Here is a 115343-nt window from a genome sequence, read left to right as displayed (position 1 = left end):
CTGACATCTGATCTATATTCTTTTTGCTGGAAAAATCCTCACAAGGTATGGTTCGAGGCCACCTGTCCCATATTCGTCGATTTAGGTGGGCATTTTATATACGAACTTAAACAAAGACCACAGCTTTCCGGAAATTACCCTTATCTGAAGTTGATTACCAGAAAGAAATTCATAGCACTATATACGCCTCCTGAAAGTTAAATCAACAATGCCTCTGTTTTGGCCGTAGCTTTGCTTAGTTAATTCGGTTTACTAAATTAAAGCTCAATCCGATATGTATAGCTGTGTAATCATCGATGATGAACAAATGAGCATCAATATTCTTAAATATTTCATTAACCAAAGTAATCAGCTGGAGTTGTTGAATACATTCACAGATCCGGTGGTGGGAACCCGGGAAATTCTGGATTACGATAATGTTGATTTTCTATTTCTTGATATCAGGATGGATATTTCGGGATTAGATGTTGCGCGGGTAATTCGCAATAAAGTAAAGTATTTAATATTCGTTACCGCCTATGAGCATTATGCACTTGATGCATTTAGTGTAAATTGTGACCGGTATCTTATGAAGCCGGTAAATTATCAAAAACTCGATGGCATCATACAAGAACTGCTTAACCGCGAAGGAAGAAATATGAGGCGGGAAATAAAATAGAACCAATGCCATTTAAAGTACCCAAAGTCACTTTAACATCAAATGACTTTGGGTGGAGAAACTTATTTATTTATACTGTCACTGATCTTATTAATCATCACCAGGTGGCTCTGAACAATTGGTGCAGTCTTAGTTGCAAACGTTTTTAATTCGGCATCTTTACCATCTTTTGATTCATCTTCCATCAGTTTTAAGGTTGATTTGTGTCCGCTAATCATTGCATCTACATAGGCTTTATCGAAATCCGCGCCAGTTTTTTTACCAAGATCTTCCATGGTTTTTTTATGCTCATCATCTACGGTACTCGGTAAGGTGATGTTTTTCTGAGCAGCAATAGCCATTAATTCTGTATTTGCTGTCCCATGATCTTTAACCATCATGCTTGCAAAATCTTTAACCTGCTGGTTTGTAGCCTTCTCTAAGGCAAGTTTTCCTAACTCCACTTCTGCCATACCACCAACGGCTGCCTGAGTGGCAAATTTAGAATCTGCTTCATCAACAGCAATGCCTCCGGTTTCTGCCACATTCGTAGACGTATCTTTCGCCATATTCAAACTGTCAGCACTTTCTTTTGCATCTTTCTGCCCGCTACCGCAAGACTGGAACGTAAACGCCGAAATTGATACGGCAACCACATAAATTAACTTTTTCATATACATAGGTTTTTGTTGTATCAGGTAAACATTGCCCGTAATGAAATAGTTTAAATTTTCGTGTTAAATAGCTAAAACACAAAAGGCGCAAATGAAATTACGCCTTTTTTCATGCTGTTCAGCTGACTAAAGCTTAATTTTTTTTGCCTTTCCTTCCGGTTTCTCAGGAAGCTGAATAGATAAAATCAAATCAATGCTTTCCGAATTCGTTTCGTAATCGGCAGCGATTTTTTCCCATTTCACAAGTTCTGCCTGTAAGTTTTCAATGTCCTTACCAAGTGATTCTATCTTATTCTGAATTGATTTTTTAACGTTTGTATTTGCCATAAAACAAAAATAATATTTGGATGTCACATCTTTAAAAACATAATTGTCAAACAACTTATTTTTCAGCTTTATTGATTGATATACAGTGTATTTATAATTTTATATATTTTTCCACAGCTATTAGTAAAAGAAGAATGATACTTTAAAAATATTTATCCAAACTCAGTCCGTAAGTTAAATTGAGGTTTTCGCTGTTGGTAATATTCAATCTATTGTACGTAAGCGCAGTGGTCAGGCTTATCCACTTTTTAAGTTTAAATCCAAGCGTAGTGTTTGATCTGATAATATGATCTCCTTTTCTGGAGAAGGAATTCTGGAGAAAATGGTTACCGTCAATGGTGATGAGTTCTTTTATACTGAAGTGATATTGTAATCTTAATGAGTTTCTGTAGGTGTGGTAATTATCCCCGGCAATTAAACTACTTTGGTCAAACAGAATTCCATTGCTCAGGTTCACGTATGCATATTCCTTGTCGACAATGCTATAGGCAATTCCTAAACCCGCCAGCAGTTGGTTTTTGAGTTTCAGCGAATAACTGGTATTGTAGTTAGCTAAACCCCAATAGTAGAAGTGGGGGAAGGTTTTGTACAGGTTAAAGTTTAGCGTAGTAGAAAAATCGTTATTGCTGAGGTTGTTATTTTGCTTTCCATATAACCAGGCCGATGATGAATTTAATACCATGCTTTTCTTCTTTACACCAAAGCTTAATGCGTTGTTGAGTAAATAAGCCTGATCATCATTAGTTCGGTTAACTGAGCCTGTTGAATTTAAAAGCAAATGGTAATTTGTGCTGTCGGTGTATTGTGCAAATGCATTGTTAACGAATAGACACACGGCTACAAAAAGTATACTCCTCATCCATAAATAACACTTTTATGCAGAAATATGTTTAGTTTAGTTCAATTCATACCATTTAGGCATTTCAATATAATTTTGGTTGAATATTACTGTTCCTTCAGTATTTTTAAATCCGGCAGTAATGTAATCAAGCTTCGGCGCTTCAGTAGCGATTTCTTACTTAAACTGCATGGCATCGATCGTTAGGTAATGATATAACTTTTGCTGCTCTGTTTTATTTTCTGCCAGAAGAATCAAAACATGTTCGCCCGTACCCAGTTTATGGATTATTGTTCCCTTTACTCTCATACTTTACACGACAAGTATTTACGACTAATGTTTTATTCATTTTGTTCTGAATCAAACATTCGAATTAATAAGGTGTTCACTAAATATAAAAGCTCATCCAGCCTCAATTCGGGTGAGATTCCAACATACAAGATCTATTATAAAAATGGTTGAATCAGAACCCAAAGATTGGCGCTTCAAGCTTCATGAAATTATTTATGAGTCAAATACGCCTGCAGGTAAGGCGTTTGATGTGGGCTTACTGATTGCAATTTTCGCCAGTATCATTGTTGTGATGTTGGATAGTGTTGTGAGTATACATCAGCATTATGGTAAAATATTTAACATTGCCGAATGGATTTTTGCTGCATTGTTTACTTTAGAATATATATTGAGACTCGTTAGCATTCGTAAACCAATTAAATATATTTTTAGTCCGCTGGGAATTATCGATTTGATTGCATTGTTGCCATCCTATCTGAGCATATTTTTTATTGGTGCGCAATCGTTGCTTGTATTCCGGGCATTGAGATTGTTAAGGGTATTCAGAATTTTTAAACTAGGACAGTTTCTTACCGAAATCAACTTTCTAACCCAGGCGTTGAGAAATAGTTTACGTAAGATTAGTATTTTTTTGCTCACCGTGTTAACCATTACAGTGATCCTCGGGTCGATTATGTATCTGGTCGAAAATCGTGAGAACGGCTTTTCAAATATACCTGAAAGCATCTATTGGGCAATCGTAACCATTACTACAGTTGGCTACGGGGATATCTCTCCCATAACGCCGATGGGCAAGTTTGTTGCATCTGTAGTGATGTTAATTGGTTACGCCATCATTGCTGTACCGACTGGAATAATTACGCACGACATTGCGGTGGCGGCCAGTAAGAAAAAAGAGCTTCCTGAATCTTGCCCGAATTGTAGTAGGGAAGGCCATGACAGCGATGCACTTTTCTGTAAGTATTGTGGTTCATCGCTATTCAGGTAAAAAAAAAGCTCCCTTAGGAGCTTCTCTTTTACTTACAGCATTTCACTGTCATCTTCATCGTAGGCATTGGGATCTTTATCCAGTTCTTCTACATCCGAGTCGTCTGTTTCATCAATATCTTCCGCGTCTTCATCCGTTTCCAGGTCGTCGCCATCTATCAAATCATCATCATCTTCTTCTTCATCCGGTCCAAGTTCTTCATTTAAACGTGTACCCTCTCCATCGGCATATTGTACCTCTTCGGCTGTATATTCGTCATTTTCGGGTAAAGCGTGTCCATCTGCTGCACTGCCTTCTGATCTTCCCACCTGAAATTGTTCCAGGTTTGCAATTTCTTCTTCTGGTTGAATGTTTTCTTGATTTTCCATGGTAGTTTTTTTTATTAAAGAACAGGATTGGATAGACGATGGTTTGAACAATAATTATATTTCTTGTACCTGGCGCTACCCGAAACTACAAATATATTTTAAACGGGTTTTAATGCTTTGTTTTTTCGATCGCTATACAAAAGGATAGTGCTATTATTTTTTAGTTACACTTTCTTTAATCTCATATGCTTTATTTTTACAGGATTAAATAGCAAAAGAAATGAAAATTTTACATCTTATATCCAGCCCAAGAGGGGAGGCATCTTTCAGTATTAAACTGGGAAATGCAGTAGTTGAGAAACTTACTGAAGCAAATCCAGAAAGTACGGTTAAAACACATAGCCTGGTATCGGCCCCATTTCCACATTTAGAGGAAGTGCATTTGAACTCTTTTTATACCCCGCTAGAAAATCACACTCCGGAATTAACTGAAGCAGTGAAGCATTCAAACGAAGCAATTGCAGAGATTCAGGATGCCGATGTAATTGTAATTGGTGTGCCAATGTACAACTTCGGAATTCATTCTACGCTTAAAGCATGGATTGATCATGTAGCCCGTGCCGGTCAGACTTTCAAGTACGGCGAAAACGGACCTGAAGGTTTGGTAAAAGGTAAAAAGATTTATCTGGCTATTTCTTCGGGTGGTGTTTATTCAGAAGGGCCAATGAAGGCTTACGATTTTACTGAACCTTATTTAAGAGCTGTGCTTGGCTTTTTGGGCATGGTAGATGTAACTGCTTTCAGGGTTGAGGGTGTTAATATGCCTGACTTGAAAGACAACGCATTAGAAAACGCCATTTCCAAAATCGTTCTTTAAAAATAGGCCTTGCCTGCCTTTTGGCAGCGCAGGGCATATTTTTAATTCCGCATATAACGGTCAACTCTGGCAGCAAAATCATTAAGATCAAAAGGCTTGTTAATAAAATCCTCAGCATCGCATTTTGATTTTACAGCATTTAGGTGGTTATTAGCCGACATCATCATAACAGGAATGCCGTGTGTTTTAATATTCCCCTTCAGGCTATTGCAGATATCCAACCCATTTCCATCTGGAAGCATAATGTCCAGGATAACCATGTCCGGTATGTGCTTATTCATCTGTAACCAAAAATCACGGGTATTTCTGCAAGCTCTTACTTCATAAAGCTCTTCCTCTAAAAGGAATGAAATGATTTCCCGTATGCCGGGATTATCTTCAACTACATAGATGCACTTTTTCATACAACCTCCTGTTTGAATAGATAACGGAACTATTAATCAGGTGTTTAAAATAATTTTTAACATCATTGAAGTTATCCACGGCATTGGTTCATCTGTCACCGTTTTATCTTATTCATTAGTTAGCTAAAAAAAAGATTAAAATATGTTTATATACTAAATATTTTAGTATAGATTTGCGCTAAGTGACATCCAGTTTATGGTTCAAACCGCTCTATTCGGTGGATAAAACAAAATGCAGATGGCTGGGTTTTTTGATTGATAATATTATTTTTATGACTGTTACCGTATTAGCCATATTAGAAACTGATTTTAAGCCTGATCTATCATTGGGGAAAATTATGAATGAGCGATTAAAAATCGCAGCTGCTGATTTGCAGGATATTTATTTACAGCCTTTGCATTCATTAGGACAGCGTAGTGATGACGTAGTGGTTTACATCAGTTACAATCCAAAATACAAAATCAGGTGGCGGGTTGTAAATGATGTATCTGAAGACATAGATAATTTTGTTTCCCAGATATGTGGTAATCTGGGCTACTTGCATTGGAAAACAGCCGCCATTAATATTTTCAAGGGAAATGAATAGGATGTAATCACCTGAGTAAGGTAGTCCGGGATTTTCTTCAAATTTGTATGAACAAATTGAAATCTATTTGTGTTCTATTACAAACTTAAATGAAATGATAGAACTGGCTTATAGATGCGATTTACCCGATCACCAGCATCATGTATACACCCTGATGCAATACGGAAGTGATGAACCCTTCTCCTATATGATAGACGGGGAAGTAATCGGAAAATTAGATAAAGTTGAAGGTTCCTGGAAACAGCTGAGTGGAAAGGATACCCCTCAGGAAGTAATCAATGATATTGGTTCTTTCCTGGATAACAGAAAGTATTAAATTAAAAACCCCGGCTATTTCTGAATGGCCGGGGTTTGATATTTTTAGTGGGTGTGATTAAATTAGAAAACCACCGCCAAGCAAATCGTTTCCTTCATAAAACACTGCTGATTGTCCCGGAGCAATTGCAGAAACATTGTGGTCAAAAACAACTCTCATCCTATCTTTTTCCTGAACAATTGTACTTAGCATGCCGGCATCCTTATAACGTATTTTTGTAATTACATCATTCATAGGTTCCTCAATACTCCCATATTTAATCAGATTGATATTGCGGACCATTGCTTCTTTACGCTCCAACTCCTCAGCACGGCCTAAAACAACTGTGTTGCTTTCAGGAAGTATCTGGGTAACAAACATCGGTTCACCAAATGCCACACCTAAACCTTTACGCTGGCCGATGGTATAAAAGGGATAGCCTTTATGCTGACCAACGACCATTCCGTTGCTCAATATGAAATTTCCCCCGGCTACACGGTCTTCAAGATCCTCCACTTTATGTTTAAGAAAAGCTCTGTAGTCGTTATCGGGAACAAAACAAATTTCATAACTCTCAGATTTTTTGGCTAATTCTTCCTGTCCCATGTCTAAAGCCATCTGTCTGATTTCTGATTTTGCAAAACTGCCCAACGGAAATTTAGTACGGGATAGATTTTCTTGTGAAACTCCCCAGAGTACGTAAGACTGATCCTTGTTTTCATCCTTACCTTTTGATATTACATAGCGTCCGCTGTCTTGCTGGCGGATGTTGGCATAATGGCCGGTTGCAATAAACTCGCAGTCGAGTTTATTAGCCCTTTTTAATAAAGCTTCCCATTTAATATGGGTATTACATAAAACACATGGGTTAGGCGTTCTTCCGGCAAGGTACTCATCAACAAAATTATCGATTACATAATCACCAAATTCGTCGCGTATGTCTAAAATGTAATGCGGAAAACCATAATTTACAGCAAGTGTCCTGGCATCATTAATACTATCCAGCGAGCAACATCCGGTTTCTTTACTGCTTCCCCCTGAGGTTGCGTAATCCCATGTCTTCATGGTAAGGCCGATTACTTCATAACCCTGCTCGTGCAGCATTACTGCAGCAACCGAACTATCCACACCGCCACTCATGGCTACCAGAATTCTACCGTGTTTACTCATCTTTAAAAAATAGAGTGCAAAAATAAGCTTTATTTAATTGAAATTGGTGAGCTGAAGTCAGTTCCTTGTAAAAAGCCACAGCAGGCCACTAATACATATCAATCATCCTGGGTACACCTCCGTAGGTCGACCTGTCAGTTTGTGGCGTGAGCCTTTCAAATCTCTTAGCTTTTAGAATTGTATTTTTTGTGTTGGTTAAACGATTTAGATAAAGATTATTTACAGTTTTGCGTTTAAATTAATACCTTAGGATTTTCAAATATAAGCTAACTTTAAAACAGACATGATTAAAAAAATTATCCTGCCTTGTCTTGTACTTTCTTCACTCGTGGCCTCGGCACAGCAGAATTTGGTGCAATATGTAAAACCCATTATCGGCACATCAAAAATGGGTCATACATATCCTGGCGCAACCGTTCCGTTCGGTGCCGTTCAATTAAGTCCCGAAACCGATACCTTATCATATGAAGTAAATGGTAAATATAATGGTGACGTTTACAAATATTGCGCAGGTTACAAATATGAAGATAAAACCATTACGGGCTTCAGCCATACGCACTTTAGCGGAACAGGCCATTCTGATTTAGGTGATTTCTTAATTATGCCAACCAAGGGGAAACTGCAACTAAATCCAGGTACGGCAGACAATCCTAAATCAGGCTATCGCTCAGCATACTCGCACGCCAACGAAACTGTTGAAGCCGGATATTACAAAGTTAAACTGGACGATGATAACATCACTGCAGAGCTAACAGCTACCAACAGGGTAGGGATGCACCAGTACACCTTTCCAAAATCAGATCAATCGCATATCATTTTAGATCTGATGGCAGGCATTTACAATTATGAAGATAAAACCGTTTGGTCATACGTCCGGGTCGTGAATGATACGCTAATTACAGGGTACAGGCAAACTTATGGTTGGGCCAGAACAAGAACGGTATTTTTTGCAATGAGCTTTTCTAAGCCATTCAAAAGTTATGGCAGAAAAAGTTTCGATGCTAAACAAGCCTACAGAGGATTCTGGGGTAAATTCAATCAGGATCAGAATTTTCCGGAAATAGCCGGTAAAAAAATCAAAATGTTCTTCGACTTTGATACCCAGGAAGGCGAAAAAGTAAAAATTAAATTTGCGTTATCACCGGTAAGTCAGGAAAACGCCTTGCAGAACATGCGGGCAGAAATTTCCGGCTGGGACTTTGAAAAAGTTAAAGCACAGGCACAATCAAACTGGAATAAAGAACTAAATAAAATTCAGGTTACTACCAGCAACGATAATAAAATCAATTTCTATACGGCATTATACCATGCATTCATTAATCCAACAACCTATACCGATGTAAACGGGGAGTATAAGGGGCTTGATCAGGGCGTTCATAAAGCAGATGGATTTACAAACTACACTACGTTTTCGTTGTGGGATACTTACAGGGCGCTGCATCCATTCTTCAATATTGTTCAACCAGCGCGTAGCAATGATATGGTTAAATCCATGATGGCACATTACGATCAAAGCAGTTTACATATGTTACCTATCTGGTCGCACTATGCAAACGATAACTGGTGTATGAGTGGCTATCATAGTGTCTCTGTCTTATCCGATGCGATAATAAAAGGTACTTATAATGGTGATGCCAACAAAGCCCTCGATGCCTGTATCGCCACAGCTAAACACCGCGATTATGAAGGTATCGGGTATTATATAGACAAAGGTTATATTCCTGCTGAACGCAGTGGTGTATCCGTGTCAAATACATTGGAATACGCTTATGATGACTGGTCTATTGCGCAGCTTGCTAAAAAGTTAAACCGCATGGATGTTTATGAAGAGTTCATTAAACGTTCAAATAACTGGCGGAACAATTACGATAGCGCATCTGGTTTTATGCGTCCGCGCATGGCAGATGGCACCTTCAAAAAAGCTTTCGACTCAAAAGATACTGAGGGTCAGGGTTTCATTGAAGGCAACAGCTGGAATTACAGTTTCTTTGTACCTCATGACCCTGCTTCATTAATCGAAGTGATGGGTGGAAAAAAGAAGTTTGCAGCACGTCTGGACACGCTTTTTAGCATGCATTTGCCTGATGAATTTTTTGCGCATACCGAGGATATTACCCGCGAAGGTATTATCGGAGGATATGTTCATGGAAATGAACCAGCGCACCATGTGGCTTACCTGTACAACTGGACTGACGAAGTATATAAAGGACAGGCGCAAATTCGTCATATCCTTAACATGCAGTATAAACCTACCGCGGATGGATTGGGTGGCAATGATGATTGCGGGCAAATGAGTGCCTGGTATATGTTTTCGTCGATGGGCTTCTATCCTGTAGCACCCGGTTCGGATGTCTATTCGCTAGGTAGTCCGCTTGTAGATAAAGCAATTATTAACTTAGAGAACGGTAAAAATTTTACTATCGAAGCCATAAATCAGAGCGCCAAAAACGTGTATGTACAAAAGGTGATGCTGAATGGGAAAGAAATCACGAGCCACCAGATTAAACATGCTGATATTATTAACGGTGGAAAGCTTAGCTTCTATATGAGTGCAAAACCAAAAAAATAATTTAATCATACCTGTCTCCATATTCAACCGCCAGCATATGCTGGCGGTTTTTTCATTTACAAGCTATAAGAAAATCGATTTAGAAATACATATTTAAAGGTTTTCGATTTTGAACTTAAAAAAATTATCTTAATATTTGTTTTCGTTCTAACCAGATAATTTGCGATATCAGTCATAAACCTTTGATTTGCTGAACATCGTTTTAGGGTTGGCGATATTAAATTTATATAGAACCAAATCTCATCACACACAATAATGAAAAGAAGAACATTTATCCAGAACTCAGGTATGTTGGGGGCAGGTGTACTTGCATCCAAATTTTCTCTTGCTTCTGAACTTTTTCCCGAATTCCCCGTTGTCAGGGTTGTTGCAGGAAAACGCCATTTTAAAAGTAAAGCCGTTGATTCTGCAATCAAAACGTTTCAGTCGAAGGTGAAGAATCCTGAATTGGCATGGCTCTTTGAAAACTGCTTTCCAAATACACTTGACACAACAGTTTATTATAATGAAAAAAATGGTCGTCCTGATACCTACGTAATTACCGGGGATATTGATGCCATGTGGCTACGTGACAGCTCTGCACAGGTTTGGCCTTATTTGCAGTTTGTGAATGAGGATGAACCACTGAAGAAATTGATAGCTGGCGTAATCATCCATCAAACCAAATGCGTTTTGAAAGACCCTTATGCTAACGCTTTCTACGGTGATGCAAATAAGGTAGGAGAGTGGAAAACCGATAAAACAGATATGCAGGCCGGCGTTCACGAGCGTAAATGGGAAATCGATTCGCTGTGCTATCCTATTCGTTTAGCCTACCATTACTGGAAGAAAACAGGAGATAAAACACCTTTCGATGCAGATTGGAAAAAAGGGATTGAAGCTACACTCAAAACTTTTAAAGAGCAGCAGCGTAAAACTGGTCATGGCCCTTATCATTTTCAACGGGAAACCACGCAGCCAACAGACTCACAGCCTATGGCAGGATATGGCTTTCCGGTTAATCCTGTAGGTTTGATCTGTTCTGCTTTCCGCCCCAGCGATGATGCAACAATTTTTCCATTTTTAGTTCCATCTAACTTTTTTGCTGTGTCTAGCCTGAAACAGGCTGCCGAAATGATCAAAGCCCTGCAGGCGGATCAGTCGCTTGAAAGCAATTTGCTGAATCTTGCTGACGAAGTTAATGCCGCTTTGCAAAAACACGCAATTGTTAACCATCCAAAATATGGAAAAATCTATGCCTTTGAGGTCGATGGATTTGGAAGCAATTACATGATGGATGATTCAAATGTGCCAAGCTTGCTTAGTTTGCCTTATCTGGGCGCTATGAAAATTGAAGATCCAATTTACCAGAACACCCGTAAATTTGCTTTATCGAAAGATAACCCATATTTCTTTAAAGGTACAGCAGCCGAAGGAATTGGCGGCCCGCATGTTGGTCAGGATATGATCTGGCCAATGAGTATTACGATGAGGGCGCTGACCTCAACAGACGATGCAGAGATTAAATTATGCATCCAGACATTGCAAAAAACACATGGAGGTAAAGGCTTCATGCATGAATCCTTCCATAAAGATAATCCTGAAAAATTTACCAGAGCATGGTTTGCCTGGTCCAACACCTTATTTGGTGAGTTGTTATGGAAAACATACCACGAAAAACCTGCTTTACTTAACGGATAAAAAACAAAGCCCTCATTTGGAAAAAAAATGCCTGTGGGGGCTTTAACTTTGTAATCAACTATGCTAGTTAACGATAATATACCAACATCTCTATTGTTAAATGTGAAACCGGGAGATGAAATTACAAGCGCCGAAATTTCGGGTGTAGTGCATAAAATCGAAATTCAGGAAACAGATGATTATTTGCTTTTTATATTCATTCTGGAAGATAAGCAAGAATTAGCGATTAAAAAGTTGAGGCAAGTGTGTTAAAAATCACCGGTTACAGACAGCTGATGTAAGTTTTTAGCTTTCCTTCTATGTATCCTGTTTTTTAATTCTTAAATAAATTAAGGTCTTACGGGAGTAACGTTATCATATCTAATCACCTTATGTCACTCGGTTTAATGTATTCAACTATCAAATAAAACGATTTATAATCAAATGAAACTACTAACCAAGTATATATTTGTTGTTTTATCGCTAATGATAACACAAGCGGTAAAATCCCAGAACCAGAAGAAAAATACTTTAACCAATTATGTAAACCCCTTTATTGGCACGGCACCATTAACTGACCCTAAAATTTTAGGATACGAATTGCCAGAGGGCTGGCGCTCATGGGCCGGTCTATGCTTTCCGGGCAGCTCACTGCCAAACGCAATGGTTCAGCTTAGTCCCATTACCGAGTATGGTTCAGGTGCCGGCTATGAGTATGAGGATGATGTAATTCTGGGATTCGCCCATACTAATAAAGGTCATTGGAACCTTTGCAACGTGCCTGTTTTGCCTATGTCAAAGCCTGGTACCCATTTTGGATCCAAGTTTTCTCACCAAAAAGAAAGTGCGTCGCCCGGGTTCTATCAGGTTTATTTAAGCGACTATCAGGTTAACGTGAACCTGACTTCCACTTTAAGATGTGGTTATCATCAATATGAATTTAAAGATAATCAGGACCGGCAGGTATTATTTGATCTGGCAAAAGCCAATAGCCGGGTGTCTGACTGGAATATATCGCAGGATGGTGATTATGCAGTGAAAGGCTTTCAGAACGGAGAGAACGTATATTTTTATGCGGTTTCAAACACTAAAATAGACAGACTAGAGAAAAAAGAAGAAGGCAAAAATAGCGGCTATGCCATTCTTCACTTAAGCGATGGACAAACAAAGCCGGTAGAGCTTAAAATTGGTCTTTCGTTTGTAAGCGTCGAAAATGCAAGGGAGAATCTGGAAAGTGAAATCGGCTCAAAAACTTTTACACAGGTTAAAGCGGCTGCAGCGACTCAATGGGAGAAATTGCTGTCTGCAATCCAGGTAAAAGGGGGCACCAGTAAACAAAAGGTCATGTTGTATTCCAGTCTCTACAGGTCATTTCTTTGGCCGGCTTTACGCAGTGACGTAAACGGTCAGTTTAAAGATGCTAAAGGACAGGTGACCAAATCTGATTTCAGGTACTACACGGAGCCATCCCTGTGGGATACATACCGCAATAAGGATGTATTGTTGGGATTGATTACTCCGGATGTTACGCTTGACGTTATTAAGTCGATGATCGATGTTGGGCAAAAACGGGGGTTCATGCCTACTTTTTTTCATGGCGATCATGGTACTTCATCCGTTGCGGGTGCTTATCTCCGGGGAATAGATCAGTTTGATATCAAGGCGGCATATCAGATTTTTTTGAAAAATGCGAACGTAGAAGGCGGAGCACGTCCTTTTATCAAAGAATATATTGAAAAAGGATATATTTCTGATCCGGATATTAAAAATCCACATGTTGAAACGAAAGCCAAAGCAGGGGTGTCCAAAACACTCGAATATGCTTATGACGATTATTCGCTGGCTCAAATTGCAAAGAAACTTGGCGACTCCAGCAATTACAGAAGCCTCATGGCCAGGTCCGGAAACTATAAAAATATGTTCGATCCTGGCACACGATTCATGAGAGGACGACTTGACAATGGCAACTGGATAAAGCCATTCAATCCCCAGTATCCTTATTACGAATACATGTACCGGGAGGCTAATGCCTGGCAGGTTTCCTTTTATGCACCTCACGATATGCCAGGATTAATTCAACTGTATGGCGGTGCAGCGGGCTTTGAATCAAAACTCGACTCTTTGTTCACTCTTCCCTGGAATCCAAAATATATTGCCCGTAATGTGGAAACCATGATTGGACAGTATTGCCAGGGTAACCAGCCCGATCATGAAGCTCCTTTTGCCTATACTTTTATTGGCAAGCCCGAAAAATCCCAGAAAATTATTGATCAGATATTAAATGAATTATATGGGATAGGCAAGGAGGGACTTGCTCTTTCAGGAATGGATGATGCAGGGGAAATGTCCTCCTGGTATGTGTTCAGTGCTCTGGGAATCTATCCATTCTCGGCGACAGATCCGACTTACATCGTTACAGTGCCTTTGTTCGATGAAATTAAATGGAAAACCAGTAGTGGCAAACTGCTGATCATTAAAAAGCCCTTCAAAGGCAGAAAGCTCACGGCGATAAAGGTAAATGGTAAAAAAATTCCTGGATATTTTATATCTCATGATGTGTTTAGAAATGGCGGCACAGTTGAAATGGTTACGGAGTAGTCACATTTTTTACTTTTAACGATATAAACGTGATTATTAAGCAATTTTACCCCTAATTGTTTACGATTTTCTATCCTCTGTCCTGCTATGATGATATAAATTTGCTCCCGGAGTATTTAAAACATCATACAAAAGTTTATATGAAAATCTTTCTGACCATCTTATGTTGTCTAATTGCACAGTACCAGTTGTTTGCCCAAACCATAAACTGGGAGCAGTTCATGGCAAAGCAGAATATGAAATGGGAGCAACTGGGAAAAGACTATTATAGCGGTATTACTTTAGGTAATGGATTAATGGGCCTGAATATTTACCAGGCGGGCGATAGTACCATCAGGCTTGACGTAGGCAGATCAGATGTAATTGATGTGCGGGCACAACTTATGCCAGAGGCTGGTAAGCTCTATACTAAGGCCCGACTCCCTATCGGGCATTTTATGGTGAACGTTAGGGGGAAAATACTCCGGGCAGACATTCAGCTTCATCTTTATGATGCAATAGCCACAGGTAAAATATTTACTGACCAGGGGACAGTTGATATTGCAGCTTATGTTGATGCTAAACATGAGGTCATCCATATTGAATTGAAAGACCAGCAAAACAGGAAGCTCGACTGGAAATGGGAGCAGGAAAGAAGTGTAAGTTTTAGATACATGCAGAGTCACCCGACTGACAAACCCAAAACCTATCCAGATAATCCACCGGTTGTGAGGAAGAATATCAATGAATTTGTAGTTTACCATCAGCCATTATTAAATCATGGGGGATATAGCACTGTCTTTAAAGCCTCAAAAGATGAGATGTTGGTTTCTGTTGGCTACGATGCTACTGCCAGTGCTGATGAAGATCTGGAAGCCATCAACAGTATTAAGGGTTTTGAAAAGGATATTAATCACCTCAAAAATCACAAGTCCTGGTGGCACCAGTATTACCAGAAAAGTTTTGTAAGCCTGCCAGATAAGAGAATGGAAAACTTCTATTGGATCCAGCTATATAAACTCGCTTCAATTACACGGGAAAATAAAATACTCATTGATTTGATGGGTCCCTGGGCCAGTTCAACACCGTGGCCTGCGATCTGGTGGAACCTGAATACCCAGCTTACCTATTCACCTGTTTTTGCTGCCAATCACCTTGAACTCACTAAACCGTTATTCCAGTCTTTCAAAACCAATCTTCAGAACTTGATTAATAATGCTCCCGAGAAGTGGCGCTATAATTCTGCCTTCATAGGCCGTAGCTCATCTTACGATCTGATTAGCCCCACCAATGAAGCAGATATGGTAAAAGGGCCTTTTGAAGCAGGTAACCTGACCTGGATGATGTACTATTATTATAAATATTATGAGTATGCGGGGGATAAGCAGCTATTGAAAACCGAAATTTATCCTTTATTGAAACGATCAGTTAATTTTCTCTTACATATCTTATACAAAGACGAGCAAGGTGTTTATCATCTGCCGCTATCTCATTCACCGGAATATAAAAATGCCGTAGACGCTAACTATTCGCTTGCCAGCTTAAATTGGGGACTGAATACCCTTATATCCATTAACACCAGTCAGGGGTTCAAGGATGGAGATGAGGCCAAATGGAGGGAAGTGATTAAAAACCTTACCGCGTACCCAAAGGGTGAAGATGGTTTCCTGATTGGCAGGGATGTAGCGCTCACTTCATCACACAGGCATTATTCTCATCTTTTAATGATTTATCCTTATGGCCTGGTAAACTGGGACCACGAAAATGAAAGGGCGCTTATCCTTAAATCGGTTAATCACTGGATTTCTATGAAAGGAGCACTTCAGGGATACACCTACACCGGCTCGGCCAGTATGTTCGCTCAAATGGAAAATGGGGATAAAAGTTATGCGCTGTTGAATGAACTCTTTAATAAGTACATCCAACCCAATACCCTTTATAAAGAATCGGGTCCGGTAATCGAAACACCCCTGGCAGCCGCAACGTCGATACAGGAACTACTTCTGCAAAACTGGAATGATAAAATCAGGATCTTCCCAGCTATACCGGAATCATGGAAAGATGTTTCCTTTAAGGATTTAAGAACTGACGGCGCCTTTCTGATAAGTGCGAACAGGAGAAATGGAAAAACAAATTCCATCCAGATCAATAGCCTTATAGGTGGTGGCTGCATAATTTCGTCAGATATTACAAATTTCACAGTCACTTCGAATAAAAGAAAATCACTGCAATTTGAACAGAAAAAAGTAGGAGCAAAGGTTGAGATCAGATTTTCCGGTTTGTTAGCCAATGAAATAATCAGCGTTAATGCGATGGATAATTCTGTTAAAAACCTTTCGGTAAGCTACAGTCATCATGCAGACTGGTACTGGGGGTACAATAGTTCGACTATCAAATAATGACAGGAAGTGAATTTAACTGTCTTATGTAGATTTCAGGAAATCAATGTTTCTTTTCAATCCCGAAAGTTTAGTTCGCTTAACCGCCGAACCTTTAAATACTTTTTTGAAAACTTCATCAGTGATTTCAGTCAGGTCGCTGGCCTTAAGGTCAAGCAATCCCGAATCGGGTTGGAAGGCCTCCTCCTGGTGCACTTTTGAAAAGCGATTCCAGGGGCAAACATCCTGGCAAACGTCACAACCAAACATCCAGTTATCCATTTTATCTTTAAACTGAGTAGGGATTTCGTTTTTAAGTTCGATGGTGAGATAGGATATGCATTTGGTTCCATCTACCACCTGAGGTGCAATGATAGCATCAGTTGGACATGCATCCAGGCATCGTGTACAGGTACCGCAATGGTCGGTTTGAAAAGGATGGTCATAATCCAATTCAAGGTCGACAATCAGTTCGGCAAGGAAGAAAAATGAGCCCTCAGTTTTACTGATAAGATTAGAATTTTTTCCGATCCAGCCAATACCTGATCTCTTTGCCCAGGCCCTGTCGAGTACGGGCGCCGAGTCTACAAATGCCCTGCCATTTACCGCACCGATGTTTTCCTCTATAAAAATGGTAAGCGCTTTCAATTTATCTTTTATCACATAATGGTAATCCTGACCATATGCATACTTGGAAATTTTTGGCGCGGTAGGATCGGCCTGTTTCTCATTGGTATAATAGTTTAGCGATAGCGATATAACCGATTTTGCATCATCAACCAAAAGGCGGGGGTCCAGCCTCTTGTCGAAATAATTTTCCATGTATTTCATCTCGCCGTGATGATTTTGGTTCAGCCACTTTTCCAGCCGTGGTGCTTCTTCCTCCAAAAACTCTGCTTTGGAAATACCGCAGGCCATAAAGCCTAAACGGAAGGCTTCATCTTTAATCAGCTTGCTATATTTTACCTTATTTAAGTACACAGATTTGCAAAGATAAGGCTTACAATCAAAACATTTTCATTTATCGCTTGTTCTAAATGCAAACACTAAATTAATTAATTGGAGTTCTTTAATAACTGTTTAAAGTATTTTAGAACTCGGATTCAACTGCAAAACCATGGAAGAAATAGATCCAAAACATACGGAATCTGGAGAAGCTCCAAAACCGATAGAAAAAGATTACGAAAATCATAAAGAAGATCCGGGACCAGCAAAACCTGCCGTTACTGAAAAGGACGAAAACGGTGCAGGCTCGGTATTGAAATGGATTTTGCCGATAGCTGTAATTATTGGCATAATTGTCTGGTTTGCGCTTAGGAAGTAAAGTCATTCATTTCATAACAACAAAGCCAGTTCAAACGAACTGGCTTTGTTGTTATATGTAAATTTATTTGAGCAATTTAATCTGATAAAGATCTTTTCTTCTGTCTTTCAATATTTTTACTGTACCATAATGATGCAATTCATCAAGTAAATGGAGGTCGACATCAACTACAAGAACCATCTCTGTATTTGGAGTAGCCTCGGCTTTGGTGGCGTTAGTGGGAAAAGCAAAGTCTGATGGGGTGAATACCGCCGATTGGGCAAACTGAATATCCATATTATTTACCTTCGGCAAATTACCCACACAGCCTGCAATAGCCACATAACATTCGTTTTCGATCGCTCTGGCCTGGGCGCAGTGCCGCACCCGGGTATAACCATTCTGGGTATCAGTTAGAAATGGCACAAACAGAATCTGCATTCCCTGGTCTGCATATAATCTGCTTAATTCAGGGAACTCTACGTCATAACAAATCAGAATACCAACTTTTCCGCAGTCGGTATCAAAAACCTGTACCTTATCTCCACCCACCATACCATAATATTTCTGTTCGTTGGGTGTGATGTGTATTTTGCGGTACTCATCAATTTTACCCGTTCTATGGCAAAGATAGCTTGCGTTGTACAGCTTTCCCTCATCAATTATCGGCATACTACCGGTAATGATATTTACATTATAGCTTAGTGCATATTCATGCATTCTGGCAACGATTTCTTCTGTCTTTTCAGCAAGCTTACGCATAGCCTCGATTTCAGGAAGATGGTTGTAGGGCTCAAGTAGTGGCGTATTAAATAATTCCGGAAACATCACGAAATCGGATTTATAGCCGCTTATCGCATCAACGAAAAATTCAACCTGCTCATAAAACGAATCCATATTGGGGAATAAACGCATCTGCCACTGAACCAAACCCAGGCGAATGTTCATGGCCGAACGCGCAGAAGCATCCACACCCTGATAGTAGATGTTATTCCACTCAATTAAAGTGGCGTATTCTTTTGATTCCTTGTCTCCCGGGAGGTAATTTTTCAGCACCTTCCTTACGTGAAAATCATTTGAAATCTGGAAAGTAAGGGTAGGGTCGTATAATTCTTTGGATTTTACTTTGTCAATATACTGCCTGGGACTCAGTTTTTCCGCATATTGGTGGTAACCGGGAATCCGTCCTCCTGCAATGATACTTTTCAGATTAAGTCCCTCACACAACTCTTTTCGGGCTTCATAAAGTCTCCGGCCTAACCTCAAGCCTCTGAATTCGGGGTGTACGAAGATTTCAATTCCATACAAGGTGTCTCCGTTAGGATCGTGTGTAGAAAAAGAATAGTCGCCCGTAATCAGCTTATAGGTATGTCGGTCGCCATATTCATCGTATTCTACGATAATGGCAAGCGAACAAGCCACAACCTTATCATCTACAGCGATACAAAGTTGCCCTTCAGGAAAAATATTCAGTAGTTTAGCAATACTCGACTTGGGCCAGATAGACCCACCCATACTGTCGTAAGCCTGCAGCATTGATTCTTTAAGGTCAGCATAATCTTCGAGCGTTAATCTTCGTAATTCAATATTCATAATGTTTGATTTGTACAGTATGAACAGACATCTGGAAAGAATGTTTGAAAGCTGCAGTTTAAAATTAACAAAAAAGACCTCTCCGTTTACAAAACTTAAGAGGTCTTAATCTGCTCAAAATAACTTTCCGGTTTGACCGGGGAAGTTCTTCTTTAAGTGTTTATAAGCCGCTTCAGTAACTTCTCTTCCGCGTGAGGTACGCATGATATAACCCTCTTGTATAAGGAAGGGCTCATACACTTCTTCAATGGTTCCTTCATCTTCACCAACTGCGGTAGCGATGGTTTTCAACCCAACCGGCCCACCTTTAAACTTGTCGATAATGGTAGTCAATATTTTATTATCCATTTCGTCAAGGCCATGTTCATCCACATTTAAAGCATTGAGGGCATAGCTGGCAATGGCAGTATCGATAGTTCCATTACCTTTAATCTGGGCGAAATCCCGAGTTCTGCGTAGCAAGGCATTGGCAATACGCGGCGTACCGCGGCTGCGGCGGGCAATTTCATAGGCACCTTCATCGCTGATGGGTGTTTTTAATATTTCGGCAGAACGTAAAACGATTGTGGTTAATAGTTTGGCATCATAATAGGCTAAGCGTGCGTTGATGCCGAAACGTGCCCTCAGGGGAGCTGTAAGGAGCCCGGAACGGGTGGTAGCACCAACAAGGGTAAAAGGATTGAGGGAAATCTGTACCGATCGGGCATTAGGTCCTGTCTCCAGCATGATGTCGATTTTGAAATCTTCCATTGCCGAATACAGGTATTCCTCAACTAATGGAGATAGACGGTGAATTTCATCAATAAACAGGATATCGCCCTCATCGAGTCCCGTCAGTAAGCCGGCCAGGTCGCCCGGTTTATCCAGTACCGGTCCTGAAGTTACTTTTATACCAGTAGCCATTTCATTAGCAATGATATGAGATAGCGTAGTCTTTCCAAGTCCGGGAGGGCCATGTAGAAGTACGTGATCCAGGGCCTCACCCCGAAGTTTTGCCGCTTGCACAAAAATCTTCAGATTTTCCATCACTTTTTCTTGTCCGGTAAAATCTTCGAATGCCTGAGGCCTCAATACCCGTTCAATATCTCTGTCGTAAGGAGTAAGGTGGTTTGCTTCGGGATCAAGATGCTCGTTCATAAAGGCAAAGATAAAATTAAATGCTAAAAAAATTAGGATCTTTTGAATTTCTCTGAAACAACAAGGTCTTTTGATCCTGGTGTATACTTGTAAAAACCGTCGCCGGTTTTAATGCCTTTGTAACCAGCATTTACCATGTTCACTAAAAGCGGACAAGGCGCATATTTCGGATTACCAAATCCATCCTGTAGCACTTTGAGTATAGCTAAACAAACATCCAGACCTATAAAATCTGCCAGTTGTAGCGGTCCCATGGGGTGAGCCATACCCAGTTTCATTACTGTGTCTATTTCATAAACACCTGCAACACCTTCGTATAAGGTATATATGGCCTCATTAATCATTGGCATCAGAATTCGGTTGGCCACAAATCCGGGGTAGTCATTAACTTCAACCGGAGTTTTATCCAGACTTGCCGATAATGTCATAATCTGTGCAGTAGTCTCATCACTGCTTTGATATCCCCTGATTACCTCTACCAGTTTCATTACCGGTACCGGGTTCATAAAGTGCATGCCGATCACCTTATCTCCCCGATTGGTAGCGGCGGCAATTTGTGTGATGGAGATCGAGGAGGTGTTAGAAGCAAGGATAGCATGAGCTGGTGCATACTGATCTAAATCCTTGAAAATACTGAGTTTTAAATCCAGGTTTTCTGTTGCTGCTTCAACGATCAAATCCGCATTTTCAACACCATTTTTGATGTCGGTATGGGTGGTGATGTTTTTAAGCGCATGAATTTTCTGTTCTTCAGTAAAGGTTTGCTTAGCAATTTGCCTGTCAAAGTTCTTAGAAATGGTTGTTAATGCTTTATCTAATGCATTATGATTGACATCGATCAAAGTTACCTTGAAATTATGCTGGGCAAAAAGATGACAAATGCCATTTCCCATTGTTCCTGATCCGATTACTGCAACTGTTTTTATCATTTTTGATTATTTGGTTAACAATTTTGACTGCTTGAAGGTGTTCTGTGATCTTTATTTTGTTAAAAGTGCAAATTAGGGGTTGTATACTCGTCTTTAATTTATGATTTTATAATATTTTAACATCCCAAATTTATTTTTAACAAACATTTACAAATCTGTTTATCGATACATCCTTCCATTTTATCGTGTCTTAACAATTTAGTTGTTTTAGATGGCTTTAATTCGCAATTGAATTATTAATCATTGCATTTGTTCTTAACGAACCGGAAATCCTCTCAAGTTTTCCATTGTAATGAAACCCGCTAATCATTTATATGTATTTGCTTGCCTGGACCAAAGTTCGTCTGCCGCATATGCTATGATTGATTTTTCAAACTTATTAACTATTAAACTAAAATTAAATGTAAATGAAAAGAAAACTACTAAAATGTTTGTTGTTCTTTATTGTTTTGCTGGTAACAAAGGTTTCGGCACAAGAAAAGACTGTCACAGGAGTGGTGACATCAAAGGAAGACGGACTGCCATTACCTGGTGTAAGTATCAAAATTGCCAATACAAAAGTTGGTGTATCTACAAATGCAGATGGTTCATATAGCATAAAGGCAAACGCTTCATCTGTGTTACAATTTTCATCAATAGGTTATGTTACTCAGGACATTACCGTTGGTAAGCAAAATAAAATCAGTGTAGCACTCGTTTCTGATTCCAAATCGTTAACCGATGTGGTGGTGATTGGTTATGGAACCGCGAAGAGAAAAGATTTAACAGCTTCAGTGGCCAGTATTAAAGGGGAAGATCTGGCTGGAAAGCCTGTAGCTAGTTTCGATCAGGCACTTGCGGGTAAAATTACCGGTATGCAGGTCACAAATTCAAGCGGTATACTTGGTGCTGGTCCACGAATCCGTATTCGTGGCACTAATAGTATTTCTTCAGGTGCCGACCCGCTATATGTTGTAGATGGCATGGTAATCATTTCAAGCGGATCAAGTAGTGTAGCATCTGTAAATCCACTTGGAGATATCAACCCAAACGATATTCAGAGTGTTGACGTGTTGAAGGATGGTGCGGCAACTGCTATTTATGGCTCAAGGGGTGCTAATGGGGTAATCATTATTACAACAAAGAAAGGAACTAAAGGCAAAACACAAATCAATTACAACAATTGGTTCGCCTGGGCAAATGTGGCTAAGCGTTTCGACCTGCTAAATGCACAAGAATTTGTAACCATTGCAAATGAAAAGCTTTATAACGCAGGAACAACAACCCCACAAGCCGTATTATCTTACAATGCCGATGGAAGTGTAGTCGATACTGATTGGCAAGGATATGTATTCAATAAAGACGCTTTTCAGCAGAACCATAATATTTCCTTCAGTGGAGCTACCGATCAGTCCAATTATTATTTCTCTTTGGGCTACGCAGATTTAAAAGGAACAACGGTAGCAAATAACCAGTCTAAGTATCAATTTTCGGGTAAATTTGAGCAGAAAGCATTGGGTGATCACCTCACTGTAGGTGCCAGCTTAACCGGATCCTATGTTAAAAATACTGGTCTTAATTCAGGAACAAGTTCGCTCTCAGGTAATATAGGCAATGCTATTAGGGCATTACCGAACGTGGGAGCTTTTAATGCAGACGGGTCTTATAACCTTAGTTCTGATAATGCACGTTTGGGCAGGGCCGCCAATCTCAAGGAGATTGACGATAACTACACCAATATCAAATACATTCTGGATAATAATGTTTACCGCAATTTGACTTTCACCATGCTTGGAAATGCATTCGCTGATGTGAAGATTATTGATGGACTGAACATTCGCTCCCAGATTTCAACTCAAAACATATTTGGCGAAGATTACCAATATTTAAACCCTGTGCATGGAGATGGGGGAAGTGCAACCAAAGGTTATGAATTTCAACAATTCATACCAAGATTCAGATACAACTGGACAAATACTGCCAGCTACACTAAAACGATTGGCGATCACTCCTTTGGCGCAACTATCGGTGTTGAATTTCAAAAAACAAAAAACAGATCCTTTTACGCAAGTGGTTCTTCATTATCTAGCACATTTTTTGGGGGAGAGAACATAATCAGTAATTCTTTAACCCAATCTACCTATGATATTGGTGGTGGAGTAAATGAAAATGCTTATAAATCATATTTTGCAAGAGCAAATTATACTTACAAAGAACGTTATCTCGTATCGGGAACTTACAGGATCGATGCGATATCCTCTTTACCCATTGGTAATCAGAGTGCCAAACTTCCAGGGGTGTCTGTGGGCTGGAGACTTTCGCAAGAAGAATTTATTAAGGATAATGAGAGTTTAAAGTTCGTTAACGATTTCAAAATTCGTGGCGGATATGCTAAAACGGGTAATACGGATATTGGTAACTATCCTTTTGCAGGAACATTTGGCGCGGCCACATATGGCGTTCAGAGTGGGTTAGCCTATACGCAGGTAGGGAATAGCAGTCTTAAATTCGAAACTAGTGGTAAGTATGATGTGGGTATCGACGCGACTTTTTACGATAACAGGATTACCTTTACAGCCGATTATTTCAAAAACAACGTGGATAATCTGATTCTAGCTGCTCCAACAGCACCATCTTTAGGCGTACCTGGTAATTCCATTTATCAAAATGTTGGTAAAATGTACAACAAAGGTTACGAGTTTGCCTTAAGTGCTGATATCTTTCGGGATACACCCTTTAAATGGAATAGTTCATTCAACATCACATTTGTTAAAAATAAGATTACTCAGTTGTCAAACAATAATGCGGATATTAATTACACTTATAATATCAACAGGGTTGGAGAATCTATTGGCGCAATTTATGGCTACGAATATGCTGGTGTAAATGCGGCAAATGGTAACCCGTTATATGTTAAAGCGAATGGACAGATTGTTCAGGGGAATATAGCCAATCAAACCTATTATGTTTACGATGCTGCTAACCCAACAGCTTTAACTACTGCAACAACATTATCTGCAGCCGATAAAAAGATACTGGGACAATCTAATCCAACCTATTACGGTGGTTTTGTAAATAATTTCAGTTATAGAAACTTTGACCTTGGTATAAATATGGTGTTTTCAGGAGGCAATAAAATCATGAACATCACCCGTCAGGAAAGTTTGTTAAATCAGAAGTTTTTAAATAACGGAACTGAAATTTTAGAAAGATGGACAACGCCTGGCCAGATCACAAATGTTCCTAAAGTGTATTATGGTAGAGATGCCTTCACTAATTTAACTTCAAGTTCAGTATCACGTTTTGTGGAGGATGGTAAATTCATTCGTGCACAAGACATCACTTTAGGTTACGCTTTCCCTAAATTGTTCACCGATAAATTGAAGTTAAATCGCTTACGTATCTATGCTCAGATACAAAATGCTTTTGTCATTACACCATATTCAGGTTTAGATCCCGAATTAAATTATAGTACCACAACCAATAGTCAAACTGGTTTGGATTATAATACCAATCCTAAAGCCAGAACCTTTTTGGTGGGTTTAAATGTTGGATTTTAAAAATTACTGAAATGAAGAACTTTAAGATGAAAAATAAATTTGCTTACGCAGGTCTGGTTGCCGTGATATTAATGGTAAGCTCCTGCGAAAAATACACTGAATTAAATCCCATTAATTCACTTTCCGAGGCTACAGCTTTCGATACTCCGGCAAATATTGAGTTGGTTGCAGCGGGTGTATATAATACCGCTGCTGTAGGAACCTATAATGGTAGCACAGGTCGCGGTTATCCCTTTGGTGCAGCTGCTATTGAACAGGGGGAAATGAGAGGTGAAGACATGGTAAATCTGGCCACCTTTTATCAAATCACCTATGAGTCTACCTACACCTCTACTACAGCCAATAATATCAATCTTTGGAGTAACCTCTACGCATTGATTAACCAATGTAATATCCTGATCACTGGGGTCGAAGCTGCTGCAGTTAAAGGAACGATCACTAGCGCCGTATCAACTCAGTACGCTGCTGAAGCCCGTTTTTTAAGAGCGTTGGCACACCACGAATTAGTCATTAATTTCTGCCGTCCGTACGTTGATGGTAATGGTTCTGCAGCCGGAGTTCCTTATCGTACTATAGCTGTAAATTCTACAGATGCTGTTTCATCCCAGGTACTTGTTGGCAGGGGTACCGTAGCACAGGATTATACTCAAATTCTGGCCGACCTGGATTATGCAGAAACCAACCTTCCAGCAACACGTGCTACATACGCAATTACCCGTGCAACAAAGGGGGCTGCCATCGCATTAAAAACGCGCGTTAAATTACATATGAACGATTTTGCCGGCGTTATTACAGAGGGAGCTAAATTGGGTACTTCTGCGACTGCTTCTCCCTATAAAAGTTCGATTGGTAGTTATGCCCTTACTTCCACTCCTGACGGTCCGTTCACTAGCTTCGCTAGTAATACAGAATCTATTTTCTCTATCGAAAACAGTGCTGCTGCAAATGGCGGGGTAAACGGTGCATTGCCGAATATGTTTGGGCCTGCTAGTTTAGGAGGACGTGGTTTGGTAGCTACCAGTCCAAACTTATACAATGCTTCGTTTTGGGTAACAGGAGATACGAGGAGAACCCTTTTACAAGTCCAGCAAACCACAACTGGTGCGAAGTATTTCTTTAATTATAAATATAAAGACTATACTAATAAAACTGATTATGCCCCAATTATCCGTTACGCTGAAGTTTTATTAAACGTTGCTGAAGCTTATTCAAGGACAACTGCACTGGATGCAAGGGCTTTAAATTTATTAAACGCTGTACGTAACCGAGCCGTTCCAACTGCTAGTCAATATACGATTGCGAGTTTCTCAAGCCAGAATGCTTTAACTCAGGCGATACTAAACGAGCGTAGAATTGAGTTCGCAGGTGAGGGCAGAAGATGGCCTGATATCACAAGACTATCACAAGATGCTAATTTCCAGGTAACTGGTGGTGGGATTCCAGCTAAGATATTAGTTACTGCCTTAAGCGGAACCGGATCCAATTGGGATGTAACCCTAAGGCCTATAACGGCAACAGGTAAAGCTGCAATTGCTTACAGTGATTACAGATATATATGGCCTATCCCAACGGATGAGCTGAATGCCAATCCAAATATTACCCAAAATCCTGGCTATTAATGAACGCTGTTGATCATTAAACGGGACGGCTCTAATCCACGGCGATTGGGGCCGTTTTGTTTTAATGGCAAATAGAATTAAACTTCTGGAAACCAAATCCATTCCGTTAAAAAATGTTAAGAAAAAAGTTAAATTTTGTTTATCGATACAAAGCCCAAATTCGTCGATACAAGCTATTACAGCGCTTCTTTTTTGAAGATATTTGATTCATCAAGAGAAACAAAAAACATTGGTTACCTGATTAATAAAAAGACATAACCGTAAGCAATATAAAGCTAACGTTTTTATAAAAGTACTTCCTAGTAAATTTAGGTTAGTTAATGATTAGTTAAAGAAAAGAGATATGGCTGGATAGCGTATCTCTTTTCATTTGTAGCTTTTTTGACTGGATTCTGGTTATTCTCTATTTTTTTTTGTCCTTAAAAGGTTTTTTGGTTGTTTTATTTCAAATAAAGCCACTATATCTCTTTTAAAACGCAATAAAATATGATAAATACTGATTAACTTACTCCTTTTTGTGATATTTTAAATTAATTTATTGATTATAGTCATTTTTGTTTGAAATATTCACTTAAAAACTTTTCAATTTAGATTTATGATATATATTTGTATATCAGACATCCTTATTCATCACTAAAACTAACTAATTTTATGAATTATTCCTGCAATTATTCTTAACTGAGTCGTAGTACACGTCTTTTCCTACAATCTTCTTTAACTTTTAGCGAATGAATGCTTCGCATGGCTTTGCTATTGCGTAATCTCTCAACTAAACAATTTTTTGTATTGCATTTGTATGCCCAAACGCGAGGTTTAGGCACAGATATAACTATTAACTAAATAACTAAACTAAACTTAAATGTAAATGGAAAGAAAACTACTAAAATGTTTGTTCTTCTTGCTCATGCTTGTTGTTACTGAGGCGTATGCACAAACCAAGACAATTACAGGGGTGGTTACCGCCAAAGATGATGGACTGCCTATTCCAGGGGTAAGTGTTAAAATTAAAGGCACAACCCGAGGTGTTGTAACCGATGTGCGGGGAGCGTACACTATATCTGTACCGGCAACGGAAAAAGATATGCTTGTATTCAGCTTTGTGGGCTTTATCACAAAAGAAATCAATACCACTTCTAAAACTATCGATGTTTCTTTAGAGCCAAATTCCAGAACACTGGATGAAGTTGTTGTAGCTGCAGGGGGTATCAAAAGGGCTGCCCGTCAACAAGGTTATGCAACCACAAGGGTAGATGCAGAAACCTTAACCGCAGGTAAATCTCCAACAATAGCCGGAGGCTTATCAGGGAAGGTGGCAGGTTTGCAAATTAATGCGGTTGGGACTGGTGTGAATCCCAGTTATCGATTGGTGTTAAGAGGAGATAGGTCAATCACCGGAAATAACCAGGCTTTGATCGTATTAGATGGTGCTGTTGTACCCAACGAATTGTTAGGTAATATCAATCCTGACGATGTAGAGGATTTGACAATATTAAACGGAGCTAGCGGAGCTGCTCTTTATGGCTCTGATGCCTCAAATGGTGTGTTGATTATAAATACGAAACGGGGTAAAAAAGGCGCTCCGATCATTAAGCTATCAAATACAACCGTGATCGAAAAAATCAGCTTTTACCCTGCATTGCAGGATCGTTTTGGTTCTGGTACTGATGATTATCCTGTTGCTTATGAACCTATTGAAAACCAACAATACGGTCCTGCTTTTGATGGAACCTTAAGACCAATTGGCCGTGTAAATCAGAACGGACAAACCCAAATGGTTACATATTCTCCAAATAGAGACAAATATGATTTCTGGGACACTGGAATCTCGAATCAAAGCGATTTTTCATTGTCATCCGGAGATGACAAATCTTCAACCTATATGTCTGCCCAATATTTAGACGGAAAGGGTACGACTCCAAAAGATAAATATAACAGGATTGCGATGCGTTTTAATGGTGATAGAAATGTAACCAAAAATTTTAGCGTAAAATATAATCTGAGTTTTACCCAAAATAAATATAATACAACGCCTAATACATCCAGTATCTATGATAACTTATTAAATACTCCGGCCCAAATACCACTTCTTAGCTATACCGACTGGCAAGATCCAAGTAGCTGGGCAAATCAAAATAATTATTATAATGACTATTACCGCAATCCTTACTTTGCCATTGATAATGCAAGGCAAAAACAAAAGAATGCTTATATAACAGGATTAGCAGAACTTAACTATAAACCAACAGATTGGCTAAGTTTTATTTACCGTGCTTCGCTAAGTAACCGTTATTATGAAAGCAAAACGGGTACTGATGGAATTACCTATACAGATTTTGTGTTGACTTCCGGTTCTTCAAAAACAAACTCTGCTAGTAGTGTTTCAGACCGCCTGTTTCAAAATAGCAACTTTAATACGGATTTCATTGCTAATGTCAAAAAAGAGGTAAAGGAATTTTCATTCGATTTTCTGGCAGGTGCCAACTTGAAAAGCTATAATTATAAAAACATGTCTTCATCAGGAAGCGGTTTACAGGTACCGTATCTTTATAATTTAGGTAACATCACCGGTACGCCGAGTGCCAGCGAGGCAAATTATAATACCAGAAGATACGGCATTTGGGGAGATATTACCGTTGGCTATAAAAAGTATCTTTATTTACATGTTACAGGAAGAAACGACTGGGTATCTGTTCTAGCGCCAGCTAATCGTTCATTCTTCTATCCGGCAGCTGATATTTCCTTTATTCCAACTGACGCTTTTGAATTTTTAAAGAATAATAAGGTTATTGATTTTTTAAAGCTTAGAGCTGGATTATCGAAGGTAGGTAACGTCAACGTAGGAGATGGAACTAACGGCGGGGCTTATAATTTGCTATCTACATTTGATTCTCAAACCGGATATAACTATGGAACAGGATACACGCAAAGTTCTTTGATTGTTTCAAACGACCTGAAACCAGAGATAACGACTGGCTATGAGTTTGGAGCCGACTTCCGACTGCTAAAAGGTAAAATTGATGCAACGGTAACCTATTATCACACAAGCTCGACCGGGCAGGCAATTAAGGCCAATATTGCGCAAAGTAGTGGTTATGCAACCTATTTGTTAAATGCTGGTGAGTTGGAAAATAAAGGTTTGGAAAGTGTTTTACATTATACCGCTATTAACAAAGGTAACTGGAGATTGGTTGTAGGAGGTAATTACACCCATAATGTAAATAAGCTTTTATCGTTGACTCCTGGTTTAAGCCGGATTGGAGTAAGCGAAAGTGGTACCATCTTTGGAGATGTTAATGTTCAAACCTATCCAATTATTATCGGTACTGACTACGTCAGAGATCCAGAAGGCCGTGTGGTAGTGGACAGAAATACCGGTAATCCGGTAGGGACAACCACGGGTAATGTTTTAGGTAATACACAACCCAAAGACAGGTTAGGTTTGGACTTCAATCTGTCGTGGAAAGGACTTACCCTTTCTGGACTATTTGAATATAGAGGTGATTTTGTTCAGTATAGCTCAGCAGGATCAACATATGATTTCTCAGGATCTAGTATTCGTTCAGTATATTATAACCGTGAGAGATTTGTTTTTCCTAATTCATCATACTATGACACTGCAAGCGGGGCATACGTTGCAAACAACAATGTGACAGTTTCTACAGGAAACTCTGGATTCTGGTCAAGCAGTCAATTTAGAGGAACAACCAGTAATTATGTTTATTCAGGAAACTTCTGGAAACTCAGAGAGCTGGCCTTGTCTTACAAAATTCCATCTTCTGCCTTAAAGTATGTTAAATTTATTAAAACAGCCACAGTGAGCGCACAGGGAAGAAACTTATTCATCTGGGTTCCGAAATCTAATACCTGGGGTGATCCGGAAGTTAGTACCAATGGTTCTGATAGCAATGCTGTGGGTATCACATCATTATCACAAACTCCTCCAACAAGATATTTTGGTGGTACTGTATCATTAACCTTTTAATACTACAATTATGAAAAAATATTTAAAGATAACATCAATTCTCCTGACAATTGTTTTAGGGTTTGCCGGATGTAAAAAGGAATATCTGGACATCAATACAAATGCGAATTCAGCTACTTCCTCGACTCCTCAACTCGTACTTCCCGCTCTGCTCAACAATATGTCGAGCAATTACATGAGCTACTTCAACTTTGGAGGTCGGATGGCAGGATATATGGCTAACGGGGGTGGCTTTTCGTTCGTAGGTTCAACAGTAATTACCTACAACTTTGATAGTGGGAGCAACACTACATTATTTACCAACGCGTATGGAGATTTGAGGAATATTCAGTATATTATTAAAACTACAACAGGAGTACCTCAATATTCACTGTTTAATGGTGTTGCACGAATATTAAAATCTTATTACTACCAGCTGCTGGTAGATGAATATGGAGACGTTCCTTACAGTCAAGCGTTAATGGGAGCTGACAATGTTACGCCTACCTATGATCCGCAGGCAGTTGTTTATCAATCTTTGGTAACTGAAATTGACGCTGCGATCGCCACATTAAAGGCGAATTCCTCATCGACTACAGTTACTAAATTATCTACAAATGGTGCAGACATCATTTTTGGAGGTAATGTTACCAAGTGGATTCAGTTCGCAAATAACATTAAGCTGCGTATTTTAACCAGAGCCCAAAACAGTACTGCATTGTCTGCATTTGTTTCAACAGCTTTCAATACGTTTAGCACTGAAGGATTTCTGCTTGAGGATGTGCTTATTCAACCAGGCTATGTAAGTACAAGCGCCCGCCAAAATCCATTGTGGGAATCCTATCATTCGACTTATACAGGTACTACTACCGGGAACAGTTACATCCCCAGCACCTGGATATACTCCTTTTACAACGGCGCAAAGTTAAGTGATGCGTCTCGTGGTGCTTTAATGTACAGGCTTTTTGCTGCCGGAACAACTCCCAGAGGCCATTTGGGTGGCCCAAATAATCCGAATTCAGGTTCTCCAAACTGGTATGTAGGTACCGGAACGGGAACGGGTGCAACTGAGGCTCAGGGTGTATTAAAAAGCAGGGTTATGGGTTTATGTATATTTCCTGCTTCAGAAACTTATTTTCTTTTGGCCGAAGCTGCTTTGAACGGACGTACATTATCCGGAAGCGCTAAGGATAACTTTGAAAATGGCATTAAAGCATCTTATAACTATCTTGCAAAATCAGGAACATCCACCGCTTCTCAAACCACAACGGTCTTAAATAACTATTTAGCATCCTATAAAACTGCAAATGCTACAGCTTCTGGTGTCACCTCTTCTCAGAGCTATCTTGTCGACTGGGATCAGACCGCCACAGTACTTCCTGACGATTACAATAAATCAGTCAATACAAGAAGACTTGAGGCCATCATTACTCAAAAATATATCGCGCTGAATTTTATTGACGGGTATGAAGCCTGGCAGGAATACAAAAGAACCGGTTATCCAAGAGTTACCGGAACTGCTGCGACGACGACTTTCGCGAGTACTGAATCTGTAGCGCCAACAGCTGACAGATTACCGGTTAGGAATTTATATCCTACAAGTGAATATAACTTAAACCCCAACGTTCCGCCAATTTCGGGTACAAATATTTGGACTGGCAAGATTTTTTGGGATAATAATTAATTGATAAAACAGATAAGAAATGAAAACTCATATTAGATTATTTTCAGCATTATTGGTATTGGGAATGGGTTTAAATAGCTCTTGCACCAAAGAGGATAACATGTTTACTGATGATGGAAATGGAGGAGCAAATGCGATTGTGGAGCTCGGAGATTTATCTCCAACCCGCACCGCCGGATCAACTACGGTGAACTATACTACTGTTACCAAATCATTTAATGCAGCTGCTGAAGTCGATGTACCGATAACGATAAATTATACTGGTGTTAACGGCGCTCCTGAGGATGTAACTGTACAGGTTGCAATCAACAACACTATCCTCGCCAGTACGCAGACTGCTTTACCGACCAGCTTGTATACTATACCAACCAATTCAGTAGTGATCCCGAAAGGACAGAAAAAGGCAACCTTTATTTTAAAGGTTAAATCTGCACAGTTCAACTTTTCCCTTACTTATGCCTTAGGGATTCAGATTACATCATCCTCATCTGGTATTGTGAGCGGAAACTTTGGTACCGGTATTTTCATTATGGCAGCCAAAAATCAATGGGATGGTGTTTATCAAATTGTTTCAGGAACAGTAACGAGGTATACAGCAGTTGGTGTAGTAGAAAATCCCAGTACCCTAAGTGGCACTCTGGTCGGTAATCCCAACATTACTTTGACTACAAGTGGAGCAAATAGCGTTATCGTAGGTAACATGAGGTGGTTCGGTGGTGCATCTAGCGTTGCTGGTATTGATAATACCACAGCAACAATCAATGCAAGTACAAATGCGGTAACTATGTCGGCTTTAGGGAACGCAACCCTTGCAAACAGAGCTGGAATGACTAACAGCTATGATCCGGCTACGAAAACTTTCACGCTTAATTTCGACTGGAATCAAACCACAACTCCAAGAACGATGAGTATGGTTTTGAAATATGTTAGCGCCAGATAAATATTAATTGATCAATTTCAGGTAGCTTATAGTTGAGTTGCCTGAAATTGGTTTCGACTTTAATGTTGAAGTCAGTTGTATAATACTTCCTAAAATTTAGGATAGTTAATGATTAAAGAAAAGAGATATGGCTGGATAGCGTATCTCTTTTCATTTATAATGGTTTTTAAGGCGCCAAACGTGATTTTACCCAGCTTCCTTTACTAAGCTCGAAGTTAATCCTGTCATGCAACCTGCTTCGTCGTCCCTGCCAGAATTCTATTCTTGTTGGCTTTACAATATAACCACCCCAGTGTGCAGGCTTGGCAATTTTTTTATCTTTAGCTGAACTTTGTAATTCTTCGAACTTTTCTTCTAAAAAAGCACGGTTGGGGATCACCTGGCTCTGTGGAGAAGCAATTGCACCAATCTGGCTGGCTACCGGGCGGCTATCAAAATATGCCTCAGAGGTTTCTTTATCCAATTTCTCTACGGTTCCTTCAATCCTGACCTGACGCTCCAGTTCGGGCCAGAAAAATACCAGTGCAGCATATGGATTTCTTTTCAATTCTTTTCCTTTCGCGCTCAAATAGTTGGTGAAAAACCTGAAGCCATCGTCATCTACACCTTTCAACAAAACAATGCGTGCATCCGGGCGTCCGACTTTATCAGCCGTTGCCAGGGTCATTACATTTGGTTCATATAGCTGCGCCTCAATAGCGTGGTCGAACCATTTTTTGAACTGATTAATGGGGTTATCATCAACCTCAGACTCGTCTAAAGTGGCGCTTTTGTAATCCTGGCGTAGGTTTTGTAGAAATTCGTTATTAACTTGCATAAAACAAAAATAAGCATCTTTTACGGTGCTACAAATGATTATCGTCATGCTTAACAATATAGAACCCAAAACCGGACGTTTATTAATCTCCGAACCATTCATGGCCGATCCAAATTTTAAGCGATCTGTTGTCCTGTTAACCGAGCACAGTGAAGAGGGAACTGTAGGCTATATTCTCAATCAGGTTGGGAATCTACTACTCAGGGATGTGATTCAGGACTTGTGGGAGGCCGACAATCAAATTTATTTTGGCGGACCTGTAGCGGCTGATACCCTTCACTTCATTCACCGTGCATATGACAAGCTGCAAAGCGGGGAGGATATCGGAAACGGAATTTACTGGGGTGGAAATTTCGAGACACTCAAAATTCTGGTCAATAACAACGCGATCAATGAGGATGAAATTAAATTCTTTATTGGTTATTCCGGATGGGATAGCGGACAGCTTAAACGCGAGCTGGAACACAATGCCTGGATGGTGGGAAATGTTTCCAATGCTGATTTAATTTTCGGCAATGATGAAGAACAGCTATGGCGTGATGTTGTGGTTAATTTGGGACCAAAGTATGCACACGTTAGTAATTTTCCCAGTGATCCAAGTTTAAATTAATATGTCTTAAACACCATACCAGTTATACGCTAAATCGCCAGATAGATCACTCACAAACCGGAGGTTTTCTATCTGGCGATGATATTAAATCAGGGTTCGTAAGTGATTACATGCTTGCAGCACTTTCTTCAACCTTCTTTCTCAAATCGTCTTTATAAGCCTGCATTTTTAGCGTTAAGGAATCATCTGCCGTAGCTAAAATCTGTGTAGCCAGTAAGCCGGCATTTTTTGCAGCATTTAGTGCAACGGTAGCCACAGGAATACCATTGGGCATCTGCAAAATCGACAAAATACTGTCCCACCCATCAATAGAATTTGATGATTTAACAGGTACACCAATTACCGGCAAAGTGGTAATAGAAGCTACCATTCCCGGAAGATGCGCAGCACCACCAGCGCCTGCAATGATGACTTTTAAGCCTCGTCCTTGTGCCTCTTTCGCGTAATTGAACATCCGCTCAGGTGTTCGGTGTGCCGAAACCACCGTGATTTCGTAGTCAATTCCAAATTCTTTCATCACATCGGCAGCATCCTGCATTACGGGCAAATCAGATTTGCTACCCATTATAATTCCTACCAGTGGTTTTGCCGCCGAAGGCGAATTTGCTGTACTCATTTTTAATGAAGTTTATTTAATTTTTGTTGTTATCTGAAGCTAAAAAAAGATGTTAAGCGATTACTTTTAAAGTTTTCTGTACATATCTTGCTTTTTCAATTGCCTTATCCCGGTCTATATCCACAATGGTTACATGGCCCATTTTACGGAAAGGCTTCGTATATTTTTTACCATAAAGGTGTACAAATACACCATCGATGGCCAAAATCTTTTCCAGATTCTCGTATTTCGCAACCCCTTCCGAACCTTTTTCACCCAGAAGGTTGATCATAATGGCATTTGTGATGCTGCTGGTATCGCCTAGTGGAAGGTTATAAATTGCACGGAGGTGTTGTTCGAATTGTGAAACATAATTGCCCTCAATTGTCTGGTGCCCACTATTGTGTGGGCGTGGAGCTACCTCATTCACCAGCAATTCACCGTCCCTGCAAACAAACATTTCAACAGCCAAAATTCCGGTTATGTTCATGGCTGAGGCTATATTCTTCGCGATGTTTTCTGCTTTCTGTTGCAGGCTTTCTGCGAAGGTAGAAGGTGAAATCAGGAATTCCACCAGATTCGCTTCAGGATTAAATTCCATCTCCACCATAGGGAAGGTTTTCATGTCGCCGTTTGCATTACGCGCAACAATTACCGCTACTTCCTTCTCAAAATCTACCAGCTTTTCAATGATGCAGGGTGCATCGAATGCTTTGTCAAGATCTGCGGCGCTATTGATTTTCATTACACCTTTACCATCATATCCGTCTTTTCTTAATTTAAGGATATAAGGAAAGGGAATCTGACTGTTCACCATATCCTCTTTCGTATTAGCCATGTGGAAAGGTGAGGTTGGTATATCGTTTTCTTTAAAAAACTGTTTTTGAACGCCTTTATCCTGGATTAAACGGATTACCCTCGATTGAGGGAATACCTGTTTCCCTTCTTTCTCGAGTTGTTCCAGTGCATCAATATTCACTTTTTCAATCTCGATGGTAATGATATCGGCTTTCTTGCCAAAATTGTAAACGGTATCGAAATCAGTTATTGAGCCGTTTTCAAAGTAATTGGCAATGTGCTTGCATGGGGCGTCAGGATCAGGATCGAGAACCAGAGCGTTTACATTGTAATTAATTGCTTGCTGAATGAGCATCCTGCCCAATTGTCCGCCACCTAAAATACCCAGTTTTAATTCGCTAATCTGTTTTGCCATGCGCTTGAAAATAATGCTACTTTTGTGCAAAAGTAACCATAAAAAAGTTTTATTGATGAATGCTGATGCAATAATTATTGGTGCAGGTGCCTGCGGGCTGATGTGTGCGGTGCAGGCGGGCTACCTGGGTAAGAAAGTTATCCTCCTGGAAAGGAATGAAAAACCCGGCGCCAAAATCCTGATCTCAGGTGGCGGACGCTGTAACTATACCAACCAGCATGCATCTGCTGAGCAATTCATCTCTGCTAATCCGCATTTCATCAAATCTGCCTTTACGCAATGGACAGTAGATGATACCATCAGTTTTTTCGAAACTTATGGCATTCAGGGCGGCGAAAAAACATTGGGGCAACTATTTCCTGAAGGAAAAAACGCGAAGGATATCGTGCAGGTCTTTACTACTATATGCGAAGATTTTGGGCAAGAAATCCGGTGCGATGCAGATGTAAAAGAGATCAGAATTTTAGAACAGGGCTTTGAGGTAACCTACGAACGAAAAGGAAAAAAAACAGTACTGACTGCCGAAAAGCTGGTGATTGCTACGGGCGGATTACCGATTCCGAAAATGGGTGCCACAGATTTTGCCATCCGTTTCGCCCGAAAACACAGCTTAAAAATCGTAGAGACTGCACCGGCACTAGTTCCACTAACCATTACCGGAAAAGATGAGGATTGGTTTGCCGAACTTTCAGGAAACTCGGTTTTCTGTGAAGTTAGCAATGAAGAAATTTCTTTTGAAGAGAATATTCTGTTTACGCACTGGGGCTTAAGTGGACCCGCAATCTTACAGATTTCGTCTTTCTGGAGAAGGGGAGAGGCCATTAATATCAACCTCTTGCCTCATCAGGATATCGTAGCCCTTTTAGATGAAGAGCGAAAAACCAACGGGAAAACACTTCTATCCAGTTTGCTGAACCGTTTCTATACCCGGAAGTTCACCGATGCGCTGGGTAAATTCCTGCCTTTAGTTAAGCCAGTAGCCGCCCTAACCAAAAGTGAAATCGATTTAATAGAAAATACCATTCACTATTTTAAAGTGAAGCCAGCAGGGGATAAGGGATATGACAAGGCCGAAGTGATGCGCGGGGGCATCGACACCAATGAAGTATCCTCTAAAACGCTAGAAAGCAAAAAGATTCCCAATTTATTTTTCGGAGGAGAATGCCTTGATGTTACCGGATGGTTAGGTGGATATAACTTTCAATGGGCCTGGGCAAGTGGATTTGTGATTGCACAACATTTATAATTTAAATTTTACTCAATCCCAATAAAAAATATCACAGATATACATCCGGCATAATTTCCCATGCCCAGGGTTTCTTGAAGGTTTTAAACGTTCGCAGTTGCGAAAAATACAGCACCTCACTGGTTTTTCTGTTAGCAACATCCCTTCTGTGAAGGTTGCCAACGGTGGTAAACAATTCACGGGTTTTGAAATCGTAAACCCTTTCCGTCATGTCGCCAGTGTTCTGGTTAAAGTATAACTTAATGGCACTGGTTAAAAACCAGTCTTTATTTTCAAATTTAAAGGTATAACCCATTTCCCATCGCCATTCTGCACCACCTTTAAAGCGCAGGTACAACTGTCCGTCTTTAATTTCCATCTGCGTAAGCGGGTCTCCCAGTTTACCGCCTTCTTTCTCCCGCAGGATAAAATCATTGTTTTGTGTAGCCAGGCGATAGCTGTTAGTAGAGGGACTTTTAAAAAAGATTGCTAAAATACGTGGCTTCTGTGTTTCTTTGATAATATCCGAATTGTTATCACCATAAGTTCTGTTCTCATCTATTGTTTTCATTGATTCGAAAATAACCGCTAAATCATTCACTCCGTCATGGTTCAGGTCGCCATTAGACGTTTCAATAATGGTCCAGTCTGGAGGGGTGAATTGTTCGAGCGAGCTGCCCTGTTGTTTTATTTTGGGGAACAGGAAAGTTTTCTGTGCAGCAGATATCTGCACAATAAGCATCAGCAAAACGGAATAGCAAATCTTCATTCGGGTAGAAAGGTATTGATGTATACTTAAAACGTTTCAATTGGGTATTTAGTTTGTATTGCGCCCAAATGCAGGTTATACAGATCCGAAGCTTACACACCTATGGTTAAATATGTCTTAAAATTCACTTACTTTTGCATTAAAACCATTTCCTTTTGAAAACAGAAATCTTTGCCATTACGCCGCCTTTTACACAACTGAATACTCCCTATCCGGCAACGGCGTATATCAAAGGGTTCCTGAATACCAGGAACATTTCCTGTACACAGGCCGATCTAGGTATCGAAGTGATTCTGGAGCTGTTTTCAAAAAAAGGACTTACTGATTTGTTTGAATATTCAATACAAAATAATCAGCAAACTAAAAGTGCAAACGCTAAACGCATATTTGCCTTGCGGGATGAATACCTTAAAACCATAGATGTTGTCATTTCATTTCTCCAGGGGAAAAACCCAACACTGGCCCTGCAGATATGTGGTGACGATTTCCTGCCACAGGCTTCGCGTTTTGCACAGCTTGAAGAACTAGATTGGGCCTTTGGAGCAATGGGCACCCAGGATAAAGCCAAACATCTGGCCACCCTGTACCTCGAAGATATTTCTGACTATATTGTGGAATGTATCGACGATAACTTTGGGTTTAGCCGTTATGCTGAACGCCTGGGCAGAAGTGCCAACTCCTTTGATGAGTTGTATCGCGCGCTGCAGCAAGCGCCAACCTATATCGATCATCTCCTTATCACGCTGTTAAAGGCTAAGATCGAAGCCGTTCAACCAAAGTTGTTTCTGATTTCAGTGCCTTTTCCCGGGAATCTTTATAGTGCCTTTCGCTGTGCCCAATGGGTAAAAACTCATCACCCTGAAATTAAAGTTTCCATGGGCGGAGGCTTTCCGAATACCGAACTGCGGTCTTTATCTGATAAAAGGGTATTTGAATTCTTTGACTATATTACCCTGGATGATGGCGAATTACCACTCGACCTGCTGATCCAGAACATCCAGGGAACCATCCCTGCCGAAATGCTGATGTATAAGCGGACTTTTTTACTGGAGCATGGGGAAGTGGTCTACAAAAATGATTCGTTCCGAAAGGATTATAAACAGGCAGATGTAGGCACTCCGGATTATTCAGACCTGTTGCTCGACAGCTATATTTCAGTCATTGAAATTGTAAATCCCATGCACCGGATGTGGAGCGATGGCCGGTGGAACAAGCTGACCATGGCGCATGGTTGTTATTGGGGCAAATGTACCTTCTGCGATATTTCACTTGATTACATCAAAGTTTATGAACCTGTACAGGCTAAACAGATTGTCGACCGCATGGAAGATCTTTACGACAAGACGGGACAAAACGGTTTTCACTTTGTTGATGAAGCTGCACCTCCGGCTTTAATGAGGGAAGTGGCTCTGGAAATTATCAGGAGGAAACTGGCAGTAACCTGGTGGACGAACATTCGTTTTGAAAAAAGCTTCACGGCAGACTTATGCCTGCTTTTAAAAGCGTCAGGCTGTATAGCGGTTTCTGGCGGACTTGAAGTGGCTTCTGATCGTTTGCTTAAACTGATTGATAAAGGAGTTACTGTTGAGCAGGTTGCAAGAGTTACCCGAAATTTTACTGCAGCTGGTGTGATGGTGCATGCTTACCTGATGTATGGCTATCCTACGCAAACGATACAAGAAACAATAGATAGCCTGGAAATGGTAAGGCAGCTGTTTGAAGCCGGTATTTTACAGTCGGGCTTCTGGCACCAGTTCGCTATGACTGCACACAGCCCCGTTGGTATGTATCCTGAAAGGTTTGGGGTAGTAAAAGAAACCGAACAAATTGGTACTTTCGCTAACAACGACATCAACTACATTGACAAAACGGGTATCGACCACAATAAATTCAGCTATGGATTAAAAAAATCTCTTTTCAACTTCATGCATGGCATTTGTTTCGATTATGAGTTGCAGGATTGGTTCGATTTTAAAATACCAAGAACTAAAATTCCTCGTGACTTTATTGAACGTGCATTAAATGATGAAAATCAGTTTAACACTAAGCCTACGGCAAAAGTAGTCTGGATAGGGGGACAACCCGATGCAGAATTTTTTACCAAATCCAAAAAAGGAAATACCTGGGAAATGGCATCATTAACTTTCCATGATAAACGTGAAAGTTTCACCATTCAAACCAGCAGAGAGGAGGGCGAATGGCTGACCGCAATTCTTGATAAAATTCACATCTCTAATGACAAAGTTTATACTTTCGCAGAAGTAAAAGCAGCCTTTGAAACTGAAATGGAAAACTTCGAGCTATTCTGGTATGCTAAACCAATCAATACTTTAAGGGAATCTGGTTTATTGGTGCTTTAAATTAGAGAGATTTGCATTTACAGCCCTGATTTGGCTGGCATGGTCTTCATATAAATTTTGTAGTTTCTGAAAAGATTTTTGGGCGTATTCTCTGGTGAAATAGCGGTGTACTTTAGCATTGTAAGGTTCCATCAGCAGAAACTGAGTCAGTATCAGTGCGATGAAAAATGGGTAGTGCGCCAGGATACTGTGTGAAACTTCCTGTGGTTTTAATAATGGAATGCCCATTTTCAGCGTTAAAAAATCAATGATCAATGGAATCACCAATATCGGAATGAGTGCGGCAAGGCGTGTTTTTAAATGGAGGCCTTTTTCGTAATCGGTAATTTCTGCGAGGTCGTGCCGGCGCAGCGATTGCAACTCAAGTAACTTTTCGTCCTTGTCGTGCTCCAGTTTTGATAAGGTTTTACCATGCTTTACATCTATTGAACTCACGTAATCAGATAATTCTGTTTCGGCTTCGTTCAATTTCTCCTGTTCAGCAACTATTGATTCCTGTTCAGCAATCAGCTTATCCATCAGCATTAAATCTTCTGGAATGCCGTGACTTAGTTTTTGCTCAACAGAATTAATACGGGCATCTATTTGCTTAAACTGTTTCCGAAGAGAGGTAAATTTATCCTGACAAATTTGCTTTTCTTTATCATAGCCCTGTTTTAAGCGGTCGATATCATACTGATACTGCTTGCTGATTAGCGCTTCATCATTAAGTGCCAGTCGGGAGTATAATGTTTTCAATTCCAGCAATAACAATGTTCCGGGCTTTGCGGGCGCTGAAAGTGTGTTGCGAAAGTTATCAATATCGGAATCTGTTAGCGGATATGAATGCATCTGTGTCAAATAATTGCCTAAATTAATTAGAAAAACCTGCATTGAGTATGTTTTGCCTGATCTTAAATTCAACATTTAGCTATATATGCTGTCTAAACGCGTAGAACGTGCTGATAATAAGTGCGATTAGTATCTTCATCAAATGTTCATAATGTGCAACTACCTTTACATCGTAAGGCTTGAGCACCTTACAGCAACCCCAGTGGTTGAGAGCGGTTAATTTAGATAAGGGCAATCATTCAGACGGTTGCCCTTTTTTCGTTGTGCTTAAACCCGATATTAAGGCTGGGATATTTGTTCTAAAGTCTGCTTAGGCGCATGCCTGATGGTGTGTGATAAAAAATTACTTTTGCTTCACCGTAAATCATCCGATAAGCTGTATTTTTGACGTTTTATATCGCATGAATAATCAAGATACCATTGTTGCTTTATCAACTCCGCAGGGATCGGGTGCTATAGGCGTGATCCGCTTATCAGGTCCCGATGCTATTACTTTAACCAACAGCATCTTCGCGGGTAAAGACCTGTCTGCTCAGGCCAGTCATACTTTACACTTTGGTTTAGTTAAAGATGGTGAACATATTGTTGATGAAGTGGTTGCCGGGTTATTCGTTGCGCCAAAGTCGTATACAAAAGAGCATGTAGTTGAGATATCCTGTCATGGATCTAATTACATCATTCAGCAAATTATAAGTTTATTAATCAGCAAAGGTGCGCGTGCAGCAAAACCCGGAGAATTCACTTTGAGGGCGTTTTTAAATGGTGCCTTTGATTTGAGTCAGGCTGAAGCGGTGGCTGATTTAATTGCTTCCAATTCAAAAGCCTCGCACGATGTGGCCATGCAGCAAATGCGTGGAGGCTTTGCCAATGAACTAAAAGCCCTGCGTGAGCAGCTGATTCATTTTGCCTCCATGATTGAACTTGAACTTGATTTCGCAGAAGAGGATGTTGAGTTCGCAAACCGGGATCAATTGAAAAACTTAGTGATCAAAATTAATCATGTGCTGCGCCGGCTGATTTCTTCCTTCGAAATGGGGAACGTTATTAAAAATGGGGTACCTATTGTAATTGCCGGAAAGCCCAATGTTGGTAAATCCACTTTGTTAAATGCTTTGTTGAATGAAGAACGTGCAATTGTCTCAGATATAGCAGGTACTACCCGCGATACCATTGAAGATGAACTGACCATAGGGGGAGTGGTGTTTCGCTTTATCGATACTGCGGGCATTCGGGATACAGCTGATATTATCGAAGCACTTGGCGTGGAGCGCACCCTTGAAAAGATGAAACAGGCAAAGCTCATTATCTTTATGACCGATGCGGCTCAAAGCGTTTCGGAAATTGAAGAGCAGGTGAGGGGATTGGAACAGCTTGGTATTCCATACCTGGTAATTGTGAATAAGGCTGATCTCATTGCTGTCGATCAACGTAAGGCTTACGGAGCGCTAAATGCAGTATTTATCTCGGCCCGGGAAAAGCAGGGTATAGAAGAACTCAAAACAACCTTACTGGAGCAGGTTAACCTGCATCATATCAATACCAGTGAAACCTTGGTAACCAATATACGCCACGTTGAAGCGCTCAAGCAAACCGAAAATGCTCTCCAAAAGGTGTTGGAAAACGCAGATAATCCGGTAACTTCTGATTTCCTGGCAATGGATATCAAACAGGCCTTACATTACCTTGGGGAAATTACTGGTACCGTTACAACGGATGATTTGCTGGAAAATATCTTTACGAAGTTTTGTATCGGGAAATAAAGGCATTAAAACATCTTCAATTTACCTAGATTTAAGGGTATGGAAATCAGCGTTACCGATCCGGGTTGCGAAATGGTTTAATCACTATCCGACCCATCCCCAGGTTTTGTTCGACCAGCCTAGGAGGTATCCAGTTAACTCGCTTGGGTTTTCCTTGCACATTGCATGCACATTCCTTGCATATTGTTTGGGTAAAACCGAGGAAAACCCATTCAATACCCATTTAAACCCCGTTTTTCATGCGAAAATCCCCTTAAACCCACCGGGAAGGGTGATTTATTGTCCATCACAATTACAGCTTTCTTGCCTGTATCAATCCGAATGCTGAAGCGAAATGTAAAATGTTGTTCCTTCACCTTCAACAGAGTGAAACGAGATTTCTGCCTGATGCCAGTCCAAAATGGTCTTGATGGTTGACATTCCAAGTCCTACTGAAGGCTCACCTTTTAGTCCGCTTCTGCCGGCCGGGTTAAACTTTTTAAACAGGTTCTCGTGAAATTGCCTGGGGATGCCAATGCCCGTATCACTTACCGAGATGATTAACATCTTCCCGGATGTCTCCATACCAACTGTGATTCGTCCGCCATCAGGTGTAAATTTGAGTGAATTGGAAACCAGGTTATTGATTACCTGAATAAATTTACTTTCATCAACGTTTGCATAAATTTCTTCGCTTTCCACTTCGAAAGAGAAGTGGATGTTCATCATCATTTCACCGGTTTTATACTCTTCAAACAGCTGGTTCAGCTTTTCTACCAGGTTTACACGGCACCTGACGATTTCAACGCCTACACTCTCCAGAAACTCTTTCCTGATCAGATCCTGGATCATGGCAATTCCTTTCTTGGAGCTTCTGCTGATGAGGTTCAGCATCTTTTCCATCTGAAGGCTTTCTTCCAGCTGCTTTCGGGAGATCAGCATGTCTGACATCATCTGGATTACACCGAGCGGACCGGCGAGGTCGTGGCTTAATATGCTTAATGCAGCGTTTTTTTTATTGGCAAATTCCTGGAGGTAATCGAAATGTTTTTTCTCTATGGTTCGGTCTTCGATGTAAGCAATAGCCACTTTACTTCCATCGATCGTTTCAAATGCCAGGTTCATTCTTACAAATAAGGTTTGCTGGGCGATTTCAAATCGGAATTCGATGTCACTTTCCTGTTCTCCGGATTTGATAAGATTATAGTTTTGCTTTACATAACTATAGTCATCGGGATGGATCAGCGGCTTAAGTTCTTGTATACCTGTCGCATTTTCCAGCTGTCTGAAGAATTGTCGGAAGGCTGTATTGCGGTAAACGAAGTTTCCATCTGTTTCGTTAAAAACCACGCAAATGGCCGGATTGTTTTCCACCACCGCGGTGAGTACAGATACTGAATTGCTCATGTTCTGGAATTAGGGATGTGACGACAAAAGGAAGCGCTTGAACAGCGGAAGAAGACGAAAGGGATAGGGGAAAGTACGGTTAATTATTGGTGGAGGTGCAGAAAGATTTTCGATTGCCCGAAAAGATTGTGCTAATCTATAACCAACGGGAGCTGTCGGTTTCTCTTCAGAATCGCATTGACCGCTTCGATCAACCTGGAAAGGCTAAAAGGCTTGACGAGGTAATGATCGCCACCCACCTGAAAAGCATCGAGTGCAAACTCACTGTAGGAGGTGTGAAAGACCAGGTATTTTACAGAAGGGCGAATCACCCTGGCCAGGTCGATACCGGAAACTTCCATGCGAATATCCAGGAAGAGGAAGTCTATCTTCTGCCACTGGGGCCTGTCGCGTAAAACTTCGCGATGGTTTGAATAGCAACCTAAGAGATTAAATGTGGGAATGCTGGATACATACGCACTCATGATTTCCAGAAAATCCGGATCATCATCAATAATGATACAGCTATACTGCATTTCATTCATAGTTATATAGTCTGACGAGTTATGAGAAACAAGATTTACAATGGTGTTTTAACTATTGATGTAAGGGCTATGCGGGAAAACAGCCCTTCAATTGGTATGTATAGCTTCAGCTTCGTTAACGATATGCTGATAACCACCTGTAACAGTGCATTGTTTTACAATCTGTATTTTATTTCACAACCTGCGATTCTGATTTATTCAGAAAACTATGTTTTTGCGACAGCTACCCTTTTCCTGCGCATGCGTTTGATCTGGCCCATGTGCTCTGTAGGTACGGTATCTCCTAATAATTTGCCCCATGGTTTCAATCCGTCAATACGGTCGAATACGATTTTTAATACGGCTATAAATGGAATGGAAAGGAACATACCCGGCACGCCCCACAGTGCTGCGCCCAACAGTACAATAACAATGGATATTAATGCATTGATTTCTACTTTTGATGATACAATTCTGGGCACCAGTATATTGTTATCTATAAACTGAATGATTGCATAAGCAGCAATAATCAGTAACTGGGTCGTAAAGCCATCCTGTGTTAGCGTAACCATAAGTACCGGGAGGGCAATAGCAATGATGCCGCCGATGTAGGGTAGCAGATTGAGTATTGCGCCAATTACGCCGATCAGTATGGCATTGGGTACGCCCAATAACAATAACGATACGGAATTCATCACGGCAACAATTCCCGTTTCAATCAGGAGGCCTACAATGTAACTTTGGATAGCTGCTTTGGTTTCTGCCAGTATTTCGCCCACTTTGGCTTTGTTCTCTTCTGAAAATACTTCGTAAAGAAAGTTCAGGATCAGCATTTTATAAAACATGATGAGGAAAGTGTAAACCGGAATCAGGAACACTACACTCAATACACCCAGTACGCCGCTAAGGGTTTGCCCGATCATCGCTTTGCCGCTATTGGCTGCATCATTCAGCATCTGTACCTGTTTTTGGGTGGTAATGCCGAAGCTATGTTCCAGCCATTGTTGCAGGGTGTGCATCAATTCTACCAGTTTCTGTTTCATTGCATCCAGGTTATCGAAGAAGTGGGCAATTTGCGAGGAAAGGAAGTACATGAGTCCCATTAAAACCGCAAGTGCTATAAGCATGGACAGTCCGATGGCCAATGCCCGAGGCATGCGCCGCTCGAGCCTTACCGATAAAGGATTAAGCAGTATGGCAATGAGGGCAGAGAACGCCAGTGGTACCAGCACATCGCGTAATACACTTAAAATATAAACCGATATCACCAGGCCGAGTAAAATTACCGGGGCTTTGATATAGAAAGGATAGCTTTTGTTCATGAGATGAAATTGTGAAAGAGGAACAAGATTTTTCTGATAATGTTCTCTGATGAGGAAAGAATTTTAACCGATCATTAATGTCAGAATATAGACGTTTATTTTGATTCATTCCAAACAAAGCAGGTTGTATTCCGTTTGCAATGTGTAGTAAGCAGATATTGGATCAATGGAAAACACATTTGGGATAAACATTATCCCGGAAAATGATGAGCAGCGTATAAACGCCTTGCGGAGATATCAAATTCTCGAAACGCCTTCGGAGGAATCTTTTGATGATATTGCCAGACTGGCCACCGAGATTTTCGGTGTGCCGATTTCATTGATTTCACTGGTTGACCGGGATGAGGTTTATTTTAAAGCCAATGTGGGCATGGATAAAGCTAAACGCACTTCCCGTGGTGTAAGTTTATGCTCTCTTGCGGTACTCAACCCGGAAACCACCGTGTTTACCGACCCCTTGAATGAACCCTGCTTACTTACTAACCCTAATGTTATAGGTGACTTCGGACTAAAGTTTTATGCTGGTGCGCCAATTACTACCCACGATGGTTTCAGGATCGGGACCCTGTGTATTATTGATCAGGTGCAGCGGAGTTTTGATGAACGGGAGGATAAAATATTAAAACGCATGGCAAAGGTAGTGATGGCAGAAATAGAAATGCGACTCTCTGCCATTCAGGAAGTAAAAAAGCAGCTGGAAGTTAATGAGGAAGTAGAAGCGATGAACGAGGAGCTCAATGCCTCCAATGAAGAACTGGTTCGCAGCAAGCGCGAAATTGAATTGTTAAACCAGGAACTTACCGATATCAACACCACCATACTTGAAACCAATGAGGAGCTTTCCCTGGCTAATGCGGCTTTTAAAACCAGTCAGGAAGAGCTGATCCTGGCCAATGCCAAGCTGGCCGACAGCGAAGAACTGAAGGACCTGGCCATTGAGCAGGCTCAGCTTGGACTATGGTACATTGACGCCAATACGCGTGATATGATTTCCTCGCCCCGCTTAAAAGACTTTTTCGGCTATCCGCATTCTGCGAATCTGACTTTTGAAGCCGCCATGGAGCAAGTGAGGGAAGATTACCGGGAAAAGGTTTCCGAGGAAGTGGAAAACGCCATTCGTAACCACAAACCATACAATATTGAATACCCGATAATCAGTTTTAGCGATAAACGCCTGAGATGGGTAAAGGCTATGGGTAGGCTAAATCACGAAGACAAGGGGCGTAAGTCGTACTTGTCGGGCACAGTGATGGATATTACCGAGCAAAAAGAGGATGAACAGCGTAAAAATGATTTTATCAGCATGGTGAGCCATGAACTGAAAACCCCTTTAACTTCCATGGCTGGTTATGTTCAGCTGCTGGAGCGCATGCTTACAGCGAGCAATAATGTTGCTGGTGTAAAGATATTGCAAAGGGCAGCGAATCAAACCCGTAAAATGAATCAGATGGTTGATGGTTTTTTAAACTCCAAGCGTGCCGAAACCGGGAAGATTCCCCTCGACTTATCCAGCTTTGATATGGCTGATTTGCTGAGGGAGGCTGAGATGGAAAGTATGGCCACCATTTCGTCGCACCATGTTATTTTCGCTCCGGTTGAGCCTACGCAGGTGCATGCTGACCGGGAGAAGCTGGGTCAAGTCATTTCAAACCTGCTCACGAATGCGGTAAAATATTCTCCTGCGGGTTCTACAATCAATGTGGCCTGTATTCAGGAAGGTTTATTTGCCAAAGTTACGGTTAAAGATGAAGGTATGGGGGTAACACCCTTTGATCAGGAAAAGCTGTTCTCGCGTTTTCACCGGATAGAGCGTAAAGAGACAGAGAATATCAAAGGATTTGGGATTGGATTATACCTTTGCGCAGAAATTATCCGCCGGCATCACGGTGAAATTGGCGTAGAAAGTGGCGGTGTAAAGGGATCTGTTTTTCATTTTACGCTGCCCCTCCGCCAAATCGAATTATAGTTTTATTCCCCTAACGATTAGGAATATAACCATATAAGTTGTAAATAAAATAGAATTGGCTGAAGGTGCATTTGATGCGCCAAGGGATGGTGTAAATAATTATATTTGTCTTTTAATCCGATCCATTTGCCCGCTATTCGCTCATTCCTGAATCAATATTACCGCACTGTATTTGCGTTCATCTGTTTGGTGCTGGTGTTTTTCTATAGCAAGGCCTATAGTTATATGCTCTTCCATACACTCGTAGAGCTTTTTTCTATCGTGGTGGCTTTTGCAGTATTTATTGTGGCCTGGAACTCCAGGCGGATGCAGGATAACAAGTACCTGCATGTAGTTGGGCTTAGTTACCTGTTTATCGGCGCTCTGGATTTGTTCCATACCTTGACGTTTAAGGGCATGAATGTAATTCCGTCTTACGGCTATCAGGCTAACCAATTCTGGATTGCAACCAGGGCCATGGAAGCCGGTATATTTCTGGTGGGCTTTCTAATGATTAACCGGAAACGCAGGGTTAACAGCGATCAGCTGTTTCTGATTTACTCCGTGATCACGGTTTTAATAACAGCCAGCATTTTAGTCTGGAAGATATTTCCGGTTTGTTTTGTTGAAGGCCAGGGGCAAACACCGTTCAAAATTTATGCGGAATACACAGTAATTCTTGTTTTGATTATATCACTGGGGCTTTTATTTGTTCACCGAAATAAGTTTGACCAGAGAACGTTTCAATTGCTGGTGGGTTCCGTTTTCTTCGCTATACTAAGCGAATGTTGCTTCGCTACTTACACCAATAACTATGGTGTGCTCAATGAAATGGGTCATTATGGAAAGCTGGTCACCTTTTTCCTCATTTACAGGGCCAATGTGGAGATGTCTTTTGTCAACCCAATGGAGCAGTTGTTCCGCAATTTGAAAGCCAGTGAACTGGAATATAAAACCCTCGCAGAAAACCTTCCGGGCATCATCCTTCGTTTTGATGATAGGCTGAACTGTATCTATTCGAATCAGATTGCTTCCGGAGATCGTGTTTTATTTGAGGGAACAGCCGGCGAAATTCACCGCAGGATTGACGCTATGCTGAAGGTTGCTTTAAGGATGGGAATGACCCAAAACGGGGAGCTGGACATTGTTGTGGCAGGGGCCACTCGTGTTTATGCCTATCAGATTATCCCTGAAGTTTCAGCAAAGACTTCGCAAACTAATTTATTGGTGATCTGCCGGGATATTACTGCGAGCAGACGCGAGAAAGAATACCTTTCTTCACTACTGGATACCATTCCGCACCAGGTATGGACAGCGAAACCCGATGGCAGTATTGATTATGTGAATGATGTGGTATGCAGAGATTTCGGCAATTCAAGAGCGGAACTGCTCATGGATGGATGGCTGCAATATGTTCATCCGGATGATCTGGCTGAACTCAGTCACAAGTGGCAGTTTTCTCTCCAAAGCGGTGAGGCCTTTATGACCCAGTTTCGTTTAAAAATGGCCGATGGTATTTATCTATGGCATTTAGGCCGCGCAGTGCCTATTTTTGACGCGGGAAAAGTGAGTTTGTGGATTGGTACCAATACCAATATTGATGCACAAAAGAAAGGACAGGAGTTACGCGATGAATTTATTTCAGTTGCATCGCACGAACTTAAGACACCACTTACCAGTATAAAAGCGTTTAACCAGATGCTGGCCCGAACGAGTGATCTGGTGAAAATGCAATCTTACGTGCAGAAGGTGGATCAAAGCACTGGTAAACTTGAGCGGCTCATCAACGAAATGCTCGATGTAAGCCGGATCAACGCCGGTAAGCTGCAGTTTAATTATGCATCGTTCGATATTTCCCAGTTGCTTCAGGAATGTTGCGACACCATCCAACTGAGTACAGGTAGTCATCAATTGATATTCCGGTCTCCAGGTGTGGTCATCATCAACGGCGACCGGTTCCGTCTGGAACAGGTGATTAACAACCTGCTGAACAACGCCATTAAATATTCTCCCAAAGCCAGGGAAGTAGTTGTTAGCTGCAAAACGGATCAGGGGGGAGTGGTGGTGTCAGTAACTGATTTTGGTATCGGTATCGAGAGTCGCGAACTGGAGCAGCTTTTCGACCGCTATTACCGTTCGGATAACGCTGCAGAGCGTTTCGGTGGATTGGGCCTTGGTCTTTTTATCTCGTCAGAGATTATTAAGGGACATCATGGAACCTTCTGGATTGAGAGTGTAATCGGTGAAGGCAGCACCGTTTCTTTCAGGCTTCCCATGGAAGAGATAGAATTACCTTCCAGCCATCCTGAAAGCGGATTTGAATATCATGATGAACACCTCAGGATTTGGTGTAACCAGGAAAAGGGCTGGCTGGATGTGAACTGGACAGGCTATCAAAATGTGGAGACGGTGCAGAATGGCGGACTTCAAATGCTGAGCATTTTGAAAAAGTCAGGTTTTAAAAAGGTACTTAATGATAACCGAGAGGTTTTGGGTAACTGGTCTGAAGCGTCGGACTGGGCAGCTAAAGTGTGGTTTCCCATGATGATAGCTGCGGGGCTAAAAGACATGGCATGGGTATTTTCCCCAAGTATCTTTTCCCAGCTGGCTGCGCAGAAAAGCGTTGATGAATCTGACGGAGCAGCTAATGTGAACTTTTTCCATGACATGGATGAAGCGGTTAAATGGCTTGAAAGTCAATAGCTTTATCATCAGTTAACGATATTTCGTAAAATTGTTTATGATATAGATCAACAAACTGACTGGACAGGTTTGAGTATTTTGGTTTGTTGTGATAGATTTGTCACACTTACTAAACTAAATCATCCAAGTTATCATGCCAGTCTCTCATCACGGTAAATTCATCCGTGTTCAAAATACGTATATCCGTATTAGTCACATCATCACTATCAAACCGAAGGAGCTTGTCCATTACGACCAGGACGACCGGATTCTAGGTAAGGATTTCCCTGAAATCCATATTGAGACGAGTAAGGAATCTCTTGCTTTTTTATTTAAGGATTTTGAGGAGAGGGATAAGGCGCTGGTGGATGTGCTGGAGGTGTTGAGGGGGGAGTAGTGTTCCTGCGGAGGCTCTTTTCTTTTCCCTTGATGGAAAAGAAACAAAAGATCAAGGCCTGGCGCTGATGTCGGATAAATTCGTCAAAGCTTTAATGGCGGCTGCACAAGTGCCGACAGGTATCGAATTGATCGAATAATCGGCAAATGCGCGCAGCCTTGGATAGGATAAACCCGAATGGAACTACACAAGCTTTACCGATTTCTCCTTCCATCAGCGCCTATGCCGGATAGCAGGGAGCAGATAGCGATGTTCAGATAGCAGGGTGGAGATAGCGATGTTCAGACAGCAAGGACGAGATAGCGATGTTCAGATAGCAAGGGGAGATAGCAATGTTTGGATAGCAAGAGGGAGATAGCGATGTTCGAATAGCATTGATAATGCGTTTTGAGTTCATTAAGAATTAATTTGTCCGTCATTTACTTCCGTTGGTGCTACACCAAACTTTTTCTTAAAAGCGTGAGAGAAATGAGAAAGGCTCTCGAAACCCAGATCGAGATAAATGGCAGAGGGTTTCTGCCGCCTTATTTCCATCAGGTGCCTGGCCTCGTTTAAACGCCTGTTCTGGAGCCATTGCCGGGGTGGTGCATTAAAAGCTTTCTGGAAATCGCGTTTAAAGCCGGCTAAACTCCGGCCGGTAAGCTGTGCGAACTTTTCTATGGGTATGTTAAACTGGAAATTACTGAGCATAAATTTCTCGAGGTCAATTTTGTGGGGCTCGGAGAAGTCGAACAGGAAATTGCGCAGGGCAGGCATGGCCATCATGAGTAGTTTCACGCCTTCTTTTACTTTGAGGATTCCCATTTCGTCAGTCATGCTGGCGCCGGCACTGCGGGCATAAGGTACGATAGACTGAAAATAGCCCTGCAGGAATTCATTGGTGGGGATTAAAATATTGGGTGGGCCGATGTATTTATGATCGGCCTGAATTTTTTCCTCCAATACAATTTTCCTTAGCAGCTCGTCCTGCAGGGATATGACTATTGTTTCATAGTTGCCGCCCGGGAGCGGCGTTTTGGTGAGTGTGCCCAGCTGATTTTTACCAATCAGCAGCATTCCTCCTTCGGTCATTGAAATCGTTTGTCCGGAGGTTTCCATGGTAAACTTTCCGGAAACCTGTAACACCAGGGTATGGTGATTCCAGAAACATACTTTCTCTTTCCTCTCGGCGGAGAGGTAGGAATAAAAGATTACACCGGGAAGAATTTCAGCTGGACTGATCATTTAACGTTGTAAGTAAGTTCCACCAACAATGGCGTCTATTGCAAAAGTAGTATTTAAAGTATTCATTTCTTCGTTCGTAAATGCAATATCCATTGCCGCCAGGTTTTCCGGCAGGCGTGATCTGCGGCTCATGCTTACCAGTGGCATTACCTGCTCACCTTGTTCTTTCACCCAGGCAATGGCGAGTTGCGTTGGCGTGCATCCTTTGGCTTTTGCCAGGTGTTTCAATACTTCTACTTTTTCCAGGTTTTGCACTAAGTTGTCACCCTGAAAACGCGAGAAATGGTTTCGGTGGTCGTTTGCCTCAAGCGGGGCGGTAAGGTCACCTGTCAACAAGCCTTCCGCTGTGTTGGCGAAAGCGATGATGCCTAATCCGAGTTCTTTGGCAGCTGGAAGCAGATCACGTTCAATCTGACGATCGGCCAGTGAGTATCCGATTTCCAATGCACTGATCGGGTAAACGCTGTTGGCCTGGCGAAGCTGATCGGCGTTGATTTCCGATACGCCGATGTGGCGTACTTTACCTTCTTTAATCAAATCTGCTACTGTTCCGATGATGTCTTCTACGGGAACACTACCGTCCATGCGGCAGGGTTGGTAGAGGTCGATGGTTTCGATACCGAGGCGGGTAAGGGAGTAGTTGATAAAGTTTTTGATGGCCATAGGACGGAGGTCTAGTCCGAGCCATTGACCGTTATGAAAGATAGCACCGAACTTTACGCTGATGAATGCCTCATCGCGGCGGTTTTTGATGGCTTTGCCGATAAGCATTTCATTGTGCCCCGCGCCATAGAAGTCGCCAGTGTTAAGGAAGTTGATGCCGCTGTCTAAAGCTTCGTGTATGGTGGCGATGGCTTCGTTTTCGTCGGGTGTTGGGCCTCCCCAAATGGAAGACATGCGCATGCAACCCAGACCGAGTCTGGATACGATTGGGCCGTTGTTGCCGAGCTGAATTGTTGTGGTGTTTTTCATGATACAAATATGGAGGATTGCGGAGGAGGGAAGTTGCGTGAGTGGCTCAAATATTTTGTCTGTATGGCTCAGGGGGACATCATTTTTTCTTAGCCTCATAAATTAGTAGCTTTATATACAACAAAAATATAAGCCTATGCTACCGATTAAACCACACCTCTGGTTCGACAACAATGTTGTTGAAGCTGCGAAATTTTATACTGGCTTACTGCCAGACTCACATGTTATTTATTCCAACGCTATTCCAATGCCAGGTGGTAAATGTGACGTAGTGGAATTTACTATCGCTGGTCAGCCTTTTCTGGGGATTAATGGCGGACCGGGGTTGAAGATTAATCCGTCTATTTCTTTCATGATGCATTTCGATGAGGCATCTGCAGTTGATCAGGTTTGGGAGAAACTTGTTGCGGGTGGCAAAATTATGATGCCGCTGGATCAATATCCATTTAGTGACCGTTACGGTTGGGTTGAGGATAAATATGGTGTTTCGTGGCAACTGATGCTAAGGGCTGAAGACTCCGCGGAAAGACCGTCTATAGTTCCTTCGATGATGTTTACCGGAGCGGTAGCTGGCAAAGCTGGCGATGCTATCGATTTTTATTCTTCAATCTTTAAGGATGCCAGGACAGGTTCGGTTGCGCCGAGACCGGAAGATGCCGGACCGGACAAGGCGGGCAGTTTGATGTATGGTGACTTTTTTATTGGCGGGACTTGGATTGCAGCTATGGACAGTGCACACCCGCATGGCTTTGGGTTTAACGATGCCCTTTCGTTTTTGATTACCTGCGACAGTCAGGAGGAGATCGATTATTACTGGTCGGCGCTTACGGCGGGCGGGACACCTGGACAATGTGGCTGGCTGAAAGATCAGTTTGGCGTATCCTGGCAGGTAGCTTCATCGGTGATGTTTGAGGCGCTTAAGCATGGTAGCGAAAAGCAGATTGAAAGGGTGGTTGAGGCTTTCAGGAAAATGGGGAAGGTTGAGGTGGGAGTGTTGGAAGAGGCGTATCGGGGAGGGGAATGATGGGATGATAGACATAGAGAAATGATTACATCGATAACTTCGGCTTGCTGATGACTTAACTCCCAGACAAGTTATTACCAAATTCGGGAAATATTCGGATGGGGTTCGGCTGGTTTTTTGGTGCCAGCCGAAGGTTTTCCGGGTACCATGTTCTGTCTCTATATGGTTAAAGAACCATTTTTGTCGTAGTAAATGCCAGTTGCCCCGGAGTAGTGTGCCAGTTGTCTGCCAGTTGTCTGCCAGTTGGTGTAGATTGGAGGTAGACAAAAGGTAGACTGGGGGTATACTTAAGGTGGACTTAAAGAAAACTGTTATTTTGAATTTTTTAGGAAAGTCGAATGTCTTTCCGGTAACTAAGACTAAGATACAAAAAATACAATAATTACAATTTGGGTATTCCAATTATCTGGAAAGCTGGTTCAAAACAATCCTTGATACCGCATGATTGGTAGAATTTATTTTTCGCGAGTAGCGCAAGATTATTTATCTTAGAGCAGTCCGCAGCCTATCGCTTTTAAGAAATTATTCCAAAAGTGTACAGGTACCTTTTTTGTTCTGGAAATTGATTGCTGTCGCATTTATCAAAATGGGTATTTAAAAATTAACCTATGAAGACCTGTTACCTTATTTTGTTTTTTTCAATTAGTATTTGTTTTAATTCCTTATGTCAAACTCATGAGTACGAAAAGGTAACATCAGGAGTAACACCTAGCTATTTTATTCGAAAAGTATATCCCTCTGGAACGCAAGATTTGGCAGTAATATTGGATATTATTTATTAAATAATGGTTTCGTTTTTCGTAATCAGTTTTTTAAACAGTGACAGATTTCAATTGAATTTCATTGCAAGAGCTATTGGTAAAATAGTGTGCAAAAATAATATCGAATTTTACTCTCCCTTCTTAATAAGTCTTTATATGCGTAGCCTAAATCAATTTGAGATAGAATGGAAAGTGGAAAAATTTAGGTAGTATTTTTGCTGTAGCATATGCATTTACTGAGTTATTTGATATATAGCTTTTCTAAAAAAGCCTTTAAACTTATTGCATTTCTGCCCAGTAGGTACTTTACATCACTTTTGTTCGTTTCAAATTCACCAATTGATATTGCCTTGGCAAACCTCGCTAAATATCTTGCGTCATCTTCAGAAACCCCTTGCTGTACCAGCTGGGAAACATATGAACTCACCTCAATTTGATTATAGGGTATTCTTGTACCTGTGATCTCTGACATCATTTCGGCAATTTCAGCGAATGAGAAAGCGTTTTCCGCAGCGATAACATATTTTTTATTAGTGTGACCCGGAGTAGTTAAAACAATAGCTAGAGTTTCAGCCATTTCTGTTATTGGCAAAAAGGGCACTTTTCCAAGTCCTGCAGGGATCGAGATGCCGTTTTTCAAAATATCTTTTCCACCAATCATCGGAACCATATCGGCGTAAAGCGTATTGTTCATCGATGTGTAAGGAATGGCCACTTGTCTTAGATAATCAGTCGTCAATGCATGATATTGAACATCCCCTGCCATCGTGCTTTCTCGTAAATCTTTCATATCAAAGCTCGTGTAAACAATATGGCTAATACCAGTGGCCGTGGCTGCATCAATCACATTTTTGTGCTGATCATACCTATGTACAATATCTGATGAGGATGATACCAGCAACAGCTTGTTTACCCCCTGGAATGCGCGCTTCAAAGATTCCACATCATCATAGTTACCAAGCTTCACCTGAATTCCTTTTAATTTAAAATCTGCGCCTTTAGCTTCATCTCTGACCAATGCAGAAATGTCCTGTGGTTTTATTCCATTGTTCAAGAGTGCATTGATGGTGGCCCTACCTAAATTACCTGTTGCCCCGGTTACTAAAATCATACTATTTGTTTTAAGATTAATATTCGTCTACTTTTGTCAGGCAAAGAAAGTGATATCGATTTTAAAATTCGCAATTGTGATGCAATTACAGGACAATAGTGGTAACCTATAAGTAACCAATGGAAAATAACTTAAATCAGGCTTACTGCCCTGCAATAGATACAATGGCGCTGATTGGCGGACGTTGGAAAGTGATCATCCTGCATGTGCTTTCCAAGAATGCCAGACGTTTTGGTTAAATCAATGTTCGTGTACCTTCCATATCAAAAAAAGTATTAACTGAACAACTAAGAGAACTTGAAGCTGATGGCCTAATTAGCAGGACAAAGTTTAACACACTTCCACCGAAGGTAGAGTATGCACTCACGGATTTTGGAAAGAGCCTTTGCCCTTTGTTATCTTATATGGCAGACTGGCAAAGAAAAGTCGATGGAAATTTATCTCGAGACATTATGTTACCATCAGATGTTCTCTAAAATAAACTTTTAAAGGCGTTTTTGCTAAATGCAACTTAATTTTCAAAGAGGGGATTCTGGTCAGTGCAGGTCTGAGCTCAACGCATATTAATCCAGGTATTAAATTAAGGGGTGTACAGAAGCTGTACACCCTTGTTTTTTATTGGTTGTCTTAATGAACAAGTGTTATAAATCTGTGTTACGTTTATAACGTTTTCAAAATTGCCGCCATTCATGGATATTAAAATCTTTTCAAGAAATATCGAAAAGCCACTCCTTTGGGGTTACGCAGGACTTTGGGTAACGATCTATCTGTGTTCAAGGTTTTTCCTGGTAATGTATAGCGATAGGGGGATGTTTCAGTTCTGGCCATGGTTGGCAATACTAATCGCACCATTTTCTTTGTATGCTGCCTTGAGGACGGTGTATGCTGAGCGCGTTAAAGTGTACGGTGCAATTGGCTACTTTTTCATCTACACTTTACTGGGCATTTTTGCTACTGGCTACATGATTGTAAATGGAGATATTCTGGCTAATGCAGCATTTAGCTCATCGCATATTAAGGATGCAACCCTGGTTGATGTGCAGAAGGTATTTCACCGCAAAACCGGCTTCGACCACACCGATGTTCGCGTAAAGGTTGATGGGAGGGTTTTCACTATGGAGGCCCGTCCTTATGCATTCTTCTATCTGAAAGGCAGAAAGCAGGTTAAATTTAATATAGGCAGATCGGGACTGGGAAATGATTATGTGACCAGTATTGAAGTGAGTGTAGGTGATCAGCTTAAGGCCAGGTGGATTCATTTTAAAGACATGATTTATCGCATGCGATGGTTTTTTGGCGTTATCGTGGCAGTTGTTGGCGGAGCTATTCTATTTGGAAAGTATATTCCGGAAAAGCGGTTGCAGAAACGAAAGCCGGTAGCTTTCTGGAAAATCATGGCGCTTATCATGGGGATATTGATGGGCCTGGGTTTGTTATTTTATGCGGGGTTATGGATTTGGGTGTGGTTAAGGTGACATCTATTTCGCTTGAGCATCAATCAGCTATACAATAATTATACTTTAAACGATAGAAATAAAATTTTCTGACGTTATGATTTTATTAGGGGTATGTAAGCATTAATCATTCAAAGTTTTGGTGATAAATAGCAATTTTAAACAATTACACCTTTAACTACATGTCCTAAGCGTATTCAAGTGAGATTTTTTAACTTAATATTCTTAAATTGGCGCTTATTAGCCTTATGACAGAAGAAATAACAGCAGCATTATTGAAATTCAGAGACGACCGCGATTGGGCGCAGTTTCATAATGCAAAAGACTTAGCCCTTGCCTTAAATATTGAAGCAGCCGAACTTTTAGAGCTTTTTCTATGGAAGAGTGCCGAAGAGGCCAACATTGATAAAATCAAGGAGGAACTTGCGGATGTAATGTCTTATGCGCTTTTAATAGCTGATAAATATAAGCTGGATGTTAACCAGATCATTCTCGACAAAATCCAGGCTAACGATTTAAAATATCCGATATCGAAAGCTAAAGGCACCGCGAAAAAATACGACGAACTATAAATGGGTAAGCGTTATCTGATTAGTAGCGGTGAATTTTCTGAACAAGGTCTAACAGATTTAATTTTAAAACACCAGGAGTTTTTATCGTGGCCATTGGTGTATTTTTTAAGTGAGGAAGACAGAAAAGATGCTTATGTAGGGGAAACGACCGATCTGGTGAGTAGGATGAAGGCGCATTTAAAAAGTAACCATAAAAAGAACCTTAGATCAGCTCATTTAATTTTAAGCGATTTTTTTAATAAATCTGCTACACTCGATATTGAGTCAAATTTGATTAGATATCTGGCCGCAGATGGACGCTACCAATTACAAAATGGTAACTTGGGTATTGCCGACCATCAATTTTATCAAAAGAAAGAAATATATTGGGATATATTTAAAGAAATCTGGTCTGATCTGAGGGGATTAGGGATTACCAGACATTCTTTAGAATATATTGATAATAGTGATCTTTTTAAATATTCTCCGTATAAAAGCCTTTCCAATGAGCAAATAGTGAGTTTGAAAACCATACTAAAGTGTTTATTAGATGATCGGGCAAAAGTAAGTTTAATCGAAGGCGGTGCCGGAACTGGAAAAAGCATTTTGGCTATATTCTTATTTAAGCTCTTAAAAACAGATCCCGAGGATTTTAATTTAACCGATTTTGATGAGAACGACCTGGAACTTTTTGAATTGTTTAAAAAGGTTAAGGAACAATACGGTCATCTAGAAATGGCTTTAGTAGTGCCCATGTCATCGTTTAGAAAAACAATAGAAAAAGTTTTTAAAGGTATTAAAGGTTTAAAATCAAATATGGTCATAGGACCCGCCGATGTGGTTAAAAAGATATGATTTATTAATTATTGATGAATCACATCGATTAAGGCAAAGAGTGAATTTAGGTGCTTATTTTGGTGCCTTTGATCAAAACTGTAAAGCACTGGGTTTCGATAAAACGACGAGTTCTGAGCTGGATTGGGTTTTAAAACAAGCTAATAAAAGCATCTTCTTTTATGATGAACAGCAAAGCATAAAACCTTCTGATGTGTCGGCCAGTGCATTTAAGAATTTAAGACAAAAAGCTGATACCCGTTACGAAATATTGAAAACTCAATTCAGGGTGAAGGGTGGGGCGGATTACGTAAAATTTATTCAAGGTTTGTTTACCGAGCAACATGAGACGTTAAAACCTTATGCCCATGGCTTAAATTATGAATCCTATCTTTACGAATCTTTAGATGATATGGTGGAAGATATCAAATTGAAAGATCAACAATTTGGCTTATCCCGATTAGTTGCCGGCTTTGCCTGGCAAAGGATATCCAATAAAGATAAAAGCAAATTTGATATTGTAATCGGGGATACCAAACTGCAATGGAATTCATTAACTGTTGATTGGGTGAATACACCAAATGCTGTGAATGAAGTTGGTTGCATTCATACTATTCAGGGCTACGACTTAAATTACACAGGTGTAATCTTCGGGCCTGAAATTGGGTACGATCCTGTGTCAGAAAAGCTTATAATTTATGAAAACCTATATCAGGATAAGAATGGTAAAAATACCATTAAAGATATTGAAGTATTAAAAAGCTATATCGTTAATATTTATAAAACCATCTTATTAAGAGGAATTAATGGAACATTCATTTACGTTTGCGATCCAGCACTGCGTAACCATTTTAAAAAGTTTTGGCGGTTAAAAGAAACTATAGCTGATGTTAAGCCGCTAAACATACACCCGAATAAAATCAACGAACAATGCGTTCCTTATTACGATTTGAATATTGCTGCAGGTTCGTTTTCAGATTATCAGCAGGTAGAGGATGTCAGCTATATTGAACTGCCTGAAAGCATGAAGCCAAATCCTGATCTTTTTGCCTGTAAAGTAGTAGGCGAATCGATGAATAAAATTATTCCTAACGGATCGATAGCATTGTTTAAAAAATATAGTGCGGGTTCAAGAAATGGATTAATTTGTCTGGTTGAATCAACTAATATCTATGATAAAGATTTGGGTGGACAGTATACTATTAAAGAGTATAGAAGCAAGAAAGTTAAAACGGATGAGAATTGGGTTCATGAAGAAATTACTTTACATCCCTTATCTACCGAAGCTCATTTTAAGCCACTAGTTATAAGAGATGAAGAAACTATTGATTTAAAGGTTATCGGGATTTTTGAAAGTGTGCTAGCTCAATAGATTATTTTAAATAGAATTTTTCTCTCAATACGGAAACCCGTAATTTATACATCTCATGGCAAGGTATCTTGGTGCCATGAAAAGATTTTATTATATCCTGTTTTTATGTATAGGTGTACTGGCCTGTAGCAAACAAAATGAAGTTGGAGCAGGTACAGATACGGAAACTTATACCCCATGTGGCACTTATAAATCGGGCCAAAAATTATATCAAGGCTCTAAAGGTGGGTGCTTTTATTATAATAGTAAGGGTAATAAGGAATATGTGGAGAGGAGTGCGTGCAAGTGTTAATTCAACTTTATATTTTAAGAAGTGGTATTAGAATTTGCAAACTTCAAGTTATTCATTGTATATTAGGTTATCTAAATAATTCTAGCTCGTTCTCTTCGTAATTTCTCTCAAATCCATTTTTTATGCCAACAGTTTTTAGCACTGAATTGCACAACTCATAGTCGTTGCTTGCATTGAGCCATTTAAATTATTCTTGAATATAATTATATGAAAAAACCAGACCAACTGATTTTAGATATCTATACTTCTAAAGCACAAGCTGATAAAGCAATTAGTTCATTAAAAGGAATTTTGCTTGGAATAAACCTAGACGGAGAAGTAAACGAACAGGAAATTAAAGAGCTGCAAAAATGGGCAATTGCGCATGATGCTTTAATTGGTAGAAATCCTTTTAATGAATTTATGAATATTATAGCAAAGGCCGCTAGTCGACAAATCCCATCCAAAGAGACTATTGAAGACTTGTATTGGTTATGTCAGAAATATGAGAATGACAGCTTTTATTATAATCCTATAACGTCTGACCTACAAACCTTAGAAGGGCTTTGTCATGGAATCCTTGCAGATGGAGTAATCAATGATCAAGAAATTATTGATTTAAATAAATGGTTAGAAGAAAATGAACATTTAAACACGTATTATCCCTATGATGAGATTAGAAGTTTAATACTATCTGTTCTTTCGGATAATAAAATTGATGATGAAGAAAGGCTAGTTCTAAAAGCTTATTTCAAGGAGTTCGTAAATATCCAGGATGAAGAGATAAATAAACAGATTCGAAAGGAAACAGAGCATATTAATATCTCTGGCTTATGCACCAGTGAGCCTAATGTAATATTCGAAGGCAAGACTTTCTGCATTACAGGTATACTACAAAGAATTAGCAGAGAGGGTTTGAATAAAAAGATACTCAATCTGGGTGGTATACCAACTGATGGCATAACCCTTAAAACAGACTATTTAGTAGTTGGAGATAATGGTAACCCTGCATGGGCCTTTTCTTGTTATGGCCGCAAAGTAGAGAAAGCGATAAACATGAGAAAGGATGGGCATACTATAATGCTGATCCACGAATTCGATTTTGCCGATATTATTGATGATTTGACAACATCTGTTTAATGAAAATAACAAATTAATATTAGAAAAATATTTAACCAAATAATCATGAACAAACTAATTATTGAAGCAATCGAAAATCAAAATGTAATTGAATTTAATTACGAGGGAGAGTTAAGAAAAGTAGAGCCGCCCTGTTATGGTAAAACTACGGCTGGAAATGAGGCTTTGAGGGCCTATCAGGTTGGGGGATATTCTTCTTCAGGCAAAATGGGATGGAAAATGTATGATCTTGGAAAAGCAGAGGACATTAATATTTTGGAAACCACATTCGATGTTAGAGGAGACTACAGCAAAGGAGATAAGGGGATGTCACAAATCCATATCGAAATATAGGGATAAAAGTCGATATAATAATATATTAAGGAGTTGTTCACATAAATACTTATTGTGACCATACATAAATTAAAATGAAATTACATTGTTTAAAAATATCAGGTTTTAAGAGACTAAAGGATGTTGAAGTAAAATTTGGGGATGCTACATTTTTGATTGGTCAAAATAATTGTGGTAAAAGTTCAATTTTAAAAGCTATTGAAGTTTTATTGTCTGCAAGAAGACAATTAGTCAATGCGGAATTTCATTCGATAGTGGACGATGAGACTAAAGAAACTAAAGTAGATATTACTACCGTTGTTTTAGAAGCTGAATTCAGAAATTTACCGATTGATGCCAAACAGTGGAGAGGTTTTAAAGGCAGGATATTTACTTATGACATTGAAGAGGGGATCGAAGAAAGTGGTCTCTCTGTTATCTATAGAAAAACCTATGAATTAGGAAAAGATGTAATAATTGAGTTCAAATCAAAAAAGAGAAGTATCAAAGTCGAATACCAAACTTGTAAAACACCAAAAGATTATATTTCTAAAGGAATAGATTCAAAAATTATTGAAGAAATTTTTCCTGAACTGGATAAAGCTGTAGGAAAAAGCAAAGCGGCTTTAGATAAACTTGAACAGATTGACGAGTTATTTGAACTTGGAGAAGAAGAAGAATGGTTTCAAAATCCAGGAGGTATACCCGGTAATGTACTTAAAATGCTGCCAAGATTTTTACTTATTCCGGTTGATTCATCATCCATGGAATTAAGCGGCTCTGGAAGTGGAGTTTTGAGTAAAACATTAGGGGAACTTTTTGAAACGGTTAGAGAGAGTTCTGATCATTTTAAAGAAGCCCAGGTTCATTTAAATAACCTCGCGAAAGAATTAGATCCAGCAGATGATAACTCTGAATTTGGAAAGATGATGATTGATTTAAATTCTGTATTGTCGAGCGTATTTCCTGATTCTATGCTCCATGCTAGTACAAACTTGAGCGATCCCACAAGTTTAAAACCATCTTTTCTTGTGGAAATGTCAAGTAACATTCGAACTTCAATTGATAATCAAGGGACTGGAATGATTCGTGCAGCAGTTTTTGGTATGCTACGATATCGCCAAAAATGGTTATCTAAAAGAGAGGATGAACATAATCGATCTTTAATTATTTGTTTTGAAGAGCCTGAGATATATTTACATCCAAGTGCAGCAAATCAAATGCGTGATGCTATCTATGAACTAAGTAAAAATAGTTCACAAATCATTGCCTCAACACATTCTCCGTACTTAATTGACATTTCACGTAAACCTAATCAAGTTTTGAATAGATTATATAACTGTGGTAATCATGTTGAATGTGATACTTTTAGTGTAACGGAAAAATTTAAGGCTTTACAAGATAATGACCAGCAATATGTTAAGATGGTTCTTAAAATTGATAATTATGTCTCTAGGATTTTTTTTACTAACCATGTTATAATCATTGAAGGAGATACAGAAGATATTCTATTGAAAGAATCTCTTAAGAGGGTAGATCGGGCTAAGTTTTTAAAAATTGTATCAAACTTTGAAATAATTAAAGCAAGGGGAAAGGCTGCGATAATTGGATTAGTGAAATATTTAATTTCAATGGGGATAAGACCAATTGTTGTTCATGATAAAGATGAGAATGAACCTAATGCATTTAAATTCAATCAGCCTATTAAAGACGCATTAGGTAATGATGGGAAAATTATTATGATGCATAACTGCGTTGAAGATGAAATTGGTTATAATGCAACTTATGAAAAACCATTTAAAGCTTATCAAGTTACTGATTCTTGGGGAGATAATTGGGAGGATATACCATTAAAATGGAGAGAAAAGTTACATGAGATTTTTGACGGATATTTGTAAATTTTAGAATTTGAACTATTCTGAAAATATTCAATTTCCCTAAAGTATTTCAAAAACAAAAGCCCAATCATCACTGATCGGGCATTTACTTTTATAGCTATTTTTTTATTTGTTCTTCAATATTTCTACTTTCTCTCTTTCACTAGCCAATAACCTTTCATATAGATCAACTATTTTTTCAATTGGGTTAAAGTTATTCTGAATTGAATTATCATGGAAGTTGTTAATGTTATTAAAGATGGTTTCCTCTGTGAAATGTTTGATTCCTTCGGCAGTTACCCCCAAAACCTTTGCAATTTTCTCCAGCGTTGCCTCTTCAATTTCTTCGCTTTGCTCCAGTTTGCTGATGGCCTGTTGGCTAATGCCTAGTTCGGTAGCCAGTGCATCTTGTTTCATGCCACGCAATTCGCGGATGCGGCTAACTTTACGGCCAAGGTGCATTCTTTTAGGTTTTTCTGAGGTTTCCATGCTTCAAATATAAATGAATTTTACTCAGCGTAAAAAACAACGGCTTAATTGTTTTAAACAACTGGTTGTGGTTTGTTACGCGATTTTGCTGATCTAATTTAGGATTTTTATTTACAACCTGAAGCTATGGGTCGAAAAAACAAAGTTCTGGAACCTGGTGAGCGTCGCATTTTGCAAATCGTTACCCATGTCTTGGTGTCGCATTTTGCACCAACAGCGATTATCCATTATAGTACGACGGTACATCAGCATAAAATACGAAGTTTATTTTGTAACCAAAAGCCCCTCAAAGAACGAACGATTTACCTTTTGCTAATTGATGATTCTAGTACCGCAATGGATGACGGTATAGTGGAGCGCATGCAAGATGAGGCCAATAATTTGTTTGACAAGGTACATGTAGTCATCCATGCGCACACTGATGAGGACGTTAAATTTAAGCTACAGGAGCGTAACCCATACTTTGTACAGGTGATTAATGAGGGTAAGGTATTGTTCTCGGCACCCAGCCAGTCACCTTGGGGTAAATGGGAGGTAGTCAGGTCAAAGGAGTATTTGGCTAAAGCTGTTAGTGTTTGGAGAAAACAGAACGACCTGGGCAAAGGCTTTATAGATGCTGCGGAGCAGGCTATTGCTTCCGATCAGGATCGGGTTGGCCTATGTGCGCTTTATCATGCCTGTACCCGGTTTTGTTCAGGTCTGATATGGGTTTTTATGGCTTATGATCACCCACCCTGCAAGCTGGATAAACTCCTGCGTACCTGCGGTTGTTTCTCACACTTGCCTGTACAGCATTTTTTCGGTACTCATGATAACGAGCAATTACTAAATGTTATGATCAACAATTTTAACAGTCGCGATTTTGAGCAGCTTAAAACATTTGGCGAACTTTCGACCTATCGCTTTCTGGATTTGGTAAAAAGTTTCGCAAACATTGCCGATGGGTTATGTAAACAGCAATTTGTTGAACTGGAAAGCGAGTTGCAACAACAAGGTGCATTGCAGAAGGAGGTTAGCCATGGATAACGGAATTATATTGCCAGCAGATTGCCTTGGTTTCTATTCTATTCCGCTTGACGATGGATGCATCCTTACAGAGGCGTGGCTTAACGAACACAGTGATTTCAGGCGTCCCGTCAGACCTTACTTATATGTCACCATTTTCAAAACTGGATTTGATCACGGCATATTAGTATATAAAGTGATCGTTGAACGCGATACGCCTGCTCAGCTGGTTTACATGATAGTGAAGGATGAGAAACTGCTTGTTACCTGCAATGCCGGAACTAATGAAAGTTTTTTGAGCCGACATGCTTATTTTGCCTTGCATCGCGGAATGAATTATCATCATCAGAATGATTTTAGCAGATACAACTGGTTTGATTTCTTTGAAAAGGGTAAAAAGAAAAGCAAATATCTTGATGTGATATGCGACCGCCAAGGTCTTGATATTAACCTCAAGAAGAAGTACCATAACTTCTGGAGGAGAGGGAATAAGTTGTTTTGCTTTAAGGAGGGGGAGGAATTATCAGAAAGGCAACTTCCGGTTGAACCATACCCGAATAAACCTGATCCCGTAGATAATGAGGTTCTGGGATATTTTATTACCGCACCAATTTGGGGAAATTATTGTGAGCATATTCCAATTCTGGTTCCATACATAGGTCAGTTGAACAAGGGTGGTAAGGACATACGTACCTATACCAGAATGCTTGGTCCTGATGATGTAGACGGGCCACTCTGGACGGAAAGGCAGTGGGTACTGAATATTATATGTTTTCATATGGCTGATATCGCGTGGCTGGCAGAACAAAAAGTATGGTGCAACAAAATATCCAGTGAAGCGGAAGAGATAGCCTCAAGACGTGCTCAAATTTTTACCTTATGGCATGAGGTATGGCCGTATCTGGCTACTATGCTTTTTATTAAGTTTTATGGTTCGACTGATAGAGGGCTGTTGCGTGGTAAACCTAATAAGCGGAATGTTGATCGGGCCGTTCTGTCTGATCAAAGTCCTAAAATTTGTTTCAAACTGCGTGATTGTAAACAGTATTACGAATTATTGATGTTTGTTAAGGTTGGCAAACGGGTGTTCACACCATCAAAATTTAGTGGAATCTTTTTCGTGCGGTCAGATAATGAACCGGATAAATATTACTTGTGGGATAGCATACAGGACGTTCGACTCGCCGCCTTTTTTGGGATTTATAATTATGGATTCTTGGTATTGAGGTGCCACTTCAATGGAGTTTTCGCAAGTTTTATTGAACGGTTGAGTGTACAGTATGAGTTCTTATAGTTTAATTATAGATGAGCATCGCTTAGCACCGATAATTTATACCTAATGCTATGAAAGTTAAAACAAAAAAGCTGAAGCCCAAAAACCATCTCCTGTTCGATCAGGTGATCAGGTTATTAGTGAACGAATTTTCCCCGATGTATATCTATCACTATGCAACGGTGGAGGCCAAATATCATGCGAGAAGTATTTTTTCTGATCAAGACAAGCGTGCGCAATGCACCGTTCATTTGCTGATGATTACATCAGGTACTGAATGTTTAGAGAGTAAAGTTCAGGATTATATAGATCGGCATGCAGTTGGGATTAAAGTGATAATACAGGTACATGGGGACGAAATTGTTTGCAGAAACCTTAATTCTTCCAATGGCTATTTTACATCTGTTGTAAACAATGGCAAACTGATTTATGTTGAAGCTGGCGAATTTCCCTATGCACCTTATCAGCCACCCAACCCACGCAAACAGCTAGTGCGTGAAATAGCCCGCTGGCATAAGCGATACGAAAATGCTAAGACTTTCCTTTCAGCTGGCCGACAATCTATTGATAATGGGACTGAAAACATAGGTGTATTTTTACTGCATCAGGCTACGGAGCAGGCTATAGTAGGTTTGATATACGTATTTATGGGCTATCGGTCAGACATTCGTAACCTTTCCCGGTTACTCCACGTCTGTGCGTGTTTTTCTCCGCAACCGTTGCTCCACTTTACCAGTGCGACAGATCATGAATCTTTATTAAGGTTGATGATTAGAGCCTTTAACAGGGCTCGTTATGAAGATGAGTTTAGTCTGGAAGGTCACTCTGGATACCAGTTTCTGGAACTGGTAGAAAACTTTTTGAAGCTTGCAAATGGGTTGTGTAAGGAAAGCTTCAGCACTAAACAAAAAGCGATTGATCAAATAGCATTAGCAAAAAAGGAGGAAACAAATGAATAATGAAATTAAACTACCACCGGATTGTCTGGGATTTTATTGCATTCCGCTTGACGAAGAGAGTTGTTCCTTAAGTTTGGAGGTTTTAAACCAGCACAGTGAGTTTAGAGATTGTAAAGATCCATTTCTCTTGTTCTTTGTAAGGCATAAGGGATTTGATTATAGTTTGGTGAAGTTAACCGTAGAGATTGAGCAGGAGAAAAAACCAAAGTTAGTCTACCTTGCGATCAAAGATCGCAGGATGTATGTTACCTGTAATTCCGGGACAAACAGTAGCTTTTTAAGCAGACATGCCTATTTCGCGGTCTATGATACTATGAGTTATTGTGATCCAAAACCTTTCGGAGAGTACGATTGGTACGATTTTTTTGAAGCAGGAAAAAAGAAAAGCAAATACCTTAATGTGATATGCGACCGGAGAGGCCTTACAATTGATTTAAGGAAAAAGTATAAGAAGTTTTGGAAGAAGGGAGATAGATTATTTGAATTTCGGGCCAGTGATGAGAAATCTGAGCGGAAACCTGAACTACCAGTAAATTTAAACAAGACTGGCGATTCTGAACAGCTCATTCTGGGGTATCTCTGCTGTACAAGTAATTGGTGGGGAGCTTGTGTACACTTGCCAATTTTAGTGCCTTATAGGGGGCAGCTCAATAAAGCACGCACAAATGTACATATGTTCATTAAGATGCTTGGTCCAGAGGATGTAGAGGAATCATCGCTTACCGAAGAGCAAAAAAATCTTAATGCTATTTGTTTGCAAATGGAAGAAATCGCATGGTTGGCAGATAGAAAGGCATGGGTTAACGAAATTACTGCTTCCCCGGATGAAATAAAATCAAAACATCGTGAGCTGTTTACTTTATGGCACGCGGCATGGCCATATCTGGCTGTGCAAAGATTTTTAAGACTTTATTATACAGTTCATAAAGAATTGCTCAGGATGAAGCCTGTGAAGTCGGAGATCAGGCCTTTGAAAATATCTACTGCCAGGCCACAGATTTTTTTTATCCTTAAAGATTGCGGAGAATATTTTGAATTACGATTACGTGTTAAAATTGGCAAAAAGATTATTTCGATCGTACATTGGTATGAGGATTTATTTTTATCCGCTGACGATTGCTATTTTGAATATTATCTGTTCGATTCATATCAGGACTTACAGCTCGCTAAATTCTTTAAGAGCTATTCGCATCGGTTTTCGGTATTGAAGACGCACTATGATGGTGCATTTGCAGCATTTGTGCAAAAGTTAAGAGAAAGGTATGAATTTTTATAGGGTTAACTAGTATTAATCAAGACTTACAGTTCAATGATTTGCAAGACTTGAGGCTGCTCAGCGAAGGCAGAGGAGATGGCCGCAAGGTATTTCATGATACTACAAATTGCCCTCTAAATATTCTTCCAACTGATTTAATCCAATAGTAAAGCCTTCTTTGAAACCCATCTCTAAGATTTGCTTAACGTCAGCTTCGCTATCGTGGACGATGTTGATGTCGATTAGCGTATGGTTGTTTTGTGGTGTGAAGGATACTGTCCACCGGGAGCCGGGGAACTGATTGCCTGGCGTGCCGTTTTCATCGCAGAAGGTATCGGTTGCGGTGAATGCTTTTTCGGGATCGATTTGCTGAAAAGTGGATTTGCTAAAGTGCTTTTCATTTTCGGGGCTTACCATAGCATAAAACCAGGTTCCACCTACGCTGAAGTCGAGCGATTTGGTTTCGGCTCGGTATGGTTTTGGTCCCCACCAGTGATCGAGGATTTCGGCTGTGGTCCAGGCTTTCCATAAGGTGCCTACAGGTGCTTCGAATACACACTTAACGTTTAGGGTATTTTTATCAATGGTGAATGTGGTCGGTTGGCTCATGGTGGTGGTTCAACGGTTAAAGTAATGTTTATTCTTTTGACAGGTATATAAATTGTTTTCCCACTGCGGCGACCTGATTGTTGCCGTAGCGGAGCGAAGCTTTATCGGTAATTTCAGCCGAGATTTGCATCTGATTTGCGGTTTCCGTCTCTATTCGCCAGGTGGTATTGCCGGTGATGCCAGCATTATCGATGATGAGCTGGCGACCTTTGCTGGATTGTTTTACGCGGTATGTTGAGCTGGAAGTCTGGCTGTTTGCAACGTTGGAGAACTGGATTTCGGTATCGGTGAAGTTCCAGTAAGATTTAACGGCATCGGCCACCGAATGCCTGACTACTTCACCAGAGCTGTTGTAGAGTATAATGTCGTAGCCATTGGTAGACCATTTACCGCTGAGTGTGGCTGTTGTGGAATCGTCGGAATTCTTTTTGCAGGCGAGGGTTGCCAGGAGCAGGAGGATTAGGAAGGGTTTTTTCATCATGATTAGGTTAGATGGTTAAAGTTAAGAAAAAATTTGCTTGCACAAAAGGCATGATAAGGGACTTAAACAATGAGATGTATGCGCTATGTTTGTTTACCATCTACGGTATGCAAGGACAAATAAGATGTTGTGTGTAATGGGCAAAGGAGAGGATTGAGGCACCCGAAAGGAGCGGCTAACTGGGGGGTGAGATGGATGCTATAGATGACATCCATCTCTTGGTTTCAGATTATAACTTTAGCAGGCCGTATTTAAAGCCGAATGCTACCATGGAAGCCATGTTGCGGGTTTTAGTTTTGTTGAGCATGTGCTTTTTATAGGTCTGGACATTTCTCGAAGTGATTTCTAGCTTTTCTGCAATCTCTTCGCTCGTAAGTCCTTCTGCTATTAATTCAAGTATGTAATTCTCTTTTTCGTTTAATCCCATTATAGTTGGGATGAAGGGATCATTATTTTCCATTGCCTATTAGAACCTCGTTTTTTTGATATTGTTTTATGATTAATAACTAGAATAAATACTACAAAACATGAAATTAGTGATTTAGACGATTCTTAAACATATCTAAGCCATAAATATTGTGCCATTAGTACGAAAGGGCTATCGTTTAACGGTTTTAGTTGGGCTACATTTGAATGTGAAATTAGGAGCGCTAATTTAACAACGGGATGATGTATTCTGGATGGAATAGATCTAAAGACAGGCCTGAATGCTGATAACATTCGGGCAGAAGAAAGCTTCCAGTGATGGGAGCTTTTTTCGTATACAAATTTTTGTAACACTTGATTTACATACTTTAAAGTGAGGTTTACATCTTCGCGGCAAGATTTGGTTTAAGCGGTATCTTCACACTGATCATGGTTCCTTTATATTGTTCCATTACCATAGTTCCTTTCAATCGTTCGGCCCGGAGCCGGATATTTTCGAGCCCCATGCCTTTTCCTTTAGTGTTTTCTATATCAAAACCTTTACCGTCATCACGAAAGCTGATGATCATGTTTTCGCTATCAAAATTGAAGAGCAGTTTAATACTGGTGGCCCTGGCATGTTTGAGTGCATTGTGCGCTATCTCCTTGATTAAAAGGTAACATTCTCTTTTGCTCTGGTTACTGATATGCAGATCAGGAATGTTCTGATCGATCTCCGAATGGAAATCAATCTCTGTATGCTTATATAGCTGACGGGTCTGATCTTCAATGAAATAGACCAGATTGTCCAACTCGTTGTTTTCGGTATTGGTACTCCATATGATCTCGTTTATTTTCTGGGAAATTTCATCAATCATCACTTTTATATGCTGAATTTCCTGAACTTCTGGTCGTGTTTTACTGGCATGTTCGGTGTATAATTTTATTGCAGTCAGGCCGGAACCGATCTCATCATGAATCTCACTGCTGATTCTTGTTCGCTCCTGGCTAATAATTTTTCCCTGACTGATGAACATTTTTTCGTAGAATTTGCCGCTTTTATAATACTTAAAAATGAAAAAAATGAAGACAAAACCGAGAATTAAAATCAGCCCTGTTACAGTCAAATTAGGATTGTGTAAAATCGTGATCTTGGTCTGAAGTATCATAGAGGTAAGTTTGCGTTAGATAAAATATTTGACACTATAAGATAAATGAGTAGTATTAGTAATACGATTGAATAATGTAAATATATACTTTAAGTATAGATTCTTTATGCTTTTTTGTAATGCTTTATAGTATTTCAAATATGTTGTATATATGTGTATACCATTGATATAAAAGGACATAACTAAACCTTGTTGTTTATTAAATGTTGTGTACGTTTGTAACGATCCATTTAAAACCTGGATTGTCGTCATCCTTCTTAGGCTAATTTTAGGCCACCGATATAATTGGTTTTCAGGTAGTTTAGGTTCTACTTGACTGCACATGTTATAAGGGATAGAATCAAAGTTGTGTTGATGTACGAATGTAATAAAATTTAAACATTAACCTCAATTATTTATGATTTCAGTTTCCATTATCGAAGATCACGACTATTACCGAAACAGCCTTGTGAGCGCCATACAGGAAAGCAAAAACTTCCGTATTAAAGGTGTACATGCATCTGCCGAAGAGGCCATTGAGTTTTTACCGAAAGATCTACCGGATATTGTTATTGTTGACATTAAACTTAAAAATAAGTCAGGTATCGATGTAATCCTGGAAAGCAGGCTAAATCAATGGAATACCCAGTTTTTGATGTGTACAGGTTTTCAAAATGATGAAAAGATTTTTAGTGCACTACAGGCTGGTGCTTCGGGCTACATCATCAAAGGTTCATCGACTGAAGAAATTCATGACGCACTGTTAGACTTGCACCAAGGTGGGTCGCCGATGAGTCCGTTTATTGCACGTAAAGTGATCGGCCTTTTACATCAGAAACCACAGAAAGACCGCAGTAAGGACCTGGGTTTAAGCGATCGGGAACTTGAGGTATTATCGCTGCTCAGTAAAGGACTCTTGTATAAAGAGATTTCAGACTTACTGCTGATCAGTCCGAATACGGTTAAAAATCACTGCAAGAATATCTACAAGCGTTTGCATGTTCAGAATAAAATTGAAGCGCTGAATAAATTTAAGCAATACCATTACAATTAAACCACTCACATTTCCGGATATCAAGTTTGGCAGTATCCTGAACTGATTACGGAATTTTCACGTCTATTGTTTTACCTATATAACGAAACTCATCTCATGATTAAGCTAGCACACAGCACACCAGTATTTAAGTTGGAAAAAGTAAAAGTTGGAGACGAGGTGATTGATGATTATCAATCGCATGGAAAAGTGGTTAAAGTAATTAAAAAAGCAAAAGATGGCATTGTTGAATTCAGTTTTCACCTGGATACGAAGCAAACCATTTTCATCATGAGTAAAGCCGTGTAATCTGCACTGCTTTTTTATGTTTTTGCAGAATTACAATGGAAGAACTACTAAAAAGCAAGTAATTATACTGGATTTCGATTTATTCTTCTGATATATAGTTAATTAGGCGGGGAATTGGGTAGCTTTGCACCAAATCCTCCCGTTATGCTTAAAATGTCTTCATCAATCATCGTATTTTCATGCGTAGCACTTACGCTATTTTCAAACGGATGTAAGCGAACTATCGCTACCGATTCTGAAACTTTTGCTCCGGACAAAACACTGTCGCTGACGGAGCCATCAGGCTCAGGTGTTGCCTTTAAGGAATATCTTGGTATCAATGCCTTTGAATGGGACCTGGCCTCGGAATCGGCACATGAGCAGATTGACCCTTCGCGACTTGAAACCATTAAGTCTTTTAGCGGAATGCGACATTACCTCGACTGGGAACGCATAGAGCCAGTTGAAGGTGCATTTTCTTATAGCCCTGCACACAATGGTGGCTGGGATTACGACCTCATTTACCAAACCATGAAAAACGCGGGTAAATATGTGCTGGTAGATTTAAAAACCTGCCCCTCGTGGTTGCTAAATTCTTACCCGGCAAACTTGAAGGATGCAGAAAATGTACCCGCCCCATATGGTCTGGATCGTTCTAAACCCTTGAGCTATATTAAACAAGCCCGTGCTGCTTTTCAGCTTGCGGCGAGATACGGCACCAACAAAAACGTAGATACCGCATTGTTGCTGATCGATCCAAGCATCCGCTGGACAGGCGACCCCAGGAATACAAAAAAGATTGGTTTGGGTACCGTTAATTATATAGAGTGTGATAATGAAAGGGACAAGTGGTGGAAGGGTGAGGGCACAAAACAGACCGCAGAGGAATATGCTGCCAACCTATCAGCATTTTATGATGGTGATCAGGGACGGCTGGGTAAAGGTGTTGGCGTAAAGAATGCCGACCCGAATATGATTGTGGTAATGGGCGGACTGGCTGATCCAAATCCTGAATACGTAGAAAAATTGATTAACTGGTGCTCTGCCAACAGGGGGAGGAAAGCGAACGGACAGATAGACCTTTGTTTTGATGTGATCAATTATCATCTGTATGCTAATGATGCAACTACAGTTTATGCCACTGCAACCAGAGGCATAGCGCCCGAACTTTCAAATCTTAGAACTGTAGCAGATAAATTTTCTTCCTTATCAAAAAGCAAAGCAGCCAACATTCCGGTTTGGGTAACTGAAACCGGCTACGATGTTGGTGAGCATACACCGCAACGGGCGATAGCCATTGGCAACAAAAGTTCGCAGGTAACCCAGGCCGACTGGAACCTTCGTACCGCGCTTTTATACGCCAGAAGTGGTATTTCTAAATGTATTTTCTATATGCTGGAGAATGTGGATGTAAACAGCTGGACGCAATATACTTCATCAGGGTTTGTTAATCCCGACCGCAGTAAAAGACCTTCGGCCGACTACTTTCTCCAAGCCAATAAACTTTTAGGGGAATATTTTTACCAGAGCAGCCTCAGCAATGATCCCAACGTTGATGTGTACGCTCTTAACGGGAAAAAGATGTATGTCCTTTCCATACCTGACCAAACAGCGAGAACGGCCACGTACGAACTCAACTTAGGCAGTGCTACACAGGCTGTTATTTACACCCCGGCAACCGGGCAAACTGAAATGAGCAGCAGGGTGGTGGATACACAAAACGGCAAGATACAAATCACCGTTACGGAAACCCCCGTTTTTGTAGCCGCAAAATAGTGTGTTTATGATCCAAAACGATGCTCAATTGGGTCGTAAAGTCGATATTATCACCGGTTTAGTCGTTTTTTGTTGGTAGTTAAGGGCTATTGAAAATCGCTGTTTTTTACAATAGTTTTGTTGAAATATCGAACCTTTTCCTGTAAGTGATTATGGAGGCAGGTAAGAAATAGTTTCAATGAAAATATGACCAAAAAAAGCGATGATTAAACTGAGAGGCAAGTTACTCTCGGATGGGATTTTTCAAGACTGGGAGGATAATAAAGGCAATTTCAAATCGAGAATGATTATGATATTGTTCAGGTTATCTTCTTTGATTTACCAGCATAAAGTCTTGAGATATCTGTTTTTCTGGTACCTGCTGATTTATAAATTCATCATTGGATGGGTAATGAATGTGGGTATAAACTCGAGTGCCAAGATTGGCAAGGGCCTGAAAATTCAATATGGTTTTGGTACGGTTATCGGCAGCAGAACGGTTATCGGCACCAATTGCAACCTGCGTCAGCTCACCAATATCAGTTGTAAAATTACAGAACACGGTACTCCCAGTGCTTCGCCAGTGATTGGCGATAACGTGGATATTGGTGTAAATGTAGTGATTATAGGGGATATCAGGATTGGCAACAATGTGATTATTGGTGCCGGATCGGTGATTACAAAAGATGTGGATGATAATTCGGTGATGGTTGGCAACCCGGCTGTGGTATTAAAAAAAAAGTATAGTTTTCCAGTTTAGCCCTATCGGGCTATTGTTGGCTCAGGCTTCAAATTAGACCTTTACAGAGATTTAGAAAAGTAGTATATGATGTGGAATATGCATCTTTTTGTCTACAACTTTTAAGTATAAATTTATGAAAAGACTCCTACTCAACAGCATCAAAAAGAAAGCCACCAAGAAGCACATTTTAATTGTGGATGGTGGTTTAAACTTAGGTAAACTGCTAAATTTTATTTTATCGTCGGAATACCGGTTAACAATAAAAACCAATGGTATTGACGCGTTGAGCTGGCTGGAGGAAGGGAACGATCCGGACCTCGTTATCTCCAGTTTAAGAATGCCTTATTTTGACGGGAGCTTGTTTATCCAGATTTTAAAACTGAGTGGCTTATACCGCAATACGCCGGTGATGTTATTATCGGGAGAGGAAAACCTGGAGGAGAAAGTGAAAGAAATGACTTTTAAGGTTGACAGCTATATGGAGAAACCTTTTAACCCGACGCTATTGAAGAACCAGATCAATAGTTTAATTGCCTAATGTTAAACACTTTCAGCGACCTGCAGCTTACCAATGTAAAAGCGGTCTATTCAGGAAACATCCTATCCAGTGTAATGCCGGTATATATTGGTGAACACTTTAAACATTTACAATTTATCGCAGATTTTGATGTATACATCGCCCATCAAACCTTTTTAAGTCTGCCTGATGTGATGATGATTGAAGTGGATGATGAGGGAAAGTGCTTTGAAAAAGTAATGCTTATCAGAAATCACCCGGTACTAAAGCGTTTAATTATTATCCTGATCGGAACTGAAGATAATGCCGCCTACAGGCGCAGATCATTGGAGCTCAAAGTAAACGATTATTATATTTATCCTTTTCCTACTGCAGATTTTGTATCGAGAATTGGCTTCCTCGTGAAATTCAGGTCTGTTAAACCGAACATACATCAACTGGAAGCGGAAATGAAAGATACATACCGGATGCCTGTGAGCAAAAGGGTATTTGACATTGTGGCTTCGTCGATAGCGTTACTGATTCTTTCGCCTTTGTTTGTGGCGGTTGCCATACTGATTAAGCTGGAATCGAAAGGTTCGGTGGTTTACAAAAGCAAAAGGGTGGGCGCAGGCTACCGGATTTTTGATTTCTACAAATTCAGATCGATGCGGAGTGATGCTGACCAGATGGTGCAACAACTTGCCGACCTGAATCAATATGCCAACGAAGGCAATAAAAACGGAAAGTCGGCTTTTGTTAAATTTTCTAACGACCCCCGGATTACCAGGGTAGGCAAGATTTTACGGAAAACCAGCATAGACGAGCTTCCACAGCTGATTAATGTGCTGACTGGCGACATGTCGCTGGTAGGAAACCGGCCATTGCCGCTTTATGAGGCAGAACAGCTGACCACCAATAAATGGTCTACACGCTTTAATGGCCCGGCCGGACTTACCGGATTGTGGCAGATTAGCCGCAGAGGTAAAAAAGACATGTCGGAAAGTGAACGTAAGGAGCTTGATAATTACTACGCGAACCACTATTCTATTTTCCTGGACTTTAAAATAATTCTAAAAACCATACCGGCACTGATTCAAAAAGAAGATGTGTAATACAATACCGATTAATTTTTTAAAAATGAGATACCTATTTAAGATTACCACTTTATTGATGTTGCTTTCGTTTACAGGCGCTTATGCACAAGAATCGATGCTGACTGAGGTTAATGCTTCAGATATAGAAACCTATATCGCCCTGGCGAAACAGAACTATGGCAAACGTAAAGTGCAGCAGGCACTTACTGAGAGTGCCAAAGCGGGAGTACCTATGGCACAGGTATCGTACCTCGACATCTTTAACGTGTCATACATCTATCGTCCGGAAGGGAAATCGGCTGTTGACCTGGTGAATCCATATAATGTAAATGGTTTACAGGCTGGTATCAACATCAATATCGGAACACTGCTACAGAAACCTTTTATGGTGAAGAAAGCTAAAGCAGAATACAAGGTTGCACAGTTGCAGGAACTTGACTTTGACTATCAGCTGACTACCGAAGTAAAAAGACGCTATTATGATTACCTGGAACAGAAAACCCAGCTGAAGGTGGTTACCCAGCGTGCGGTTGACAGCAAGGGGGTTGCGGAAAGCCTGAGAAGTAAGTTTGAACGGAGCAGCGTTACACTCGATGTTTATAACCAATCGAGAATTGAACAGGCAGAGGTGCTTACACTCAAGATACAAACCGAAACCAACTACCTCAAAGCAAAAGCAATGCTGGAAGAGATTATAGGGCAGAAGATACAGGAAGGTAAATAGAGATACACATGGATTTTAAATCATTTTTACAACATGCCAATCGCAATAAATGGCTGATCATCGGGATTCCGGTAGCGGTTATTGTGATTACTTTCTTTTTGGTGAGCCGTTTACCAAAACAATATGAATCTGAAGCGCAGGTATCGACTGGTTTACTGGATCCTTCTAAAAAAGTGATCAGCAATGAAACCGTAGACTGGTTTACTACCAATCAGCAGTTTTCAAATCTGGTGGAGAAATTCACCATGAAGAAGATGATGGATATCCTGACCTACAAGCTCATTATTCATGATCTGGAAAATCAGAAAACGAGCTTTAAACCCTATCCGGAACTGGTAGAAAACTGGAGCCAAACCGAAAGGCAACAGGTATTGGATTTGTTTAAAGCCAGGCTAGCTGCCAAAGCAGTGCTGACACTTGATGACGACAAAGGAAAATATCCGTTTTATACCATCGCGGAAACAATGGGCTACTCGGAAGAGGACCTGAATATACACCTGGATGTTTCTCATTCTGGGAATAGTGATTTGATTACGGTTAAATATTTATCTGAAAGTCCGGTATTAAGCGCCTATGTGGTAAATACCTTGTCTTCTGAGTTTATCAGTAATTATAGTACAGATGTTACCCTTAACCAGAATTCTTCTGCCCGAATTCTGGATTCTTTGTTACAGGGCAAGAAAACACAAATGGACCTGAAGAACGAACAGCTTTCGAAGTTCAGGAAAACCAAAGGCGTTTTAAACCTGACAGAGCAATCGGCTACGGTTTATAATCAGATTTCGCTCTATGAATCGCAACGTGCGGAAGCCATGCGGGTGATTCAATCGAACGGTGGTGCTATTGCCACCATCGAAAGCAAACTGAGGGGCAGTGATAAATACATCAATGGTAGCAGCCGTGCCGACAACCGGGAAATTATTGACTTGAAAAGACGTTTGCAACTCGCAAATAATGCTTTCATTGATGGCGGATTTAAACCTTCAGACCAACGCAGGATAGATTCGCTTAACCGGATTTTAAGTTCGAGAAGCGCTGTAAACGCTGACGAGAATGTGATTAACACGGCTTCTTCGAAACAAGACCTGGTACAGCAGAAGCTGGCATTGGAAATTGCCTTGCAACAGGCTCGAAGCAGTATCCGCTCGATTGATTCGGAACTTTCGGTGCTGCGCTCGCGTTACAGCGGGATGGTACCTTTTGATGCCGATATCCAAAATTATGAAAGAGATGCTGAACTTGCGACTAAAGACTATATGGCTGCATTGGATCGATTCAATCTGGCTAAAACAGACCAGAAGCTGGGTTTAAATCTGAAAATTGAACAGGTTGGTTTACCGGGCAATCCGAAACCTTCTAAAAAGGTTCTATATGTTGCCGGTTCAGGAATTGGTTCGCTTTCGCTTTGCATTGGCTTTATCTTTTTGCTGGTGGTTGCCAACACATCCATTACCAATGCTAAGCAACTTGAAGCCGCTACGCAATCTGTTGCGATAGGAAGCTTGAACAGCATCGGCAATAAGGAAGTGAATCCCCGCGATATCTGGAACGATAAAAGTGACAATGACATGTTCACAGTTTACAAAGAACAAATTCGTTCGCTGAGGTTTGAAATATTTAATCAGATGGAGCTCGACCAGAGTAAGATTCTGGGAATAACGAGTTTAAAGGCTAACGCTGGTAAAACATTTATCGCTTACAGTCTGGCTTATGCCTTTGCCTTAACGGGAAAGAAAGTGCTGCTGATTGCAGACGAGCAATCGAAACAGCTGAGCGATGAAACCGGTTTAGTGACGAGTCAGAGTTTTCATTCGTTTCTGGTAAAAAAGGAGTTCCATACCGAAGATTTGATCACGGTTATGAATAAAAGCAGTGAAAGAAATTCACTACTGGAGATTCAGAATGTGGTGAGCCTGAGAAATGGATTTGATGTTTTAAAGAAAGAGTTTGATTATATCATTATTGATATCAACAGCCTGGCTGATGTAAATATTTCGAAAGAGTGGCTTTTGTTTACCGAAAAGAACATCGCTGTTTTTGAGCATAACACCAGTATCAGTGATCAGGAGCAAGGCCTGGTAAGGTACATTAAAGAACAGCCAGGCTTTTTAGGATGGATTTTGAATAAAGTTGTTTAACCGCATCTATAAGGATTTACAAACGCGCCGATGCAACGATTTTTGTTTTATTTTTTAATTGCCTATTGCTTTCTCTTCTTCATTATATCAAGAGAAATCGGTGGTTTGCCGGTGGGGCTTTTTATTGACTGTGTGCTGGTGGTCATTTTCATCTGCACATTAATTACCAGCAAAAAAGAAAACTGGGAGAGGCTGCACACAGGTATTTTTTATGCGTTGCTCATCTGGCTTGGGGTAAGCTTACTTGAGGGTTTTAATCCGGGAACAAGTTTAGCCGGTTGGATCAATGAAATCAGGAGCACGGCAGTTTATCCCTTTATGATTGTGATGCTGGGTTTACTCACTTTTAAGTCGGAGAGGGAACTGGATATCTTTATTATTCTGATCATCGGACTTTCTACGCTGGCCACCATCAACGGTTTTAAGCAGCTTCATTTTGGATTATCGAAAGGGGAACAGGTATTTCTTGAGGAAAACGCCAGTACCCACCTGTTATGGGGCAGGTTGAGGGTATTCTCGTTTTATAGTGATGCCGGACAATTTGGTGCCTCACAGGCACATATTGGCTTAATGGCGCTGATGTTTGCCCTTGCGCCTATTAAAACCTGGAAACGGATATTGCTGGGTTTATGTGGCTTTATCAATATATATGGTATGCTGATCTCTGGAACAAGGGGAGCTTTGTTTGCCATTGTGATTGGTTGTTTAGTAGCGATTATCCTAAGTAAGAACTTTAAAGCGCTTTTTGTGGGTGGTATGCTGGTTTTAGGTTTACTGGCCATTTTGAAATTTACACACCTGGGCGATAGCAATTACCAGATTTACCGGTTGAGGTCGGCATTAAACCCTGAGGATGCTTCGCTGAATGTGCGCTTCATCAACCAGCAAAATATCAAAGCTTACATGGCCGATTTACCATTTGGTGCAGGGCCGGGGGTTACAGGCTATTACGGGAAACTTTATAATGCGGATAAATACCTGTCTACCGTGCCACCCGACAGTTATTTTGTGAAGGTGTGGATGATGTACGGGGTGGTGGGTTTAACCATCTGGTTCAGTGTAATGATGTATATTATCGGGAGTTGTTGCGGGATGGTTTGGAACATTGAAAATAAGATTTTGAAAACCAAACTGATTGCCCTTACTGCGGGTGCGGCAGGTATATTATTTTGCAGTTACGGAAATGAGGTAATTAACCTGATGCCCACTTCAATAGTGGTTTACCTGTCGTGGGTATTTGTTCATCAACATAAACTAATGGAAAAGGCTGTTGCCCGGCCCATTTTAATTTAATACCATGCCATTTGAGATATTTATAATTCCCGGGATTTTGTTTTTTGGTCTTGCGTTTTACAAGGCTTACACTGCTCACAAAATAAAAGAAGATAAACCATGATCATACATTATCTATGGCTGATTTTACAATTCCTTATTGGATATAATCTGGTATTGCCCATTTTACTTTATGTAATTTACCTGCTGGTGCCTTCTGCAAAAGAATCCCGGAGAGTTTCTAAAGACTATGATTACGGGATCATTGTGACGGCTTATCAACAGGTTGATTTATTGCCGGCAGTGGTACAATCCCTGTTATCTTTAAATTATCAGCACTATACCATATATGTGGTGGCAGATAACTGCGATGTATCGGGACTTTCATTTGATGATGACCGGGTAGTGGTATTGCGCCCTGAACAGGTGCTGGCGAGTAACACCCGATCTCATCTATACGCGATAGCCCATTTTATTCGTGAGCACGAGCTGATTACGATCATTGATAGCGATAACCTGACTGACCCGGAATACCTAAACGAAATGAATGTTTTGTTTGAACGTGGTTATGAAGCGGTACAGGGGGTGAGGAAAGCAAAATCTTATGATACAGCTATCGCAGCGATGGATGCCGCACGAGACTACTACTACCATTTTTTCGACGGGGAATTGTTGTTCAAACTGGGCTCATCTGCCACGCTTGCGGGTTCGGGCATGGCTTTTAAAACTTCGTTATATCTGGACTGTTTTAAAAATTATGATTTAGAAGGCGCAGGTTTTGATAAGGTACTTCAAGCCAAAATAGTGGGAATGAATAAGAGGATAGCATTTGTACCCCAAGCTATAGTATATGATGAAAAGACCGCTAATTCTACGCAGTTGGTTCATCAACGTTCAAGATGGATTAATACCTGGTTTAAATATTTCGGACTTGGACTATCAGTACTGATTAAAGGATTTAAAACGTTGAGCTGGAACCAAATATTGTTTGGTACTATATTGGTGAGACCACCATTGTTTATTTTTATTTTGCTCTCCGTAATTTGCTTCGCTGCAAATATATTGATGGGCAGTTATATGGCCATTACCTGGTTTGTAGCTTTATTGTTGTTTGTAACTGGTTTTTATATTGGCTTACGCCATGGTAAAGCAGATCAGAAAATATTCCGTTCCTTGTTAAATATTCCCGCATTTATGTATCTGCAGGTGTGTTCGCTTCTGAAAATCAGAAATGCGAATAAACGATCAGTAGCTACCGTACACGTCATTCCCTCATTAAAAGGTGAGGCTAAAAGCTAAGGTTTGAAAAATCGAAATATTATTATCGTAGGGCAACAAGCCTGGGATACCGAGATTGGTAGCAATTGCAAAAATATTGCAGTGGAGTTTTCAAAACACAATCGTGTTCTTTATATCAATCCGCCACTTGACCGGATTACTAAAATCAGGCGTTCGAATAACGCCGGGGTAAAAATGCGTTTAGACGTGATTGCCGGCAAACAGGAGGGGCTACAGCAGATTAACAATAACCTGTATACGCTTTATCCGGATTGCTTAATTGAATCAATTAACTGGCTGCCCTTCGACACTTTATTTAACGTTTTTAACCGCCTGAATAACCAGCGGTTTTATCGGGCCATTAAGCCTACGATAGACGCACTCGGTTTCGAAGATGTGATTCTGTTTAACGACAGTGATATTTTCAGGAGTTTTTACCTGATTGATTTTCTGAAGCCTGCATTCTCTGTGTATTATTCGAGGGATAATATGATTGCGACCACCTATTACGAGAGGCATGGCACTAGCCTGGAACCCAAGCTGATTGCTAAAAGCAATATCTGCGTAGCGAATTCGGAATTTCTTAAAGATTATTGCGCTACCTATAATCCTAATGCTTTTTATGTTGGGCAGGGATGCGACTTTGAACTTTTTGATGAATATCTGAACAGTAAAAAGGATAAAATTAAGGGGAATTTTACAGGGCCCGTAATTGGTTATGTTGGTGTACTTACCTCTGCACGCCTGGATATCAGTTTAATTGGTGCAATTGCCAAAGCCAAACCTGAGTGGAACATCGTGCTGGTTGGACCTGAAGATGAAGATTTCTTAAATAGCGAATTACATCAGCTGCAGAATGTACACTTTACCGGTCCAAAGCCTGTAACTGATTTACCGGTATATATTGACAGCTTCGATGTATGCTTTAATCCCCAGGTGGTAAATGATTTGACAATAGGTAATTATCCTCGAAAGATTGATGAATACCTGGTATTGGGCAAGCCGACAATTGCAACGGCTACAAAGTCGATGCAGGCATTTAAACATTATGTTAGCCTGGCCGGTTCGTTAAAAGAATATATTGATGGCATACACCAGTTGTTATCAAACAACAATGCTGAACTTATAGCAAGAAGAAAAGCTTTTGCCAGATCACATAGCTGGGAACGCTCGGTAAGGGAGATTTACGAATCAATAGGCGTTTAAGAGGCAAGGAAGAAAGAGGGAAGGACGGAAAAAAACGCCGGATTAAGTCCGGCGTTTATGGCATTTGCTTCAGGGGCTTTTGAGTTACAATATCGAAATTATATTTAATTTGTCTGTACACATAGCGGATCATGTTGATCAGGAGCCCGTTGCGTTGTTTCCAGTTTTCCCTCTGCATGGTACTTGGCTCTTCAGCTGAGTTTTTCTGTGAGAGGAGGTTAGCAAAATCTTTATAGAATAAACCTTTTCCTTTGTGCTGCAGGAAGGATATGCACATGCTGTACTCTGTTGCGTCGCCTTTGATGCCTTCGGGATAGCGGCCGAATTTGGTGAAGAAAGCGGAGCGACGTAAATGAGGGTGATCGGTATAAAAATAGATTTTTCTGTAATCTGCGGCTAAAGCCGGCACATACATTTCATCAAAATTTTCATTGTACGACTTTAAATAGGCATATGGGTAATAGGCATAGAACTTAACAATGTCGAGTTCAGTTCTGTTTTCCATGATGACCAATGCTTCAGCAAAAGCGGTCGGAAACAGATCAGCTGGCTCGAAGTCTTCCTGGATATAAAGCGTAAATGGCTTATTAACGGCATCCTGACCTTTGTTGAGGTTGTTGCCCAGACCGCGGTTCGTTGGTGCTGTTACCAGCAGAAATCCATACTCTTTCTGAAGTTCAAGAAGGTTTTTTGCGTGTTCGGCCTTGCTTCCGTCATCGGAAACCACTATCTGGCCGAATACACAGTCCAATTGTCGGAATCTTTGCAACAGGTTCTGTAAAGAATGACTTCTGTTGTAATGGGTAATGAGTAATGAAACCTGAGGAAAAAATACCATATCGCTTTGTTAATATCTAATTATTCGCCCGGAACATTTTTAGTATCATGTGGCTTCATTGCCGTTAAAAAAGAGAGCGACTTGGCAGATTCGATCTTTAACCTGTTCCATAAGGCTTTTGAATAACTGCCATCGCGCTGTAATGTGCGGGGCGCAGTCCATGCCCTTGCTTTATCTCCTTTAACCTGTTTCACCTTGCCGTATTTCATCAGGTCGAAAGCCATTTTACCATCATCCCCTCTAAAACGGGTCATGATGTGACCAATTTCGAGTCCGTATGCTTTCACATAGCCCATGCTGATGCCATAGGCATTAAGGTAAGGACGTTTCAGGTGACGGAGTTCCGAGATTACATCTTTCATTCTTTCGAGCATGTAAAGTTTCCAGCGGGGATATCCTTTTTCAGGGATGAATGAATAGCGCCCGTATACACAGGAAACATTATTCTGTGAGAGTGATTCGAGCATATCATCTACCCAGCAGGCGGGGTAAACGCAGTCGGCATCAGCAAGGAGGATGTATTTTCCTCTGGATTGTTCAAGCCCCATTTGCCGTGCAGGACCCCAGCCTTGAATGGGCTGAAAGTAGTTGCGGATGTTAAGCTTATCTAACGTGGTTTGCGTACCATCGGTAGAATTGTTGTTGATGACAATAATTTCGATGCTATACCTGGATTTTAGATCAGCCAGGCTGGCGACATTCTTTAGTATATTGATTTCCTCGTTCCATGCGCCAATGACGATGCTCACATCGGGCTCGCCTTTGGTCAGCGTATCAAGCTTTGCATTAATATCGTTGAATATCTGATCGGGTACCTCTGCTACTTTAGTGTAGTCAAATTTGTATTGCTGAACCCAGGATGGTATGCTGAACATGGTTGTCATGATTTTTTAGCTTTTAATGAGATAATTTTTTATCGGGTTTAAACCCGTTGAAGACAAATCTTTTAATTTCCAGGAAACTATTGGTATAGCTTTCCACAATTGAAAAGCGCTTATAGCCTCTGCTGATGTGGTAATAGGAAATGATGGTTCCCACAAGAATCGGAATAAATGTACCTGCTACCAATCCATATATGTTTCCAAAGAAATAAATCCCTCCGAAATCGGTGGCTACATTGATGATCACCATAATGATGACCTTATATAAATTGATCTGAGGCTTGTGAATGGCATCAAGGGTTACACTCATGAACCTGTCGGCCGGGTAAAGTAGTGCGATTGTAGCACTGATCCGGAATATATTCACCGCTATTGATCCGGCTTCGGTACCATTGTACTTGCCACCACCAATAATGGCTAAGGCGTAACCGGCGAAGATGTAGGTGCCAATTAGGAAGGGAACAAGACCAATGGTGATGATACCAATGTATTTACCCATTGTTGAAATGAGTTTTTCTTTGTTGCCCTGATTGAAGGCGCTTGACAGTGCAGGCATGGCTGTTGCTACAAAGCTGCGCAGGGGTATTTCAACTACCTCCATTAGCCTACGGCCCAGGTTGTATACGGCAAGGGCCGAAGGACCCAGCATGAAGTTAATCACGAAGGTATCGGTAACGCCGAAAAGGCTGGAACTTATTGAAGTGCCTACCGTGTATTTACCAAAATTGAAAATTTCCTTTGTACTTTCTCTTGTGCGATGCGAGAAGAACCGGATGCCCGACCAGCCCAGCAGCATGCAGAAAATGCTTGTGATGGCGCTGGCTGCAATGTTAATGTACATTAAATTGACGAGGTTATTTTGCCTGGTAAAAATGAGAAAGCCTACGCACAAAATGAGAAAGCTTACCTGGAATACGCGGATATACAACAAGCGGCCGAACTTTAAATCGCCCTGTGCAATGCACATCGTCACGATCATCGGTAATGATGCCATTAGATTAAAGGCATAGAATTTTGCAAAAAAGACCAGGCTTTCGTCCTTGATCAGATAAACAATAAACAGGAGCGGAATGCTGAGCAATAAAAGGATAACGGTGGTGGCCGTAGCAATGTACCAGGTTGAACCAATTACTTCGCGTCCCCGCTCGGGTGAGGAACCGGCATAAAACTTGACAAATGCGGTAGATAAGAAACCCTGGCGAAAGGTATCAAGAAAGGAAAGCATAGACTGAAAAAAGAACCAGATGCCTATTTCTTTAATGGACAAAGAACGATAAAGAATGGCGGTTAACAGAAAGGTTAATACCGACATGCCTCCCGTACCCATCAGTGACAGAAAATGTATGTTCTTAAGCTTGGATAAAATCTTCATCTAACGGGGATTATTCGTTCTTTTACGTTTAGGTTGGGGGAATGTGAATAGATTACTGTGCCGGCTGCTTGACCTTACTGAAACTCTCGAGAAAGATCCGTTCTATCCACCTGTCCATTGTGAATTCCTTCTTTCGTGGCAGGGGTGAGTTATCTTCAATGAAATTTTTATCCAGACTGATATTTTCAATGTCTATAATAGCAATCTGTCTGGGATCGAATATGCTATCCTGGGCTACCCATTTGTTGGTGGTAATAACCTTTTTACCGGCACCCAGTGCATCTAGTACCCGCATGGCCATACCAGATTGTTTTGCGTTGCTTACATCAATAATTGTTTTCGCATTTGCCAGGTTGGCTATGTAATCTTCCCGGGACATCTTGGTAAGTTTGATCAGTTTCCAGTCGATTTTAACCCCCTTTAATCTTTCGATGATATAATACCTGATCGGCATATAAAAATGCGATTTAAGAGAATAGTTGTTGGCCTTTGCATAAGCAATGAACTTCTGTAATCCGGCATATCTTTCCGGGAGATAAGAGCCGAAATAGAAAAGGTCATACTCTTGTTTATTGTTTTCACCCTGCTGCCCAAGCGCCTTAATTTCGTCGGTATAAAACGTTGGTGAATAGCCTAGTTGCGGGTAGTCACTTACATCTTTATAATCGAAAGATAACGTCACATCAAATTCGGGCAATATGTTGTAATGTGTGCTCGTATTAATGAAAGGACTGTTTGCATTTGAATCCCACTGATAATTGATCAGTTTGAGAGATGGGTTTAATTCTTTTAACTTTTTAACAAACCACACTGGCATCTTAAAACCACGGATGACAAGGAAATAATCATATTCCTTTTCCATGATTTGACGGAGAACCCGTTTATAGTGCAGTTCCTGATAGGCCTCCAGATTGGAAGGACTCAGGCGATTGATAATGCCATACAGGATACTGGTATCTCTTTCGGGAAAATAATCTACCCGGGCACCATAGCTTGATTCGAGCTTATCGATAAGCTGCTGATGATAGTAGTAAAATTTTACCCCGATATACAGGATGTTCTTATTACGTAATTCTGGTCGGGCTGTCACTTCTGTATGATTTAGCATTGCACTTTGAGATAAAATGATCAGGATATCAGCTCTGCCTGCGCAACGTGATGCGTGTTGTACTTTGAGAAATCTTTATGCTCGGTTTTCTGCAGGGCGTCTTCAGGTAATTGTTTAAAGTAATTGTAGGTAATTCGCAAACCTTCTGCACGACCAACCAGAGGCTCCCAGTTTAACAAATCGCGGGCTTTGGTGATATCAGGGCGACGTTGTTTAGGGTCATCCTGAGGGAGTTCCTTGTAAATGATTTTCTGCGTAGTGCCGGTTAATTTTATGATCTCCTCACAGAACTGCTTAATGGTGATTTCATCAGGATTGCCGATATTTACCGGCTGGCTGTAATCGCTTTGGAGAAGTCTGTAGATGCCCTCGATCAGATCGTCGACATAGCAGAAGGAGCGTGTCTGGCTGCCATCACCGAAAACGGTTAAATCTTCGCCGCGTAGCGCCTGACCGATAAACGCAGGCAGTACGCGACCATCATTTAGTCTCATTCTTGGTCCGTAGGTATTAAAAATCCTCACGATGCGGGTTTCTACCCCGTGGAAGGTATGATATGCCATGGTGATGGCTTCCTGAAAACGTTTGGCTTCATCGTAAACACCTCTCGGACCAACCGGGTTTACATTGCCCCAGTATTCTTCGGGCTGAGGGTTTACATTGGGATCGCCATATACTTCAGAAGTAGAAGCAATCAGCATGCGTGCATTTTTTGCCCTGGCCAGGCCAAGCAGGTTGTGTGTACCCAGAGACCCCACTTTGAGCGTTTGTATCGGGATTTTAAGGTAATCTATCGGACTTGCAGGCGATGCGAAATGCAGAATATAATCCAGCTTTCCGGGAATGTGTACAAACTTAGAAACATCGTGGTGGTGAAACTCAAAGTTCGGCAATGCAAACAGGTGTTCAATGTTTTCAATATTTCCGGTAATGAGGTTATCCATGCCTATGACATGGTAACCTTCTTTTATGAAGCGGTCGCAAAGGTGTGAGCCTAAGAAACCTGCCGCACCGGTAATCAGGATGCGTTTTGCTGATGTATTTCCGGATTGGTTGTCCTGTACTGGTATATTATTGTTGATCATTATTCGTGGCCTCCGACGTAAATGGTTTCTTCAGTATTAGACTGGTTAACCAGTTGACGACCAATGCTGTTATAATAATAGCCTAAGCCATTCATTTTCTCCAGGTCGAATAGATTCCGTCCATCAAAAATGACTTTTTCTTTCATCAGCGTTTCGATCATTTCAAAATCTGGATTGCGGAAAAGTGACCATTCTGTAGCGATAAGTAAAGCATCAGCTGCATGTAACGCTTCGTACTGGTCTTTGGCGTAGCCGATTTTATCGCCAAATAGTTGCCTTACATTCTCCGCACCTTCAGGATCAAAAACTGTAAGGGTGGCGCCTTTTTTAAGTAGTGATTTGATGATGTAAAGTGCCGGGGCCTCTCTGATATCATCGGTTTCAGGCTTGAATGACAGTCCCCAAATGGCGAAATGCTTTCCATTGAGATCAAAATCATAGTATTGAAGTACTTTATTTACCAGAACAAGCTTTTGTTTTTCGTTTACCTGCATCACGGATTTCAGGATTTCGAAATTGTACTGATGTTCATCTGCGGCTTTTACCAGTGCCTGAACATCTTTTGGGAAGCAAGATCCACCGTAACCAATACCCGGGAAGAGAAAACGTTTTCCGATTCTTTCATCGGAGCCTATGCCTTTCCTGACTGCATCAACATCTGCACCTGCGAGTTCGCATAGGTTTGCAATTTCGTTCATGAAGGTAATCTTTGTAGCCAGGAAAGCGTTGGCGGCATATTTGGTTAGTTCTGATGATTTTTCGTCCATAAAGATGATTGGATTTCCCTGACGTACGTAAGGGGCATATAACTCTGTCATGAGTTTTTTTGCTCTTTCACTACCAGTACCGAGTACAACACGATCGGGTTTCATGAAATCTTCTACCGCAACTCCCTCTCTTAAAAACTCAGGATTGGAAACCACATCTACCTCAATGGTGGTATGTTGTTCAAATATTGCTTTTACTTTAGCAGCTGTACCCACTGGAACAGTTGACTTATTTACAATCACTTTGTAATCGGTAATCAGCGAGGCAACATCTTTGGCCGCACCCAGTATATAGGATAAATCCGCCGCACCATCGCCACCCGGAGGGGTTGGTAAAGCCATGAAAATAATTTGCGCATCCTTAATTGCTGAAGCAAGGTTGGTGGTGAACGTTAATCTGTTCTGGCTGATGTTGCGGTTAAAAAGCAATTCAAGCCCTGGCTCATAAATTGGCAGAAGACCGTTTTGCATTTTTTCTACTTTGGCGACGTTGATGTCGACACAAATTACGTCGTTTCCGGTTTCTGCCAGGCATGTGCCTGTTACCAGGCCAACGTAGCCTGTACCAATTACTGCTATTTTCATGAATCTCGAGGGTTTTGGTTTCTATGTTTTATTGATACGAAGGTAAAGCTGGGAGCTCTGCATCACAATAGCCCTTTAATACCAAATGCTTTGCTGCTTGTAATGAGATATCGAACTATTTATCAGCTTATTTTGTATTTTATCTTTGTATTTACTTTATTCTTTTCGCGCACGCTGCAGATTGTGCCTGCGGCCAGTGCAAAGGAATAGTTGAGGATGCCTTTGACCAAGCTTTTCTGTTTGCTGATCTGATAGATGTCTTTGCGCCAGGCGGCATAGTTAGTGCTGTTCATCTGATCGACGATGAGCGAAATGTTTTGTCCGGGTGCTACTGTGGTGTGCCAAACGCCATTGGGTACAAATATGGTTTCCCCGGGTTGCAAGGTTACTTCAATCGGACGTGCCTGCCTGAAGCGGGGGTATTTCTGCAAATCGGGTTTGAGGACATTTACCGGAGAGAGGAAACTGGTGTAACCGGTTTTTCCGGGGTAAAGGAATTCGTCTTGTTCGCCCGGAAAAAGGATGAATTTCTTTTGTCCGTACAGCTGTGTAATCCAGGCATTAGTATGGTAGAAGTCTTTATGCAATGAATACTGATTGCCCTGTCCGCCAAAAAACAGGTTTATATTTTTACCAAATTTTCCATAGGGGAAAAGATTGGAATCGAACCAGTTTGGTGTAGCATAGTTGAGGTGAATTGGGTCAATATATTTGAGGAATCCAGGCATATCAAAGGGGATTTCAAAAGAGATTGGGTATGGTGCGGGCTTTTCAGGAGTACTGTTTTTTGTGAGCTCCAGAATTTGCTTTACATTGTATTTGCGGCCCTCGAATTCCATTTCATGTTCGCCAAAATGCTCAGTGAAAAAATCGGGACCAAAATTATTTTCTCCCCACACTCTGGAAGCGGTGGTAAACACCAAAGGAATTCCTTTTTTGAGGTATTGTGTGTTGAACTCCTCATAGGTGATGTGGGCTCTTTTATCGATGGTTTGCATAAACAGGGTTTTGAGTTTGGTAATTCCAGAATATGGTTTTGGCTATTTGGCTGCTTGCCAGGGTGAAAACGTAATCAGGACCAAGGATGTAAGTTTGCACACGGAAGTTATATCCGGCCTCTTTGTATTCGGGAGAAAGGCAATTGAGGGCTGTCAGGTCATCAATCAATCCTTCACCTGTTGCTTTCAATATGGCTTCCTTGCGGGTCCATAGCGCATAAAACCTTGCAGATTTATGAGTTGCTGTATTGATAAAGCGCTGTTCATCCAGATCGAAACAGTGGGGAATGAGCTCCTGATAGTCAAAGTGCCGATTGATGTGTTCCACATCAATACCAATTGGACCGCTGCTCAGCGCTATCAGAATGCTATTGGCGCTGTGACTAATGTTAAATTCGATACCATCGATAATGGGTTTTCTGTTTTTTCCTTCATTAAAGCTCACGAGGGCGGGATGCTGTCCGGTGGTGTTTGAAATCAGTTTTCTCAGTATATATCTCGTTGCCAGATAACGCTGTGCGTCCTGATCATTTTTGAACCTCGTGGCCTTTTCTATCTCTTTCCCTGATACTACGGCTTTCAGGTTACCTGCGATACTTATAAAGCATTCGGCCAGGCTGATTTGAAAAACATGGTTGTGGTTTTCGGCTATTGCAGAAGAATCAAAGTAATCGTACCATGTTGGTTCAGAAATGACAAAATCCGGCTTAGTATGCATGCGTGTGCTGATTAATTTGATTTTGAAGAATTCTGGCAAAATCACTGCGGTGCGTTTCGGAAATAAAAGTTTTATGGTCTCCGGGGATTTCACATACTTCTACACCGAGTGTTGCAAAGCGATCCCAGCCGAGGTGTATAAGGTCATCAAGGAAATACAGTCTTTCGGAAACCCTGAAAAGCGTTACTTTAAGGGCAGCAGGGCTGAGTACGTATTTTTCAAGTGCCAGATCGTAAACCGTGTAGATTTCTTTTTCCCGCTGACTGAGCAATCCAAACTCCATATCCATTTCGTTCTGGTTTTTGAGCAGGCGTTGTTTAGTGATGTTGAGCTGGTACCTGATGGTTTTGACAGGCGTTTTATGGAATGACTTTGCGATAAAAGGTATTTTTTTGAATTGCCTTTTAATGAAATAGGACATCTTTTTCTGTTCGCCGGGTAGTGATGTATTTTCTCCCGTATCCGTGTCTACCACGCCCAGCATACTGATCTCTTTTCCTGCTTTTTTTAGCTGCTTAGCCATTTCAAATGCGATAAAACCACCCATAGAATAACCCACGAGATGATAGGGGCCATCGGGGTTATGGCTGAGCAATTCTTCGATATAGCGTGAAGCTATTGCTTCTATGCTGTCGGGAATGGTTTCAAACTGATCAAGGCCGATGGCTTGTATACCATATACGGGCTGATCGGCATCAAGTGACTGCATGATGCCTTTAAACAAGAGTACATTAAGTCCGCTTCCATGTATGAGGTAAACCGGAGGCCTGGAACCATTTGTTCGAATAGGAATGAGGGTCTGCGAACGTTGTTCACTCCAGCCGGACTTCATCTGAAGGGCCAGTTTTTCAATAGTAGAATGACTTAGCAGCGTTGTTAATGGCAATTGTATCCCGGTTTCTTTTTCGATTTTAACCATTAACCTTACCGCCATCAGGGAATTTCCACCCAGTTCAAAGAAGTCGTCGGTAAGGGTGATGTTGTTTGTGCCCAGGCATTCAGACCAGATATTGAGTAACGTTTGTTCGTTATGATTGAGGACGTTAGATTGTGCTGACAAAATCAATTCTTTAGCTCTCTTTGGTGCTGGCAAGAGGCTTCTGTCGACCTTCCCGTTGGGGGTTAAGGGAAAGGAATTGAGCGCTATAATATATTGCGGCGTCATGTAGGCGGGTAAAGTAGCTGCCAAACATTCTGACAGGGTTGTACTATAACTTTTTGCCAAAGTCAGTTGCTTTCCGTGGGTGAGGTGATGATCGACGATAAGGGGACTGGTGACTGCGGCATCGTGGAGTGTGATGTAGGCGACGAGGCAACTGTCATCACCATGGTCATTTCTTTGCATCACAAGCGCTTGGCTGATTCCGGTTTGGCTTAGCAACACCGTTTCAATTTCCACTGGTTCTATGCGGTGTCCGCGGATTTTAATTTGCTGATCGATGCGCCCAAAGCACTGCACTTCACCATTTGGAAGTATCTTTCCCAGGTCGCCGGTTTTGTATAAAATGGTATTTGAATTTTTGGCGGCAAGGCTGAATTTCTGACTGGTGAGCGCATTGTTGTTGAGGTAACCAAGCCCTACACCTTCACCTGCGATGCAAATTTCACCGGTTTGCCCGATTTGCACCGGGTAGCCGGCTGGATTGTTAATGTACACCTGGGTGTTCTGTAAAGGGCGACCTATCGTAATGACTTCATCCTCCTTAAGAATTTCTTTTCCAATGGAGTATATAGTTGTTTCCGTTGGACCATACATGTTCCAGAGCCGGGCACCTGTAGCGATGATTTTATTAGCCAGAACTAAATCCAGCTGCTCGCCACCAACGATGATATGGAGCTTGTTTTGTTGTAGTCCCGAATCGAGAATCATCGACAATGTGGAAGGCGTGCCCTGGATGGTGGTGATGTTCTCCCGGAGGATCAGCTCGTTAATCAGCCGGCCATCTTTAGCGGCTTCCGTACTGGCGACAATTACGCTTGCTCCTGATATAAGTGGCAAAAACAGTTCTAGCATGGCAATATCGAAGGAGATGGTGGTAATGGCCAGCAGCTTATCATCGGGTATCATGCCAGGCATTAGCCTGGTGGAGGATAAGAGATTTGACAGGTTTTTGTGGCTGATTTTTACCCCTTTAGGCCGACCAGTTGATCCGGAAGTATACAGCAAATAGGCCGTATCTGTTAAACTGATTTCCGGTTTCGGAAGTGGTGCTGATTCTTGATCAAGAAATTGAAAAACCTGGGTGAGGTTAACAGATTTTACCTGCGCGGGCACATTTTCCAATACATCGGTGATCATCAGTTCGACATCCCCATCTTCGAGCATATACCTGACGCGGTCGGCGGGTAATGTCGGATCGATGGGAAGGTATGCAGCTCCTGTTTTCAGGATGCCGATGATGCCGGTAATCATCTGGGCAGAGCGGTGCATGGCAAGGGCTACAACCTGTCCCTTTTTAACGCCTCTGCCTGAAAGGTAGTTAGCCAGCGCGTTGGTTTGTTTTTCCAGAGACAGGTAAGAGATCTGATTTTCGTTATCTATTAAAGCGATTTTGCCTGGGAAAGCGCATACTGTTTCCCTCAGGAGCTCGATAAAAGTTTTGCTGACAGGGGCAGTTACCCCGTTAATTATTGCCTGGTTTTGGCCAATGCTGATGGCATCGATGATGCGGACAGATGGATTTTCAATGAATCCATTGATCAGTTGAGCGAAATCATCCATCATTTTGTGGATGCTTTCAGGCGTAAAAAGCTGACTGTTGTAGTTCCATTCGAGCGTGAGACCTTCGGTACTATCGGTGGCATTCACAAACAGTTCGAAGGTTTCGCTTTGGCGCACATTCGAAATCACCTGATGCTGCAAGCCAAGGAAACTCACATCGCTATCCATTCCCATATCAATATTAAACACTACAGGCACTAAAGGAATGCGAGACTGATCTCTTTTGGTTTTTAAGCTACCCAGGAGCTGACCGAAGCTGTACTGCTGATGTTCGTAAACATCCATTAGCTGTTCGCGCTTAGCTTTGAGGTAATCGGCTAGTGACCGCTCGGGGTCGATACTGCTTTTGATGGGTAAAATATTAACGCAATGACCTACCAGGTTATAAAATTCAGTTACAGCTTGTTCTGCTGAAGGGAGGCCAATGACCAATTCTGGTTGCTGTGTTTTTTTATAAATGAGTATTTCGAACAGGGAAAGCATGGTGGTGACCAGACTGCATCCTATTTTTGCACCTGATTTTCTGAGGCTTTCAACTACTTCGTGATGGAGCAGCTGATCGATCCGTCTGGACTGATAGGTTCGCGAAAGGCCGCGTGGAAAATCTGCCTGCAGGCTCATTTCGGGGACGTGGTGTTGAAACTGATTTAACCAGAACTGCTCCGTTTGCTGAAAGCTTTGGCTACGAAGAAACTCCTCCTGCACAAGCGCGAACTGACTGAGCTGAAATGCTTCGGGAAGCAGGGAGTAATTGCCCCTGCAAAGGGCACTATAAATCTTACTTAATTCCTCTAGGATGATGCCCGTTGACCAGCCATCGCAAATGATGTGATGGAATATTAAGGTTACCCTGTGGCGATCGGGCGCCATCCGGTGTATGAAAGCTCTGAATAAAGGTGCTTGCTGAAGATCAAAGGGTAAAGACATCTGGTGGGTGATGAAGTCCGTTATGCCTGCTTTTGTGCTTTCTTCATCTAGGTGAAGCCAGTCTTCTTCAATTATTGTATAGGGAACATCCTCATAAATGATGAGCTTTTCGCCGTCGCCACTGATGGCACTGCGCAGGGCTTCATGCCGCTTAATGATTTGTGCAAAGGCATTCTTAAAGTGACCGGTATTGAAATTGCCGGTCATGATTAACGACAATGATTCGTTGTAGGCGAGGCTTGCCTCTTTGCCTCCGAATAAGCATGACAGGTAGATTTCCTGCTGAGCTTTATTCACTGACACGATTTTGCTGATGATGAGCTGGTCATCAAAAGGGTTAAAATCAATGGCAATAAAATCGTTTTTGGCGTAAAGTGTTTCCATTTATGAGCGTTTAAATTTGAATCTGTAAGTAGCCGTTTTGTACCTCTGGATTTTCGATAAACCAGGCGGGATTGCCCGACTGATCTTTGCCGAGACGGGCACCAGGCACGGGTGGAACCAGGCTATCTATGACTACCGAGTTGTTGTGGTATGACTGATTTAATTGCTGTGGATGATCGGGGAAAAAACCTGCCCTGATCATTTCATCAGCCGACGCTGCGAAAACCGCTACAATTTTATCAATGTCCTGGTAGCTTGTGGCTTCCGTTAAGAAGCAAGGAAAACCATCCAGGATATGAATACCTTTTTCTCTCATGATGACAAACAATAGCTCGCTGAAGGGGATGATTTGATCGAATGTAAGTTTCCAGAGCGAGCCATAGCTGACTACATCCATTGGGAGCTGTCTGGCTGATATTTCTCTTTTCAGTGCCTTGGTAATAAAGGTCCCTTTATCATTTAGTTTTTCCTGCAGGCCGGGCCCTTGTGCCTTCATATATAACAGGGAGGCTTTTGCAGCGGCTAAAGCCAATGGATGGCGGACAAAAGTTCCGGCAAAGTAGGTGATACCGATTTCTGGTATGGAACTGTCGCCATAATTCCACATGCCACCGTCGAGGGCATCCATAAAGTTTTTAACACCAGCGATTATACCGATCGGGATACCTGCGCCTACTACTTTTCCATAAGCTGCAAGGTCGGCTTTTATGCCAAGCTGCGCCTGAGCACCACCAGGATGCATTCTGAATCCGGTAATCACTTCATCAAAGATCAGGGCGATGCCCTGGTTTAGTGTCAGTGATCTCAACTCCTGTAAAAAGGAAAGCGGGACAAAATCAGGGCGGCGGCTCTGTATGGGTTCAACCAATATGCCAGCAATATCGCTGGCTCTTTCCCGGATAATGCTGAGGCTTTCATCGGTACCGTAATCCAATACCAGGATATTTTCTACCGCTTCGCTCATGATTCCAGCTGCTGCGGGAAAGGATTTCAGCTTTTTTGTTCCCCTTACGAGTACTTCATCGAATATGCCATGATACGAGCCTGTAAAGGCTACAATGATTGGTCGTGAAGTGACGGTGCGGGCCAGCCGTATACAGCCAAGTACGGCTTCAGATCCTGTACTGCATAATCCGGTACGGTCGAAACCTGTAAATTCACAAACCAGGCGGCTGACTTCTGCAGCGAGTTCATGCTGAGGGCCTACTTCAAAACCTTTCTCAATCTGATCGTGAAGGGCTTCTTTAATAAAGTCAGGTTGGTAGCCCAGCAGATTTGAGCCAAAACCATTCAGTGCATCGATGTATTCGTTACCATCCAGGTCCCATAACTTGCTGCCGGAGGACTTTTTGACTACAATTGGATAAACCAAATCTTTTACTGCAGGTTTGAAGCCATTTACCACCCGTGGGTCGGCCATGTAGGGCCGGCTTTCGGCGGTATATGCTTTGCTTTTTGCCGTTTTTAAATTGTAACGGCCAATCAGACTGGTGAGGAACTGTTGTTGTTTTAAGTCAACTGCTGCAGCATTCAATTCAATTTTAGGCGTTGCACCAAAAGGTTTGCGCAGGTTGGTTTCTTCCTCACTGGTTAAAGCAGACCTATCTTCCGGCAAAGGTGCAATCGGCTTTTCAGTTAGGTAAGGCGTTGGCTGCTGCTGTGCCGATAAATCGTTTTGATTGAGTAGTTGAATTTGTCGGGCTATGATTTCCAGCTGGGCAGACAGCAGGGAAAGTACGTTTCCTTCCTGACTTGGGCCAGAACGGATAGCCGGAACGGGTATTGCTGATGGCAAAGGAGCCAATTCCTGCACAATTTCTTCAGGAACGCGTTGGGAAATGTAGGCTGTAAGGGAGTTTATAGAAGAACACTCTTCGTTTAATTGCCTGAAGGTAATGGATATGGCAAATTCACGCTTTAAAGAGGTGGCCAGCTGGGTGAGTAAAAGTGAGTCGAAACCAATTTCCAGAAAATTTTTATCGAGGTCGACCTGATCGAATCCGATTCCTGAAGAATTCTCGAGTACGGTTTTAACTCTGGTGATGAGTGCATTTTTTCTAATATGAGCTTTATCCATTTGATGATGAGTGTTTTGCGCTATATGTTGTATCGTTTTATTGGCTGGCACTGTTTCGAGCCAGTATTTTTTCTTGTTAAAAGCGTAAGCGGGTAATTCGATGAAGTTCCGCTGCTGGTTGTTGTAGTACTGATTCCAGTTGATATTGAGGCCGCGGCTCCATAATTTCCCTAATGCTTCGATGACTTGCCGGGTGCCGGATGTTTTTGCTTTGATGCCTGATATGACACAGTGCTGCCCGGAGTGGCTCATTGAGATTTGTCTGGCAAAAACGCTTAATGTTTCCCCGGGGCCAACTTCAAGGAATAAAGGACTAGAGGTTGAGAGGATGTTTTCGATTGCACTTGAAAACTTTACGGTTTTGCGGAGGTGTGAAGCCCAGTAATCAGGGTCCAGTGCTTCGTTTTCTTTAAGTAATTCACCTGTTACGGTAGAGATGATCGGTATTTTGGGTTTGCAAAGGCTGATGGTTTCTATCAGTTTTCGGAATCCGGGAATCACAGGATCCATCATTGCAGAGTGGAAGGCGTGGCTGGCCAAAAGGAGTTTAGCCGGTATGTTCAGCTGATCGGTTTTCGTTTTGAACGCCTCCAGCTCGACAGATGGCCCGGCTACTACAAACAGATTGCTGGTATTTTCTGCAGCTATTGAAAGTCCCGCTGTTAACAGGTTGGGAAGTTCGGTTTTTTTTGCCCTTAGGGAGAGCATTCCACCTTCAGGAATTGTGCTCATCATTTTACCGCGGAGCGCAACGAGCTTAAGCGCATCATTTAAGGAGAAAACCCCGGAAAGGTGTGCTGCTACATATTCGCCTACGCTGTGTCCGCACAACAGATCAGGCTGAAGTCCCCAGCTCATCCACAGACGTGCGAGTGCGTATTCGGTGACAAATATTGCCGGCTGGGCATTTTCGGTTTGATTGATGGCAGGAGACGCACTATCTTCAGAAAAAATAATGTCTCTGATATCTGCGCCTATAAATTCTTTTAGGATGTGAGCACATTGATCAAGGGCCTCTTTGTATACCGGTTCCTGCAGATAAAGATCGTGGCCCATGTTGTGATACTGGGCACCCTGTCCGGGAAAGAGAAAAACAAGATCTACGGATTCTGCTGACGGTGTTACAGGCTGATTTATTTGCGTGCCGGAACCTGTTAGCTGATCTGCAAGCGGATGTTGTGTACTTACTACGCGAAAATCGCGGTGTGCAAAACGTCCTCTTGTAGTGTTGAGCGCGTATGCAAGATCTTCAGCAAGCAATTGTGGCTGGCAAGCGGTGAAATTCTGCAATGCGTTATGGTAGCTATCCAGGCTTTCCGGGGCTTTTGCCGACCAGGCGATCAGTTCATGTTCCCGGTATACTGCAGCAGGTATTTCGGCGTTTTGGTAACCTTGTAAGATGACATGGACATTTGTGCCCCCCACACCGAACGAGCTGACTCCAGCCAGTTTAACTTCATTGTTCCAGTCCTGCAATATGGTGTTGACGAAAAAAGGACTGTTTTCAAAATCAATGTTTTTATTAGGCGTTTGATATCCGATTGATGGCAACAGTTTTTTATAATGCAGGGACAGGCAGGTTTTGATGAAGCTGGCCACACCGGCGGCCTCTGTCAAGTGGCCAAAGTTGCTTTTCACGGAACCAATTGCACAGTATTGCTTATCGTGATGTTCTCCAAAAGCCTGAACCAGGCCTTCGAACTCTATTGGATCGCCTATTGGGGTTCCTGTGCCGTGGGTTTCGATGTAGCTAATATCTTTGGCTTCGACATTGGCATCTGCAATAGCCGTTAGAATTGCATCGGCCTGTCCATCTGTACTTGGTGCAGTAAAGCTGGCTTTCTGATTGCCATCGTTACTAACGCCAACCCCTTTAATGATGGCATAGATCTGATCTCCATCGGCTTCGGCATCTTCGAGGCGTTTTAATAATACCACACCCGCACCATCACTGAATACTGTTCCAGTTGAATCATTATCGAAAGGACGACAATGGCCATCTTTACTGAGAATGCTGCCGTCCTGATAAATGTGTCCGCTGTTGATGGAGGCATTGATGCTCGCCCCACCCGCAATCGCTACATCGCACTGCATGGCACGCAGACTGTTTACCGCTTCAAATATTGCCAGGAGTGAGGTTGAGCAGGCGGAATTCACATTGATTGCAGGGCCTTTCAGGTTAAGGTGATAGGCTGTTCGTGAAGCGATATAATCTTTATCGTTCACGGTAGTTACCTGCAGTTTACCCATCACTTCGATTTTGTCGGGATGGGTCAATACATTGTTTTCATAATAAAAATTAGGCCCGCAACCAGCAAATACCCCGGTTTTATATTGATCGGTTTTAAGCAGATGACCTGTCTTCTCCAGCAGTTCGAATGCAATTTCGAGGAATATTCTTTGTTGAGGATCCATGAGGTCGGCAAGTTTTCTATTGATGCCAAAGAAGTCAGGATCGAACATCATGGTATCGTTGATGATTCCTCTTGCCTTTACGTAGAGGTCGTCATTCCTGATGTTGTCGGGAATGTTCACATCCAGCTGCTCGCTGGTGAAGAATGTAGTTGTTTCTTTTCCTTTACGAAGCAGGTCCCATAAGCTGCCGATGGTATCGGCACCCGGAAAGCGGCCGGCCATGCCCACAACAGCTATGTCTCTTCCTGCCTGCGGCTGATGTCGCTTCTTATTGGGATCTTTTTCAGGTGCTTTACCGAGGTATCCGGATATTCCGGCTATGGTAGGATACTGATATAGTTTTGCGATAGGGAGATCGATATTTTCCTGCTGCATGGCCAGAATCAGTTTTTGCGACATTAGGGAATTCCCTCCCAGATCAAAGAAATTATCATTTAGTCCCACCCGTTTAACATGGAGTAGCTGTTTCCATATTTCGGCTATTCTGGTTTCAAGTTTTGTTTTCGGCTGGGCGTAAGGGGTATTTAATAAATCGGCATAATCGGGTACCTGAAGCGCATTCCGGTCAATTTTTCCGTTTACGGTTAATGGCATCTGCGCAAGCTGAACCCATATTGCCGGGATCATGAATTCGGGAAGTTCTGCAGCGAGTGCAGCTTCAACAGATTCTCTGCTGAATGTTTCGGTGGCGACAACGAAGGCTACCAGTTGTTTATCGGCTTGCCCATTGCTTTTTGCCACGACAACTGACTGGCTGATGTTAGGGATTGCGTTCAATGCAGTTTCGATTTCGCCCAGCTCCACCCTGTAGCCCCTGATTTTAACCTGGCTATCCAGTCGCCCGATGAATTCTATATTGCCATCGGCCAGGCGCCGGCCCAGGTCGCCGGTTTTATAAAATCGCTGCTGGCCTGCTATGTTCAAGCTGACAAAGCGTTCAGCCGTTAGATCCGGATTGTTGAGGTATCCTTTTGCCAGGTGGGCTCCGGCCAGGTAAATTTCTCCGGCGAGTCCATTTGTTACTTCGTTTTCTGCTTCGTCGAGAATGTATAGTTCGGTTCCGGCAAGCGGTTTACCGATGGGCAGGGAGGGAGACAGCGATAACTGGTCGGGCCTACATTTGAATAGTGTAGCGGTAACGGTTGCTTCCGTAGGTCCGTAGGCATTATAAAATTCCGCTTTGGATTGCCACTTCAAATAAAGGCTTTTGGGGCAGGTATCTCCGCCCACAACGATTCTTTTCAGGTGGCTAAAGTGCCCGGGATTTAAATTGTCGAGGAACCCCGGAGTAACATCCAGGTGGGTTACCTTTTTGTTTTCAACGTATTGTGTAAACTGTTTGACGTCTAACAGGTAATCTTCGGGTATTAATATTAAAGCAGCCCCTGTGGCTAGGGCAAGAAAGATTTGTTCTACCGATGCATCGAATGCAAAGCTGGAGAAGAGAAGTATCCGGTCAGCATTATCAATGCCGTAAAATTGCGTTTGGGTGTTGATGAAGCTGCCAACGGCTTTGTTTTCGATCATCACGCCTTTGGGTTTGCCTGTTGAGCCTGAGGTATAGATGATGTAACAGCTATCCGTTTCTTTTACATTGATTTCAGGTGTTTCATGGGATTGCATAGAAAGCTCCTGTGTGGCTATTACAATTTTATTACCTCCGAAACTGAGGTCATTTGTTCCGGATGTAATCAAAAAATCAGCCTCAAGATCGTTGAGAATGAAGTTTATTCTTTGCGCAGGCGAAGAAGGATCGATGGGGATGTAAGTTGCCCCGCATTTCATTGTTGCCAAAATGGCTATGATCATTTCAAATGACCGGTTGATCAGTATCGGAATGTGTTTATTGGGTTTTACGCCCTTGTTAATCAGTAGGTTTGCGAGTTGATTTGATTGGATATCGAGCTCCTGATAGGTTAACGATTCATCATTAAACTCTATTGCAATGCTATGTGGGCTTACGCTACAGTGCTCGGATAAACGTGATATGAGGGTATTATTAAGCATACAAAACTGGGGTTGACTGGATCGTTAATTTATGGTTAAAGCATTTAATGAGCTGTAAAGCAGAGTCTTAACCTTAAGTTGATTAGCTTTTTTGCGTATACTAAAATACCGGTTATCTACGGAGCTGGAAATAGTGCAAAAGGGCTATCGGCAGGGGGCATGCCTCCGGCATGTTAATTTAGCCACGGAAAGGCGGAGGCACGGAATGGGTTTATTAGGGGCTGCCGACGGTATCTTTTTCGATATGCGGACGTAAGGAAATAGAAGGCAGGGCGCGGGAGGTTGATCGCTAAGGATGGGTAGAGGGAAAACCGGGAAAGATAAGCATTGGAGTTGCCTTATCCGGCAAGAGCCCTATTTTCTGAGTGATCTTTCCCAGGCTGCGCTTTGATTCTTTTTGATGTATCGGCCGATTCCGGCAATTACAGCGTAATTCATGACGCAGAAATAGTAGGGAACAAAAAATGATTTGATTTTAATGTTTCTTCTTTCAAATATTAAACCGATGAAGGCCGCCCCGTAAAAGAATATCTGGGCGATGAGTATAACTATATAAAGATTATTGTTTGTAGTGGCTACAAGGGCAATGTTGAGTATGAAGGCTAGAATAATTAGGAAAGGTGTAACCGTCCACCGCAGTACCCTGTGCGATAAGTATTGAAAGGTGAGTATGGGATGGTTGAATGGGTTTGCAGATTTTTTAAGTCTGAATATGGATTGAATACCACCGGCCGCGATCCGGATTTTACGTTTCAATTCTTCTTTAGTATTGGCAGATGCAGTTTCTGATGCATAGGCATTGGGTTCATAGGCAATAATAAAACCTTGTTCGGCGATTCTCATTGCAATCATATGGTCGTCGATAATGGTGTCGGTTTCAACGGGTTGATATAGGGCCGTTCTGATACTAAAAAGCTCGCCGGCAGCGCCTACATTGGAATAAAGTTCATAATCCCAGGTTTTCAACTTTGATTCGTACTTCCAATAAAAACCTTCACCAGCTGAACTGGCATCAGCATGGGCATTTACCAGGATTCGTTTTTCGCCAGCCACTGCGCCCACTTTTTTATTCTGGTAGTGTTTCACCAGTTCTTTTATTGCCTGCTCATTGAGCAGTGTATTGGCATCCGAAAACACAATGATCTCTCCGGTAACTGCCGGAATTGCCCGTTTGATAGCAGCCATCTTTCCGTTTCTTTCATCAATATGCATAGAAACAATTTGCTTGTAGGGCTGGATATATTCCAGAGTTCTATCGGTTGAACCATCGGATATGAAAATAATCTGAAACCGATCGGCCGGATAATCAAGGGCAAGCGTATTATTTATCTTTTGCTTAATCATGTCTTCTTCATTCCAGGCGGCTACCAGTAAAGTAACTATTGGAAGCGTATTTAACACGTGCTGAACAGGTTTACTGAATATCCGCTTTAGCCGGATCAGGATATATAACAACAGGCCATAGCCGAGGAAAGTGTAGAATACAATGGCGAGCGAAAGCCAGAATAGCGTGATCATAATAATGGAGATATTATTTGTAAATGATTGGTTTTAATGAGTGTGTTATTCCACTGTATTGAAACCCAGTTTGAGACTGTTCCTGGACTGGGTGATGTTCCAGGTAAGGGCTCTGCGCAGGTAGGGTATAAGATCTGTTCTTTTTTTGAGTACGTAAATAATGATTTGTTTGGGAATGGCCACACAGGTAAAGTAAAAGGCAAAAATGATCTGGTTAAACAGGCTTGCGTTTCTTCTTATAAACAGGATTCGATTGCGGGTAACAAAATATGTTTTCAGTGCGCTTTCGCGGCCCACGCTTATGGATTCCTTATGGAAGATGTGCGTTTTACCGGTAAACCATATTTTTTTTCCAGCCTTCTTAAACATCTCGCACCAGTCCAGCTCTTCGTAATAGAGGAAATACATTTCAGGCATGAGGCTAATATTGATGATATCGGCTTTGCGACACATCATCGCAGCACCATGGCAGTAGGCCGTCTCTTTGCTTATACCAGTATACTGACCGGCATTCTTTTCCATCAGCCCTTCGGTTTTATTTCGGCAGGTGACATAATTCATTGGTGTGTAACCCGCATACTGAATGGTATCTGGCTGATCGAAATATAAAATCAGAGGACTTATCATTCCTATTTCAGGATTGGCTTCCATTTCATGAACAAGTATCTCGGTCATTCCTTTGACGACTTCGGTATCGTTGTTCACCATGAGGACGTATTGACCGGAAGCGGCCTTTATTCCCAGGTTATTTCCACCGGCGAAACCAAGGTTGGTTTGGGAGCGGATATAAATCAGTTGGGGCAAACATTGTTTGAATAGGGCACCACAATCGGTCAGGCTGCCGTTATCCACAATGATGATCTCCAGATCATCAAGGTTAAGGTTACGTTTAATGGATGCTAAAAGGGCCAGAGTAGCTTCGGGCTGGTTGTAGTTTACGGTAACGATAGAGGTTAAGGCCATTGTTACAAAACTAGCCAAAGCAGATTTTTCGCGCTATAGCCTTTTAGGGTGATGGGCAGGAGGATTTACAAACTAGTGATACTCGAACATAAGTTTGTCGCCTTCTGCATAGATGTAGGTGGTTTGATTGGCGAGGTTATTTTGAACGGGATATTTCTTTCCCATCTCATTCAGGGAATTAATCAGGCTTTTGGTAACATGCTGTAACCTGTGTTTGTAGTCGGTTCTACGTGCTGCGAGATCGTTGATTTCTACTTCATTGATCGAAGCATCGATATCGTGGTCGATGATGTGAATCTTATTCAGAATATCGAGGTAATTATTGAATTGCTCTTGTATGGTAAAACTGCTCATTATAGGTTGATAAACGAAGAACCAGGGTATTTAGTTTTAGAAATCTTTTTTATGTCCATAACAGTTCATTATTTTTTCATAAAAACAACTGTAAGGCAATCCATTAAAAAATGAAATGAGATCTATCGTTCCCTTTTGGCATTTTATTTATATTTAGCATCAAACATCCTCTACATTCCATGAAAAGAAATCTGTTATCAGGAACAATCATTTTATTGGCACTTGTGTGGTGCAATATGGCGCTTGCCGCAACGGTTGACACGGTAGTTACCCGTAGTAAAGCCATGAAAAAAGATATCAAAGCTGTGGTGATTAAGCCGGCCAGCTACGATGCGAACCAGAAATTTCCTACACTTTACCTGTTACATGGCGCGGGCGGTAAATATTCGGAGTGGGTGAGCAAAACGCCCGACAGGGAGACGGTTAAACGGCTCGCTGATTTGTACAATATGGTGGTGGTTTGCCCCGATGGTGGAGTAACGAGCTGGTATTTTGACGCCCCTGAAGACCCCAACTATAGGTATGAAACCTACGTAGCCGGTGAACTGGTGGATTATATCGATAGCCATTATGCCACGATAAAAGACAGAAGCGGCCGGGCGATTACCGGTTTGAGCATGGGGGGCCACGGTGGTTTATATCTTGGTTTCAGGCATCAGGATGTCTTTGGTGCCTGTGGAAGTATGAGCGGCGGGGTAGATATCCGTCCGTTCCCGGAAAACTGGGAAATTGCCAGGCGTTTGGGTAAATACAGTGAACATCCGGAGCGCTGGGAGGCGAATACGGTCATCAACCTCACCCATTTACTTACGCCTAACAGGTTAGCGATTGTTATTGATTGCGGTTACAGCGACTTTTTTTACAAGGTGAATGTTGATTTGCATAACAAGCTGGTGGATAGAAATGTTGCCCATGACTTTATGGTAAGGCCTGGGGGACATACCTGGGAGTATTGGGGAAATGCCATTGCGTATCAGATGTTATTTTTTAGCAATTATTTTGCGAAGAGAAAGTGATTAAGGTTAGCATACGAGGATGATCAGTTTGTCATGATAATATTTTAATGTTGCTTCAGGGTCATTTGTAAAAAGATAAGCTGTAACTCAGTTAGCAAAGAATATTTTTGCGGCATAGGTTTCAATATATTATTCACCATGGAAAACACTTCATTAAAACACATACCTTATTCTGTTCTTGATCTCGCAACTGTTTTGGAGGGATATACTGCTGCTGACACTTTTACAACGAGCCTGGAGCTGGCTCAGCAATCTGAGAAGCTAGGTTATACCCGTTACTGGTTTGCCGAGCACCATAATATGGCGGGTGTGGCCAGTTCAGCGACGCCCATTCTGATTGGTTATGTTGCGGGTGGTACATCTAGCATTCGTGTAGGTTCGGGTGGAATTATGCTGCCCAATCACGCTCCATTGATTGTTGCAGAGCAATTTGGGACACTTGCATCGTTATATCCAAACCGGATTGATTTAGGTTTAGGTAGAGCCCCTGGTACGGATCAGGTTACGGCCATGGCCATCAGGGGCGAAAATTTTAATGCTGTACATTCCTTTCCCCGGGATATCGACAAACTTCAGCAATATTTTTCTTCAGAGAATTCCCGCTCGAACGTAAGGGCAATACCCGGAGAGGGACTGGATATTCCGATATGGGTTTTAGGATCGAGTACTGACAGTGCATTGCTGGCGGCAGAGAAGGGTTTGCCTTATGCCTTTGCCAGTCATTTTGCGCCCACTTATTTTGAACAGGCTATTGCGCTTTACAGGAGTCGCTTTAAGCCTTCTGTATTTTTGAAAGAACCCTATGTGATGGCTTGTGTAAATGTTGTCGCTGCTGATACGGATGCAGAGGCTGATCGGTTATCGAGTTCGGTTAAGCGGATGTTTTTGGGAGTAATTACCGGCAGGAGGGAGCTGCTAAAGCCTGCGATAGATCACCTGGACAGCCAGTGGGATCAAATGGAAAAAGACGCAGTGATGCAAATGCTGCATTATTCATTTATTGGTAGTAAAGAGACAATTAAAGAGCAGATGGGAAGATTTATTGACCAGCACGGTGTTAATGAGGTGATGAGTACTTCGCATATATATGACCACCAGGCCAAATTGCATTCTAATGAGCTGTTTGCCGGGGTTTTTAGTTGAAATACTGATGGTTCATAAGCGGTTGTTTTAATGATTGGGGGGGACCAGTGTTTTTGTAATCCAGAAAGACAGACAGCGGAAGTATCGAGGTGATTGCAATTTCTAAATTTATCTTGGATTTGATCTGTATTTTTCAGCAATTAATGCGATATTGAAGAATGAAAAAATTGCTGATCATTCTCTTATTTGGATTAACAGGATCTATGATGAACAAAACCATGGCGCAGCATACGCCTGCGGTATTGAATCACATTGCCGTATATGTAGGCGATTTAAAGAGATCCACGGGTTTTTACGGGAGCCTGTTCAACCTGGAGGTTATCCCAGAGCCCTTTAAAGATGGGAAACACACCTGGTTTTCGTTAGGAAACCGTTCAGCACTACACCTGATTGAAGGAGCAAAAGCGGGACAGGTTTATGACCGCAATGATCACTTATGTTTCAGTGTAACTTCTATTGAGGATTTCATAAACAAGCTTAAGGCACAAAAGATATCGTATGGAGATTGGGGAGGCAAAACTGACGCAATAAACGTACGGGTTGATGGCGTAAAGCAGATCTATTTTCAGGATCCTGACGGGCATTGGCTGGAGGTGAATAATGCCAGGTAAATTTTTAGGTACAGATTTACTTCCATAGGATTAAAGCTTATATTTAGGTTCTTATCGCAAAATTTATGAAATATTTGTTTACCCTAATTGCTTTACCGGCTTTTGTATTTTTATTGACTGGTGGTGCTGTACACGCACAGGAGGTCAAATTAGAGGCTGCCTTTGATTCCGTGATGCAAAAGTTTAGCGCTGTGGGCGCGTCAGTAGCTGTTGTAAAGGAAGGGAAAATTATTTATAACCATTCTTTTGGTTTGAAAGACCTGGACCGTAAAACACCTTTGAAAAACCTGGATATCTTCAGGATTGCATCAATATCAAAATCATTTTCTGCCACTTCGATTATGCAGCTTGTGGAGGCTGGCAAATTATCTCTTGATGATGACTTTGGGGATCTGGTTGGCTTCAAAATCAGAAATCCCAAATACCCTGAAGTAAAAATCACCCTGAAAATGGCCCTTTCCCATACTTCGAGCCTGAATGATTCTCAGGGCTATCTCAATCTGGATCTGATTAACCCAGACAAAAATCCTGAATGGGCTAAATGCTACAACGAATATGCACCAGGCACTAAGTTTAATTACTGTAACCTGAACTTCAATCTGGTTGGTACCATTATCGAAAAGAAATCTGGTGAACGGTTTGATCGATATGTTGAAAATCACATCCTCAAACCCTTAGGTTTATATGGCGGTTATTGCATTGATTCTCTGGATTCGACGCGATTTGTAAAGCTTTACGAATTTCAAACAGCATCCAGGACTTTCACGGAGGCTACTTCGGCTTATGCGCCCCGGCGGAAAGAAATCAGCAGTTATGTAATGGGGTATAGCACACCAATTTTTTCTCCAACAGGAGGGATGAAAATTTCAGCTAATGATCTTGCCCGATACATGGTGATGCATATGAATTATGGGAAAGCTGGAAACGTTCAATTGATATCGAAAAAGAGTGCGCGTTTAATGCAAACTCCTCTTTCTTCTGATGAAGACTATGGTTTGGCATTGAGGGGCAGCAAAACCCTAATTCCAGGTGTATCTTTAATTGGCCATACCGGTTCTGCTTATGGGCTATATAGCACCATGTTTTTTGAGCCAAAAAAGAAGTTTGGATTTGTAATTATTACTAATGGCATTAATGCAACTTACACAGGAGATTTTCCAGATTTTAGCCGGGCAGCTATCAATGTGTTATACGATTACTTTTTAAAGTAAGCAGATGACTTTTGGTAAATATTAACTGTTTAATGGTGGATTAAAATCGTTTTACCCGGGCGGTAATAGAAAAGGTAAAAAGCTCTTTCAAAGAGCTTTCTATGCGTTGAGGAAATGCTGATAAGCAGTACCCGACTTAATTTTTTCCATTGCTAAGTATTCCTTTAGCTGCAAAAACTCCATGCTTTGGATTGCTCTGATTGCAGACTTTAACTTTTCGGTGCTTACACCTAATCTTGTTGCCCAGTAATCGCGGTCTTTTTCATCTGCAATTTCAATGAATTCTTTTCTGGCATTCAGGGATTGAAGTGGATATTCCATGGGATTCATATTTAGTTATTCGTGTTAAACAGTAATGCGAGATAATTGTTTTAATTCCCGTTCAATATTGTTAGATAATGTTTATCAAAATACATGTAAACGAACATCAAGACAATTATTTCAGCATAAAACGGATGGTGTATTTGTAGATTACACACAAAACACATTTTGGTTGTAAATATAACTAATTGCTTGTCAGTTGATTTGATTAAAGTCAATTACTTTGTAACACTTTCCTTACATAAAAATTTAAATAGTCATTTTACAATTGTATTATTGTTGTGTAATACGTTTTTTACAATGCTAAATCATTTCCTAACCAAACCATTCGACGGATTGTCACGTCGTAATTTTTACAAGGACAATCGCTTCGTGCTTTTATTGTGGGTACTTGTTACCCTGATCTTTGTTATAGACTCCTGGGTGACGAATCGCCTGAACAACTACCTTATTTTTGAGAATACCTTTAGAAATCTTTTGCGTGAACAATCCTTATACGCATTTTATCCACAGTATCATGGCGATGTGAATCACTACGGTCCGATATTCAGTGTGTTAATATTTCCATTTGCGCTGATGCCAAACTGGCTTGGTTTATTGTTCTGGAATCTTTTTAATTGCTTTTTACTATTTAAAGCCATACAAACCTTACCCTTAAGCGAAAGTAAACGGGTGATCATCGGTTACATTGCTATCCCTTGTCTGGTCGCCTCGATGTTAAATCAACAATTTAATGCGGGTGCCGGCGCAATCATGATATTGAGTTATACACAGTTTGAGAAAAGAAATGGTTTCTGGTCGGCCATGTGTATTGCTTTCGGCACTTTTGTAAAATTATATGGCATTGTTGGGATAGTTGTTTTCTTCTTCATTAAAAAGAAACCGGCATTTATTGGCTATCTGGTTTTCTGGTCGGTGGTTTTCTTTGTGCTTCCGATGATTTTTGCTTCTCCAGGTTTTGTTGCACATTCTTATATAGACTGGAAAAATGAGCTGGTTAATAAGAACCTGGCCAATATTGCCGGTGCTGCCACTGATATTTCGATTATGGGTTTTTTCAGGCGCCTGTTACATAATCCAGGCTTATCTAATGTCATGTTTCTGGCGGTTGGCGCAATATTATTTATGTTTCCGTTTGCATTTGTCAGCCGTTTCTCCAAGCGAAAGTTTCAGCTCCTGATTTTATCATCTGTACTACTATTTCCGGTGCTTTTTAGTACGGGATCTGAAGATTGTACTTATATTATTTCGATAGCAGGTGTTGGTATCTGGTATGTACTTGAAAAAAATAAAAATCTGAAGAACGTGCTATTGCCAATATTGCTTGTAGTTACCTGCAATATTCCACTTTTATGTTTTCCGCATTTTGCAAAAGCTAATCCACTCTCGCTATCGATGCTGAGTTTTCCATATTTTCTGGTCTGGCTTCGTATTCTGTTTAATGCAGTGAAAGATCAGCATGAATTTGTTGAGGAGAGGGATACCGGAATTTTGCCCAGGTTGGCCGAATAGTTTAAATCATTTATTTTTTAGGTTTTAATGTCTGTGTCGATAGCAGATGTTAAAACCTTTTTTGTTTAAGGGCTGTTTTAACCGTATTGCGCTTGATACCAGGGATAAAACAACAGAACAGATGAGTCTTGAGAAATATAAAACCAAAAGGGATTTTGCCAAAACCCCGGAGCCTAAGGCAGGAAGAAGTAAAGATAAAAACAAGCTGCTTTTTGTCATTCAGAAACATGATGCCAGCAGGCTGCATTATGACTTCAGGCTTGAAATGGATGGTGTTTTGAAGAGCTGGGCTGTTCCAAAAGGCCCCTCTACAGATCCCAAGACTAAACGTTTGGCGATGATGGTTGAGGATCACCCGTTTGACTACCGGAATTTTGAAGGAATTATACCTAAAGGTGAATATGGTGGAGGCACTGTAATTGTTTGGGACGAAGGAACCTATGAACCCATTGAGGCCATTAAGGGTAAGAAAGCGCAGGAAAAACATCTCTTAAAGCAACTGGGTGAAGGATCAGTAAAGATTAAACTTCATGGTGAAAAACTGCAGGGAGAATTTGCCCTGGTTAAAACTCATGGAATGGGAGAGAACGGTTGGCTCCTAATCAAGCATCAGGATGATTACGCGTCAGCGAAAGATATTACCAGGAAAGGAGCGTCTGTTCTTTCAGGTAAAACCATAGAAAGTATGGCCAAGTCATCGGATAAGGTTTGGAAGGACGGAAAAGAGCAGGAAATTAAGGACAAACCGGCGAAAGGTGATAAAACTTCTAAAACAAAAAAGCCTGCAGCAGAAGATAAAGTTGATTTAGATCCTAAAAAACTACTTAAACACGCGCCCAAGGGAGCAATACCTAATGGGATAAAACCCATGCTAGCCACGTTAACTGATGCGCCTTTTGATGATGAAGGCTGGCAATATGAAGTAAAATGGGATGGCTACAGAGCATTATCCTTTCTAAACAAAGGAAAAGTGTCGTTATTGTCGCGTAATAACAAATCTTTTGATGATAAATTTTACCCGATTTATGATTTACTGCGCAAATGGAAGGTTAATGCTGTTTTTGATGGTGAGATTCTGGTGTTAAAGAAAAATGGCGTGTCGGATTTTGGGGCATTACAGAACTGGAGAAGTGAAGCAGATGGTGAGCTGGTATACTATGTTTTTGATTTGCTATGGTTTGAAGGCAAAAACCTGATGGGATTAACGCTGGTGGAGCGCCAGGCTATACTGAAAGACATTTTGCCTGCTGATGACGACCAGGTCAGGCTTGGTCAGGTTTTCAAGGCCAGTGGTATTGACTTTTTTGCTGCAGCAGAAAAAATGGGCTTAGAGGGAATTATTGCCAAGAAAAGCAGCAGCACCTATGTACCAGACCGCAGATCGAAAGACTGGCTGAAAATTAAGGTGAATAAGAGACAGGAAGTTGTTATCGCAGGATATACAACCAATGCAGATAGCCCAAAAACTTTCAGTTCATTGTTACTGGGCGTTTATGATCAAAAGAAACTCAGCTACGTAGGGAAGGTAGGCACTGGCTTTTCGGATGCTGATCAAAAGGAGATGATGAAACTGTTTAAGCCGCTGGAAACTGAAAAGTTGCCTTTCAGTGAATTGCCTGATGTAAATAAACCATCCCGTTTTAGACCTAACCCTCCAAATGCAAAAGCAACGTGGTTAAAACCACAGCTGGTATGTGAGGTTGCTTTTACTGAAGTGACGGAAGATGGGGTGTTCAGACACCCATCGTTTAAAGGCATGCGTACCGATAAAGCTGCAAAAGATGTAGTTAGAGAGAAAGAGGTTCCTGTAGAACAGATCATGAATGAGGTAGGTGAAAAACACGAGTCGGCTATAAAACCACCAAAGGAAAAAGGGGGCAAAACACTTTTAAATCCAAAGGATGAGACACAGGTTAGAAAGATTAAGGGGCACGAACTGAAGTTTACGCATCTGAGTAAAGTTTACTGGCCTGAGCATAAGGTGACCAAACGGGATATGTTTAACTATTATTACCAGGTGGCGGATTACATATTACCCTATCTTAAAGACAGGCCACAATCATTGAACCGTTTTCCTAGCGGTATACACGGACAGAGTTTTTATCAGAAAGATGTGAAGGGAAAAGCACCGGAATGGGCAAAAACTTTTCCTTATGAAAATGGCGAAGGTGAAAAGAAAGAGTATCTGGTGGGTACGGATGAAGCATCTCTGCTCTGGATGGCCAGTTTAGGCTGTATTGAAATGAATCCCTGGTTTAGCAGAATTCAAAGTCCTGACCATCCGGATTACTGTGTTATTGATCTGGATCCTGATAAACAAAGCTTCGACCAGGTGGTTACGGCAGCACAGGAAACGAAAAAGATACTCGATGCCATTGAGGTGCCCTGCTTTTGTAAAACATCAGGATCAACGGGTATGCATATCTATATTCCACTTAATGCAAAATATACATATGAGCAAAGCCAGATGTTTGCCAGGATCATTGTCAACCTGGTTCATCAGCAAATCCCAACCTTTACCTCGCTGGAGCGGATGATTTCTGCACGAAAGGGGAAAATGTATCTGGATTTTCTCCAGAATAGGCCTGGAGCAACCATTGCAGGGCCGTATTCGCTGAGGCCAAAAGAAGGTGCTACGGTATCTATGCCTTTACACTGGGACGAGGTGAAGCCCGGTCTAAAAATGAAGGACTTCAATATTTTTAACACCCTTGAACGGCTGAAAGCTGAGGGTGATTTATTTAAGGGTGTTTTGGGAAAGGGAATTGATTTGAAAAAAGCGATCAACAAAGCAAAAACTGTTTTCGGATAGGTGGCTGATGTATTTGCTTTCCTTATATTTGGCAAAAAAATATATCATGATAGCTCACCACGTATTATTCTGGCTAAAAGCCGATACCACTGCAGAACAGAAAGCAGCTTTTAATGCAAGTTTACAAACCTTAGAAAAGATTGAAGTAGTTAAAACATTCCATATTGGTACACCTGCTCCAATTGAGCGGGCAGTTGTGGATACCACTTATACATTTAGTTTGATCTTGTTTTTCGAAGACCTTGCTGCACATGATGTTTATCAGGTACACTCACTGCACAAGGCATTTCTAGATGAATTTAAACAGTATTTTGAAAAAGTGATTATCTATGATGCCCACTAAAAGCTTAAGACCGGATTAATTATCCGGTCTTTTTATAAATAATGACTTTATTACTTCGTCGACTACCTGGAAAACAGGCCAGACGGGGAGGAGGTTGTGATTCTTTCTACGCCATTTCCGGACATTAGTTTAGCGTTTACGAGATATAAATGGGAAGAGTTTTTTCATAAGGTGGATGAGGCCTTATACATGAGGCGCATTTATGAAATGGTTCATGATTAATCCATTGATTGTAAGTTTTAAGCTACTTACTTTTAAGTATTGTACAGCTAGCTAAAACCAAATGATCAGTGATTGCGTAGATAGGTTATTAAAACGCAAATCTCATGGAAAAACAAACTACATTAATTAAAAGATCCTCGGCCAACAAGAAACAATTGGAAAATATTAAAGTTGGCGA

At 41.2% G+C, this 115343-nt stretch carries 99 protein-coding genes (2 of these 99 running past the window's edge); 58 read left to right on the top strand and 41 right to left on the bottom strand.

Annotated features, from left to right (window positions below; all coding sequences use genetic code 11):
- Together R2Q80_RS10530 and R2Q80_RS10525 are read left to right on the top strand one after the other, a co-directional pair.
- Positions 1-201 carry the 3' end of a competence protein gene (locus R2Q80_RS10530; RefSeq protein WP_316799561.1) on the top strand. 477 nt of this gene lie to the left of the window's left edge, so only the last 201 of its 678 coding nucleotides appear in the window; the start codon falls outside the window, past its left edge; its stop codon occupies positions 199-201.
- A 73-nt stretch (positions 202-274) separates the two neighbouring features.
- Entirely contained in the window at positions 275-658 is a 384-nt protein-coding gene (locus tag R2Q80_RS10525) for a LytR/AlgR family response regulator transcription factor (protein ID WP_316799560.1), read from the top strand.
- 62 nt (positions 659-720) lie between these two features.
- On the opposite strand, the gene R2Q80_RS10520 is transcribed toward R2Q80_RS10525, so the two are convergent.
- The 4 genes from R2Q80_RS10520 to R2Q80_RS10505 form a co-directional block, all read right to left on the bottom strand.
- A complete protein-coding gene (locus R2Q80_RS10520) occupies positions 721-1311 on the bottom strand; it encodes a DUF4142 domain-containing protein (RefSeq protein ID WP_316799559.1) in 591 nt (196 codons plus the stop codon).
- Positions 1312-1437: 126 nt separating this feature from the next.
- Positions 1438-1638: a hypothetical protein gene (locus R2Q80_RS10515; protein WP_316799558.1), complete on the bottom strand. Its 201-nt coding sequence runs from the start codon at positions 1636-1638 to the stop codon at positions 1438-1440.
- 142 nt (positions 1639-1780) lie between these two features.
- A complete protein-coding gene (locus tag R2Q80_RS10510) occupies positions 1781-2497 on the bottom strand; it encodes a DUF481 domain-containing protein (protein ID WP_316799557.1) in 717 nt (238 codons plus the stop codon).
- A gap of 156 nt (positions 2498-2653) precedes the next feature.
- A complete protein-coding gene (locus tag R2Q80_RS10505; protein ID WP_316799556.1) occupies positions 2654-2785 on the bottom strand; it encodes a hypothetical protein in 132 nt (43 codons plus the stop codon).
- A 145-nt stretch (positions 2786-2930) separates the two neighbouring features.
- On the opposite strand from R2Q80_RS10505, the gene R2Q80_RS10500 reads away from it, so the two are divergent.
- Positions 2931-3755, top strand: coding sequence for an ion transporter (locus R2Q80_RS10500; RefSeq protein ID WP_316799555.1), 825 nt, complete (start codon positions 2931-2933; stop codon positions 3753-3755).
- A gap of 32 nt (positions 3756-3787) precedes the next feature.
- Here R2Q80_RS10500 and R2Q80_RS10495 read toward each other — a convergent pair whose 3' ends face one another.
- Positions 3788-4123, bottom strand: coding sequence for a hypothetical protein (locus tag R2Q80_RS10495; protein ID WP_316799554.1), 336 nt, complete (start codon positions 4121-4123; stop codon positions 3788-3790).
- A gap of 220 nt (positions 4124-4343) precedes the next feature.
- Here R2Q80_RS10495 and R2Q80_RS10490 point away from each other — a divergent pair, with 220 nt between their 5' ends.
- Positions 4344-4940 carry an FMN-dependent NADH-azoreductase gene (locus R2Q80_RS10490; RefSeq protein ID WP_316799553.1) on the top strand — a complete coding sequence of 199 codons (597 nt, stop codon included), beginning with the start codon at positions 4344-4346 and terminating at the stop codon, positions 4938-4940.
- Between the two features lie 41 nt (positions 4941-4981).
- On the opposite strand, the gene R2Q80_RS10485 is transcribed toward R2Q80_RS10490, so the two are convergent.
- Entirely contained in the window at positions 4982-5344 is a 363-nt protein-coding gene (locus tag R2Q80_RS10485) for a response regulator transcription factor (RefSeq protein ID WP_316799552.1), read from the bottom strand.
- A 272-nt stretch (positions 5345-5616) separates the two neighbouring features.
- Between R2Q80_RS10485 and R2Q80_RS10480 the strand changes: the two genes are divergently transcribed.
- Together R2Q80_RS10480 and R2Q80_RS10475 are read left to right on the top strand one after the other, a co-directional pair.
- The gene (locus R2Q80_RS10480) at positions 5617-5931 is read left to right on the top strand and encodes a hypothetical protein (RefSeq protein WP_316799551.1); all 315 of its coding nucleotides are present in this window, start codon (positions 5617-5619) and stop codon (positions 5929-5931) included.
- A 94-nt stretch (positions 5932-6025) separates the two neighbouring features.
- Positions 6026-6247 (top strand): hypothetical protein, encoded by a 222-nt coding sequence (locus tag R2Q80_RS10475; protein WP_316799550.1) that lies wholly within the window; start codon positions 6026-6028, stop codon positions 6245-6247.
- A gap of 57 nt (positions 6248-6304) precedes the next feature.
- Here the strand turns inward: R2Q80_RS10475 and mnmA are convergent, their stop codons facing one another.
- Entirely contained in the window at positions 6305-7396 is a 1092-nt protein-coding gene (gene mnmA / locus R2Q80_RS10470; RefSeq protein WP_316799549.1) for a tRNA 2-thiouridine(34) synthase MnmA, read from the bottom strand.
- Between the two features lie 283 nt (positions 7397-7679).
- Here mnmA and R2Q80_RS10465 point away from each other — a divergent pair, with 283 nt between their 5' ends.
- The 5 genes from R2Q80_RS10465 to R2Q80_RS10445 all read left to right on the top strand — a co-directional run bounded on the left by R2Q80_RS10465 (position 7680) and on the right by R2Q80_RS10445 (position 16600).
- Complete coding sequence (locus R2Q80_RS10465; RefSeq protein WP_316799548.1) at positions 7680-9965, top strand: GH92 family glycosyl hydrolase; 2286 nt, start codon at positions 7680-7682, stop codon at positions 9963-9965.
- Between the two features lie 255 nt (positions 9966-10220).
- Positions 10221-11645 (top strand): glycoside hydrolase family 125 protein, encoded by a 1425-nt coding sequence (locus R2Q80_RS10460; protein ID WP_316799547.1) that lies wholly within the window; start codon positions 10221-10223, stop codon positions 11643-11645.
- 60 nt (positions 11646-11705) lie between these two features.
- Positions 11706-11897 carry a hypothetical protein gene (locus R2Q80_RS10455; protein ID WP_316799546.1) on the top strand — a complete coding sequence of 64 codons (192 nt, stop codon included), beginning with the start codon at positions 11706-11708 and terminating at the stop codon, positions 11895-11897.
- 171 nt (positions 11898-12068) lie between these two features.
- Positions 12069-14222, top strand: a complete 2154-nt coding sequence (locus tag R2Q80_RS10450; RefSeq protein WP_316799545.1) for a GH92 family glycosyl hydrolase — start codon at positions 12069-12071, stop codon at positions 14220-14222.
- Positions 14223-14362: 140 nt separating this feature from the next.
- Positions 14363-16600 (top strand): glycosyl hydrolase family 95 catalytic domain-containing protein, encoded by a 2238-nt coding sequence (locus R2Q80_RS10445; protein ID WP_316799544.1) that lies wholly within the window; start codon positions 14363-14365, stop codon positions 16598-16600.
- Between the two features lie 24 nt (positions 16601-16624).
- Here R2Q80_RS10445 and queG read toward each other — a convergent pair whose 3' ends face one another.
- The gene (queG, locus tag R2Q80_RS10440; RefSeq protein ID WP_316799543.1) at positions 16625-17560 is read right to left on the bottom strand and encodes a tRNA epoxyqueuosine(34) reductase QueG; all 936 of its coding nucleotides are present in this window, start codon (positions 17558-17560) and stop codon (positions 16625-16627) included.
- 136 nt (positions 17561-17696) lie between these two features.
- Between queG and R2Q80_RS10435 the strand changes: the two genes are divergently transcribed.
- Entirely contained in the window at positions 17697-17903 is a 207-nt protein-coding gene (locus tag R2Q80_RS10435; protein ID WP_316799542.1) for a hypothetical protein, read from the top strand.
- A gap of 63 nt (positions 17904-17966) precedes the next feature.
- Here the strand turns inward: R2Q80_RS10435 and R2Q80_RS10430 are convergent, their stop codons facing one another.
- The 3 genes from R2Q80_RS10430 to R2Q80_RS10420 all read right to left on the bottom strand — a co-directional run bounded on the left by R2Q80_RS10430 (position 17967) and on the right by R2Q80_RS10420 (position 21541).
- Complete coding sequence (locus R2Q80_RS10430) at positions 17967-19475, bottom strand: bifunctional GNAT family N-acetyltransferase/carbon-nitrogen hydrolase family protein (protein WP_316799541.1); 1509 nt, start codon at positions 19473-19475, stop codon at positions 17967-17969.
- 114 nt (positions 19476-19589) lie between these two features.
- Positions 19590-20612: a Holliday junction branch migration DNA helicase RuvB gene (gene ruvB / locus R2Q80_RS10425; RefSeq protein WP_316799540.1), complete on the bottom strand. Its 1023-nt coding sequence runs from the start codon at positions 20610-20612 to the stop codon at positions 19590-19592.
- Between the two features lie 32 nt (positions 20613-20644).
- Complete coding sequence (locus R2Q80_RS10420; protein ID WP_316799539.1) at positions 20645-21541, bottom strand: 3-hydroxybutyryl-CoA dehydrogenase; 897 nt, start codon at positions 21539-21541, stop codon at positions 20645-20647.
- A 407-nt stretch (positions 21542-21948) separates the two neighbouring features.
- Here R2Q80_RS10420 and R2Q80_RS10415 point away from each other — a divergent pair, with 407 nt between their 5' ends.
- The 5 genes from R2Q80_RS10415 to R2Q80_RS10395 all read left to right on the top strand — a co-directional run bounded on the left by R2Q80_RS10415 (position 21949) and on the right by R2Q80_RS10395 (position 33284).
- Complete coding sequence (locus tag R2Q80_RS10415) at positions 21949-25080, top strand: SusC/RagA family TonB-linked outer membrane protein (protein ID WP_316799538.1); 3132 nt, start codon at positions 21949-21951, stop codon at positions 25078-25080.
- An 11-nt stretch (positions 25081-25091) separates the two neighbouring features.
- Positions 25092-26699, top strand: a complete 1608-nt coding sequence (locus tag R2Q80_RS10410; protein ID WP_316799537.1) for a RagB/SusD family nutrient uptake outer membrane protein — start codon at positions 25092-25094, stop codon at positions 26697-26699.
- An 865-nt stretch (positions 26700-27564) separates the two neighbouring features.
- On the top strand, positions 27565-30681 hold the full coding sequence (locus R2Q80_RS10405) for a SusC/RagA family TonB-linked outer membrane protein (RefSeq protein WP_316799536.1): 3117 nt from the start codon (positions 27565-27567) through the stop codon (positions 30679-30681).
- A 10-nt stretch (positions 30682-30691) separates the two neighbouring features.
- Positions 30692-32344, top strand: coding sequence for a SusD/RagB family nutrient-binding outer membrane lipoprotein (locus R2Q80_RS10400; RefSeq protein WP_316799535.1), 1653 nt, complete (start codon positions 30692-30694; stop codon positions 32342-32344).
- 19 nt (positions 32345-32363) lie between these two features.
- Complete coding sequence (locus R2Q80_RS10395) at positions 32364-33284, top strand: DUF1735 domain-containing protein (protein WP_316799534.1); 921 nt, start codon at positions 32364-32366, stop codon at positions 33282-33284.
- A 166-nt stretch (positions 33285-33450) separates the two neighbouring features.
- On the opposite strand, the gene pdxH is transcribed toward R2Q80_RS10395, so the two are convergent.
- Positions 33451-34101: a pyridoxamine 5'-phosphate oxidase gene (pdxH, locus tag R2Q80_RS10390; RefSeq protein ID WP_316799533.1), complete on the bottom strand. Its 651-nt coding sequence runs from the start codon at positions 34099-34101 to the stop codon at positions 33451-33453.
- 46 nt (positions 34102-34147) lie between these two features.
- On the opposite strand from pdxH, the gene R2Q80_RS10385 reads away from it, so the two are divergent.
- The gene (locus R2Q80_RS10385) at positions 34148-34711 is read left to right on the top strand and encodes a YqgE/AlgH family protein (RefSeq protein ID WP_316799532.1); all 564 of its coding nucleotides are present in this window, start codon (positions 34148-34150) and stop codon (positions 34709-34711) included.
- 106 nt (positions 34712-34817) lie between these two features.
- On the opposite strand, the gene purE is transcribed toward R2Q80_RS10385, so the two are convergent.
- Both purE and R2Q80_RS10375 read right to left on the bottom strand, forming a co-directional pair.
- Positions 34818-35327: a 5-(carboxyamino)imidazole ribonucleotide mutase gene (purE, locus tag R2Q80_RS10380; RefSeq protein ID WP_316799531.1), complete on the bottom strand. Its 510-nt coding sequence runs from the start codon at positions 35325-35327 to the stop codon at positions 34818-34820.
- 52 nt (positions 35328-35379) lie between these two features.
- The gene (locus R2Q80_RS10375) at positions 35380-36519 is read right to left on the bottom strand and encodes a 5-(carboxyamino)imidazole ribonucleotide synthase (RefSeq protein WP_047801205.1); all 1140 of its coding nucleotides are present in this window, start codon (positions 36517-36519) and stop codon (positions 35380-35382) included.
- A 55-nt stretch (positions 36520-36574) separates the two neighbouring features.
- Here R2Q80_RS10375 and R2Q80_RS10370 point away from each other — a divergent pair, with 55 nt between their 5' ends.
- Positions 36575-37765 carry an aminoacetone oxidase family FAD-binding enzyme gene (locus R2Q80_RS10370; protein ID WP_316799828.1) on the top strand — a complete coding sequence of 397 codons (1191 nt, stop codon included), beginning with the start codon at positions 36575-36577 and terminating at the stop codon, positions 37763-37765.
- A 31-nt stretch (positions 37766-37796) separates the two neighbouring features.
- Here R2Q80_RS10370 and R2Q80_RS10365 read toward each other — a convergent pair whose 3' ends face one another.
- Entirely contained in the window at positions 37797-38513 is a 717-nt protein-coding gene (locus R2Q80_RS10365) for a hypothetical protein (RefSeq protein ID WP_316799530.1), read from the bottom strand.
- A 155-nt stretch (positions 38514-38668) separates the two neighbouring features.
- On the opposite strand from R2Q80_RS10365, the gene R2Q80_RS10360 reads away from it, so the two are divergent.
- Positions 38669-40873, top strand: a complete 2205-nt coding sequence (locus R2Q80_RS10360) for a radical SAM protein (RefSeq protein WP_316799529.1) — start codon at positions 38669-38671, stop codon at positions 40871-40873.
- Here R2Q80_RS10360 and R2Q80_RS10355 read toward each other — a convergent pair.
- Positions 40859-41746: a hypothetical protein gene (locus tag R2Q80_RS10355; RefSeq protein ID WP_316799528.1), complete on the bottom strand. Its 888-nt coding sequence runs from the start codon at positions 41744-41746 to the stop codon at positions 40859-40861. The two genes, R2Q80_RS10360 and R2Q80_RS10355, sit on opposite strands and share 15 nt — an antisense overlap.
- Before the next feature lie 359 nt (positions 41747-42105).
- On the opposite strand from R2Q80_RS10355, the gene mnmE reads away from it, so the two are divergent.
- Positions 42106-43464, top strand: coding sequence for a tRNA uridine-5-carboxymethylaminomethyl(34) synthesis GTPase MnmE (gene mnmE, locus R2Q80_RS10350; RefSeq protein ID WP_316799527.1), 1359 nt, complete (start codon positions 42106-42108; stop codon positions 43462-43464).
- A gap of 312 nt (positions 43465-43776) precedes the next feature.
- On the opposite strand, the gene R2Q80_RS10345 is transcribed toward mnmE, so the two are convergent.
- From R2Q80_RS10345 to R2Q80_RS10335, 3 genes are all read right to left on the bottom strand, one after another.
- Positions 43777-44850, bottom strand: a complete 1074-nt coding sequence (locus tag R2Q80_RS10345; RefSeq protein ID WP_316799526.1) for an ATP-binding protein — start codon at positions 44848-44850, stop codon at positions 43777-43779.
- Positions 44851-44981: 131 nt separating this feature from the next.
- Entirely contained in the window at positions 44982-45365 is a 384-nt protein-coding gene (locus R2Q80_RS10340; protein ID WP_316799525.1) for a LytR/AlgR family response regulator transcription factor, read from the bottom strand.
- Between the two features lie 215 nt (positions 45366-45580).
- Complete coding sequence (locus R2Q80_RS10335; protein ID WP_316799524.1) at positions 45581-46675, bottom strand: AI-2E family transporter; 1095 nt, start codon at positions 46673-46675, stop codon at positions 45581-45583.
- Positions 46676-46841: 166 nt separating this feature from the next.
- On the opposite strand from R2Q80_RS10335, the gene R2Q80_RS10330 reads away from it, so the two are divergent.
- The 3 genes from R2Q80_RS10330 to R2Q80_RS10320 all read left to right on the top strand — a co-directional run bounded on the left by R2Q80_RS10330 (position 46842) and on the right by R2Q80_RS10320 (position 51699).
- The gene (locus R2Q80_RS10330; RefSeq protein ID WP_316799523.1) at positions 46842-48641 is read left to right on the top strand and encodes an ATP-binding protein; all 1800 of its coding nucleotides are present in this window, start codon (positions 46842-46844) and stop codon (positions 48639-48641) included.
- A 105-nt stretch (positions 48642-48746) separates the two neighbouring features.
- Positions 48747-51323 (top strand): MASE3 domain-containing protein, encoded by a 2577-nt coding sequence (locus R2Q80_RS10325; protein ID WP_316799522.1) that lies wholly within the window; start codon positions 48747-48749, stop codon positions 51321-51323.
- 133 nt (positions 51324-51456) lie between these two features.
- Positions 51457-51699 (top strand): hypothetical protein, encoded by a 243-nt coding sequence (locus tag R2Q80_RS10320; RefSeq protein WP_316799521.1) that lies wholly within the window; start codon positions 51457-51459, stop codon positions 51697-51699.
- A 396-nt stretch (positions 51700-52095) separates the two neighbouring features.
- Here the strand turns inward: R2Q80_RS10320 and R2Q80_RS10315 are convergent, their stop codons facing one another.
- Positions 52096-52923: an AraC family transcriptional regulator gene (locus R2Q80_RS10315; RefSeq protein WP_316799520.1), complete on the bottom strand. Its 828-nt coding sequence runs from the start codon at positions 52921-52923 to the stop codon at positions 52096-52098.
- Positions 52924-53994 (bottom strand): aldo/keto reductase, encoded by a 1071-nt coding sequence (locus tag R2Q80_RS10310; protein WP_316799519.1) that lies wholly within the window; start codon positions 53992-53994, stop codon positions 52924-52926. It abuts the gene before it with no gap.
- 37 nt (positions 53995-54031) lie between these two features.
- Between R2Q80_RS10310 and R2Q80_RS10305 the strand changes: the two genes are divergently transcribed.
- Positions 54032-54919, top strand: a complete 888-nt coding sequence (locus tag R2Q80_RS10305) for a VOC family protein (protein WP_316799518.1) — start codon at positions 54032-54034, stop codon at positions 54917-54919.
- A gap of 1002 nt (positions 54920-55921) precedes the next feature.
- On the opposite strand, the gene R2Q80_RS10300 is transcribed toward R2Q80_RS10305, so the two are convergent.
- Positions 55922-56791: an SDR family oxidoreductase gene (locus R2Q80_RS10300; protein WP_316799517.1), complete on the bottom strand. Its 870-nt coding sequence runs from the start codon at positions 56789-56791 to the stop codon at positions 55922-55924.
- A 119-nt stretch (positions 56792-56910) separates the two neighbouring features.
- On the opposite strand from R2Q80_RS10300, the gene R2Q80_RS21915 reads away from it, so the two are divergent.
- The 10 genes from R2Q80_RS21915 to R2Q80_RS10255 all read left to right on the top strand — a co-directional run bounded on the left by R2Q80_RS21915 (position 56911) and on the right by R2Q80_RS10255 (position 64623).
- Positions 56911-57030: a winged helix-turn-helix transcriptional regulator gene (locus tag R2Q80_RS21915; protein WP_410478733.1), complete on the top strand. Its 120-nt coding sequence runs from the start codon at positions 56911-56913 to the stop codon at positions 57028-57030.
- On the top strand, positions 57031-57267 hold the full coding sequence (locus R2Q80_RS10295; protein ID WP_316799827.1) for a winged helix-turn-helix transcriptional regulator: 237 nt from the start codon (positions 57031-57033) through the stop codon (positions 57265-57267). It abuts the gene before it with no gap.
- A 213-nt stretch (positions 57268-57480) separates the two neighbouring features.
- Positions 57481-58266: a hypothetical protein gene (locus tag R2Q80_RS10290; protein WP_316799516.1), complete on the top strand. Its 786-nt coding sequence runs from the start codon at positions 57481-57483 to the stop codon at positions 58264-58266.
- A gap of 227 nt (positions 58267-58493) precedes the next feature.
- Positions 58494-58817, top strand: a complete 324-nt coding sequence (locus tag R2Q80_RS10285) for a nucleotide pyrophosphohydrolase (RefSeq protein ID WP_316799515.1) — start codon at positions 58494-58496, stop codon at positions 58815-58817.
- The gene (locus tag R2Q80_RS10280) at positions 58818-59651 is read left to right on the top strand and encodes a GIY-YIG nuclease family protein (protein ID WP_316799514.1); all 834 of its coding nucleotides are present in this window, start codon (positions 58818-58820) and stop codon (positions 59649-59651) included.
- On the top strand, positions 59632-61002 hold the full coding sequence (locus tag R2Q80_RS10275; protein WP_316799513.1) for a DNA/RNA helicase domain-containing protein: 1371 nt from the start codon (positions 59632-59634) through the stop codon (positions 61000-61002). The genes R2Q80_RS10280 and R2Q80_RS10275 overlap by 20 nt, the downstream gene beginning before the upstream one ends.
- Positions 61003-61057: 55 nt before the next feature.
- Complete coding sequence (locus tag R2Q80_RS10270; protein ID WP_316799512.1) at positions 61058-61294, top strand: hypothetical protein; 237 nt, start codon at positions 61058-61060, stop codon at positions 61292-61294.
- 207 nt (positions 61295-61501) lie between these two features.
- Positions 61502-62413, top strand: coding sequence for a BRCT domain-containing protein (locus tag R2Q80_RS10265; protein WP_316799511.1), 912 nt, complete (start codon positions 61502-61504; stop codon positions 62411-62413).
- 45 nt (positions 62414-62458) lie between these two features.
- Complete coding sequence (locus R2Q80_RS10260) at positions 62459-62746, top strand: hypothetical protein (protein WP_316799510.1); 288 nt, start codon at positions 62459-62461, stop codon at positions 62744-62746.
- Positions 62747-62820: 74 nt separating this feature from the next.
- Positions 62821-64623 (top strand): AAA family ATPase, encoded by a 1803-nt coding sequence (locus R2Q80_RS10255; protein WP_316799509.1) that lies wholly within the window; start codon positions 62821-62823, stop codon positions 64621-64623.
- Positions 64624-64728: 105 nt separating this feature from the next.
- Here R2Q80_RS10255 and R2Q80_RS10250 read toward each other — a convergent pair whose 3' ends face one another.
- On the bottom strand, positions 64729-65091 hold the full coding sequence (locus tag R2Q80_RS10250; protein WP_316799508.1) for a helix-turn-helix transcriptional regulator: 363 nt from the start codon (positions 65089-65091) through the stop codon (positions 64729-64731).
- A 126-nt stretch (positions 65092-65217) separates the two neighbouring features.
- Between R2Q80_RS10250 and R2Q80_RS10245 the strand changes: the two genes are divergently transcribed.
- From R2Q80_RS10245 to R2Q80_RS10230, 4 genes are read left to right on the top strand one after another with little or no spacing between them, the layout of a single operon-like run.
- Positions 65218-66117 carry a hypothetical protein gene (locus R2Q80_RS10245; protein WP_316799507.1) on the top strand — a complete coding sequence of 300 codons (900 nt, stop codon included), beginning with the start codon at positions 65218-65220 and terminating at the stop codon, positions 66115-66117.
- Positions 66110-67390: a hypothetical protein gene (locus R2Q80_RS10240; RefSeq protein ID WP_316799506.1), complete on the top strand. Its 1281-nt coding sequence runs from the start codon at positions 66110-66112 to the stop codon at positions 67388-67390. The genes R2Q80_RS10245 and R2Q80_RS10240 overlap by 8 nt, the downstream gene beginning before the upstream one ends.
- Positions 67391-67440: 50 nt before the next feature.
- Positions 67441-68328 carry a HEPN domain-containing protein gene (locus tag R2Q80_RS10235; RefSeq protein ID WP_316799505.1) on the top strand — a complete coding sequence of 296 codons (888 nt, stop codon included), beginning with the start codon at positions 67441-67443 and terminating at the stop codon, positions 68326-68328.
- Positions 68321-69604 (top strand): hypothetical protein, encoded by a 1284-nt coding sequence (locus R2Q80_RS10230; RefSeq protein ID WP_316799504.1) that lies wholly within the window; start codon positions 68321-68323, stop codon positions 69602-69604. The genes R2Q80_RS10235 and R2Q80_RS10230 overlap by 8 nt, the downstream gene beginning before the upstream one ends.
- Before the next feature lie 99 nt (positions 69605-69703).
- Here the strand turns inward: R2Q80_RS10230 and R2Q80_RS10225 are convergent, their stop codons facing one another.
- From R2Q80_RS10225 to R2Q80_RS10210, 4 genes are all read right to left on the bottom strand, one after another.
- A complete protein-coding gene (locus R2Q80_RS10225) occupies positions 69704-70192 on the bottom strand; it encodes an SRPBCC domain-containing protein (protein ID WP_316799503.1) in 489 nt (162 codons plus the stop codon).
- A gap of 28 nt (positions 70193-70220) precedes the next feature.
- Positions 70221-70673, bottom strand: a complete 453-nt coding sequence (locus R2Q80_RS10220; protein WP_316799502.1) for a hypothetical protein — start codon at positions 70671-70673, stop codon at positions 70221-70223.
- A 229-nt stretch (positions 70674-70902) separates the two neighbouring features.
- Entirely contained in the window at positions 70903-71100 is a 198-nt protein-coding gene (locus R2Q80_RS10215) for a helix-turn-helix transcriptional regulator (protein ID WP_047798065.1), read from the bottom strand.
- A gap of 379 nt (positions 71101-71479) precedes the next feature.
- A complete protein-coding gene (locus R2Q80_RS10210) occupies positions 71480-72247 on the bottom strand; it encodes a sensor histidine kinase (protein ID WP_316799501.1) in 768 nt (255 codons plus the stop codon).
- Positions 72248-72644: 397 nt separating this feature from the next.
- Between R2Q80_RS10210 and R2Q80_RS10205 the strand changes: the two genes are divergently transcribed.
- From R2Q80_RS10205 to R2Q80_RS10155, 11 genes are all read left to right on the top strand, one after another.
- Positions 72645-73280: a response regulator transcription factor gene (locus tag R2Q80_RS10205; protein WP_047797929.1), complete on the top strand. Its 636-nt coding sequence runs from the start codon at positions 72645-72647 to the stop codon at positions 73278-73280.
- A 96-nt stretch (positions 73281-73376) separates the two neighbouring features.
- Entirely contained in the window at positions 73377-73568 is a 192-nt protein-coding gene (locus R2Q80_RS10200; RefSeq protein ID WP_047797928.1) for a hypothetical protein, read from the top strand.
- Between the two features lie 144 nt (positions 73569-73712).
- Positions 73713-75323 (top strand): hypothetical protein, encoded by a 1611-nt coding sequence (locus R2Q80_RS10195; protein WP_316799500.1) that lies wholly within the window; start codon positions 73713-73715, stop codon positions 75321-75323.
- Positions 75324-75525: 202 nt separating this feature from the next.
- A complete protein-coding gene (locus R2Q80_RS10190) occupies positions 75526-76062 on the top strand; it encodes a serine acetyltransferase (RefSeq protein ID WP_316799499.1) in 537 nt (178 codons plus the stop codon).
- 115 nt (positions 76063-76177) lie between these two features.
- Positions 76178-76582, top strand: coding sequence for a response regulator (locus tag R2Q80_RS10185; RefSeq protein ID WP_316799498.1), 405 nt, complete (start codon positions 76178-76180; stop codon positions 76580-76582).
- Positions 76582-77655, top strand: coding sequence for a sugar transferase (locus R2Q80_RS10180; RefSeq protein ID WP_316799497.1), 1074 nt, complete (start codon positions 76582-76584; stop codon positions 77653-77655). The genes R2Q80_RS10185 and R2Q80_RS10180 overlap by 1 nt, the downstream gene beginning before the upstream one ends.
- A 25-nt stretch (positions 77656-77680) precedes the next feature.
- Complete coding sequence (locus R2Q80_RS10175; protein ID WP_316799496.1) at positions 77681-78361, top strand: TolC family protein; 681 nt, start codon at positions 77681-77683, stop codon at positions 78359-78361.
- 8 nt (positions 78362-78369) lie between these two features.
- Complete coding sequence (locus R2Q80_RS10170) at positions 78370-80499, top strand: lipopolysaccharide biosynthesis protein (protein ID WP_316799495.1); 2130 nt, start codon at positions 78370-78372, stop codon at positions 80497-80499.
- 30 nt (positions 80500-80529) lie between these two features.
- Positions 80530-81792, top strand: a complete 1263-nt coding sequence (locus tag R2Q80_RS10165) for an O-antigen ligase family protein (RefSeq protein WP_053058230.1) — start codon at positions 80530-80532, stop codon at positions 81790-81792.
- 99 nt (positions 81793-81891) lie between these two features.
- Positions 81892-83070, top strand: a complete 1179-nt coding sequence (locus R2Q80_RS10160; RefSeq protein ID WP_316799494.1) for a glycosyltransferase — start codon at positions 81892-81894, stop codon at positions 83068-83070.
- Between the two features lie 3 nt (positions 83071-83073).
- A complete protein-coding gene (locus R2Q80_RS10155) occupies positions 83074-84255 on the top strand; it encodes a glycosyltransferase (RefSeq protein ID WP_316799493.1) in 1182 nt (393 codons plus the stop codon).
- A 55-nt stretch (positions 84256-84310) separates the two neighbouring features.
- Here R2Q80_RS10155 and R2Q80_RS10150 read toward each other — a convergent pair whose 3' ends face one another.
- The 13 genes from R2Q80_RS10150 to R2Q80_RS10090 all read right to left on the bottom strand — a co-directional run bounded on the left by R2Q80_RS10150 (position 84311) and on the right by R2Q80_RS10090 (position 105974).
- Positions 84311-85093, bottom strand: coding sequence for a glycosyltransferase (locus tag R2Q80_RS10150; RefSeq protein ID WP_316799492.1), 783 nt, complete (start codon positions 85091-85093; stop codon positions 84311-84313).
- A 20-nt stretch (positions 85094-85113) separates the two neighbouring features.
- Positions 85114-85968: a glycosyltransferase family 2 protein gene (locus tag R2Q80_RS10145; RefSeq protein ID WP_316799491.1), complete on the bottom strand. Its 855-nt coding sequence runs from the start codon at positions 85966-85968 to the stop codon at positions 85114-85116.
- A 22-nt stretch (positions 85969-85990) separates the two neighbouring features.
- The gene (locus R2Q80_RS10140) at positions 85991-87346 is read right to left on the bottom strand and encodes a lipopolysaccharide biosynthesis protein (RefSeq protein ID WP_316799490.1); all 1356 of its coding nucleotides are present in this window, start codon (positions 87344-87346) and stop codon (positions 85991-85993) included.
- A 52-nt stretch (positions 87347-87398) separates the two neighbouring features.
- A complete protein-coding gene (locus R2Q80_RS10135) occupies positions 87399-88454 on the bottom strand; it encodes a hypothetical protein (RefSeq protein WP_316799489.1) in 1056 nt (351 codons plus the stop codon).
- A gap of 20 nt (positions 88455-88474) precedes the next feature.
- A complete protein-coding gene (locus R2Q80_RS10130; protein ID WP_316799488.1) occupies positions 88475-89539 on the bottom strand; it encodes a UDP-glucuronic acid decarboxylase family protein in 1065 nt (354 codons plus the stop codon).
- Positions 89539-90891 carry a UDP-glucose/GDP-mannose dehydrogenase family protein gene (locus R2Q80_RS10125; RefSeq protein ID WP_316799487.1) on the bottom strand — a complete coding sequence of 451 codons (1353 nt, stop codon included), beginning with the start codon at positions 90889-90891 and terminating at the stop codon, positions 89539-89541. The genes R2Q80_RS10130 and R2Q80_RS10125 overlap by 1 nt, the downstream gene beginning before the upstream one ends.
- 122 nt (positions 90892-91013) lie before the next feature.
- Complete coding sequence (locus R2Q80_RS10120) at positions 91014-91889, bottom strand: cupin-like domain-containing protein (protein WP_316799486.1); 876 nt, start codon at positions 91887-91889, stop codon at positions 91014-91016.
- Positions 91873-92607 carry a 4'-phosphopantetheinyl transferase family protein gene (locus tag R2Q80_RS10115; RefSeq protein ID WP_316799485.1) on the bottom strand — a complete coding sequence of 245 codons (735 nt, stop codon included), beginning with the start codon at positions 92605-92607 and terminating at the stop codon, positions 91873-91875. Before R2Q80_RS10115 ends, R2Q80_RS10120 begins: the two co-directional genes overlap by 17 nt.
- The gene (locus R2Q80_RS10110; RefSeq protein ID WP_316799484.1) at positions 92597-96640 is read right to left on the bottom strand and encodes an amino acid adenylation domain-containing protein; all 4044 of its coding nucleotides are present in this window, start codon (positions 96638-96640) and stop codon (positions 92597-92599) included. Before R2Q80_RS10110 ends, R2Q80_RS10115 begins: the two co-directional genes overlap by 11 nt.
- 10 nt (positions 96641-96650) lie before the next feature.
- Positions 96651-103139: a polyketide synthase gene (locus R2Q80_RS10105; protein WP_316799483.1), complete on the bottom strand. Its 6489-nt coding sequence runs from the start codon at positions 103137-103139 to the stop codon at positions 96651-96653.
- 354 nt (positions 103140-103493) lie between these two features.
- Positions 103494-104657 carry a glycosyltransferase family 2 protein gene (locus R2Q80_RS10100; protein WP_316799482.1) on the bottom strand — a complete coding sequence of 388 codons (1164 nt, stop codon included), beginning with the start codon at positions 104655-104657 and terminating at the stop codon, positions 103494-103496.
- 45 nt (positions 104658-104702) lie between these two features.
- A complete protein-coding gene (locus R2Q80_RS10095; RefSeq protein ID WP_316799481.1) occupies positions 104703-105620 on the bottom strand; it encodes a glycosyltransferase family 2 protein in 918 nt (305 codons plus the stop codon).
- Positions 105621-105692: 72 nt separating this feature from the next.
- Positions 105693-105974: a hypothetical protein gene (locus R2Q80_RS10090; RefSeq protein ID WP_316799480.1), complete on the bottom strand. Its 282-nt coding sequence runs from the start codon at positions 105972-105974 to the stop codon at positions 105693-105695.
- Between the two features lie 179 nt (positions 105975-106153).
- On the opposite strand from R2Q80_RS10090, the gene R2Q80_RS10085 reads away from it, so the two are divergent.
- The 4 genes from R2Q80_RS10085 to R2Q80_RS10070 all read left to right on the top strand — a co-directional run bounded on the left by R2Q80_RS10085 (position 106154) and on the right by R2Q80_RS10070 (position 109955).
- Complete coding sequence (locus R2Q80_RS10085) at positions 106154-106990, top strand: alpha/beta hydrolase family protein (RefSeq protein ID WP_316799479.1); 837 nt, start codon at positions 106154-106156, stop codon at positions 106988-106990.
- A 138-nt stretch (positions 106991-107128) separates the two neighbouring features.
- Positions 107129-108133, top strand: coding sequence for an LLM class flavin-dependent oxidoreductase (locus R2Q80_RS10080; protein WP_316799478.1), 1005 nt, complete (start codon positions 107129-107131; stop codon positions 108131-108133).
- A 203-nt stretch (positions 108134-108336) separates the two neighbouring features.
- Complete coding sequence (locus tag R2Q80_RS10075) at positions 108337-108744, top strand: VOC family protein (protein WP_316799477.1); 408 nt, start codon at positions 108337-108339, stop codon at positions 108742-108744.
- Positions 108745-108809: 65 nt separating this feature from the next.
- Entirely contained in the window at positions 108810-109955 is a 1146-nt protein-coding gene (locus tag R2Q80_RS10070; protein WP_316799476.1) for a serine hydrolase domain-containing protein, read from the top strand.
- Between the two features lie 99 nt (positions 109956-110054).
- Here the strand turns inward: R2Q80_RS10070 and R2Q80_RS10065 are convergent, their stop codons facing one another.
- Positions 110055-110276, bottom strand: coding sequence for a DUF3606 domain-containing protein (locus tag R2Q80_RS10065; protein ID WP_197082324.1), 222 nt, complete (start codon positions 110274-110276; stop codon positions 110055-110057).
- Between the two features lie 300 nt (positions 110277-110576).
- Between R2Q80_RS10065 and R2Q80_RS10060 the strand changes: the two genes are divergently transcribed.
- The 4 genes from R2Q80_RS10060 to R2Q80_RS10045 all read left to right on the top strand — a co-directional run.
- The gene (locus tag R2Q80_RS10060; RefSeq protein WP_316799475.1) at positions 110577-111788 is read left to right on the top strand and encodes a glycosyltransferase family 87 protein; all 1212 of its coding nucleotides are present in this window, start codon (positions 110577-110579) and stop codon (positions 111786-111788) included.
- Between the two features lie 121 nt (positions 111789-111909).
- Positions 111910-114600 (top strand): DNA ligase D, encoded by a 2691-nt coding sequence (gene ligD / locus R2Q80_RS10055; protein WP_316799474.1) that lies wholly within the window; start codon positions 111910-111912, stop codon positions 114598-114600.
- Positions 114601-114646: 46 nt separating this feature from the next.
- A complete protein-coding gene (locus R2Q80_RS10050) occupies positions 114647-114943 on the top strand; it encodes a Dabb family protein (RefSeq protein WP_316799473.1) in 297 nt (98 codons plus the stop codon).
- A gap of 326 nt (positions 114944-115269) precedes the next feature.
- On the top strand, positions 115270-115343 hold the 5' portion of the coding sequence (locus R2Q80_RS10045) for a hypothetical protein (protein ID WP_316799472.1). It continues 124 nt past the right edge of the window; 74 of the gene's 198 nt are visible here — the first part of the coding sequence; its start codon is at positions 115270-115272; the stop codon falls past the right edge of the window.

The sequence above is a fragment of the Pedobacter frigidisoli genome, assembly GCF_032678525.1.
Lineage (GTDB): Bacteria > Bacteroidota > Bacteroidia > Sphingobacteriales > Sphingobacteriaceae > Pedobacter > Pedobacter frigidisoli_A.
The sequence above is the reverse complement of the archived record's forward strand: the minus strand, read 5'-3'. Positions and strand labels throughout refer to the sequence as shown.

Bases quoted from the DNA above. Each gene is read 5' to 3' on its own strand.
- R2Q80_RS10475 (WP_316799550.1), top strand. From the start codon at position 6,026: ATGATAGAACTGGCTTATAGATGCGATTTACCCGATCACCAGCATCAT.
- R2Q80_RS10320 (WP_316799521.1), top strand. From the start codon at position 51,457: ATGCCAGTCTCTCATCACGGTAAATTCATCCGTGTTCAAAATACGTAT.
- R2Q80_RS10275 (WP_316799513.1), top strand. From the start codon at position 59,632: ATGTGGTTAAAAAGATATGATTTATTAATTATTGATGAATCACATCGA.
- purE (WP_316799531.1), bottom strand. From the start codon at position 35,327: ATGAGTACAGCAAATTCGCCTTCGGCGGCAAAACCACTGGTAGGAATT.
- R2Q80_RS10225 (WP_316799503.1), bottom strand. From the start codon at position 70,192: ATGAGCCAACCGACCACATTCACCATTGATAAAAATACCCTAAACGTT.
- R2Q80_RS10195 (WP_316799500.1), top strand. From the start codon at position 73,713: ATGCTTAAAATGTCTTCATCAATCATCGTATTTTCATGCGTAGCACTT.
- R2Q80_RS10130 (WP_316799488.1), bottom strand. From the start codon at position 89,539: ATGATCAACAATAATATACCAGTACAGGACAACCAATCCGGAAATACA.
- R2Q80_RS10480 (WP_316799551.1), top strand. From the start codon at position 5,617: ATGACTGTTACCGTATTAGCCATATTAGAAACTGATTTTAAGCCTGAT.
- R2Q80_RS10145 (WP_316799491.1), bottom strand. From the start codon at position 85,968: ATGTTCAGCATACCATCCTGGGTTCAGCAATACAAATTTGACTACACT.
- R2Q80_RS10405 (WP_316799536.1), top strand. From the start codon at position 27,565: ATGGAAAGAAAACTACTAAAATGTTTGTTCTTCTTGCTCATGCTTGTT.
- R2Q80_RS10150 (WP_316799492.1), bottom strand. From the start codon at position 85,093: ATGGTATTTTTTCCTCAGGTTTCATTACTCATTACCCATTACAACAGA.
- R2Q80_RS10185 (WP_316799498.1), top strand. From the start codon at position 76,178: ATGAAAAGACTCCTACTCAACAGCATCAAAAAGAAAGCCACCAAGAAG.
- R2Q80_RS10200 (WP_047797928.1), top strand. From the start codon at position 73,377: ATGATTAAGCTAGCACACAGCACACCAGTATTTAAGTTGGAAAAAGTA.
- R2Q80_RS10495 (WP_316799554.1), bottom strand. From the start codon at position 4,123: ATGGAAAATCAAGAAAACATTCAACCAGAAGAAGAAATTGCAAACCTG.
- R2Q80_RS10385 (WP_316799532.1), top strand. From the start codon at position 34,148: ATGCTTAACAATATAGAACCCAAAACCGGACGTTTATTAATCTCCGAA.
- R2Q80_RS10285 (WP_316799515.1), top strand. From the start codon at position 58,494: ATGACAGAAGAAATAACAGCAGCATTATTGAAATTCAGAGACGACCGC.
- R2Q80_RS10310 (WP_316799519.1), bottom strand. From the start codon at position 53,994: ATGAGGCTAAGAAAAAATGATGTCCCCCTGAGCCATACAGACAAAATA.
- R2Q80_RS10525 (WP_316799560.1), top strand. From the start codon at position 275: ATGTATAGCTGTGTAATCATCGATGATGAACAAATGAGCATCAATATT.
- R2Q80_RS10280 (WP_316799514.1), top strand. From the start codon at position 58,818: ATGGGTAAGCGTTATCTGATTAGTAGCGGTGAATTTTCTGAACAAGGT.
- R2Q80_RS10180 (WP_316799497.1), top strand. From the start codon at position 76,582: ATGTTAAACACTTTCAGCGACCTGCAGCTTACCAATGTAAAAGCGGTC.
- R2Q80_RS10110 (WP_316799484.1), bottom strand. From the start codon at position 96,640: ATGGAAACACTTTACGCCAAAAACGATTTTATTGCCATTGATTTTAAC.
- R2Q80_RS10255 (WP_316799509.1), top strand. From the start codon at position 62,821: ATGAAATTACATTGTTTAAAAATATCAGGTTTTAAGAGACTAAAGGAT.
- R2Q80_RS10210 (WP_316799501.1), bottom strand. From the start codon at position 72,247: ATGATACTTCAGACCAAGATCACGATTTTACACAATCCTAATTTGACT.
- R2Q80_RS21915 (WP_410478733.1), top strand. From the start codon at position 56,911: ATGGAAAATAACTTAAATCAGGCTTACTGCCCTGCAATAGATACAATG.
- R2Q80_RS10160 (WP_316799494.1), top strand. From the start codon at position 81,892: ATGATCATACATTATCTATGGCTGATTTTACAATTCCTTATTGGATAT.
- R2Q80_RS10400 (WP_316799535.1), top strand. From the start codon at position 30,692: ATGAAAAAATATTTAAAGATAACATCAATTCTCCTGACAATTGTTTTA.
- R2Q80_RS10215 (WP_047798065.1), bottom strand. From the start codon at position 71,100: ATGGGATTAAACGAAAAAGAGAATTACATACTTGAATTAATAGCAGAA.
- R2Q80_RS10115 (WP_316799485.1), bottom strand. From the start codon at position 92,607: ATGCATACTAAGCCGGATTTTGTCATTTCTGAACCAACATGGTACGAT.
- R2Q80_RS10095 (WP_316799481.1), bottom strand. From the start codon at position 105,620: ATGGCCTTAACCTCTATCGTTACCGTAAACTACAACCAGCCCGAAGCT.
- R2Q80_RS10260 (WP_316799510.1), top strand. From the start codon at position 62,459: ATGAACAAACTAATTATTGAAGCAATCGAAAATCAAAATGTAATTGAA.
- R2Q80_RS10135 (WP_316799489.1), bottom strand. From the start codon at position 88,454: ATGCTAAATCATACAGAAGTGACAGCCCGACCAGAATTACGTAATAAG.
- R2Q80_RS10170 (WP_316799495.1), top strand. From the start codon at position 78,370: ATGGATTTTAAATCATTTTTACAACATGCCAATCGCAATAAATGGCTG.
- R2Q80_RS10445 (WP_316799544.1), top strand. From the start codon at position 14,363: ATGAAAATCTTTCTGACCATCTTATGTTGTCTAATTGCACAGTACCAG.
- R2Q80_RS10190 (WP_316799499.1), top strand. From the start codon at position 75,526: ATGATTAAACTGAGAGGCAAGTTACTCTCGGATGGGATTTTTCAAGAC.
- R2Q80_RS10090 (WP_316799480.1), bottom strand. From the start codon at position 105,974: ATGAGCAGTTTTACCATACAAGAGCAATTCAATAATTACCTCGATATT.
- R2Q80_RS10410 (WP_316799537.1), top strand. From the start codon at position 25,092: ATGAAGAACTTTAAGATGAAAAATAAATTTGCTTACGCAGGTCTGGTT.
- R2Q80_RS10240 (WP_316799506.1), top strand. From the start codon at position 66,110: ATGGATAACGGAATTATATTGCCAGCAGATTGCCTTGGTTTCTATTCT.
- R2Q80_RS10415 (WP_316799538.1), top strand. From the start codon at position 21,949: ATGAAAAGAAAACTACTAAAATGTTTGTTGTTCTTTATTGTTTTGCTG.
- R2Q80_RS10485 (WP_316799552.1), bottom strand. From the start codon at position 5,344: ATGAAAAAGTGCATCTATGTAGTTGAAGATAATCCCGGCATACGGGAA.
- R2Q80_RS10175 (WP_316799496.1), top strand. From the start codon at position 77,681: ATGAGATACCTATTTAAGATTACCACTTTATTGATGTTGCTTTCGTTT.
- R2Q80_RS10305 (WP_316799518.1), top strand. From the start codon at position 54,032: ATGCTACCGATTAAACCACACCTCTGGTTCGACAACAATGTTGTTGAA.
- R2Q80_RS10490 (WP_316799553.1), top strand. From the start codon at position 4,344: ATGAAAATTTTACATCTTATATCCAGCCCAAGAGGGGAGGCATCTTTC.
- R2Q80_RS10100 (WP_316799482.1), bottom strand. From the start codon at position 104,657: ATGATCACGCTATTCTGGCTTTCGCTCGCCATTGTATTCTACACTTTC.
- R2Q80_RS10290 (WP_316799516.1), top strand. From the start codon at position 57,481: ATGGATATTAAAATCTTTTCAAGAAATATCGAAAAGCCACTCCTTTGG.
- R2Q80_RS10335 (WP_316799524.1), bottom strand. From the start codon at position 46,675: ATGAACAAAAGCTATCCTTTCTATATCAAAGCCCCGGTAATTTTACTC.
- ruvB (WP_316799540.1), bottom strand. From the start codon at position 20,612: ATGAACGAGCATCTTGATCCCGAAGCAAACCACCTTACTCCTTACGAC.
- R2Q80_RS10340 (WP_316799525.1), bottom strand. From the start codon at position 45,365: ATGCAGTATAGCTGTATCATTATTGATGATGATCCGGATTTTCTGGAA.
- R2Q80_RS10050 (WP_316799473.1), top strand. From the start codon at position 114,647: ATGATAGCTCACCACGTATTATTCTGGCTAAAAGCCGATACCACTGCA.
- R2Q80_RS10085 (WP_316799479.1), top strand. From the start codon at position 106,154: ATGAAAAGAAATCTGTTATCAGGAACAATCATTTTATTGGCACTTGTG.
- R2Q80_RS10365 (WP_316799530.1), bottom strand. From the start codon at position 38,513: ATGAAGATTTGCTATTCCGTTTTGCTGATGCTTATTGTGCAGATATCT.
- R2Q80_RS10165 (WP_053058230.1), top strand. From the start codon at position 80,530: ATGCAACGATTTTTGTTTTATTTTTTAATTGCCTATTGCTTTCTCTTC.
- R2Q80_RS10265 (WP_316799511.1), top strand. From the start codon at position 61,502: ATGAAAAAACCAGACCAACTGATTTTAGATATCTATACTTCTAAAGCA.
- R2Q80_RS10330 (WP_316799523.1), top strand. From the start codon at position 46,842: ATGGAAAACACATTTGGGATAAACATTATCCCGGAAAATGATGAGCAG.
- R2Q80_RS10235 (WP_316799505.1), top strand. From the start codon at position 67,441: ATGAAAGTTAAAACAAAAAAGCTGAAGCCCAAAAACCATCTCCTGTTC.
- R2Q80_RS10375 (WP_047801205.1), bottom strand. From the start codon at position 36,519: ATGGCAAAACAGATTAGCGAATTAAAACTGGGTATTTTAGGTGGCGGA.
- R2Q80_RS10065 (WP_197082324.1), bottom strand. From the start codon at position 110,276: ATGGAATATCCACTTCAATCCCTGAATGCCAGAAAAGAATTCATTGAA.
- mnmA (WP_316799549.1), bottom strand. From the start codon at position 7,396: ATGAGTAAACACGGTAGAATTCTGGTAGCCATGAGTGGCGGTGTGGAT.
- R2Q80_RS10370 (WP_316799828.1), top strand. From the start codon at position 36,575: ATGAATGCTGATGCAATAATTATTGGTGCAGGTGCCTGCGGGCTGATG.
- R2Q80_RS10460 (WP_316799547.1), top strand. From the start codon at position 10,221: ATGAAAAGAAGAACATTTATCCAGAACTCAGGTATGTTGGGGGCAGGT.
- R2Q80_RS10430 (WP_316799541.1), bottom strand. From the start codon at position 19,475: ATGAATATTGAATTACGAAGATTAACGCTCGAAGATTATGCTGACCTT.
- R2Q80_RS10395 (WP_316799534.1), top strand. From the start codon at position 32,364: ATGAAAACTCATATTAGATTATTTTCAGCATTATTGGTATTGGGAATG.
- R2Q80_RS10205 (WP_047797929.1), top strand. From the start codon at position 72,645: ATGATTTCAGTTTCCATTATCGAAGATCACGACTATTACCGAAACAGC.
- R2Q80_RS10140 (WP_316799490.1), bottom strand. From the start codon at position 87,346: ATGAAGATTTTATCCAAGCTTAAGAACATACATTTTCTGTCACTGATG.
- R2Q80_RS10070 (WP_316799476.1), top strand. From the start codon at position 108,810: ATGAAATATTTGTTTACCCTAATTGCTTTACCGGCTTTTGTATTTTTA.
- R2Q80_RS10220 (WP_316799502.1), bottom strand. From the start codon at position 70,673: ATGATGAAAAAACCCTTCCTAATCCTCCTGCTCCTGGCAACCCTCGCC.
- R2Q80_RS10125 (WP_316799487.1), bottom strand. From the start codon at position 90,891: ATGAAAATAGCAGTAATTGGTACAGGCTACGTTGGCCTGGTAACAGGC.
- R2Q80_RS10250 (WP_316799508.1), bottom strand. From the start codon at position 65,091: ATGGAAACCTCAGAAAAACCTAAAAGAATGCACCTTGGCCGTAAAGTT.
- ligD (WP_316799474.1), top strand. From the start codon at position 111,910: ATGAGTCTTGAGAAATATAAAACCAAAAGGGATTTTGCCAAAACCCCG.
- R2Q80_RS10355 (WP_316799528.1), bottom strand. From the start codon at position 41,746: ATGCAGGTTTTTCTAATTAATTTAGGCAATTATTTGACACAGATGCAT.
- R2Q80_RS10270 (WP_316799512.1), top strand. From the start codon at position 61,058: ATGGCAAGGTATCTTGGTGCCATGAAAAGATTTTATTATATCCTGTTT.
- R2Q80_RS10455 (WP_316799546.1), top strand. From the start codon at position 11,706: ATGCTAGTTAACGATAATATACCAACATCTCTATTGTTAAATGTGAAA.
- R2Q80_RS10120 (WP_316799486.1), bottom strand. From the start codon at position 91,889: ATGCAAACCATCGATAAAAGAGCCCACATCACCTATGAGGAGTTCAAC.
- R2Q80_RS10315 (WP_316799520.1), bottom strand. From the start codon at position 52,923: ATGATCAGTCCAGCTGAAATTCTTCCCGGTGTAATCTTTTATTCCTAC.
- R2Q80_RS10500 (WP_316799555.1), top strand. From the start codon at position 2,931: ATGGTTGAATCAGAACCCAAAGATTGGCGCTTCAAGCTTCATGAAATT.
- R2Q80_RS10515 (WP_316799558.1), bottom strand. From the start codon at position 1,638: ATGGCAAATACAAACGTTAAAAAATCAATTCAGAATAAGATAGAATCA.
- R2Q80_RS10520 (WP_316799559.1), bottom strand. From the start codon at position 1,311: ATGAAAAAGTTAATTTATGTGGTTGCCGTATCAATTTCGGCGTTTACG.
- R2Q80_RS10060 (WP_316799475.1), top strand. From the start codon at position 110,577: ATGCTAAATCATTTCCTAACCAAACCATTCGACGGATTGTCACGTCGT.
- R2Q80_RS10465 (WP_316799548.1), top strand. From the start codon at position 7,680: ATGATTAAAAAAATTATCCTGCCTTGTCTTGTACTTTCTTCACTCGTG.
- R2Q80_RS10105 (WP_316799483.1), bottom strand. From the start codon at position 103,139: ATGCTTAATAATACCCTCATATCACGTTTATCCGAGCACTGTAGCGTA.
- R2Q80_RS10080 (WP_316799478.1), top strand. From the start codon at position 107,129: ATGGAAAACACTTCATTAAAACACATACCTTATTCTGTTCTTGATCTC.
- R2Q80_RS10230 (WP_316799504.1), top strand. From the start codon at position 68,321: ATGAATAATGAAATTAAACTACCACCGGATTGTCTGGGATTTTATTGC.
- R2Q80_RS10420 (WP_316799539.1), bottom strand. From the start codon at position 21,541: ATGATAAAAACAGTTGCAGTAATCGGATCAGGAACAATGGGAAATGGC.
- R2Q80_RS10245 (WP_316799507.1), top strand. From the start codon at position 65,218: ATGGGTCGAAAAAACAAAGTTCTGGAACCTGGTGAGCGTCGCATTTTG.
- R2Q80_RS10450 (WP_316799545.1), top strand. From the start codon at position 12,069: ATGAAACTACTAACCAAGTATATATTTGTTGTTTTATCGCTAATGATA.
- R2Q80_RS10505 (WP_316799556.1), bottom strand. From the start codon at position 2,785: ATGAGAGTAAAGGGAACAATAATCCATAAACTGGGTACGGGCGAACAT.
- R2Q80_RS10345 (WP_316799526.1), bottom strand. From the start codon at position 44,850: ATGAGCAATTCAGTATCTGTACTCACCGCGGTGGTGGAAAACAATCCG.
- pdxH (WP_316799533.1), bottom strand. From the start codon at position 34,101: ATGCAAGTTAATAACGAATTTCTACAAAACCTACGCCAGGATTACAAA.
- R2Q80_RS10510 (WP_316799557.1), bottom strand. From the start codon at position 2,497: ATGAGGAGTATACTTTTTGTAGCCGTGTGTCTATTCGTTAACAATGCA.
- R2Q80_RS10075 (WP_316799477.1), top strand. From the start codon at position 108,337: ATGATGAACAAAACCATGGCGCAGCATACGCCTGCGGTATTGAATCAC.
- R2Q80_RS10435 (WP_316799542.1), top strand. From the start codon at position 17,697: ATGGAAGAAATAGATCCAAAACATACGGAATCTGGAGAAGCTCCAAAA.
- mnmE (WP_316799527.1), top strand. From the start codon at position 42,106: ATGAATAATCAAGATACCATTGTTGCTTTATCAACTCCGCAGGGATCG.
- R2Q80_RS10300 (WP_316799517.1), bottom strand. From the start codon at position 56,791: ATGATTTTAGTAACCGGGGCAACAGGTAATTTAGGTAGGGCCACCATC.